Source organism: Paraburkholderia sp. USG1 (assembly GCF_031570135.1).
GTDB lineage: Bacteria > Pseudomonadota > Gammaproteobacteria > Burkholderiales > Burkholderiaceae > Paraburkholderia > Paraburkholderia dioscoreae.
The window spans coordinates 342,483-457,825 of record NZ_JAMWXW010000001.1; the positions used below are offsets into that span (position 1 = coordinate 342,483).

Consider the following 115,343-nt stretch of genomic DNA (forward strand, 5'->3'; position numbering starts at 1 on the left):
TTCGCTTACCACCTGGGCATGAAGCTGATCGCGGCGAAAGGCAGGATAGACATCCAGGCGCAAAGCGATGAGCTGGCGCTTGCGGCGCTCAAGGACGTTACCGTTAGCAGCGCGGACGGCAAGATCATCCTCACCGCATCGAAGGAAGTCTGGATTGGCGCCGGCGGTTCGTACATTCAGATCAACGCAGGCGGCATTATCAACGGCTCACCCGGGCCGATTCTCGAAAAGACCCCTTCCTGGGAAAAACCGGACGCATCGTCGATGCGCGCGCCACTGCCAGTCCTTCCGCTCGCCCCGCTCGCTCAGAATCCGACCGACATTTATACGCAGATGTTCGACGTCGGTACCGTTGTCAGGAATCGTGGCATCGGCCCCAAACTGGCTGACCGTCCCTATCGCATTTATCTACCGGACGGCACGATCCAGCAGCAAGGCATGCTGACGGACGGGGCCACGCTGGCCGTTACCACGTCGGTATCGACCAAGGTGAAGTGCGAAGTCGGCGCGGGCGACTGGCGCATCGCGGAGGACGCTTACGACCACGGCGAGTCCGACGGTAGCGACACGTCTGCGTGAGCGCGCATGCAAACGCAGAACGAACTGACTAGAACCTATGGCCCATCACCAGCATCCAGCAAGCCAGCCGAAGGCATCGGCCGCCCCTTACGTGCAAGTTACCCTCGTCTTTCGCGATGTTCTGCAAAAACCCATTGAAGGGCTGTCAGTCCAGATCAAGGCCGGTACGGGCGCGCAGCCCGCTCCCCAATGGACGACAGGAGCGGGCACAGACGCCGACACCGCATCCGCACCGGCCGTTCCCCTCGCACCCGTCTCTACGGCGCCGCCGCCCGCGGTTGCGAACAGCATTCAGGCAACAACGGACAAAGACGGCTATGCGGTCACGATTCGCAATGCCGCACGCAACCAGCAGATTGATGTGCTCGTGAAGAACCGTCGCGGCGAATTCGTCTGGAAGGCAACGGTTACGCCGAAGAAGGACATCAGCGTATTCACGGTCACGAGCCCTGAGTACCACCTGGAAGCCACGACGAAGCTGACGCCCAAAGAGGAATTTGAGCAGGATCTGAATCTTCCCTTCGTCAAACCAGGTGAAGTCATGACGATCGAGCGGCTCGTGAAAGAGTTCGGGCCGTATATTGGGTGGTCGCAGAAAGTCACCGAGCAGGGCAAGGTTAAAAAGGATACCCCGACTCGCCATAAGGAAACCACTGTCGACGACAAGACGAAAAAGAAAAAGACGACCGTGACCATCGAACACCACTACAAGGTTGTCGATACTGGCAAGCCGGCCACTGTCGCATTCAACGTACTCGGTTCAAAGCTCAACTATCCCAAAACGCTGGAGATAAGCGAAAGGAAATACGCCGAAGCCGCGAAGGCTCTCGGTTGTGAGGCGGCGGCCATCAAGGCAGTCGCGATGACCGAAAGCCAAGGGGCAGGGTTTTGCGACAACGGATTACCTAAAATTCTCTACGAACGCCACGTCTTTTTTCGATCTCTCCTGCCAAAGGACAAGCAAAATGAAAAGACGAGTTTATTAAAGAAGGAAGCCAATCCCTTCCCCGCATTTCCTAATCTTTGTCTGCCCATTCCAGGAGGATATACGGCTGGGGAAACTGACGACCGTGGCTGGTCGCATAGCGACGAGAAGGTAATGCATCAATATGAACGCTTTATTCAGGCATGCGCTTTGAATCGTGACGCCGCGATAATGGCATGTTCATGGGGAGCTTTTCAGGTACTGGCCTTTTTCTACAAAGAATTGGGGTACACAAGTCCCACGGAATTGGCCAACCTCGCCATGCAGGGCGTTGATGAGCAATTCGATCTTTTTATTGCCTACGTCAACATGAACGATTCAGCCAAAAAGGCCCTGAAAAAGAAGGACTGGAAGTCTTTTGCATATTATTATAATGGCCACAGCTATCCTAAAAAATATCCGGATAAGATGAGCAAATTTTATGAAAAATTCAAATAGAATATTTTTTATATTTATTACACTCTGCCTCATTATGCCTTTCTGCCGGATGGCAACAGCAGGTGTCGCGACAACATACGACGAACTGAATTTAGTAACATATCAGTCGGGACAGGATATCGTCGGTTATTACCGCGCTCACGAGCCTCCATTCTCGTGCGAGTTCCTGTTTATGGCGAATCGGGATCATGGAGTAAAAAGTGCGGACGGAACAGAGGCGTTGCAAATGAAAACGTTCGATTTCGTTCCTTATAAAAATACCTTCTCTTATGCTCAGCGTGACCCACGGGCAGAAATCGGCGGAACGCTATACCTGCGCGACAATGAAATCGCCCTGAAAACAGATCATCCACACGGAGGATGTCAGAGTGCAGCGGGATTATTCAACGCGGCGCCCGGAGAACGCGGGGGAAGTCAATATTCGGCGACCAAACGGTTCGACGCGGTCGGCATCGCCGTTTCCGTCGAGAAATCCTATTTTTATGAAAAACCGGGTATTGGCAGACGGCGACAATATATATTGCCAGGAGATCTTGTCACACTACTTAGCCGACGCAATGGTTATTCGTATGCGCGGTACGTTAATCCCGATATGGCGATTGATGAAACAGACTCCCGCAAGGTCGTATCAGGATGGCTTCGCAACAGCGATCTGGCCAACCCCTTCCCTGCTTCTCCGGCAATCGAGTTGATGCGGAGTAGCAAGAAAGAGCGGCGAGATAATGACTGATTCGGTCCGGCTCGGATGGCGCCATCGTGGGTTCAGTGCACACCTCGGCATTTTTTAGAAATTTCGCATCTGTCATGATGAATTGGCCAAAAAAAAGCTTTGATTGCCTTGCGTGCGGGGCAGCGGTTCGACCTGCCCCGCACGCCGGTCAGACAACCCGTCAGACGAGCCGCGTCAGACTTGAAACATCGGTGTTGCTGACGCGTGGCGCGCCAATGTTTTACCGAACCCAGGGGCATGCTCTCGTTGCAAGCTTCACGCTCTGTCGAGCCCGCGAGCCATGCGACCGAACAGCAGAAACGTCGCGAACAAAGGGCAGCCGCAGCCGATTCATGGAAGTATCGCGGAGGGGTTTCGCAGACACGCTGGAATTGAGAGAGGCACTAACCGGCGACGCGACAAACGAAGCAAGACAAATCTTTGCGACGCTAACAGGACCGATCGAACTGGAACAGAGGGAAGGCGCTCACTTCGCGCCTTATGACGACATTTCCGAACGGCTGCTCGTCTGTGCTGCCGGAAATGTGTCTTTTGTGTTGGTTGCGGGGGTAGGATTTGAACCTACGACCTTCGGGTTATGAGCCCGACGAGCTGCCAGACTGCTCCACCCCGCGTCAGAGAAAACGGATTGTATAGAGATGTTCGCAATACGTCAAACAGTCGCACGAATTATTTCGCGCTCGTGAAATGACTCAAAGATCCTGGACCGTTGCGCCTTCCACTTTACCGTCGATGATATCCGCGCCGTACTGGCTCGCGCTGCGTTTAGCCACGCCGAAATCGGAGAACGTGGCCGGCAGCACGAGACGAAACACGCGGCTCGCCGTCGAGCCGCTGATCGCGCCAGGCCGGCAGACGCGCACCGCGACGTCGTAACCTTCGGCGTGACGCTTGTGGCCGTCGAATTTGTCGAACGTCCGCGAAAACACTAGCGGGTGCACTTCGAAGTCCTTATAAAGTGCTGGGTAAAGTTCAGCCATGATGCCTCCCCGATGCGCAAGAGTGCGAGTGTGTGTGATCCCACTATACGCCGCGGCACGAGCGATCCGCCCTTTTATTTTCTATGCCGCGGCGGGGCCATTTTCACGGCCCCTCTTTCGCGCGATAAGATGCGGGACTATTGGAATTACGCAAGCTGGAGAGAATGCCATGAAAATTGCCACCTGGAACGTCAACTCCCTCAAAGTCCGCCAGCAACATGTGATCGACTGGCTCGAAACCACCGGCACCGATGTACTGTGCCTCCAGGAATTGAAGCTGCCGGACGAAAAATTCCCGCGCGCCGAACTCGCGGAGAAAGGCTACCGGAGTTGGTTCGCGGGGCAGAAGACCTATAACGGCGTCGGCATTCTGGTGCGCGACGGCCTGACGGTCGATGAAAGCAGCATCGTGCGCAACATTCCCGGCTTCGAAGATCCGCAGCAGCGCGTGATTGCCGCGACCATCGAAGACACGCGCGTTATCTCCGCCTATTTTCCGAACGGCCAGGCGCCGGGCACCGACAAGTTCGCGTACAAGCTGCGCTGGCTCGCCGCGCTGCACGACTGGATCGCGAGCGAGATGGCGTTGCACCCGAAGCTCGCGCTGCTGGGCGACTACAACATCGCGCCGGAAGATCGCGACGTGCACGACCCGAAAGCGTGGGAAGGCCAGAATCTGGTGTCGCCCGAAGAACGCGCCGAGTTCGTGCGGCTGATCGGACTCGGCCTCGTCGACGCGTTCCGCCGGTTCGAGCAGCCGGAGAAGATCTACTCGTGGTGGGACTACCGGATGATGGCGTTCCGCCGCAACGCCGGGCTGCGCATCGATCACATTCTGCTGTCGAAAGCGCTGGCCGAAGTGTGCTCTTCGTGCGACATCGACAAGGTGCCGCGCAAATGGGATCAGCCGTCGGACCACGCGCCGGTCGTCGCGCAACTGGGCTGACGGCCGGCTGGTTGAACCTCGCACGCTGAGCCGTTGCGCTGCTCGCTGTCACCCAGGCAAGACCACAAGAACTCGAGGACGAGGGCGTCCTGCGCCGCCATGTGCAAGCCGTCCGCCGCTCCGTGGCCGCCCTCCTTGTCCTCGAAGTACCAGACGTTGCCGGCGCCGAGCGCCTGCATTCGCGCGGTCATTTTTCGGGCATGGCCGGGGTGCACGCGGTCGTCGCCGGTGCATGTCGTGAACAGCACGGGTGGATACGTGCGCTCAGCCGACAGTTGATGATAGGGCGAATAGGCGGCCAGTACCCTCGCCTGCTCGGGGACATCCGGATCGCCGTATTCTTCGAGCCATGACGCCCCGGCGTGCAGAAAATGGTAGCGGCTCATGTCCAGAAGCGGCACCTGGCTGACCACGGCGCCGAACAACTCGGGCCGTTGCACCATGCACGCCGCCACCAGTAAGCCACCGTTGCTGCCGCCCCGGATGCCCAGTTGCGCCGGCGTCGTCACCCCAGTATCGATGAGCGCCTGTGCGACAGCGATGAAATCGTCGAACGCGCGCTGGCGGTTTGGACCCATCGCCGCAGTATGCCAGGCGGGCCCGAACTCGCCGCCGCCGCGAATATTCGCGACCACGTAGACACTGCCGCGCTCCAACCATCCGACACCGATCCCGCTCATGTAGCCCGGCGTCAGCGCGATTGAAAAACCGCCATAGCCGTTTAGCAGACACGGGCGCGTTTGCTGTCCGGGCTCACGCGGCCCGATCAGGGTATAGGGTACCCGGGTGCCGTCTGCCGAGATCGCATGGGCGCGCGTCACGGCGAAACGCGTGGCATCGAAACTGGCAGGGAATTGATCGATCAACTCCCACTGCGAGAGATCGTCCTGCATCAGATCGACAATCCAGCAGCCGCCGGGCTGAAGATAGTCCTCGACGCCGACATAGGCCTCGTCGTCCATGGTCGGCTCGATCGGCGAAACACCGATCTGCGCGTTCTCCGGCAATGGAAACTCGCGCGAATCCCACTGCCAGATCCCGTCGCCCGACTGCTTTGCCTGCCACAGTATGGTGCGCTGCTGAACGTCGTCGAGATACGAGACGATTAGCAGGTGCCGTGTGAACGAGTAGCCGCAGCCCGACGTTGTCGGCGTGGGCACGAAGAGGGGCACGCAATCCCGCTCGCCGCGCAGGAATGCCGCCTCGCGAATGGCCAGCAACGCGCCGCCCGCGTAGGTCACCTCATCGCAGTCCCAGGGGAGGCGCGGCTGAAAAAGCAGCCATCCGTCCCACACGCCGACTGCAACATGTGCCGGCACGTCGAAGCGCTGCCACTGCCGCGCCTCGTCGAGATAATAGGTATCCGAATCAAATGAATCGACACTGACGAATAGCGCATGGCGCCGTTCGATGGGATCGTAATCTGCACCCACCGAGACGTCGTCGAATTCGGCACGGAACACGACCGGCGCGTCCGTTATCGGTGTACCGCGCGTCCAGCGCCGCACTTCGCGCGGATAGCCGGAACGCGTCAGACTCAACCCGCCATTGTCCCAACCGAGATAGACGGTGTCACGGTCGATCCAGAAAATCGAATGCTTGCCAGGCTCGGGTAACACAAATCCATCGTCGACGAAACGACGTGTCTCGAGATCGAACTCGCGCACGATGACGGCATCCGAACCGCCGGACGAGAGGGAAATCAGCGCCCGGTCGCCATCCGGATAGAGGATCTGCTGATCGGCGCACACCCACTGCGTCTGCTCGTCTTCGCCGAGCGCGTCGAAATCGATCAACGTCTGCCACTCGGCTTGACCGGCACGCCAGCTGGCCCACGAAGTGCGGCGCCAGATCCCTTTGGGATTGTGTTCGTCCTGCCAGATATCGTGTGCCCAATCCCGCCAGCGTGCGGGAATGACCGGCGGATCGCGCGGCAAACAGACGGAAGCGAGCCGGTCTTTGAGCGCGTTGAAGCGTGGCCCGCTTCCCCATGCCGCAAGCGTGCGCGCGTTCTGCCGCTCCACCCATTCGAGCACCACGGGGTCGTCGAGCGCTTCGAGCGCGAGGAATGTGTCAGGAGAAAGAGGCCAGGAAAACGATGTCGGCATAACGGTTCCCGAAATAGAAAGGACAACCGATTATGCCGGTCACTCTAACCGCGGAATCGTGAAGGCGACGACGTGCCGCACCATGCGCGTCAAACGCTCATAGTGCGGGACATCAAGATCAGAATAAATAGGATTACCGCCCCGGCATTCCCATCAAGGTTCGAGATTCAGTTCCTGAATCTTGCGCGTAATCGTATTGCGGCCAATGCCGAGGCGTTCCGCCGCTTCCACCTTGCGGCCGCGCGTGAAATCCAGCGCTTCGCGAATCACCGCCGCTTCGAAGCGGCGCGCGAGTTCGTCCATTACATCCGCGGCGTTCTCGCGCAACATGCGCGCGACTTCGGTGCGCAGGCCGCCTTCCCAGGCGCTGACGGCGGTCGCGACCGGCATGCCACCCGCTGCGGCCGGATGCGCTGCGGCACTCGTGCCGTTGACTGGCGCGCCGCCGGCGAGACCCGCCTCGCCCGTACCGATCACCCCGCTCCCACCGCCGGTCAGATCGCTCACGCCGGCTTGCGCGGGTCCGAGGTCGGGCGGCAGGTCCTTGATCTCGATGGTCTGCGCGGGCGCCATCACCGTGAGCCAGTTGGCGAGGTTCTCCAACTGGCGCACGTTGCCCGGAAACGGCAGCGACGCGAGATAGGCCAGCGCCTCTTCGGACACGCGCTTGGGCTCGACGCCGAGATCACGCGCGCTCTTTTGCAGAAAGTGACGCGTGAGCAGCGGAATGTCTTCACTGCGCTCGCGCAAGGCGGGCAAACGCAAGCGGATCACATTGAGGCGGTGATACAAGTCCTCGCGGAACAAGCCTTGACGTACGCGCGACTCCAGATTCTGGTGTGTCGCCGCGATCACACGCACATTGGCGCGCAACGGATTGTGTCCGCCGACGCGATAGAACTGTCCGTCCGACAGCACGCGCAGCAGACGCGTCTGCAAATCGAACGGCATGTCGCCGATTTCGTCGAGAAACAGCGTGCCGTTCTCGGCCTGCTCGAAACGCCCCTGACGCATGGCCTGCGCGCCGGTGAAGGCGCCGCGCTCATGGCCGAACAATTCGGATTCCAACAGATCCTTCGGAATCGCCGCGGTGTTCAGCGCGATGAAGGGACCGTTCGCGCGTGGGCTATGTCGGTGCAACGCACGCGCGACCAGTTCCTTCCCGGTGCCTGATTCGCCGGTAATGAGCACGGTTGCCGCAGAATGGGACAAGCGGCCGATCGCGCGGAACATGTCCTGCATGGCTGGCGCCTGGCCGAGCATTTCCGGTGCTTCGGTAACGCGTTCGTCCCACGTCTGTTCGCCGCGCATGCTTTCGTCCACCGCGCGGCGAATCAGTTCGACCGCCTTGTCGACGTCGAACGGTTTGGCGAGGTATTCGAACGCGCCGCCCTGGAATGCGGCGACCGCGCTATCCAGATCCGAGAACGCCGTCATGATGATGACGGGCAGGCCCGGCACCTTGTCACGAACGGTTTGCAGCAATTCGAGGCCGGAGCCGCCGGGCATCCTGATGTCGGATACCAGCACCTGCGGGCTGTCGTGATCGAGTGCGGCCGACGCCTCGCGCACGTTCGCGAAGCTGCGGGTCGCGAAGTTTTCGCGGGCCAGTGCTTTTTCGAGCACCCAGCGAATCGATTGATCGTCGTCTACTATCCAGATCGGCTTCATATAGGTCGGTCAGAAGTCTTCAAATACGCGTGGGGTTAGCAGTCGAGCGGCAGCAAAATCTGAAACTCGGTGTGGCCCGGCCGGCTATCCACTTCGATCAGACCGTCGTGTTGTTGCACGAAGGTCTGCGCGAGCGTCAGTCCGAGACCGCTACCGTCCTCGCGCCCCGACACGAGCGGATAGAAAATGCGGTCACGGATCTCTTCGGGAATGCCCGGGCCGTTGTCTGTGATATGCAAGTCCAATGCCAGCTTACATAAGCGTTTCGACACCGTAATCTTGCGGGCAATGCGGGTGCGCAATTCGATCCGCGCATCGCCTTGCGAAATACGTTCGCGCAAGGCTTCGGCCGCGTTGCGCACGATGTTCAGGAGCGCCTGGATCAGTTGCTCCTTGTCGCCGCGCAGGTCCGGCACGCTCACGTCGTAATCGCGCTCGATGGTGAGGCCGCGCGGAAACTCCGCGAGAATCACCTGTCGCACGCGTTCGCACACTTCGTGAATATTCACGTCGCCCACGATATGCGGATGCCGGTGCGGTTCGAGCAAACGGTCGACCAGCGTTTGCAGCCGGTCCGATTCCTTGATGATGACCTGCGTATACTCGCGCAGTTCGTCGCGCTGACGCTCGCCGAGTTCGAACTCGAGCAGCTGCGCCGCGCCGCGAATCCCGCCGAGCGGGTTCTTGATCTCGTGCGCGAGATTGCGGATCAGTTGCTTGTTGACCGCCGTGAGGTCGTTGATGCGCTCCTCGCGGTCGGTGCGCAGATGCCGCTCGTTCTCGAACAGTTCGAGCAGCACGTAGTCTTGCGCGCTTTCCAGGAAACCGACGATCGCGTGCACATGCAGCGGCTCGTGGCCCGGACGTTCGAGCACGGCGTCCAGATGCGTCGCGTGAAAACGGTGGGCGGCGATCGCGGAAATGGTCGCGACCAGTTCGTCGGCATTCGAGAAGATGTCCGGCCACGCCATTTGCGTCAGTTGCCGCCGCGAGAGTTCCAGCATCGACTCCGCCGACGGGTTCGCGAACGCGACGCGCAGCGTGCGCTTTTCGAGCACCAGCACGACCGTCGGCAACGCCTCGAAGCCCGGCAGCAAACCGGAGCTGACGAGTTGGGCGTCGTCCGAGAGCGTCGGCTCGTGCGTTTTCCTTGCCTTGATCAGATTCTTAAGAACCATCTTGCAGTCTGGCCGATATGAGATGGTGATAAATCAGGTAGTCCGCCTGCTGTCCTGCTTGATAACGAAAACAATACGACGCAAACGTTGTGCTCGGCCTAACGAAAAAGGGACGGCGCCGCCGTCCCTTCGTGACCGATCGCGAGCGTCGGGCAAAGCACTTCGCCGTGTGAAGGGCGAAGCGCCATTGCCGCTTACAGCGAGTAGTACATTTCGAATTCGATCGGGTGCACCGACTGACGATAGCGTTGCAGCTCGCCCGTCTTCAGTTCGATGTACGCGTCGAGCATCGAATCCGTGAACACGCCACCGCGCGTCAGGAATTCGCGATCGGCGTCGAGCGAATCAAGCGCCTGGTCGAGGCCGGCACACACGGTCGGGATCTTTGCATCCTCTTCCGGCGGCAGGTCGTACAGGTTCTTGTCGGCAGCTTCGCCCGGGTGAATCTTGTTCTGCACGCCGTCCAGACCCGCCATCATCAGCGCGGAGAAGCACAGGTACGGATTCGCCATCGGATCCGGGAAGCGCGTTTCGATACGGCGGCCCTTCGGGTTCGACACGTGCGGAATGCGGATCGATGCCGAACGGTTGCGAGCCGAGTAAGCCAGCTTGACCGGTGCTTCGAAGTGCGGCACGAGGCGCTTGTACGAGTTCGTCGACGGGTTCGTGATCGCGTTCAGCGCGCGAGCATGCTTGATGATGCCGCCGATGTAGAACAGCGCGAATTCCGACAGACCTGCGTAACCGTTGCCCGCGAACAGGTTCGCGCCGTCTTTCCAGATCGACTGGTGAACGTGCATGCCCGAACCGTTGTCACCGACCACCGGCTTCGGCATGAACGTTGCCGTCTTGCCGTACGTGTGCGCGACGTTGTGGATGATGTACTTCATCTGCTGCAGCCAGTCGGCGCGTTGCACCAGCGTCGAGAACTTCGTGCCGATTTCATTCTGGCCCTGGCCCGCGACTTCGTGGTGATGCACTTCGACCGGGATGCCGATCTGTTCTAGCAGCAGACACATTTCCGAACGGATGTCCTGGAACGTGTCGACCGGAGCGACCGGGAAATAGCCGCCCTTCGTGCCCGGACGGTGGCCGGTGTTGCCGCCTTCGAAGTCCAGTGCCGACGACCACGGTGCTTCTTCCGAACCGATCTTGACGAACGTGCCCGACTGGTCCGTGCCCCACTTGACCGAGTCGAAAATGAAGAATTCGGGTTCCGGACCGAAGAATGCCGTGTCGCCGAGGCCCGTGCTCTTCAGATAGGCTTCAGCGCGCTTTGCCAGCGAACGCGGGTCGCGCTCGTAACCCTTGCCGTCCGCCGGTTCGACGACGTCGCAGGTCAGCACGAGGGTCGATTCTTCGTAGAACGGGTCGATGAACGCCGTGTTCGCGTCCGGAACCAGCAACATGTCCGATGCTTCGATGCCTTTCCAGCCGGCAATCGACGAACCGTCAAACGCATGGCCGCTTTCGAACTTGTCTTCATCGAATGCCGACACCGGCACCGAAACGTGTTGCTCCTTGCCGCGCGTGTCGGTGAAACGGAAGTCGACAAACTTGACGTCTTCGTCTTTGACGAGTTGAACGACGTCGGCCACGGATTTACTCATAACCTATCTCCTGATTAACGAATTCGGCGGATTCAGCCGCCGCCCAATCTAGCTGACCCGTCCCGGCGCGTCCACCCCTCAATGGGCAGGAACGAATATAAAAATCTGCTCGGACAAATCGATCGGCACCACTAAAGCAGCTTCTGTGCCATGCATGCGCCAACCCGGCGCAAAACCCGACTGCGCGCGCATTTGCGGGGAATGGGCGCACCGAACGGCATGCAGCCCCGAATTCTTCGAACCTCTTCTCGCACCAGTTTCGTGCATTCGTCAATTCGGTAACAGCCGCCATCTTTATTTTGGTGCATTCCATAGAATTTGCACCATATTTGCGCATTCCTCCGGCCGAGGCGTCCAACCGGCCAGCGCCGTTCGCGCCACGCGTGCGCGCTTCACTCCGCGCGCTAGAATGATCATTTGGTCCGAAGGAGATATGCGCTCATGAGCACGCTCGAACAGTTGTACGCGGTCGCGGACAAGCGCCGCGCCGAGAACCAGTTGCCGTATGCGGGCGCGATATCGCCTGCGGAAGCGTTCGAACTGTTGCAGCTCGATCCGCGCGTGCGCCTCGTCGACGTGCGCACGCGCGCCGAACTCGATTGGGTCGGCCGCCCGGTGATCGGCGACGGACAATATGCGCACGTGGAATGGACGCGCTATCCGGGCGCGGTGCCGAATCAGGAATTCCTCCAGCAATTGAATCAGGTCGCCACGCCTGACACGCCGGTGCTGTTCCTGTGTCGCAGCGCCGCGCGCTCCAAGCTCGCCGCGATTGCGGCCACCCAGGCTGGCTTCAACAAGGCGTACGACCTGCTGGAAGGCTTCGAAGGCGACAAGGACGGCCAAGGGCATCGGAAGACGGTGTCGGGCTGGTGCTTTCGCGGATTGCCGTGGATTGGCGCGTAAATGCAGCATGTGGCGGCTTGATTGCTGCCTGGTTGTTACATTGCCTCTGCCTGCGCTCTTGCCTGATTGCCGCATGCCGCCCCGGCTCGTCGAAACCGGCTCAAGACAGCCCTGTCGAGGCTCGCGCGTGCGGACAAGTGCATCGTCTGCGCTAAATGTGACGCGCCGATGATGCGCCGATGCCACGCCCAGATGGATGACGAGCGCGATAAAAAACGGGCGCCGCAGCGCCCGAACAAATCTGGATGCATGCCGCGCTGATCAGGCGCGCGGTTTCGTCGCCACGGCTGCTGCCGCTGCCTCGGGTTCGACGATATCGCCGCCCAGCAGATGCACACCTTCGCGCAGCTTGACGAATGCCGCTGCCACTGCTTCGGGTTCGCCCTTCACGCCCAGGTCGATATGATGCCGCGCATACACACCGCCGCGTTCCGCATCGCCCACGCTCGGCAGACTGAAGACCCGCACGCCCGGAAAATCGTGTTCGATCTTTTCCATCAGCGGCGTGAGGCGTGACTCCGGCAACTCAAACACCAGTAGCGACTTCTCCGCGTGCGGCATGGCGTGATGCAGATGCGCGTATTGCGTGTCCAGCACCCACTCGATCATCGGCCACGCCATGACGGGGAAGCCCGGCACGAAGTGATGCTGCTGAATCGAAAAACCCGGAATCTTGTTGTACCCGTTCGGAATGATCGACGCACCCTGCGGATAGGTGCCCATATTCAGGCGATGCCGGTTCTCCGGCGACTCCAGATCGAGCGGCGTCGCAGCGTTCGCCGGGTGCATGTCGCGGATCCGCTCCTGAATCAGCTTCGCGGCTTCTGGGTGCAGTTCGAGCGGCACGCCGAGCGCGGCCGCCGCGCATTGGCGCGTGTGGTCGTCCGGCGTGGCGCCGATGCCGCCCGTGGAAAACACGATGTCGCCGGAAGCAAACGTGCGCCGCAGCGTCGCCGTGATGCGCTCGGGGTCGTCGCCGATGTACTCCGCCCAGCCGAGCGACAGCCCACGCGCGCCGAGCAATTCGATAACCTTCGGCAGATGCTTGTCGATACGCCTGCCCGACAGGATCTCATCGCCGATGATGATGACGCCAAATGCCATTGCCGCCTCTTTCGCTTAGTCAGTAATTCATCAGTAAGGAACCGGCGCCGCGTGCCGCACGCCGCCGTGCTCTTCCGCGCGCATGCGTTGCAGCGCGCGCAAACAGTAGTAGCCGAACCACAGCGCCGAAAACACGAGGATGAAGGCATAGATCCAGATCGTCACGGCCGTGACCACCGGAAACAGTACGATCAGCCAGACTGACGACGCCCATAGCAGCGTGGGCAGCGAACCCAGCAAGCCGCTGGCAATGCCGATCAGCAGCAGCGGCAGGCGGAAGCGCCGCACCAGCGCGCGCCGCTCGTCACGCGTGGCATGCAGCGCTAGCGCGTCGTAGCTCATCACGCGATACGTGAGCCACCCCCACAGCAGCGGCGGAATCAGCGCGAAGAACGGCGGCACAAGCCAGAGCGGCAGCGTGACGATCAGCAGCACCAGACACACCAGCGTGGTCCACAACGCCTGCGCGAGGCTACCGTACCACGTTCCGCCGCGGCGCATTTCCAGGCTCGGGAACTGGCGCGCGGACAGGAAGCGGATCACGGCGGGCATCGACAGCGTGGCGATCAGCAGCAGCACCGTGACGACGATCAGCGGAATCGCCATCGCGATCACGATAAACGGCGCGATCGCCGCGTGCAGCGCCGCAAAACCGAGCCAGTCGAACAGATGATAAAGCGTCAGCGTGAAAGACCAGCCTTCGAGCCAGGTGCGGGTCGCGCCGATCAGCGTCTGCCAGGAAAACCACAGGATCACGCCCCACCCGACCGTTGCCGCGAGAAACGGCATGAAGGTCAGCCAGAGCATGCGCGGGTGGAGCGCGCTTGCGAGCGCGCGTCCGAACGAGCGCAACAGATCATTCATGCGAGCCAGTGCCGGTGAACGAAACGATGGAATAGGAAAAACCGCGCGACGATCCGGCCAGGCGGCCCGACGCCCGTCCAATAAGGGGACTTCCTGCGGGGCGTGCGCAAACGTGAACAGGATAAACCACGTGATGCGCCGCCGGGGAAACCGGCGGCGTGGGAGGATGCGAGCTCAAACGGCGGCGGCGTCGTTACTTTCGGTGCGGCGCTTCGGCGAAAGGCGCCCGGCGATGCGCACGAGGGCGAGCCAGTGCTGCGCCCAGAAACCTTCGCCGTAGCGGCGGCCTTCGAGTTGATCGCTGATGCCGGTCGGCTCCATGTCGCGGCTCCAGGACACACTGCGAAACAGCATGTCCCACCACGGAAACAGCACGCCGAAGTTGCAACCGTACTTCAAACCTTCGTGGCCGTAGCCGATCGCATGATGGCGGCGATGAAAGGTCGGACTGACCAGCAGACGCTCACCCAGCCAACCGAAATACAGACGGATATTCGCGTGCTGCACGCTCTGCGCGAGATTCGTAATGGCCACCAGTACGACGAACTGCGACGGCGGCACACCGATCACCAGCGCGATCACCGCGAAAAACGAAGCCTGCAGCAGATCGTCGAGCAGATGGTTGCGGTCGTCGGACCACAGCGACATCTGCTGCTGGCTGTGGTGCACCGCATGCAGTTCCCACCACACGCCGATCCGGTGCTCCCAACGGTGATACCAGTAACCGGCGAAGTCGAGCACGAGCAGATACATCACGAACGTGACGAGCGGCTGCGTGGTGACGCCCGGCCACAGATTGTCGAACTCGATATTCGAAATGTTGTGCAGCCGCAGCCACGCCTGCACATTGTCGAAGAACGGCTGCAGCGCGAAAAAAAAGAACAGGTTGAGAATGCCGAGCTTGGCGATCCACGTGTAGATCACATCGACGCGCACCGCCTTGCGGTTCTCCCACTGCTCCACCGGACGCAACGCTTCGAGCGGGCGCAGGATCGCGTACATGGCCAGCACTTCGAAGACGCCCACGATCACCCAGTACAGGCTGTCGTAGGTGTCTTCGTCGTAGTCCATCAGATTGAAGCGGAACAGCAGCGGCTGCACCACGTCGACGTACAGCAACGTCTGCACGGCTGAGACGAAGCTGTCGAGGGAAGAAAAAATCAGATGGAACATGGTGCTGGCCTGTTACTTCATCCGTGACGGTTCGCCTGGTGCAGCATGAACCCTTGCATCAGGCGCCATTCGGCGCCGTGACCGGCGCGCGATTGAAGAAATAGATGCCGTGCGGCGAACGGCCCACGGCAATCGTCTGGATCAGCTTACGCGTTGTCAGGTCGATGATGCCGACGTGCTTCGCGAAGCGGAACGTAACCCACAGATAGCGTTTGTCGGCGGAAAGTTCCATGTCGTCGGGTCCGGGCATCAAACCCGTGATGTCGCCGACGTTGGTGAGCGCATCTTCGTCGATGATGCTGATGGTGCTCGCCACCCGGTTCGACACCGCGACGTGCTTGCCGTCGGCCAGCGAGCGGAAGTTATGCGCGCCGTTGCCCGTGTGGATCGTCTTGATGACCTTCTGGTTGCGCCAGTCGACCACCGCCACGTAATCCGCGCCCGTCATGCCGACCAGCAGGTATTTGTCGCCCGGCGTCATCCACAGGCCCGCCGGCACCTTGCCGACTTTCATCTTCCACTTGACGGTCTGCGTGGCGAGATCGATCGCCGCCAGTTCGCCCGATACCTGCAGCGTGACGAAAACCGTTTTGCTGTCTGTCGTGAACGCCATGTGGCTCGGCATGACCGCGAGCGGCAGGCGCGACGCCAGCGTCATCTGGTTCTTCTGGCCGTCGTAATGATAGATGTCGAGACGGTCCAGACGCAGGCCGGTGGTGACCAGCCATTTGCGGTCAGGCGAAAACCCGATCTGATACGGATCTTCGATATTTTCGACCCAGCGCTGCACCTGGCCGGTTTTCGGATCGACGAACATCAGATTGTTCGACACCGAATTCGCCACGATCAACGACGAATTGTCCGGCGTGGCCATCAGATGGTGCGGTTCCTTGCCCGTGGGCACGGTGCCGATCACCTGATGGGTGGTCTCGTCGATCAGGCTCAGCGTGGCTTCGCCGGAATTGAGCACGATCACGTTGTTGGCGTGGGCGGCCGGAGAAAAAAAACCTGCGGCGGCAACCAGTGCCGCACCCGCGGCGAACGTGGCAGTCAAGCCGGGAAGAAAAAATTTGCGCATGAAAACTCACTTCGGAGAACAGCCATCATTGTAGAACGTTTGCCAGGGCCAGCGGTTGACGCAGGTCGGTGTTCGGGCACGAGAGAAATCAGGGGCGCGATGGGCTTTGGCGCCGCCTGGCAAGCAGGCCGGCGCCATCCTCGCTCACGTCGTTCCGAAACAACGGGCAATGATTATCAGGCTTGAAGTCTTAAATCTCATTCAAAGCATGTGAATACGAGAACAGACTTAAATTGAAAACATAATTGCCAGAATATCTAGGATCATTCTTTGGTTGATTCATTTTCCCACACCGGTGAATCGACAGTTACGCTCACAAAAAGAATTTTCCTCGCTGACTTCGCGATTTAACTGACCTCTCTGCGTTTCGCAGGATTGGACAATCCCGCAGCCTCATCGCCCACGCGATCAACCCAGTGGACGCAGGCATGACGCGGGCGGTTCCTGCGCGCAAAAAATACCGGGGCACCGGCACAGGAACTCCGAATCCTGCGGGTATTTATTTTTGCGCAATTTATCAGGGCGATGAATCCTTACTGGTCCCCCGCGTTGATGCGCTGTCCGTCTACACAATAGCGCGGAGTTTCTAAAACAATGAATTTCAATAAACCATTGGTCTGGTATAAAACGACGGAAACGTGGCTGGCGGAACCGGCGCCGGCAAGATCGAAGACAAGGCGAGCAGCGGGTCGCGAGAAAGCTATCGCGCGGGCGGTGCTGGGGCTGGCGGTATTGGCAGGGGGCGCGCCGGCGGCACAGGCGGCCACCATCTATTTCGCGGCAGCCCCGTTCAATCCCGCAACGGACGCGAATGCCACGGCCGTCGGCCCCGGCTCGATCGCGGAGGGCATCGCGGCACAGGCGGTGGGCGCCTATTCCATTGCGCACGGCATGCAGGCGAACGCGGCCGGCACTCATGCGGTAGCACTCGGCATGGACGCGCAAGCGCTGAGCGAAAGCTCGATCGCAACAGGTTTTCAGGCCACGGCGGCAGCCACCTTCTCGATTGCGACGGGCGTGCAATCGAACGCACAGGCCTTCGGCTCGATTGCGACTGGCGTGCAAGCAACCGCGCGCGGCGACAGATCGACCGCGACAGGCCTTCAGTCCGATGCCGAGGGCGACAATTCGATCGCGACCGGCGCGCAAGCAAGAGCGATCGGCACGAGTTCTGTCGCGATCGGCTACCTGTCGAGCACGCTCGGCACCGGTGCCTTCGCGGGCGGCAATTGGGCCCTGGCGGCGGCTGACTACAGCACTGCGATCGGCAATCAGGCCTTCGCGAACGGCGTTGGGGCAATGGCGTTGGGCGCATTCGCGCAGGCTGCCGGCGGCAACGCCACGGCTCTCGGCGCCAATTCCAGTGCCTCGGGCACAGGCGCCACCGCATTCGGCGCCGACGCATCCGCGGCGTCGGCGGGCAGCATCGCCGTCGGTTACGCCGCCGTTGCCAGCAACGCCGGCTCGATTGCAATGGGCCGTAACGCGAATGCATCCGCTGACGGTTCGGTTGCCTTGGGCCAGGGTTCGTTGGCTGACCGCGCCAATTCCGTCTCGGTCGGCTCCGCGGGCAACGAACGTCAGGTCACGAACGTCGCAGCCGGCACCCAGGCAACCGACGCCGTCAATCTGAGCCAGTTGCAGGCTGTTAGCGCGAACGCTTCGCGCTATTTCAAGGCAAACGGCCTGAACGACGGAACGGACGATGCATCGGCCACGGGCGCCAACGCAGTCGCCATCGGCGGTTCGGGACTCGCCGCAGGACAAGCGAGCCTTGCCGTCGGCACGGGCACGCAGGCGAATGGCGACTTCAGCACGGCGGTGGGCGGCTTCGCCGTCGCTCAGGCTGACGGGTCCACCGCCGTTGGCTATCAGGCAAGCGCAATGGCCACCAATGCAACCGCACTCGGTTATCAAGCCAACGCCGCCGCCGCGAACTCCACCGCGCTCGGCCGTCAGGCGAGCGCGGTGGCCGTCGGCTCGGTCGCACTCGGCCAGGGCTCGGTAGCCAACCGCGCGGGAACCGTCTCCGTGGGCTCCGCCGGCAACGAACGCCAGATTACGAACGTCGCGGCCGGTGCCGCCGACACCGACGCCGTCAACCTCGCACAGTTGAAAGCCGTGAGCGCGCAAGGCGCGGCCACCGCCGCGAAGCTCGACGGCGCGGTGATGTACGACCGGAACGCCGACGGCAGCGTTGACCGGAGCAGCGTCACGCTTGGCGGCGACAGTTCGAACGGCGGCACCCTGATCCACAACCTCGCGGCCGGCGTTGCCGGAACCGATGCGGTCAACGTGAACCAGCTGAACGCGGCCATCGCCGGCGCCGTCAACAACGCCGTGGTCGATGCGGCCAATCCGTTCTTCAGCGCGCAAGGCAATCGTGATACCGAAGCCGCCGTGTCGTCCGGCACGCACGCCGTCGCCATGGGCGCCAGCGCGCAGGCCACTGGCGCCAACGCAATCGCCGTCGGTGCAAGTTCGCTGGCGGGAGGCAACAACGCCACCGCGCTCGGCGCGGCGGCGAATGCCAGCGCCGACAACTCGGTCGCGCTGGGCCAGGGCTCGATCGCGGATCGGGCGAACACGGTATCAGTCGGCGCGGCGGGCCAGGAACGCCTGATCACCAATGTCGCGGCCGGCGTGCAAGGCACCGACGCCGTCAACGTCAATCAGTTGCAACAAAGCACCAGCGCTGCGCTCAGCCAGGCAAACAGCTATACCGACGACCAGATCCGCTCCGCCCGCCGCGACTCATACGGTGGCACGGCATCCGCAATGGCAATGGCCGGTTTGCCGCAAGCGGTCCTGCCCGGTCACGGGATGGTCGCGATGGCCGGCGGCACCTACGCCGGCCAGTCGGCGTTCGCCATTGGCGTATCGCAGCTCTCGGAAACGGGTAAGTGGGTCTACAAGCTGCAAGGCACCACGGATTCGCGCGGCCAGTTCGGCGCGTCGATCGGCGCCGGTATGCACTGGTAAGCCGGACCAGGCCGAACTGACAGGGCGAACCGGGGCCGAGGCCGCCACTGCCGTGGCCCGGGTATCGATGTAGCGAGTGTCTCGGGCGCGGGTCGGAAAAAGAGGCCCGCGTCTTTCGCGCGCGACGTCATTCTCACGAGGCATGGCGTTGCGCGCCTTTTTTATCCGCGCGGTGAGAGCTTAGCGGCGCGCCACGCGAGCCGCCCCTCCAGACGGGGCAGGCATGGCGCCCCACCCCGCTTGTCGCGGCGCTCAGCGCTGCATCGACTCCCACACCTTGTAGAGGCGCTTCACCGAAACCGGCATCGGCGTGCGCAATTCCTGCGCGAACAGCGAGATCCGCAGTTCCTCCAGCAGCCAGCGGAACTCCGACAGGCGCGGATCCAGCACGCCGCCGCGTTGCGCCACCGCGCGCTGATAGTTCTGCAGCAGCGGATGGAACTCGGCGAACTGTCGGGCGTCGCGCGCGGGGTCCGCCTTCAGCTTGTCGATGCGCAGCGCGATCCCTTTCAGATAGCGCGGGAAATGCGCCAGTTGCGGGTACGGCGTGTCGACCACGAAGCGCTTGCCGATCAGCCCATCGAGCTGATTCTGCAGATCCGCATGCGCGGTCGTGAACGACTTCGTCTGCACCAGCTTTTTCGTCACGCCCGCGTATTCGCCGAGAATCTGCCCGACCAGGCGGGCAATTTCCTGAGCCAGCAACGTCAGACGGCTGCGGCCCTCGTCGCGGCGCGTGTGGAAACTGAGGTCGTCATCGGGTAACGGGTCTTGCAGACAGGCGCGGTCGAGCGCGGTGTCGATCAGTTGATCGCGCAACTCTTCCTGGGTGCCGCGCGGCATGAACTGCATCGCCATTTCGCGCAAGCCCGGCAGATTCTTTTCCAGATACTTGATCGGCTCCTTCAACTGCAACGCGAACAGCCGGCGCAATCCCGCGCGATGAATCCGCGCGGCTTCGTCGGGTGAATCGAACACTTCCACGTCGCAATGCGTGCCGCGATCCACCAATGCGGGATAACCGAACAGCGTCTGCCCGCCACGACGGATTTCGAGTAGTTCGGGCAATTTGCCGAAATTCCAGGTCGTCAGCTTTTCATACAGCGCGGTGCCTTGCGCACCGGCTTGCGGCGCGGTCTGCGGGCCCGATGCGGGCGCGCCCTTGCCGCGCTGTGCCGCTGCGCCCGCGTGGCCGGACGCTTGCGACGGCGTTGCGACACCGCCGCCGCCCGCGTCCGCCAACGCCGCACCCGCCGCGCTCGATGCGATCTTCTGAAAATGCTGCTGCGCCTGGCCGCCGAGTTCGGCGCGCAGTTGCGACAGATTGCGGCCCATCGCGAGCTGACGCCCATGCTCGTCGACGATCTTGAAGTTCATGAACAGATGCGGCGGCAGCGTTTCGAGCTTGAAGTCCGACTGCTTCATCGCGACCTGCGTGTGCTCGCGAATATCGGCGATCAGCGACTCGAGCAAACCGCCCGCGCCGAAGCGCGGCCCGCTATGCCGGTCGACGAAACCCGTCGCGTACTCGGGCAGCGGCACGCAATGACGGCGCAGTTTCTGCGGCAAGGACTTCAGCAGCAGTTGCGTCTTTTCCTTCAGCATGCCGGGCACGAGCCATTCGCAGCGGCGCGCATCGACCTGATTCAGCGCATACAGCGGCACGCCGAGCGTCACGCCGTCGCGCGGCGAACCCGGCTCGAAGTGATACGTGAGCGCCATGTCGACGCCCGCCATCGTCATCCGTTTCGGGAACAGGTCGGTGGTCACGCCGGCGGCTTCGTGCCGCATCAGATCGTCACGCGACAGATACAGCAGGCGCAATTTGTCTTCGGGCTGGCCGCTCTTTTTCACCTCGTCGCGATACCAGCGCTCGAACGACGCGCCGGTGTAAATGCCCTTCGGCAGCGCCTGATCGTAGTAGGCAAAAATCAGTTCGTCGTCGACCAGCACGTCCTGGCGGCGCGACTTGTGTTCGAGCTGTTCGATATCGGCGAGCAGCTTGCGGTTGTGCGTGAAGAAAGCGAGCTTCGTATCGAACTCGCCTTCCACCAGCGCGCCGCGAATGAACAGCTCGCGGGCGCGCGCCGGATCCTGTTTACCGAAGCTCACGCGCCGCCGGTGATAGATCGGCAGGCCATAAAGCACCGCGCGCTCGAAAGCGGAAACCTGTGCCGCGCGCTTCTCCCAATGCGGCTCGGAAAGCGACTTCTTCAACAGGTGCGGGCCGATCTTCTCGATCCACTCCGGCTCGATCTTCGCGATGCAGCGGGCGTATAGCCGGCTCGTCTCGACCAGTTCGGCGGCCATTACCCACTTGCCGGCTTTCTTCACCAACGCCGAGCCGGGCCACAGATAGAACTTGATGCCGCGCGCGCCGAGATAGTACGGTTCGTCGTCGGCCTTCAGGCCGATGTTGCCGAGCAAACCCGTCAGCAGTGCGAGATGGATCTGCTCGAAAGTCGCTTCCGCTTCGTTCAAACGCCAGCCATGTTCACGCACCACCGTGAGCAGTTGCGAGTGCACGTCGCGCCATTCGCGCAGACGCAGTTGCGACAGGAAGTTCTTGCGGCATTCCTCGTGCAGTTGCTTGTTCGATTTCTTGTGCGTGATCGCTTCTTCGAACCAGTTCCAGATTTTCAGCCACTGGAGGAATTCCGAGCGCTCGTCGGCGAACCGGCGATGCGCCTGATCGGCCTGCTCCTGCGCTTCGATCGGCCGGTCGCGCGGATCCTGCACGGACAACGCACTCGCGATGATCAGCACTTCCTTCAGCGCCTGCTGGTCGCGAGCGGCCAGAATCATCCGCCCCACGCGCGGGTCGAGCGGCAGGCGCGCGAGTTCGCGGCCGAGCGGCGTGAGCTGGTTGTCGTCGTCGACGGCGCCGAGTTCGTTGAGCAGTTGATAGCCGTCGGCGATCGCGCGGCCCGGTGGCGGCTCGATGAACGGGAACGTCTCGATCGCCGTCAGATGCAGCGACTTCATGCGCAGAATCACCGAGGCCAGCGACGAGCGCAGAATCTCCGGATCCGTGAAGCGCACGCGTCCCTGGTAGTCGCTTTCCTCGTACAGGCGAATGCAGATGCCGTCGGCGACCCGGCCGCAACGGCCGGCCCGCTGATTCGCGGCGGCCTGCGAGATCGACTCGACCTGCAACTGCTCGACCTTGTTGCGATACGAGTAGCGCTTCACCCGCGCGAGTCCGGTATCGACCACGTAGCGGATGCCCGGCACCGTCAGCGAGGTTTCGGCGACGTTGGTGGCCAGCACGATACGGCGCGCGTTCGACGTGCGGAACACGCGCTCCTGTTCGGCCGCGGAAAGCCGCGCGAACAGCGGCAGAATTTCCGTATGCGGCGGATGGTGCTTGCGCAGCGCCTCGGCGGCGTCGCGGATTTCGCGCTCGCCGGGCAGGAATACGAGCACGTCGCCCGGACCTTCGCGGCAGAGTTCGTCGACGGCATCGACGATGGCTTCCATCAGATCGCGATCGGTTTCGCGCTGGGTTTTCGGCCGCTCGCCACGCGACGCGGAAGACGACGCGCTGCCTTGCGCGGCCTTCACGGCGGGGCTGTCTTCCGCGACGGGCCGGTAGCGCACCTCGACCGGATAAAGCCGCCCGCTCACCTCGATCACCGGCGCGGGCTTGTCTTCGCTCCCGAAGTGACGCGCGAAACGGTCAGCGTCGATCGTCGCCGAGGTCACGATCAGTTTCAGATCGGGCCGCTTGACGAGAATTTCCTTCAGATAACCGAGCAGAAAGTCGATGTTCAGGCTGCGCTCGTGCGCCTCGTCGATGATCAGCGTGTCATACGCCTTGAGCAGCGGATCGGTCTGCGTTTCGGCGAGCAGGATACCGTCGGTCATCAGCTTGACCGATGCGCCCGGCGACAGATTGTCGGTAAAGCGCACCTTGTAGCCGACCACCTCGCCGAACGGTGTGCCGAGTTCCTCGGCGATGCGGCGGCCCGTCGCCGACGCGGCGATCCGGCGCGGCTGCGTGTGGCCGATCAGACCGGAGCCGCCCGCGCCGAGCCCGCGGCCCAGTTCGAGGCAGATTTTCGGCAGCTGGGTGGTTTTACCGGAACCGGTCTCGCCGCAGACGATCACCACCTGATTCCGCGCGATGGCGCTCGCGATTTCCTCGCGGCGGCCCGACACGGGCAGCGCTTCAGGATAGGTGATGGGCGGAATCGGATTGGGCTCGACGAGACGCGGCGCGCGTGCAGCGCGTGGCGGACGCGGCGGCTGCGGTTCGCGGCGGTTCGCGCTACCCTCACCGCCTCGCTGCGACTGCCGGTCTTGCGGCGCACTCTCTGCTCGACTCAGGTGCTGGCCGGAACCACCACCTTCCTTGGCGCGTGGCGACTGCGACTCGCCGCTTCCCCGACGGGACGCGGCGCGGCCCGATTCACTTTTCAGCGCCTGCGCATTTTCCGCGGCGCGCCGCGATTCGCGCGCCGTATCCGGCGCGTTGCGTTCGGCGTCCTGCGCATTGCGGCGCTTCGCGTCGCCGGCCTTCGCCTGATCGGCGGCCGGCGCCGGATTCTCGTTCGCCGCAGCGGGACTTTTGGGTACATTCGACATGGGGGCGCATTATAATCCCCGGCATGAATTCCCAAACCGACCTCGTCCCCGCGCCCGCGAGCGCTCCGGCCCCCGCCGCAGCAACGGAAAACCTCGCACAGCACGCGCAATTCGTCGACTGGATGCGCTCAGTCGCCCCTTACATCCATGCGTTCCGTAACAAGACGTTCGTCGTCGGTTTCGGCGGCGAGGTGGTGCATCAGGGGCTCCTGAATGCGCTCGTGTCCGACATCGCGCTCTTGCAGGCCATGGGCATCCAGATCGTGCTGGTGCATGGCTCGCGGCCGCAGGTCGAAGAACAGATGAGCCTGCACGGCGTGGAATCCGAGTTTTCGCACGGCATGCGCATTACCGACGCGCGCGCGCTCGAGTCCGCGAAAGAGGCGGCAGGCGAAGTGCGTCTGGATATCGAGGCCGCGATCAGCCAGGGGTTGCCGAATACGCCAATGGCGCACGCGCACATCAGCGTGGTGTCGGGCAACTTCGTGACGGCGCGGCCGGTCGGCATTCTCGACGGGGTCGATTTCGCCCACACCGGCGTAGTGCGCAAAATCGACGCCGATTCGATCCGCCACTCGCTGGCAAGCCGCAAGCTGGTGCTGCTCTCGCCGCTCGGCTTCTCGCCCACCGGTGAGGCCTTCAATCTGTCTATGGAAGACGTGGCGTCCGCCGCGGCAATCGCGCTGCGCGCCGACAAGATCGTGTTCCTGACCGAAACGCCCGGCCTGATGCAAGCCGGCGAAGACGGCCCCGAACTGGTGCGCGAACTGTCGCTCGACGACGCCTACAAGCTGCATGAAAGCGGCGAAGTCACCGGCGACGCCGGCTTCTACCTGAAGCACTCGATCCGCGCCTGCCGCGGCGGCGTGGCGCGGGCGCACATCATCCCTTACGCGCTCGACGGCAGTCTGCTGCTCGAGCTGTTCCTGCACGACGGCGTGGGCACGATGATCTCGTACGAGAATCTGGAAAGCCTGCGCGAAGCCACGCCGGACGACGTCGGCGGCATTCTGGCGCTGATCGAGCCGCTCGAATCCGACGGCACGCTGGTGCGGCGAGGGCGTCACCAGATCGAACGCGACATCGACCATTTCTCGGTGATCGAGCACGATGGCGTGCTGTTCGGCTGCGCGGCGCTGTATCCGTACACACAGGAGCGCATCGGCGAAATGGCCTGCCTGACGGTCGCCCCCGAAGCGCAAGGCACCGGCGACGGTGAGCGGCTGTTGAAGCGCATCGAGCAGCGCGCGCGGGCGCGCGGCCTGACGCGTATTTTCGTGCTCACCACGCGCACCGAGCACTGGTTCCTCAAACGCGGCTTCGTCAAGGTCACGGTCGACGACCTGCCGGAAGACCGCCGCCGACTCTATAACTGGCAACGCAAGTCGCTCGTGCTGATGAAACAGCTCTGAGCGGCCCTATCTATAGCGACTGTCGCCCCCACACCGATTCCAGGAGAAGCACAGCATGACTCGTATGGTTCAATGCGCGAAGCTCGGCAAGGAAGCCGAAGGCCTCGATTTCCCGCCGCTGCCCGGCGAACTCGGCAAGCGGATCTACGAAAGCATTTCGAAGGAAGCCTGGCAGGCCTGGTTGAAGCAGCAAACCATGCTGATCAACGAAAACCGCCTGAACATGGCCGATCCGCGCGCACGTCAATACCTGATGAAGCAGACCGAAAAGTTCTTCTTCGGTGAAGGCGCGGACACGGCGCAGGGTTACGTGCCGCCGTCGGCGTAATCTAACGCTTGCGCGCTTCAGGCTGCATCAGCGGAATCCGCGCCCCGTGCGCGGATTTTTTTCGCCTGCGCTGCCGGAAATCATCCCATCGATCAGGCGGCGTTCGGCTGGCCACTCGTCGCCGTGGGGAAATTCTCCAAACGGTACATTTCGAACCATTTTTAAGCCGTGTCTCCAGACGGCCAGGATCGCCCCAATCCTACGCCCCGCAAGGGATTGAACGTCCTTGCCAAGGCCTCCGCCCGGCACCGGGTTTGCACGATCCTCCGTCATCGTGCTATCATGTGCACCGTTCCAACAGCATTTCACCTACATTCACGTTCTCTTCAATCTGGCGCGAAGTGAGTGCGCCGGACCGAATCGAACAGTTTTTATACAAGAAGGCTTGTCGGTCGTTTCCCGTTTCATGCCACCGCATGAGCGGCGAATACAGCACCGGCCTTTTTCGTTTCAAGCCTTCCGGCGGCGCGTGGGCCAGCTTTCAGCCACCCGGCGCCCTCATGCATCTGCCCCCCTTCCACGGCCACGCAGGTGCAACAGTCAGCACAATCTAGACGAGTGTTTTTTCGCGACCTGTCTCGCGAGGCACGGGCGTTCTGTTTTCCATCCCGCCCAGCTCTGTCGCCCTTGAATGGCGAGGGAGACGCTTTCGCCTTGCTCGCGACATTGCACTTCCCAGCAACCGTGGCGGAACGTTCACGTGCATCATGAGTTTCGTCGCAGTCATTGGAGTTTTCACCTTGACCGCTTCCAGCAACGGCTTCTGGCGACACCACAAAGAAGAACAACGCCTCTCTCTGGACGACATCACCGTCGTCGACAAATCTCTCCTCAAGCGGGCCGTCGGCGCGATGGCGCTCGGCAACGCAATGGAATGGTTCGATTTCGGCGTGTACAGCTATATCGCCGTCACGCTCGGCAAAGTGTTCTTTCCGTCGTCGAGTCCGTCCGCCCAGTTGCTCGCCACCTTCGGCACGTTCGCCGCGGCGTTTCTCGTGCGGCCGGTCGGCGGCATGGTGTTCGGGCCGCTCGGCGACCGCATCGGCCGTCAGCGCGTGCTGGCCATGACCATGATCATGATGGCGCTCGGCACGTTCGCGATCGGTCTGATCCCGAGCTACGCGACCATCGGCATTTTCGCGCCGGTGCTGCTGCTGGTTGCGCGTCTGGTGCAAGGCTTCTCGACCGGCGGCGAGTACGGCGGCGCGGCGACCTTCATCGCCGAATTCTCGACCGACAAGCGCCGCGGTTTCATGGGCAGCTTTCTCGAGTTCGGTACGCTGATCGGCTATGTACTCGGCGCGGGCACGGTGGCCGTGCTGACCGCGACGCTGCCGAACGACGCGCTGCTGTCGTGGGGCTGGCGTGTGCCGTTCCTGATCGCGGGTCCGCTGGGCCTGGTGGGTCTGTATATCCGGATGAAGCTCGAAGAAACGCCCGCGTTCAGGAAGCAGGCCGAGCAGCGCGAAGCGGAAGACAAGGCGTTGCCAAGGCAATCGTTCCGCGAATTGCTCATGCAGCAATGGAAGCCGCTGCTGCTATGCGTCGGCCTCGTGCTGATCTTCAACGTCACTGATTACATGGCGCTTTCGTATCTGCCGAGCTATCTGTCGGCCACGCTGCACTTCAACGAAACGCACGGCCTGTTCCTCGTGCTGCTCGTGATGGCATTGATGATGCCCATGACGCTCGCCGCCGGCCGCCTGTCCGACACGATCGGCCGCAAGCCGGTGATGCTGTTCGGTTGCGTGGGTCTGTTCGCGCTGTCGATTCCCGCCCTGCTGCTGATCCGCATGGGCACGGTGCTGCCGGTGTTCGGCGGCCTGATGATTCTCGGCGTGCTGCTGTCGTGCTTTACCGGCGTGATGCCGTCGGCGTTGCCGGCGCTGTTCCCGACCAGAATCCGCTACGGCGCGCTCGCCATCGGCTTCAATATCTCGGTGTCGCTGTTCGGCGGTACGACGCCGCTCGTCACGGCGTGGCTGGTCGAGCGCACCGGCAATCTGATGATGCCCGCGTACTACCTGATGGGCGCGTCGTTGATCGGCATCGTCTCGGTGATGGCGCTGCGCGAAACCGCCCGCAAGCCGCTGCCCGGCTCGGGCCCGTGCGTGGCGACGCGCGCGGAAGCGCATGCCGTGCTGCGCGGCGAGCGTGAAGCCGAAGAGATGGATGAAGGTTATGCGGCAACGGCCACGGCGCGAGCCTGAGCATAGGCTGAGTCACGGTTGGCGCAAGGGTTGTCCGTGAGTTGTACGAGTGCGGGCCGGCAAATCTGTCGGCCCGTTCTTTATGGCATCAGTGAATCGAAGCTTGCGGTTACGCTCGCCCCTTCGACGATCAGGATTGCAGCCGAAACCGGCAGTTTGAAGCGCCGTGGCCCGGCACTGCCCGGATTGACGAACAGCACGTTGTCGCGCTCGCTGATCGACGGCTTGTGCGAGTGGCCGGTCACCACCACGCCGATACCCTCGCTGCGCGGATCGGTGCCCACGTCGGCGATGTCGTGCACGACGAGAATCGTCACCTGCTGCACGGTCAACGTGGCGTGCGTCGGCAACGATGCGGCCCAGTCGCCGGTGTCGTTGTTGCCCCGCACGGCCGTGACCGGCGCAATCTGCCTGAGCGCTTCGAGCACGGCTTCGTTGCAGATATCGCCTGCGTGAATGATCGCGTCGCAACCCGCCAGATATTGCAATGCCTCGGGGCGTACGAGGTTGTGCGTGTCGGAGATCAGGCCGACTCTTGTGCGTGTGGATGGTCGATTGCGCGAAGTCATGTCGGCAGTATCGGGCAAATGAGCGGAGCGTGTGCGCGGTCGTTTTGCTTGAAGAGGCGTGCCGTGTGTTTCGAATCGCAACTACGGAGTGCGATGAACCGCGCTAAGCCGCAGTTCATCAAGCACGCTCAATCCGCCGACTGCCGTTCGGCAAGCTCACGCGCTACGGCCTGCACCGGCCGCTTCGCGCCGAGCATCCGCCTCGTCGCGCCCTGCACGACGATCGAGACCACGGCTGCGCACACGAAGCTCAGCCACACACCGTACCGCGGCAGCATGGTCGCCGTCACGGCAAAGAATGCCGCGAACGAGGCACGGCCAATCACCATGCCGCGCATCAGCAACGCGACGAAGTCCGCGCCATGCGCGCGCTGCGCCGAGATCGCGAGCACGATGCCGAGCAAGGGAAATACCGAGAACAGTCCGCTCCACGTCGCGCCCATCGACGCGGACAGCGTGGTCACCACGACCGTCAGCAGCGCGCCGGCGAGCATACGCATGGCGAGATCCCCGAGCCCGAGGCGCGCCGCCGGCACGTGACCGGTCACGCGCGGCAAGCCGCTTTGCGACACCGCCACGGCCACACAGGCCGCCGCCGCCGCGCATGCGAGGCTCGCAGGGATCTGCGTGAGCAGCATCGCCACGCCGGCCCAGCCCACCAGCCCGACGACCAGCGCGAGCGGCCACACAAAACGCCGGCAGCTCCAAGCGTACGCAAAATTGAAGGCTTCCGACGCGGCGATCGCCGCAATCGAGGCGGCCGACGTCTGCGCCGCGAACGACGAACCGCGCTCCAGCGCAAGCAACAGCACGATGGGCCCGGCGACGACCGGCAGCCCCGCGAGCCACCCCGCCACCGACGGTCCCCACACGCGTCCGGCCACGGTCAGCGCAGCGAGAAACGCCGGCACCAGCATGAGCTTGAGAACGAGCAGCATGTTTACGCTTCCTGCATGTGCCTGATGCTTCCGTGCATGTCCGGCGAGCTATTTCTGTTCACCGCATTCCCTCGCCATGACAATCGCTCGCGCACGGTCGTAGTGAGCGCACCCTCGTTCCTGACGAACAGCAAAGCCGGCGACAAACCGCCAGTGTGAAGCCGTTGGGCACCCGCCTGTGAAACCGACGACCCCCACGCTCGCATCACCCCGCGCTCCCCGCAGCCTGGATCATCTTCCACCCATTGCCGGCAGGATCACGAAAACCCGCATCGACGCTGCCGAAGCGCTCTACCGGCTCCTGGGTAAATTCCACACCGCAGGCTTTCATCCGGGCATAGCTGGCGCGACAGTCCTCCACCGCGAGGACCAGCGGCGGCATGGCCCCCTTGGCGACCATCGCGCGCAAGGTTTGCGCGGTGGCCTCGTCGTGGATCGGCGGGCCGGGTGTGAACAGGCCGAGCTGAAACGACGGCTGTTCGGGATGCTGGACCGTGAGCCAGCGATAAGCGCCGTTGCGCACGTCCGTATGCACGCGAAATCCGAGCTTGTCGACATAGAACGCGAGCGCTTCATTCTGGTTATCGACATACAGTCCCACCACATTGATACCCTGATTCATGACACCTCCCTGGTTGATGGCCGGACTGTATCTTCGACCGCGCGGCGGCGCTTCTCCAAAACTGCGACGGTGAGATCCGGGCGCTGCGCGGCCTTCAGAACACACGCGGGTACGCGGTCGAGTTGAACCATGCCGGCCTGGGCTCGGGCCTGGACACGCATGGCGCCGGGGCTCTGGCCGGTGATGTCGCGAAAGATGCGGCCGAAGCTCCCCAGGCTCTCCCAGCCAGTGGCAAAGGCAATTTCCGTGATGCCAAGCCCCGTGTCGCGCAACAGGGTGACGGCCTGCTCGATGCGGCGTGTCAGCAGGTAGCGGTGCGGCGGAACGCCGAAGGCGCGCTTGAAGGAGCGCGCGAAATGCGCTTCGGTGACGCCGCTGAGCTCAGCCAGGCGTTTGACGGGCCAGGCCTCGTGCGAGGCGGCGTCCATGCGGTCTTTGGCGCGTAACAGCCGGCGCAGCAGGACCGGATCTTGCAACGCGTCGGCGTCGACCTGTGCGGGGGCCGATACAGGCGGCAGGACGTGATGGTCGTCGCGAGGAGGCATGAGTCCGGGGGGCGCTGGCGGAATGCGTAGTTTAGGCTCGCGCGGGTACTTCGTGGGCCATTCCCGGCGTGCTCATGAAGCCGCGCACTTCGAGTTCGCCGACAAAGCCCTGCCACCGGCGAATCCCAAACCGCCGCAAACATCGGGATAATGCACGTGTTCACCTCACTGTTTTACCGGCCTGCACGAGCCCAGCGAACCGGCCGGATGCATCGCCGGCGTTCGCGCCGGCGTACGAGCGCCGCGGGCATCGCGTGACAGACGGTGCGAGCGGCACCCTTAAGAAAAAGGATGAGGTCATCATGTCCAGACAATCGACATCGCCGGGTTTCATCGTCGTCATCACCCTGCTGTTCACTGCGCTCACCGCGCTCTATCTGCTGATAGGCGGCGCATGGCTGCTTTCGCTCGGCGGGTCCGCGTATTACGTCGTCGCCGGGGTCGTGCTGCTCGGCGTGACCTGGCTGCTGTACCGCCGCAGTCCGGCGGCGCTCGCGCTCTACGCACTCGTGCTGGTCGGCACGGCGATCTGGGCGCTGTGGGAGTCGGGGCCCGACTTCTGGGCGCTCGCGCCGCGCTCCGGCGTGCTCGTGGTGTTCGGCGTATGGCTGCTGCTGCTCGTGAGCTGGCGCCTCGACGCGCCGCGCAAGCTCGGCGTAACGTCGCTAGTCGGTGCGCTCGTGATCTGGGCCGGCGTGCTGGTCTACGCGAGCTTCAACGATCCGCAGACGATCAACGGCACGCTGAGCGCAGCGGCCACAACGCCCGCCGCCAATCCGAACGGCATCGATCCGTCCGACTGGCCAGCCTATGGCCGCACCCAGGAAGGCACGCGCTACGCGCCGCTGCAGCAGATCACGCCCGAAAACGTCAAGAACCTGCAGGTGGCCTGGACCTTCCGCACAGGCGACCTGAAAGGTCCGGACGATCCGGTCGAGATCACCAATGAAGTCACGCCGATCAAGATCGGCAATCTGCTCTATCTTTGTTCGCCCCACCAGATCCTGTTCGCGCTCGACGCGAAGACGGGTGAGCAGAAATGGAAGTTCGACCCGAAACTGCGGCCCGATCCGTCGTTCCAGCACGTGACCTGCCGCGGCGTGTCGTATATCGATTTTTCGGCAAGCGCCGCGACCGCGCAACCCGCCGCGCCCGCGAGCGACACCGCCCCGGCGGCCCCTGCGGCATCGCTGGCCAACGGCGCCTGCATGCGCCGCATCTATCTGCCCGTCAACGACGGCCACCTCTACGCGCTCGACGCGCAGACGGGCGAGCGCTGCGCGGGCTTCGGCAACAACGGCGATCTCGACCTTCAGCACGCGCAACCGGTCACGACGCCGGGCATGTACGAGCCGACCTCGCCGCCGATCGTCACGAACACGGCGATCATCGTGGCGGGCGCGGTGGAAGACAACTTCTCGACGCGCGAACCTTCGGGCGTGATCCGCGGCTTCGACGTGCGCACCGGCCGGTTGCTGTGGGCGTTCGATCCGGGCGCGCAAGACCCGAACAGGATTCCGGGCGCGGGCGAACACTACACCATCGGTTCGCCGAACTCGTGGGCACCCTCCGCCTACGACGCGAAGCTCGACCTCATCTATCTGCCGATGGGCGTGACCACGCCGGACATCTGGGGCGGCAACCGCACGCCCGAGCAGGAGCGCTATGCGAGTGGCCTGCTGGCGCTGCATGCGTCGACGGGCAAGCTGGCCTGGTTCTACCAGACCGCGCACCATGACCTGTGGGACATGGACCAGCCGTCGCAGCCCACGCTCGCCGACATCGCCGGCAAGGACGGCAAGACCGTGCCGGTCGTGTATGCGCCCGCCAAGACCGGCAACCTGTTCGTGCTCGATCGCCGCACCGGCACGCCGGTCGTGCCCGCACCCGAAATGCCGGTGCCGCAAGGCGCCGCGCCCGGCGACCACGTTTCGCCCACGCAGCCGTTCTCCGATCTCACGTTCCGCCCGAAGAACCTGCTCACCGACGCCGACATGTGGGGCGCGACGATGTACGACCAGCTCGTGTGCCGCGTGATGTTTCACAAGCTGCGGTATGAAGGCACGTTCACGCCGCCTTCGCTGCAGGGCACGCTGGTGTTTCCGGGCAACCTCGGCATGTTCGAGTGGGGCGGCATTGCCGTCGATACCGACCGGCAGATCGCCATTGCCAACCCGATTGCGCTGCCGTTCGTCTCGCGCCTGATCCCCCGCGGCCCAGGCAATCCGATGCAGCCGGAGCCGGGCGCAAAGGGCAGCGGCACGGAAGCGGGCATCCAGCCGCAATACGGCGTGCCGTACGGCGTGACGCTGAACCCGTTCCTCTCGCCGTTGGGCTTGCCGTGCAAACAGCCGGCCTGGGGCTACATCTCGGCGGTCGATCTGAAGACCAACGAGATCGTGTGGAAGAAGCGCATCGGCACGGTGCGCGACAGCTCGCCGATTCCGCTGCCGTTCAGGATGGGCATGCCGATGCTCGGCGGTCCGATCGTGACGGCGGGCGGCGTCGCGTTCATCGGTGCGACTGCGGACAACTACATCCGCGCGTTCGACGTGAACAACGGCAAGGAACTGTGGCGCGCGCGTCTGCCGGCGGGCGGCCAGGCCACACCGATGAGCTATTCCATCGACGGCCGCCAGTACATCGTGATCGCCGCGGGCGGGCATGGTTCGTTCGGCACCAAGCTCGGCGATTACGTGATGGCTTACGCGTTGCCGGAGTAACGGCTTCCTTCGGGCGCGGCGCGCTGCGCCCGAAGGAAGCGCATCGGCGTTTCGCTCGACCTCTGATCTGACTGCAATGGCATAGACGTAGCGCTCCACGTCTATGCCCGACACGGTCGACACCTCGCGGGAAGGTGGATCGACCGGCTCTTCGAGCGCCATGACCTGCTGCTTTGCCCGACAATCCATACGCTTGCCGAGCCAATCTCCGCGTCCACCCTGAACCCTGGTTGACAATGCTCCTGTCTTGAACGGCTCACGGTATCCGGCGCGCTCATTTCCTTCCATTCGCATTCGAACCGTTACCGCTCAAGCGGGCAGCACAATGAATTGAGCATTTCGCCATCGCGCAACTGCACGGCGGGCACAATGGCTTCGATCCACTCACCAGATCAGCGAGCGTGGCAATGCACCCGATAATCTTGCTCTTTGTCTGCCTCCTGATCGGCGTGTTACTTCGCCTGACGCACAGGCTGCCGGAGAACGCCTCCAAGGTGTTGGGCGGATGGGTGATCAACGTCGCGTTGCCGGCCGCCGCCATACGCAGTCTTCACCAGGTGTCCGTGCGTGCCGACTGGTGGCTCGCGGCGCTCACACCGTGGGCCGGAGCGATACTTGCGATCATCGTGCTCGTTCCGCTTTGCCGCAGCCTCGGCTGGTCGGCCCGGCGAACGGGTGCGTTGGTACTGGTGGGAGGCTGGGGCAATACTTCTTTTGTCGGCCTGCCAATGATCGCCACCTTTGCAGGAAGCCAGTGGCTAGGGCTGGGCATCGTGATCGATCTGCTCGGTTCGTATCTTGCGCTGTCCACGCTTGGACTGGTGGTGGCGACTGTCGCAAGCACCGGGCGCATGAACTGGCGCGCGGTTGTCCTGCGGATCGCAACGTTTCCACCGTTTTTCGCGATCATCATCGCGTTCGCGACCAATCATCTGGAACGGCCGGAGTGGCTGACACAAACAATCGACTCGCTGGCCAATACGCTGACGCCCGTGGCGCTCGCTGCCGTCGGATACGCGCTGCGCGTCGACCGTATTGCCGGACGCATCGGCGCACTTCTGGTCGGACTGGGGTTCCGGCTTCTTCTCGCACCGCTCGCGATCCTGGTCGCCTATGTCGCCGTGAGCAGAGCCAGCGATCCCGTCGCGCAGGTTGCCATGCTCGAGATGGCCATGCCGCCCATGCTCGGCGCCAGTATCATTGCCATCGATCACGATCTCGAGCCCGATCTGGTCGCGTTGCTGATCGGTTTGGGAGTGCCGCTGTCCATTGCGAGCGCCCTGGCGTGGTGGTCGGCTATCGGCCATCTGTAGGTCAACCGAATGAAAAATATCGCGCTGACGGCTGTACTGAATACGCTCCGGGGCTTTCACACTGAACTCTCGCTGGCGAAAGTATTCGAGCGCGCGCCTAGATGCGCGGACGCGATGCTCTCGACGGTCCTCGCCGTCTATGTCGCCCATTGGATCGGCCTTGGCGAAGTCTGGTGGGCCGCCATCTGCGCATTCTCGCTCACAGGCCTCGAACTCAAGGCGGCAGCCAGCCAGGGAATGCAGCAAATCGCCGGATCGGTCTGCGGCGCGTTCATCGGATGGGTACTGTCACAGCACGTGGCCGGCGAGGTCGGCCTGTTCGTCGTTTCGATCACCTGCCTCTCCGTGGTTGGCCTCTATCTGGCGACGAGCCGTGCGGCAAGCTTCATGTGGATCTTATGCACGGCGCTGGCCATATTCATGATTGCCGCAGTGCACGCACACACTGAAACCGATCCTCTGGCTGTGGTGAAAGCGCTGAGCGTCAACGCCGTAGCAGGCACGACCGCTTACTGGATGATCAGTGCGCTGTCCCGTATCGTGCTGCGCCTGTCTGGACGCCGGACGGGCATCGCGGCTCCGGCTCCGAGCGCTTCGCCAGTGACGTCCGCCTCACCGTCCGGCCCGACACTCGGTCGCCTGCGCCACACCATTGTTGGGGCGGCCACTTTATCCGTGCTGGCGTATTTCGCCTACCAGTATCCGCTCGACGGATTTGCCCAGGCAATGACGACGGCGCTCGTCACCCTTCTGGTCCCACTCGATGTCCGGGGCGCATGGTCTTTGGATGCCGTCGTGTTGCGAATGTGCCACCGTCTGCTTGGCTGCCTTTTCGGCAGCGTCATCGTGCTCGCGGTCATGCCTTTTACGGCGGGGCACATGGTCTACTGCATGATCGCTTTATGCGCGTCGATCTGGGTGGCGTGCCATCTCCGTTTCGCCGATCTGAATATAAGTTATGTCGGCACGCAACTGGGAGCGGTGGTCATTCTCGCTTTCGTCCACGATACCGTGTGGCTGAGCGACGACGTCAGCGTGGCTTATGACCGTTTGATCGGCGTCGCTTCGGGCATCGTCGCGCTGGCCGTGGTGCTGGGCCTGGTCAGCAGCATTTTTAGCAGCGGGCCGTTTACGCGGCGAGTATGACCATCGACCCATTCACGACAGCGCATCGAGCAATCCATACCACGCCACGCCGGCACTGATATAGAACCGCTGCAACGCATGAAACGGAATCGGCTCGATAGACGTGGGCGGAAGCGGCAAGCCGCGTGTCGTCCCGCCGATCAAAGCGGCCAGATGCTTTCCCAATGTCGTCGCCATTGCAATGCCGCGTCCGTTGTATCCAAGCGCGATGGTCATGCCTTCAGCCGGCACATGCACGTGCGGCAAGAAATTGCGTGTGATGGCGATCCGGCCGGCCCACCGGTATTCGTATCCGATGTTCTTCAGTTGTGGAAACATCAGCCGGGCGGCACGCTCGAGATGCATCCAGTCCGCGGCGCTGCGAGGCTCGCGAAAAGGGCCGCGCCCGCCCATCAACAGACGCCCGTGGGCATCCTTGCGGAAATAGAGCAGCAGGCGCCGTGAATCGGAAGCCACTTCGCCACCGGGCAGAATCGTTGCGCCAACCTCGTCGGGCAGCGGCTTCGTTGCGACGATAAAGCTGTTCGCTGCGATCACTGATTGCGCGAGGCGCGGCCAAAGGCCATCGGTATAACCGTTGGTTGCCAGCAGGATCTGTTTCGAATCGATGAGCGGACCCTGCGCCGTGCGAATGCGCCACCCCTTCGGGCCCCGCTCCACGCTCGCGGCGCGAGTTCCGCCGTGGATCGCCGCGCCTGCCGTCTGCGCCGCGCGCGCGAGGCCGCGTGCGTAGCTCAACGGATGCACGCTGCCCGCGCGCAAATCCACCCAACCGCCCACGAATGCGTCCGTGCCGAGCCGCCTCGATATCTGCGCACGGTCCAGCAGTTCGACCGGCGCGCCGCGCGCCGCCCACTGCTGCGCCCGGCTGTGAAGCGTGCCGAGCAGCCTGGCCGAATGGGTCGGCTGGATCCAGCCGGCGCGCGTGGCGTTGCACTGAATGCCGTGGCGCCCGATCAGATCGAAAACCGAATCCGCGGCGCCGCCCGCCATCTGCACGAGCGCATCGCCATCGCGTGGGCCGAAGCGCCGGATGAGTTCGTCGGGATCGTATTTCAGGCCGGGAATCACCTGGCCGCCGTTACGGCCGGACGCGCCCCAACCGGGCTCGTTGGCGTCGATCACACAGACCCGCAGGCCTTGTTCCGCCAGATGCAAGGCCGTCGACAAACCCGTGTAACCGGCGCCGACGATCGCCACGTCCGCCGTGACCGGGTCATCGAGCGGCGGCGTATCTACGGCGGGTTCCGCCGTTGCCGCCCAGAGAGAGGGAGGCAGCGGTTCTGCAACTTCAACCAGGCTCATGGTGTATTCAAATCCGGGGGGCTTCGGTAAGCACGGGCATCCTGCCGAGAAATTCGCGTGTGCGAGGATTGCGCGGACGTTCGAACAGATCGGCGGCTGACCCTTCTTCATGGATCGTGCCGTCATGAAGAAAACACACACGGTCGGCCACTTCACGCGCAAAGCCCATTTCATGGGTGACGACGATCATGGTCATGCCGTCGTCGGCGAGTTGGCGCATGACGCCGAGCACTTCGCCCACCAGTTCCGGGTCGAGTGCCGAGGTGGGCTCGTCGAAGAGAATCGCCTTCGGCTGCATGGCCAGTGCGCGCGCAATCGCCACACGCTGCTGCTGTCCGCCCGACATTTCGGCCGGGTAAGCGTTCATGCGGTGCGCGAGGCCGACCTTGTCGAGCAGATGGCGGGCTCGCTCGCGGGCTTGTGTACGCGCTTCCTTTCTGACGAACACGGGGCCTTCGAACACGTTTTCCAGTGCGGTTCGATGCGGAAACAGGTTGAAACGCTGGAACACCATGCCGACCTGCGCGCGAAGGTCGTGGATCTGCTTCGATTTCGCGTCGACGGCATTGCCTTCGAGGGTGATCGTCCCGGCGTCATGCCGCTCCAGTCCGTTGATGCAACGAAGCAGCGTCGACTTGCCCGATCCGGACGGACCGATCAGACACACGACCTGGCCGCGTTCGACACTCAGACTGACGCCTTTCAGCACGTGCTGATCGTGAAAGCGCTTGTGAATCGCGTCGACCCTGATCATCGTTTTCCCTTCAATCCGAGGCGGCGTTCGATCCGCCGCAATCCATAGACGAGTGGCAGGCTGAGCCCAAGGTAAAGCAGCGCGACCAGCGTGAAAACCGTCATGTTCTGGAACGTCGACGACGCGATAAGCTGCCCGGCGCGCGTCATTTCGGCGACGGTGATGGTCGACGCGAGCGACGAGTCCTTGAGCATCATCACGAGGGTATTGCCGTACGCCGGCAGTGAGATTCGGAACGCCTGCGGCAACACCACGCGCCGCATGATCATCGCGCCGCGCATGCCGATGGACTGCGCCGCTTCGATCTGCCCGGGATCGATCGCCTGGATGCCCGCGCGAAAGTTTTCCGCCTGATACACCGAGTACGCGACGCCGAGACCAATGAAACCGGCCTGGAACGCCGACAACTGCACACCGAGATCGGGCAGCACAAAGTAGATGTAGAAGAGCTGAACGATGATGGGCAGCCCGCGAATCACGTTGATGAAAGTCGCGGCGGCGTTCGATACGGCGCGGTTGTCGGACACGCGCATGAGCGCGAGCACCAGGCCGAGCACCGTGCTCAGAACGAACGAGCAGAAGGTGATCTCGATCGTGACAACCGCGCCTTTGAGCAGGATCGGCAAAAACTCGATGGCGTTCTGGAAGAACATGGCGGACCGTCCTTATTCGGAAAACGACGTCATTCCACCTGCCACTTCTTGACGATCTGCGTGAGCGTACCGTCGGCCTTGATCTTTCTGATGCCGGCGTTCAATTGCTCCAGCGTCGCCGTGTCGCCCTTGCGCACGACAAAACACACCTGGCCTTTCACCGACGGCTGATATCCGCTGACCAGCCGCAATTGCGGATTCGGATTGTGCTGAAGCTGGTAGGCCAGAATCGGATGGTCGCCGAAGCCCGCCTTGATGCGGCCGAGTGCGACGTCGCGCATGATGTCGGCGACTGAATCGTAGGTGCGCACTTCCTTGAAGATGCCCTTCTTGTTCAACGCGTCGACGAACGCGGTGCCGACCTGCGCGCCGACCACCTCGCCCTTGAGATCGTCCATGGAGGTGTACTGGCCTTTGTCGTCGGCGCGCACGATCAGGCCTTCGCCATAGGAATACACGGTGTCGGAGAAATCCACGATCTGCTCGCGCGCCGGCGTTTTTAGCATGGCCGCCGAGATGATGTCGATCTTCTTCGTGGTCAGCGACGGAATCAGCGCCGAGAACGTGGTCTGCTCGATCTTGACGTCGAAGCCCGCCGCCTTGCCCGTCGCGGTGATCGCATCGACCAGAAGGCCCTGAATCGAATTGGTCTTCACATCGAGAAAGGTGAACGGCACGCCGGTGGCGGTCGCTCCAACTTCGTACGTGGTGGCGGCCACAGACAAGGCCGGCGCACCGGCGAGCAGCAATCCTGTTGCAAAGACACTGGCGAAGCGTTTGGCGAACTGGAACATGAGTCTCTCCACGAGTTGAAGACGGCCGATCGGAATATCGGTATCCATCATTTGAAGCATGATATTCGAGTCAAAAATATCGACAAACGAAATTTGCGTATCGATATTCGATATGATAAAGTCGGTAGCAGGCGAAAACAATGGGGTGATTCCATGACACGCAAGCAACTCAGCCCGGAGACGGAAGCGCCCCAGGAGCCGGAAGAACCGCCGGACGCACTGTTCAATCAGTCGCTGGAGAAGGGAATCGCGGTGCTGCGCGCGTTCAGCGCCCAGCGCAGGTCGATGACACTGCCGGAAGTCGCGGAGGCAACGTCGATCACCAAAAGCTCCGCGCAGCGCATGATCTACACGCTGGAAAAGCTCGGCTATGTGAGAAAGCATCCGCGTACGAGGCGCTATCAACTGGCGCCGCGCGTGATGCAGATCGGCTTCAACTACCTGGCTGCCGACACGCTGATCGACGTCGCCAATCCGTTTCTGTCCGAACTCACCAATGTCACCGGCGAGACAACCAATCTGACCGAGCCGGATGGCGTCGACATGGTCTATGTGGCGCGGTTCGTGTGTATGAAGTTCGTGCCGATCCACATGCCGATCGGCAGCCGCATTCCGATGTACTGCACGGCGTCGGGACGGGCGTATCTCGCGGCGCTCCCGGACAACGAGTCACGCACGCTGCTGCTGGCCAGCGACCGCGTCGCGCATACGCAATACACCGTGACGGATCTCGACGAGATCGAGACGCGGCTCGCGCTTGGACGGCTCAATGGCTATGCGTCGAACCGCGAGGAACTGTTCATCGGCGATATGACGATCGCGGCGGCCGTGCTCGACGGCGAGCGCCGGCCGGTCGGCGCGGTTCACGTCGTCGCGCCGACGAGCCGCTGGACAGCGGCGGAAGCGGAGGCACGGCTCGCGCCCGCGGTGATCGATTGCGCACGCGGCATCAGCAATTCGATCAGGACGCTTGCCTGAGGGGACGTGCCCCCGTTCCGCAATCCGGCGGCAACGCGGGCGCCGCGCTCAGGCTTCCAGCACGTGTTCGATGCGCCGGTCCGGCACCAGCCACCAGGCGGCGGCAAGCGTATAGAGCGCGGCCGAGGCCCACGGCACGACAAAAGCCAGCGCAATGCCCGCCAGATAGATCACCACCGAGACCTTGCCCTTGAAGTCGTTGCCGACCGCTTTGGCAATCGTCGAGTCCTTGCCGTGCTCGCGAATCAGCACGCGCGTCAGGATGAAATATGCGATCGCCGACATGAACAGCACCACGCCGTACATGGCGGTCGGCCAGGAGGCCAGATGGTTTTCGCCGACCCAATGCGTGACGGCCGGCAGCAGCGACAGCCAGAAGAGCAGATGGAGGTTGGCCCACAACACGGCGCCGTTGACCTTCTGCACCGCATGGAACATGTGATGATGATTGTTCCAGTAGATGCCGACGTAGATAAAGCTCAGCACGTACGCGCAGAACACGGGAAGCAGCGGACGCAGCGCCGCGAGATCGAAGCCTTCCGGCACCTTCAACTCGAGCACCATGATCGTGATGATGATGGCGATCACGCCATCGCTGAAGGCTTCGACACGTCCTTTGCCCATCGGTTGGATTCCTGATGATGAATACGGTTGAGCGCACCGCTCGCCCGCGCCCCGCGGACGACCCGCGCCGCTGCCGATTATGTGCGATGCCGCGCCGCTTTGTCGACGTGTTCCAGACCGGCTCGCGTGTTGAAACTCACTTCATGGGCTTGAGCCCGTCGAGCAAGGTCGGCACCAGTTCGCTGATGGTCGGATGAATATGCATGGCGTACTGCAAGGTCGGATACGGCGCGCCCGCCGCCATGATGTCGATGAAGGTATGAATCGCCTCGTCGCCTTCGATGCCGTGAATGGCCGCGCCGAGAATCTGCCTGCTCTCGCTGTCGACCATCACTTTCATGAAGCCGTCGGTCTCGCCGCGTTCACGCGCGCGGCCCACCCGCGACATCGGCATGGTGGCGATCAGCGCGGCGCGGCCCGATTTGCGCACCTCGGCCTCCGAAGCCCCCACGCGTGCCAGCGGCGGATCGACGAACACCGCATACGCCATGATCCGCGTATCGACACTGCGCGCGCCGCCGTCGAGCAGATTGGCGGCGACGATCTGAAAGTCGTCGTAGGACGTGTGGGTGAAAGCACCACGCCCGTTCACGTCGCCGATGGCCCACACGCCCGGCACGTTGGTCCGCAACTGGCCGTCGACCGGAATCGTGCCGTGCCGGTCCGTCGTGATGCCGGCGGCCGCGAGGCCGAGATCGTCGGTATTCGGCGCACGGCCGGTGGCGAACAGCAGGTGCGACGCTTCGAGCGCGGGAATGTTCTGCTCGAAGCCGATACACACTTCGTTCGGGTGATGCGGATGCGGCTCGACCCGCGAAGGCTGCACACCAAAGCGGAACTCCACACCCTCGCGGGCGAGCACCTTGTGCACGGATTCGGCAAAATCGGCGTCCTCGCGGGTCAGCACGCGTTCGCCGCGCACCAGCACCGTCACACGGCTGCCGAAACGGCGAAAGATCTGCGCGAATTCGAGCGCGATATAGCTGGCGCCGACAATCACCAGATGATCCGGCAATTCCGTCAGCTCAAGCAGGTTGGAGTTGGTGTAGTAGCGAATCCGCCCGAGACCTTCGAGCGGCGGCACGACGGCGCGCGTGCCGGTATTGATGAAGATTTCGTCGGCGCTGATCTCCTCGAGCAGCTTGCCGTCCGGACCGCTGATAGAAAGCGTATGCGCGCCGGTGAAGCGCGCGTGGCCGTTGAACACGCTCACGTTCTTCGCGCCGCGCAGCCATTTCTCGACGCCGTCGCGCGACTGCCCGATGATACTGTCCTTGCGCGCCTTGACCGCGGCCAGATCGACGCTGATCGCGCCGCTCACCTGCACGCCGAGTTCCGCGCAATGGCGCGCGACATGCGCTGCGCGAGCGCTTGCGACATAAGATTTGGTCGGCGTACAGCCCACGTTCACGCACGTGCCGCCGAAGGCCCCGCGCTCAATGACCGCGGTTTTGCGGCCGCTTTGACCGAGACGCACCGCAAGCGGCGAGCCGCCTTGTCCCGTACCGATTACGACTGCATTGAAGTGCTGTGGCATGGCAACGCTCCCGTGGCTGGAGTGCAGGTCGTAGCATCTTACCCTCCACGCCTCGAATCACCACGCCGGGTTGTCGATTGCCTCAGTTTGTTGCCCGTTTTTGTTGCCCTTTGCCGTGCGCGACGCTCAGTCGTGGCAATGCGCAGCGCAGATCAATTCACGCGAGCGTTGCAGCGCGGCCTGCGCGCCACGGGACGCCATGACCCAGCCGACCTGGCCCAGGTTGAAATCCTGCGACACCATCACCTGCATGAGGGCGACCATCGGCAATACCACCGACGGCCGGTAAAGCTGGTTCCTGATCAAAGCTGGCATGACAACAACTCCCGTAGCGCGGCGCCGCTTCGGCTTCGCGCTGATTCACGTTTCGATGGGAGGATTGTAGGGAGACTGTAGTCGCGGATAAATACCGCTAACGCGAAGGCACTTGTTTGTCAAACCGAACAATCAAGTCCGGACGCGGGCGGCCGGGCGCGGCGGGTTCCCGCGTCCGCGAGGCCAGGCAAGGCGCCGGGCTGGCGCGCGAGGCCGCCGGCCGGCTCAGGAGGCGTCGGCGAGACCGACCTGCGCGTCCCACAAACTGCGGGCATACGCGCTGGCCCCGACCGGGCGGCTATAGAAATAGCCCTGCTGCTTGTCGCAGTCGATCGCGCGCAGAAAGGCCGCCTGTTCGGCGGTTTCCACTCCTTCGGCGGTGACGTTCATGCCGAGCGAGTGCGCCATCGCCACCACCGCCTGCGTAATCGCAATGGAATCGCGATGATCCGGCAAGCCGACGACAAACGAGCGATCGATCTTCAGGTTATGCAGCGGAAAGCGCTTCAGATAAGACAACGACGAATAACCGGTGCCGAAATCGTCGACGGAAATACGCACCCCCATCGCGTTCAGCGCGCTCAGCATAGGCAAGACGGTTTCGCTGTCGCTCATCAGCAGCCGTTCGGTGATCTCCAGTTCCAGCGCCGCCGGTTCGAGTCCGGTTTGTATCAGGCAGCGCTGGATGCGCTCCACCAGGCCGTCGTTGAACTGCCGGGGCGACAGATTCACCGCGACGATCAGTTCGGGCGCCAGCGTGCGCCGCCATTGCGCCACCTGTTCGCAGGCCCGAGCCAGCACGAAGTTGCCGATCTCCACGATCAGCCCCGCGTCTTCGGCCACGGGGATGAATTCCACCGGCGACACGTTGCCCAGCTCGCTGTTGTACCAGCGCAGCAGCGCCTCCGCGCCGATCGTGCGGCCGTCGTGGCTATCGACGATTGGCTGATACACGAGGCTCAGCTCGTTGGCGGCGAGCGCGCGCCGCAGCGACTGTTCGATCGTGAAGCGGCGTTGCAACTGCCGGTTCAGCTCGGCGGTGAAGAACTGGAAGTTGTTGCGGCCGCGCTGCTTGGCGTGATACATCGCCGAATCGGCGTTGCGCAGCAGCGTGGCCACGTCCTGCCCGTCTTCGGGAAAGCGGCTGATGCCGATCGACGCGCCCAGATAGTACTCGTTGTCCGCCACCGCGAACGGCACCGCGATCATGTCGAGAATGCGCTGTGCGAGGCCGATCAGATGCCCGGTATTTTCATACGCGCTGACCACGATCACGAACTCGTCGCCGCCTACGCGCGCGAGCGTGTCCTCGGTCGAGATGCACGCCGCGAGCCGCTCCGCCACGCTGCATAGCAGGGAGTCGCCGGCCTCGTGACCGGCGGTGTCATTGACCTTCTTGAAGCCGTCCAGGTCGACGAACAGCACCGCGACGCTCGCCAGTTCGCCCATGCCGGAAGACGTATCGAGCGAGAACAGATCGCGCAGCCTCTCCGTCAGATAGGCGCGGTTATAAAGGCCGGTGAGCGAATCGCGGGTGGCGAGGAACTTGAGCTGCCGTTGCGCTTCGCGCACGGGGCCGATGTCGGTAAACGAGATCAGCACCGAACTGGGTTCGCTCTCGCCCGGCTTGATGATCGGCACCACGTTCTCGGTGATCCAGACGATGTCGCCGCCAATCAACTCCACGCCGATCGTGACGCCAAGCATGGGTTTGCCGGTTGCCAGCACCTGGGTGGTCGGGCGAACCGCCTCGGTGACGACCGAACCGTCCTCGTGATAAGCGCGCACCATCACCGTGTGAATACTGCGGCCGACGATCTGCGGCGTTGCCCGCAAAATGCGCTGCGCGCTCGGATTGCAGGCCAGCACCACGCCTGCGCGCGACTGCACGACGATCCCTTCGATCAGGTGATCGACTACCAGGCGGTGATGCTCCTCGCTGTGCGCGAGCCGCTGCGCCATCGTGTCCTGATGCACCGCCAGACCCACGCTGCGGCTGATATCGCGCAGCATGGCCTCTTCTTCGGCGCTGGGACGGCGCGACTTGCGGTAGTACACCGCGAATGCGCCGAGCACCGCGCCGGAATCGTTTTCAAAGGGCACCGACCAGCAGGCTCTGAGGCCGAGCGGCAACGCGAGGTGCCGGAAGTCGGCCCACAACGGATCGGTTTCGATATCTTCGACGGCGATGAGCCGCCGCTCGAACATGGCGGTGCCGCACGAGCCGGCCTGCGGACCGATCGCCACCCCGTCGATCGCCGCGCTGAAGTGTTTAGGCAGCGACGGCGCGCCGCCTACTCTGGCGTGCATGCCATCGGCGTCGAGCAGCAGGATGGAACAGGACGCGCCTTCCCCCAGCAGCGCTTCCGCGCGGCGGCATACTTCGTCCAGCAATTCCGGCAGCGGCGTGTTGCGTGTAATCAAACGCAGCACCGTGCGCTCCGAGGCCAGCACCCCTTCGGCGAGATTCGCGCCGTAGCGGGTGCCCTCAGGCGCCGCTCCCATCGTGTTTTCTGATGTCGCTTCGCAAGTCATTTGTGCGCCCCCTAACCCGACATCGGCAACTTAGTGTACGCGGCACACGGGGGTTTACGCGAGCGGTGCGAGTGTATTCTTCGCACATCGCGGACCGTTCCGGTGATCTGGCCTCGCCGTTGTCCGACCGGATATTGCCGTTGTCGGGACAGGATGACGGTATCCGCTATCGCCTGATGGTGAGTTGAAACACGAACCCGCTCCGGCTTGTCACGACGACTTCCCGGGGTGAGGCCGGCGGCGTGGGCTCGATCAGCCGTGCTGGTCCGGTGGGCGCCCTCCACCACCGCCTCGTCCGCCGCCACCGTTTTCACCACCCGGCGGCCTGCCTCCACCGCCTTGCGGTGGCCGTCCACCAGCGTTCTCCGGCGGCTGCCCGCCCGGTGGCCTACCACCAGCGTTACCCTGCTGGCCGCCCGGTGGCCTACCACCGACGTTCCCCGGTTGCCCGCCCGGTGGCCTGCCACCGACGTTCCCCGGCGGTCTCGCTCCGCCGTGCCCCGGCGGCGGCCCACCCGGCGGACGGCCACCCGGCGGCCTGCCGGCGCCAGGGCGCGGCGGAGGCGGCGGCGGATGATGCGCCCAGCGCGATTGCTGGCCGTACCACGGCCTCCCGCGATAATAGTTGCCCCAATACGTGCCGATCGAGAACGTCACGATCGGCAGGCCGATCACCGTGCCGTACGTCATCACCGGCACGTTGCCGCCCTGATAGGGATAGCTGAGCCGCCCGGCATAGACCCAGCCGCGCAGGTCCGGCGCGGCGACATCGCACCACTGATAGTTGCTGATGCACCCCATCACGGTCACCGGCACGCCGCCCGGCAGTTGCGTCACGATCGGGTAATCGGAGGCCGGACCCGCCCGCACGTTGACGGTGCCATTGGTGTAAGCCTGCGACTGGGCGCAGGCTGCGGCCGGCAACGCCAGCACGCCAGCCACCGCACAAAGACATCGAACGAGGCGTTGTTTCATTCTTTCTCCCGATTCAAGGCCGTGTTCCGCTGCCGGTCCGCTTTGCTGGTGTGTCATGAGTGCTGCTTCTTTCTTGCGCAACTCACTGCGCTGCTGCGAGACGCATTTATTCAAAGACTGGACGCACGGCGCATGCCTGAACGCGTTCATTTCCCCTTTCTCGACGCTCCCGCCGTCCCCGTCAGGCAAGATCTGGTAACCACCCTGCCGAAGTCACGCGTTTTTCGGGCGTCCGGGTAACGGCAATCCGGCCGATCATCCGTTGCATGAAAAAACCATGCACTGGCCCGACCGCGATGAACCGCCTCCGCCCGCTTCTGCTTGCCGCGCTGATGCTCACGCATCCGCTCGCCCACGCCGCCAGCTTCGACTGCAACCGGGGGCGCTCGCTGACCGAGAAAATCATTTGCAGCGACCCCGCGCTCTCGAAGCTCGACGACGCGCTGGGGCAACTGTACTGGAAAGCACGGCGAAGAGTCGCCAACCGGCGCGCCTTTCTCACCGATAGCGACAGCAAGTGGGCATGGCGGGAAGGCAATTGCCGCGATGCGGCGTGCCTGGGGACGTGGTACGCGACGCGTATCGAAGAGCTGCAAAAGCTCGTGGAAAGCCTGCAAGCGGGGACGCCGCCGCCAGTTGCAACACCGTCCGCAAAGCCGGCCGAACCGGCCACGCGGCGCACGCCGCTCACGGCGCCCGTGCAAGCCGTCGGCATGGCGACGCATCAGTGCACGGCGGCCAATCCTGGGATCGTGGTGAACGAACAGTGTTCCGCCGTACTCAAGAAGAACGGCAGTCAATGGAAATACCCGCCGCATGACGGCGACTGGTTCTGCGGCGTCGCCATGCTGGCGCCGGCGCAATTGCAGGTGGACGCTGCACAATAGGAAGCTGTCGCGCGTGCGGGCCGCGCTGCGGGCATGCATGGACGCTCGCTTGCGCGAGACCCGCGAGCAACGCCGCCTCAATTCCGCAGAAGCGCCGCTCTCGCGAAATCATGAAATACCGCTACCGGCTACTCCAGAATCGACGCTGAACTCCCATCACCTCGGCCTCCATCTCAGCTACCGGCCCGATCACCTCGACCGGTTTCTGGCAATGATCGAAGACATACCGGCAATCCACGCTCATGGTCGGATTCTCGGCGTGATCGCCGGTCGCTTCCAGCAACCGCTTTTCGGTCATGCCGAACACGACCCGGCCGATATTGGCCCAATACATCGTCCCGGCGCACATGCAGCAAGGCTCGACTGACGTGTACAGCGTGCAACTCCATAAATACTCCGGCGTGAAGTTCAGCGCGGCCACGCGTGCCAGCACCGACTCGGCGTGATTCACCGTGTCGACGTTGCCCTGCTCCATCAGCACGGTCTCCTGGTCCGGGCCGACCAGCACCGCGCCGAACGGATGATGCCCTAGCAGCGTCGCCCGTTCGGCCACCCGGCTCGAATGCCGCAGATGCCGCACCATCTGCTCGTGCGTGGGCGTCAAACCCTGCGGCGGATAGTTCGCGGCCGCTGCGGCGGCCTGCGTCGAGACGGTCGGACTCACGGGCGATCTCCTTGAATAATAGTTAGATTAGCGAAGCAAATTTCACTTCGGCAGTGAACCGTCCACACCCTGCACGAACCAGTTCAAACGCAGCAGTTCCGGATCGCTCAGCGACTTGCCGGCGGCGACCTTCACCGCGCCGGACTGATCCATGATCGGACCGGCAAACGGATTGAACTTGCCGGAAATGATGTCGTCGCGCTTCTGGCTCAAGGCTTTCTGCGCGGCCGGCGAAACGGCTTCAGTATTGATGTCGGCGAGATCGATCGCCTTCTCTTTCAGCCCCCACCACACCGGCGAGTTGTTCCATGTGCCCGACATCACCTGCTCCACCAGATGCGTGTAGTACACGCCCCAGTTGCTCACGCATGCGCCCAGTTGCGCATTCGGCCCGAACTTCTTCATATCCGAGTCCCAGCCGAACGCATGCACCTTCTTCTGCTCGGCGGTCTGCATGGTCGCGGTCGAATCGGTGTTCTGGATCAGCACGTCGGCGCCCTGGCCGATCAGCGTTTCAGCGGCCTGCTTTTCGCGGCCCGGATCGAACCAGCTATTGATCCACACCACCTTCACGCGCGCTTTCGGATTGACGGAGCGTGCGCCCATCGTGAACGCGTTGATGTTGCGCACCACTTCGGGCACCGGCACCGAGCCGACAAACCCGAGCGTGTTCGACTTGGTCGTATAGCCCGCGACGAGGCCGGCCAGGTAAGCGCTCTGATAGGTCCGCACGTCATAGGTGGCAAAGTTGGCGGCTTTCTTATAACCGGTTGCATGCTCGAACACGGTGTCCGGGAAGTCCTTGGCGACCTTCAGTTCGAAATCCTGAAACCCGAAGCTCGAGCCCACCACGATCTTGTTGCCCTTGGACGCCAGATCGCGAAACACGCGCTCCGAATCCGCCGACTCCGGCACGTTCTCGACGCGCGTCACCTTGACCTTGTCGCCGAATTTCGCCTCGACCTCTTTCACGCCCTGTTCGTGCGCATAGGTCCAGCCGGCGTCGCCCGGATTGCCGAGATAGACGAAGGCGATGCCGATCGGCTGCGTGGTGGCGGCCGCCGCGCCCGCGGCGCTGAACGCCAGGGTCGCGCCAAGCGCCGCGGCGAGTACGGTTCGAACGGTTTTGATGCGCAGTGAATGATGCAGCGCTCGCGCCAGCGTGGTTTTCATGGATTCTCCGAAGATGGTTGAAGGTGCCTGCCCCAGCGCTCGGGATGACCCGGGCAAGGCTCCAGCATAGGGGGCCATATTCGAAGGCCAATTTCAGCAGAAAAATTATTATTCGTTATCCCGCCCATAACGAAACCCGTATTCTGGTCTCTGGGGAACATGTTCGACGCCTTCGAACGAGTGCATCGGCAAAGTGGTACGACAAGCACCTTCCGCAGGCGCAATATCACTCTCACCAACCCGCAAAACTCTTTCGGAGAAACAAAATGACCCGCTTCCAGAACAAGTCGGTTCTCGTTACCGGCGGCAGCAGCGGCATCGGCTTCGCCGCGGCCAAAGCATTCGCCGATGAAGGCGCCCGCGTCGTCATCACCGGCCGCGACGCCGCCGCGCTCGAAGCCGCCAGAGCGGCGCTCGGCGCCAATGCCGTCGCGGTGCGCAACGAGGCCGGCTCGGTGGCCTCCGCGCATGAACTGGCGGCGGCGGTCCGCGCGGCCGGCATCCGGCTCGACGCGGTCTTCGTCAATGCCGGCACGGCAAAATTCGCGCCCTTCCCGGACGTCGACGAAGCCTTCTGGGACGCGATGTTCAACACCAACGTCAAAGGCGCCTACTTCCAGATTCAGGCACTGTTGCCGCTACTCAATCGCGGCGCGTCGATCGTGATCAACGGTTCGATCAACGCCCATATCGGCATGCCGGCGTCGTCCGTGTATGCGGCGAGCAAGGCCGCGGTGATTTCGCTGGCGAAGACGCTGTCATCGGAATTGCTGCCGCAGGGCGTGCGCGTCAACGTCGTGAGCCCCGGCCCGGTGCAAACGCCGTTGTACGGCAAGCTCGGCCTCGACGCCGCCGCGCTCGAAGCCACCGCCGCGCAGATTCTCGGCCAGGTGCCGGTCGGCCGGTTCGGCACGCCGGAGGAAATCGCCTCGACCGTGCTGCATCTGGCCGCGCCGGAATCGGCGTTTATCGTCGGCACGGAAATCATCGCCGACGGCGGTATGAGTCAGCTTTGAGGGCACGCCCAGGCGAGGCGGCCGGCGCGCACAGCGGCGGCCCGGCCCACGGCGCTGGCCCGGTAAAGCCGGGCACACTTCAATGAAGCTTCGGCGGCGGATCCGGCTGGTCCTCACCGGGAGTCTCGCCGTCGCCGAACAGTTCGGCGCACAGACTTTCGCCGAGCTCGCTCAGGCGCGCCGTCCCGGTGCCCTCCTCGCTGAAGGTGGTATGCACCAGCTCACCGTCGACGAGCGCCGTCAACTGCCGCCGCAAGCCGCTCATCGGCACGCCCGCCTGCTTCGACAGTTTGGCGAGCGACCAGGCCCCGCCCGGCGTTTCCCGATGCGCGCGCCATAGCTGTTCCAGCACGGCGACCAGCACCGGATCGAGTTCGTCGTCTTGCATGGTGAGTGTCTCCTCGTTGTCATGCCATCTGCGTGACCAGTTCGCCGAGCGTCTTCAATGCCGCCTCGGTCTGCGCCGTCCACGGATAGCTGTAGTTGAGCCGGATGAAATGCCGAAAATCGTTGCGCGTCGAAAACATCATGCCCGGCCCGACCGTAATGCTGCGTGCGAGCGCCGCCTGATAGAGCCGCATGGAATCGACGCGTTCGGGCAACTCGACCCAGAGCACGTAGCCACCTTGCGGCGTCGACATGCGCGTGCCCTCGGGGAAAAATCGCTGCACCATCGCCATCATGATGCTCGCCTGCTGCCGGTAGACCTTGCGCACGTGCCGCAGATGCCGGTCGTAGCCGTCCTGGCGCAAATAGTCGGCGACCGCGACTTGCGGCACCGACGGCGTGGTCAGCGTATTGAGAAACTTCAGCTTCTCGACCTGCGCGCGATAACGCCCCGGCAGCGCCCAGCCGATCCGGTACGACGCGGTCAGGCTCTTCGAAAACGACGCGCAATGCAGCACCAGCCCTTTGGTGTCGAAGCTCTTCAAGGTCGAAGGCCGGGTTTCGCCGAAGTACAGCTCCTGATAGACGTCGTTCTCGATCACGGGAATCTCTTGCGCGGCGAGCAGTTCCACCAGTTGCCGCTTGCGCGCGTCGGGCATGCGGAAGCCGAGCGGATTCTGGAAGTTCGGCATCACCATGCAGGCCGCAATCTTCTGTTCGGCGATCACCCGCGCGAGCGCCTCGATATCGATGCCGTCGACCGGATGCGTCGCCACCTCGATCGCGCGCATGCCCAGACGCTCGATGGCGTGCAGCATCGCGTAATAGGTGGGCGATTCGACCGCCACCGTGTCGCCGGGTTTGGCGACCGCCTGCAGGCTCAGGTTGATCGCTTCGGTCGCGCCGAGCGTGATGATGATTTCGCCGGGATCGACCGGCACACCGTTCTCGGCGTAGCGCCGGGCGATCTGCCGGATCAGCTCGGGGTTGCCGGGCGGCAGATCGTCGATCAGATTCCAGCTCGCGTGGCGCCGCGCAATCGCGTTCGCGTACTGGTTGATGCGCCGCCACGGAAACAGCGAGGGATCCGGATACGGCGAGCCGAACGGCACGGCGTCGTGCGCGCGGATGCTGCGCAAGGTGGACAGCACAAGGCGGCTCACATCCACCGCCGCAGCCACCGGCTGCGTTGGGGGGCGCGGGCAGGCGGCCCGGCCGCGGCTCTTCGAGCGCCACCGACCTTGCTGCGGCGTCCCGCACGAAATAGCCCGACTGCGGGCGGGTTTCGACAATCCCACGGCTTTCCAGCAACGCGTACGCGTGCAACACCGTCTTGATACTGACGCCGTGCTGCTGGCTCGCCTGCCGCACGGACGGAATCCGCTCGCCGGCCGCGAACACGCCGTGGCGCACGGCTTGCGTTATTTCGTCGGCGAGTTTTTCGTACAGGTTCAAGGGCCTGGATCAAACAAAGACGTGGGTTGGAACGCCAGTCTATGACAAAAATCAGGCAACTGTATCCCTTCCCTTTCCAATTTTCTGTATGCTGCGCGCTTTTTGGAACACAGTAGGCTTGCACCTGTCGGCTCAACAGCCTCGTCAAGCCCGATTGGCGGCACATCATGAAGAAACCCGAAGCTCGCATCGAACCGTATACGCATCCCGCCGCCGGCTGGGGGGCGCTCAAGTACGTCGCCATCAACCTCATCAAGGAAAAGGTGACGGGCGGCGACTACCGCATGCTGCTCAAACAGAACCAGCCGGACGGCTTCGATTGCCCCGGCTGTGCATGGCCGGATCGCGAGCACGCGTCCACCTTCGAGTTCTGCGAGAACGGCGTGAAAGCCGTGGCCGCCGAGGCGACCGGCAAGCGCGTGACGCCGGCGTTCTTCGAGGAGCACACGGTTGCCGAACTGATGACGCAGTCCGACTTCGAACTGGAACAGCATGGCCGTCTGACCGACCCGCTCGTCTACGACGCCCTGCGCGACCGTTACGTGCCGGTCGGCTGGGACGAAGCATTCGACCTGATCGCCGCTCACCTGAAGCGGCTCGGCGATCCGGACCGCGCCGCCTTCTACACCTCGGGGCGCGCGAGCAACGAAGCCGCGTTCCTGTACCAGTTGTTCGTGCGCATGTACGGCACCAACAACTTCCCCGACTGCTCGAACATGTGCCACGAGGCGACCAGCCGCGGCTTGCCGCATACGGTCGGCATCGGTAAAGGCACGGTCACGCTGGATGACTTCGAACACGCCGACACGCTGCTGATCTTCGGCCAGAACCCGGCCACCAACCATCCGCGGATGCTCGGTGAACTGCGCGAGTGCGCCAGGCGCGGCGCGACGATCGTGTCGATCAATCCGCTGAAGGAGCGCGGCCTGGAGCGCTTTGCGAGCCCGCAGCACCCGGTGGAAATGCTGACGATGGGCAGCACGAAGATCAGCTCCGTGTTCATTCGCCCGAAGGTCGGCGGCGATTTCGCGCTGATCAAGGGCGTCGCCAAGCGTGTGGTCGAGCTCGACGACGAAGCTTTGGCTTCGGGTCTCGAACGGGTGCTCGACGTCGCGTTCATCGCCGAACACACCGTGGGCATCGACGCATTCGCCGACGATCTGCGCGCCGAAAGCTGGGACACCATCGTCGCCGAAGCGGGCGTGCCGTTCGAAGACGTGCTGAAGCTCGCCGACATCTACGTGAAGGGACGCGCGGTGATTTCGACGTGGGGCATGGGCCTCACGCAGCACAAGAATTCGGTGCCGACGGTCCAGATCCTGTCGAACCTGATGATGATGCGCGGCAATATCGGCCGGCGTGGCGCGGGCCTCTGCCCGGTGCGTGGGCACTCTAACGTGCAGGGCGACCGCACAGTCGGCATCGAGGAAAGACCGACTCAGGCTTTTCTCGACAAGCTCGGTGAGGTCTACGATTTCGAGCCGCCGCGCGAGCATGGACTCGACGTCGTCAATACGATTCAGGCGATGCTCGACGGCAAGGTGAAGGTGTTCATCGGGCTCGGCGGCAATTTCTCGATTGCGACACCGGACACGCCGCGCACGTGGGACGCAATGCGTTCGTGCGATCTCACCGTGCACATCACCACCAAGCTGAACCGCAGCCACCTCGTGCATGGCCGCGACGCGCTGATCCTGCCGACGCTCGGCCGTACCGAGATCGACTTGCAGAACGGTGTCGCGCAAGGGGTGAGCGTCGAGGACTCGATGAGCATGGTGCATATCTCGTACGGCATGAACAAGCCGGCGTCGGAGAATCTGCTGTCGGAGATCGCGATCGTCGCGCGCATGGCGCATGCGACGCTCGGCAGCGAGAAAGTGGATTGGCTCGCCCACGCGGCGGACTATTCGCTGATTCGCGACGGCATCGCCAAGGTGATCGAGGGGTTCACGGACTACAACGAGCGCCTGAAGAACCCTGGCGGTTTTCATCTGGGCGTGGCGTCGCGCGAGCGGATCTGGAAAACGCCGAGCGGCAAGGCCCAGTTCCTCGTGCATGCGATCGATGTGGCCACACCGATTCACCAGGCACGCAAAGCGCATGGCGAGCGGCTGATGACCTTGATGACGACGCGCTCGCACGATCAGTACAACACGACGATCTACGGCCTCGATGACCGCTATCGCGGCGTGTATGGACAGCGTCGCGTGCTGTTCGCCAACAAGGACGACCTCGCGATGCTCGGTTTCGTCGCGGGACAACGCGTGGATATCACGAGCGTGTGGGCCGATGGAATCGAGCGTCGCGCGGAAGGTTTTCTGCTCGTGGAGTACGACATTCCGCGCGGCTGTCTCGGTGCGTATTACCCGGAGACGAATCCGCTGGTGCCGCTCTCGTCGGTCGCCGACGGCGCGGGAACGCCGACCTCGAAGTCCATTCCTGTTTTGTTGACGGCTTCCGCGGTCGAGGCGGTTGCTGCCTGATGCGCGAGACCTGACGCTGGATCGTCAGGTCTGTTTTTTCTCCAATTCGCGTTGCGTCAGGTAAAGACGCAGATCGAATTCGATCTGGTGGTAACCCGGCTGCATGAACTCACAGAGGCGATAGAAAGCCTTGTTGTGGTCGCTTTCCTTCAGATGCGCGAGTTCGTGCACCACGATCATCTTCAGAAATTCCGGCGCGGCCGATTTGAACAGCGACGCTATGCGGATTTCTTTCTTCGCCTTCAGCCTGCCGCCCTGCACGCGGGAAATGCTCGTGTGCAGGCCTAACGCATGGCGCACCACGTCGAGTTTGCTGTCGTAGGTGACCTTGTCGATCTGCTCCGCGCTGCGCAGATGTTCGCGTTTAAGCTCGGCGCAATAGGCATAAAGCGCCCGATCTGTCTGTACGTCATGCGTATTCGGATAGCGCGCGGCGAGATACGCGTTGAGTTCGTCTTCGGCGATCAGTTTCCTGACCTTCTCCTGGAGCGCGGCTGGGTAGCCGGTGAGGTATTTCAGACGAGACATGATCCGGGTCCACGGTCCGTCAGACGGCGCGGCGATTTTCTTCGCAATCGTCCCAATAGCGCAGCGGATCGCGATGGTCGGGGTATTGCGCGTCCAGCCAGTCAGACAGGATCTTCCACTGCGGATGATTCGGACCGCTCCTCGTGTCCCAGAACGACTCCTTCAGAGCAGCGTTGTTTCGGCCGCGATCTCGCACCACGATCCGGCAGTGATCGTTCGACTCATGGAATTCCGCCTTCAGGTAGTAGCGCGGCAGTATCTGCAATGTCGCGCCCTCCACGATCCGGCCCTGCGCACGAACCACGCCCGCGCATTCGATTCGCAGAACACCGTCCACCGACTTGTCCGCGCGCCACCCGAGCGGCAGCCTGACCACACATTCGTCTTTGCCGACCTTGATCCAGTCCATACGCCAGGTGCGGGCGAGCGCATCGCGCATGGCCGCCGCATCTTCGTAGCCGGGCGGCAGTTCGAATTGGGCCGGGAGAACGACGAGTTCGTCTCCGGTCTGCACTGCGCCGGCCGGATGGTGGAACGGATCATCCTCGAAAGGGTTCGAAGGGCGGCTGGCCGCGGTGTTGCTGGTTTTCGGCAAATCCCCGAAGAGGCTTTCAGCGGCACGGCGTGCGCGCTTCGATTTTTCACTGCCCATCGATTTCTCCGTTGGGGTTGGGTTAGCGTAGGCTTGGTGGGGAACGCGGGTTGATTACGTCATGGCATCGCACGTTGTCGAGCGAGCAGGCGAGCGCAGTGCCCCGGCTACAAGACAGGATTGTAGTCGCAGGATGCGCAAGAGGGCTGACGCTCGTGGGGGGAACCCGGCGATGCCTCACACCGGGGTTGATGAATCGGTCCCGCTCGGGACTCACGGGGCGAGCGCTACCAGTGCCGGCGCGCCCGCGTTCTGAAATACCCTCACTCCTTGTCCGTCCAGACAAGCGGGAAATGCTCGCACGCAAACGGCTCGCCATCAGCAGGTGCGTCATCGGGAAGAGGCGGAGACATCTTCCCGCTGCGGCGCCGAACACGTGCATCATCTCCAAGCCAGCGCGTCGACAGAATCCGCCGGGGCGTGTCGCGCAAGTTGCCCGGGGCGCCGTGAAGGGTCAGCCCGTGAAAGACCAGCACGTCACCCGGCTGAACGCCCCATCCGAGAATGGGCCATGCCGGGCGGTCCGCTTCAATGTCCGGAAGCAACGCCCACCGCGGATCGTCGTCCACGCGCAGCGATCCGTCAATGAAGCGCTGCGGCCGATACCAGGTGCCGGACCGCTGCGAGCCCCCCACGAACTCCAACACCGCCTCGCGCGGCACGGGATCGACCGGCATCCACATCGTGCAGAACTGCGATCCCTCGACCGGGCTATACGGTTGATCCTGATGCCACGGTGTCGGCTTTGTCGCCCCCGCGTACTTCACCAATACATGGTCGTGCAGGAAAGTCACCGTTCGACTGGAAAACAGTTGAGCCGCAATCAGCCGCGCCGGCGATAAGCGCACGAATGCTTCAAACTCTTCGATCCTTTTCCAGTTGTTGGAGTCCTGAAAGAAGCGCTTCTCGCTTCCGTCGGCAAAGCTCGCTGCGGGTCCCGGCGCGGCCAGATTTCTTTCGATCCCTCGCCGCACGATATCCACCCACTCTGTTGAGAAGACACCGCGTAAGCAGACCGCTCCATTGCGTGCGAAATCTTCTATAACTGCCGCGTCAAGCGCCAATGCGTTCGCCTCCGCCGAAGCAGCGATATGGGCTTCATTCTCGTTAGATCGAGCATCGTTCATTTTCTCTCCCCGATGGAAGCTGTCGGTCAGATATCGAATAGCGTATTGACAATGCCCGGCCTGGAACTTTCCAATGCCCAATTTTTCATTCTCTCGATGTCGTCGGCAAGGTAGCGGTCTTTCGTATAAAAGGAAACGCGCGCGCGAATCTGCACATGCTGTTCCTCCAGCAGTTCACTCGAACGCAGCGGACGATGAAAGTCCATGCCCTGCGCCGCGGCCATCCCTTCTATTCCCACGATAACAGCCGTGTTGTCGGTCATATCCTTGAGCCGTCTCGCAGCAAATGTGGCCATTGAAACGTGATCCTCCTGATTCGCCGACGTCGGCAAACTGTCCACGCTCGCGGGATGTGCGAGCGACTTGTTCTCCGAAGCCAACGCCGCGCTCGTTACCTGCGCAATCATGAAGCCGGAATTGATACCGCTTTCCTTCACGAGAAACGCCGGCAAGCCCGACATATGGCTGTCTAGCAACAATGCCGTACGTCGTTCGGAAATCGCACCAATCTCCGAAATAGCCACTGCCAGCGCGTCTGCTGCCAGCGCAATCGGTTCCGCATGGAAATTGCCGCCCGACAGCACATCGCCATTGTCGAAAACGAGGGGATTATCCGACGCGGCATTTGCCTCGATGGTCAGAATTCCCGCAACGTAGCGGATGTGGTCGAGGCATGCCCCCATGACCTGCGGCTGACAGCGAATCGAATACGGATCCTGCACGCGAGTCCCGTTTCCATGCGACGCGATGATGCCGCTGCCATCGAGCAGTGCCGCGAGACGCCCCGCCACGTCGATTTGCCCGCGCTGGCCGCGCGCAACATGAATGCGCGGATCGAAAGGCACGGTCGAACCTTTCACAGCTTCGAGCGACAACGCACCGGTAACCATCGCCGAAGCGAACACGCGTTCCGCGGCGAAAAGCCCCGAGAGCGCGAGCGCAGTCGACGCCTGCGTTCCGTTGAGCAACGCGAGTCCTTCCTTCGGACCTAATTCAAGTGCTTCGAGTCCGGCGACGCTCAAGCCTTCTGCGGCCGGCATGCGCTTGCCGTCGATGCGCACGTGGCCCACGCCCAACATCGCGGCCGCCAGATGCGCGAGCGGCGCGAGATCGCCCGATGCACCGACCGACCCCTTGCTGGGAATGCACGGATAGACGCCGGCATTGAGCATCGAGATGATTGCGAGCACAACTTGCGGACGCACGCCCGAGTGACCGCGCGCGAGACTGATCGCCTTGAGCGCCATGATCAGGCCGACGACATGGTCTTCCATCGGTTCGCCCGTGCCCACGCTGTGCGAGAGCACGAGATTCCTTTGCAACTCCGCGATCCGCTCAGCGGGGATCGTCGTGTTTGCCAGCCGGCCAAAGCCCGTATTCACGCCATAGACGATCTTGCCGTCCGCGACGATCCGGCTCACGATGTCCTTCGATTTTTCGACCCGCTCGAGCGACGCGCGCTCGATCTGCACCATCGGTCGCGCTTCGATGATGCGGCGCAACTGACCGAGCGTTACCTGGCCCGGCACGAGAGTCAGAACTTCATCTGGTTTGTTCATAGAGATACCATTTCACCTTGCTTGCAATGCGCGCCGCTCGAATATCGCTCAAACAGCAGTCAGGCCAGTTCGACCGTCATCCAGATCAACTTTTTGTTATCAAAGGTCGAGTCCCAAACTGCGCGGCCGACTTGCTCCAGCTTGCCGGCATCCGCGGCGTCGATTTCGCCGAGCACGGGCTGCGACAGGTCTTCCGTAGTCGGACCGTATTGCACGATAAATTTCTGTCCGGTCGACTGCGAATAGCGCAGACGGCCCACCGGCGCGTCGCAGATGCGTTCGCGCAAATGGATCGGCGCGGTGCTCAGTACAGGCGTCCATGCATACATCGACTCACCTGTCACGACCGCGTGATCCTGAATGACCGTGAATGGCAGCGCCGCAACGACATCCCCGCACAGCTCGGGATTCTCTTCGCTTGCAAGCGTCGCATTGACCGTAATGCCGAGCGGTTCCCAACTGATACGAATCCGCTGCCCGCGCGTGATGCATGCGCGTGTCGCGCCGAGGTCGGCGACAGGCAACGGCGCGTCCTGCAGGCGGGCCTCGTCGTAGCGAAAGTGCTTGCCCAATCCCCAAGGGAAATAGTGAAACGACCACGCCTGTAAACGGTTCGTGTAGGCAGTGAACGCACGCAGCGCCGCGACGACGTCGGAACGCGACGTACTGGCGCGAATCAGGCCGCGCAGTTCGACCGCGAGCTTACCCATCTTCGGAAAGCCGCTGTACCGCAGGTAGTTGCTATACGCCGGATCGAGCGCGTCGACGGTCTTTGACAGGCTGATCAGGTCAATCTCCGCATCTTCGGCCAACGCGGTGATGGGGTACAGCGTGTACATCGAGTAATCGCGCAGCATGCCGTGTGCGATATCCCACGTGCCGAAGTACTGGCCATAGCTTCCCGCCGTGTTCTCCATTTCCCCGCAGCGCATGCTTGCGATTTCCTGCGGCTCTTCGGTCATCATCGCTGCGGTCATCGCTTCGACTTCGGCCGTGAATTCTCCCAGACTGCGTAGTTGCTCCGACATCTTTCTCTCCATGAATTGATACTGGATCCCGATTTTCTTTCGGGATCCTTAATTTATAGATTGAATCTACCCATATTATTTAAAGACGCTTACTCGGCGTCTGGCTTCCAGCGGCCCGGACGCTCCTGGCCGTCCTTGCTGCGGTTGTAGAACATGCCGAGATACCAGGGGAACATCTGATACGACCAGGCGCACAGCCGATTGCCATACTGGAGAAAGGCGCGCAGAACCTGCTGGATCTCTTCTTTCGATTCCGCCTTTGCCACGTATTCGCGCACTTCGCCAGCAAGCGCCTCCAGCTTCTTGAATCCAACGACCGACAGATAGCTGGAATATGGAACGTCGAGTTCGTTCAGCACCTGGCTCAGGGCCTTCGGCTCCAGCTTGCCGGCAAGCGTCAGGATCGGATAGATCGTGTACATGATGTAGTCGCGCAGCATGCCGTTTGCGAAGTCCCACGCACTGAAATACTGCCCATACGTCCCTGCGTCTTCCACTTCGCCCAGCCGCAACGCACGAATTTCTTCCGGTTCGACGAGCTGGATGCGTTCCGCTTCGTCGTACAGCTTTTGTGCAAGCGGCGCCAGGTTTATCGGCTTCGCCGGCTTGCCTGAATGGCCCTGGCCTTCGTGTGCCGACACTTCCAGGAAGATCACGTCCTTCTCGTAGAACAGGTTGTTCCACACAGCCTTGCCCACGCCCGGCAGCAGATGGCAATATTCCGGCAGCACCTGGCCCAGCACCGGCTGTGCGAGCGGCTCCTGACCCTTGCCGTATTGCACCGACATCTTGTTGCCGGTCGATTGCGAATAACGCAGACGGCCAATCGGGCATTCCGTGATCAGCTCGCGGTAATGCACAGGCGCGCTGCTGACCACCGGCGTCCATGCATACATCGACGCGCCGGAGACAACCGGATGCGCCTGCGTCACCTTGAACGGCAACTGTTGCCAGAACTCTTCGCACAGTTCCGGATTGCGCTCGTCATTCAGTTCGGCCACGACTTTCACGTTCAGTTGCGGCCATGCGATATCGATCAAACGTCCCATCAGAAACACCTCTTTAAAAAGACCACCTGGTTTTACAGTGCTCCGCCACGTGTCGTGGCGTTCACTTCGTCAATCGCGACGCTTGCGGCTTGCACCGCGCGTCACGAGTTGCCACTCGCCACCCGGGCTCGCGGCGCCTTGGTTGCTTTCGCGGATTGCCGCTTGCCGTTGCGGCCGCCGCGCGAAAGCCACGCCTCGAGCCCGTGCTGTATGAAAGTCCAGACGCCGGTCAGCATCAGGTAATAAACCGACACGCCCAGATACACCTCGAAGGTCATGAAGGTCGCGGCCTGCATCTGCTCGGCCACGCGAAACATCTCCGACACGCCGATCACGCTCAGCAGCGCCGTCGTCTTCAGCATATTGTTGAACTGGTTGCCGAGCGCCGGCACGATGAGCGGCACCGCCTGCGGCAGCACGATGCGACGCATCGCCATTGCGGGCGTCATGCCGACGGCGAGCGCCGCTTCCATCTGGCCGGGGTTGATCGAGCCGACGCTCGCACGCGTGATCTCGCTCATATACGCGGCTTCATGCAACCCGAACGCGATCACACCGGCTACCAACGCGCCGCTGAGATGCAGCGGCCCGAGCGACATCACAGCGGGAAACAGATCGAAACCCACCAGATACGGCAGCCCGAAATAGATCAGCACCAGTTGAACCAGTACCGGCGTGCCGCGAAAGAACCAGATGTAGCCCTGATTCAGCACGCGCAGCGGGAGCGCGTGGTGCATGCCCGACAGCCCCAGCACAACGCCGATCACGGTGCCGAGCAGTTGCGCTATCGCCGCCCCGAGAACCGTGACGACGAGTCCCTGCAGCAGAGCCGGACGCGGATCGAACACGAAGTGCAGGAAAAACGGCATATCGAAGACAAGATGCGGAGCGTGTGGCACAGTGGGCCTCCATGCGTTGAGTCAGAGATAGACGGCGCGAATCAGCGAGGGGCGCGCCTTTATTCGCACGGGTGCGCCGTGCTGCACAAGGTCACGCCGTCGTCGATGCCCCATGTCTTCACGACCTTCTGCATGTCACCGTCTGCGTTCATGCGATCGATAGCGGCTTGCACGGCCTGCTTCAGTTCGACATTGCCCTTTGGAATCGCGATCGTCCAGGTCTTGGGCGGCACGGGCACACCGCCCACTTCGAAGCGGCCGTGGCTGCGTGAACGGTAATAATTGATGTTGACCGTGTCGCTCACGAACGCGTCGACCCGCCCAAGCGCCAGATCCTGATACGCGGCGGCGTTCGTGTTCAGCTCCACCGTTTCGATGGGCGGCTTGCCCGCTGCCTTGAGCTGTTCATTGATCTGATGAAGCACCGAAGCGTTGCGGCTGCCGAGCAGTACCGCGACGCGCGTGCCGCCGAGATCCTCGAACTTCGTCAGATGACGCGGATTACCGGCCGGCACCAGCAGTCCGGATGCAACGCGCCAGTAGTCGACGAGCTCATAGCGCTGCGCACGTTCCGGCGTCTTGCCGAGGCTTGCCATGACCATGTCGCACTTGCCGGTGTCGAGCGCTGCGAAAATGCCGGAGAACTGGTAGTTATCGATGCGCGTCGGCACGCCCATCGCCTTGCCCACCTCTTTCATGATGTCGACCTCCGCGCCTTGTGGCGTCGATCCGTCGTCGGCCGTGCCGTCGGCAGGCGGATTCGACAGATCCGAACAGAACGCGAGGCCATGTTTGGCCATGATCGACGCGGGCGGCGCCACGGCTGCCGCAGCCGCAATACAAGGCACGACGCCCGAACACACGATGGCACAGACAGCCGCGGACGGCAGCCAGTTTGCGATACGAGAGATCATCTTCATTCCCCATTTACTTAGTATGCCGAATTGACAGGTAGCCGCAAGCCTGCCGTGACGACGTTGGCTTCGCGGGTCTGGCTACAAAAATGCGTGATACGTTTTTCCGACTATTCGCGCCCTCCCCTGCGACGCAGACAACAGGATCAGGAGGGCGCGCCCATCACCAGATCAGGCAGCCACGTCGACAGCGAAGGGATCAGCGCCACGACGATCAGGACGATGAGCAGCGGAATCAGCAAAGGCAGTACTGCCATCGTGACGCGTTCCAGCGACACATTGGACACACGTGTCACGACAAAGAGGCCTACGCCCATCGGCGGATGCGCGATGCCGAGTGCGAGAGCGAGCGTCATCACCACGCCGAACTGCACGCGGTCGATGCCGAACTGGTCGATGACCGGCAGCAGCACCGGCACGAGAATGAGCTTGGCCGGCGCGCTTTCGATAAAGCAGCCGATAAAGAGCAGGAATGCGACGAGCAGCAGCATCAGGACCGTCGGCGATTGCGTGAGCGTCAACACGAGCGCTGCCAGATGCTGCGGCGCCTGCTGGATCGCCAGCACCCAGCTCATGAAATGCGAGAAGCCGATGATCACCATGATCAGGGCCGTGACTGAAACCGTGTCGTTGATCGCTTGCCAGACTTTTTTCAGGTTGATGGAGCGGTACGCGAAACCGAGCAGAATCGAATAAACCGAAGCGAGAATGCCCGCTTCGCCAACCGTCGTATAGCCGCCCATCGTGCCGATCAGAATGATCGCCGGTGCGCCGAGCGCGGGCAGCCCGGCAATGACGGTACGCACCGCGAGGTCGAACGGCATGGCTTCCTCTCGCGGATAACCCCGCCTGCCGGCAATGATGCGATTGCACACCATCAGCGAAATCGCCAGCAATGTGGCGGGCACGATGCCCGCCATGAACATGCGGGCCACCGACGCATTGGCCATGGATGCGTACACGATGAACGCAATCGACGGCGGCATGATCGGCGCCATGACCGACGATGCGACGGACACAGCCGCGGCGAATTCAGCAGGGTAACCGCGCTCGCGCATGGCTTTCACTTCGATCGCCCCGAGTCCCGCGATGTCCGCGAGCGCCGAGCCCGAAATGCCGGAGAAGATGGCGGCTGCAATCACACTGACCTGAGCGAGGCCGCCCCGAAAACGCCCGACGAGCACCAGAGCCAGCGAGAAGATCCGGTCGGTCACACCCACCGCGTTCATCAGGTTGCCCGCTAGAATGAAAAACGGTATCGACATCATCGACGGGCTGTCGATGCCTTCGAGCATCTGTTGCGGCAACACATAAAGCGCATCGGTGAAGCCGCTCATCGCGAATACGGAGAGCGCCGACGCGCCGATCGCCATCGTCACCGGCACGCCGAGGGCCATCAGACCGATGAAAAGCACGAACAGGAAGGCGGGCATTGCGTTCACTCCTGCCAGGCGATTGCCGCGCCCGGCGACATGCGCCGCGCAGCGAGGTGATAGAGATCGAGCGATGCATCGATTGCGATCAGCCCGACGACAAGGAACAGCAGCAGCGCTTCGTCGTACTTTGGAATACCGACCAGATCGATCACACCCTGCTGCAGTTCGACGATCTTCGGCGCCTGCCAGAGGATCGTCCCCGACACGAGCAGCACGACGACATCCCGTATCAGGCGAACGAACACGCGACCCGCACCGCCGAGTTTGTTCACGAAGTACTCGATACAGATGTCGCGTCGCGTGCGATGAATCACATAGAAGCCCGCAAAGCACATCCACACGAAAAGCACTTCCGACCATCCGGTGAACGACGCGATTTCCTGATGATGGGTAATGCGCAGTCCGAGGTTGCACAGGCTCAGGGCAACGATGCCGAGCATCAGCAGGCCGGCGACCACCCGCAAGATGCTGCAGCAAAAATCCAGCAGCCGGTCGATATAACCTGTGAGCCTGTGCATATCATCCTTCTCCCACTGTTCGTGACCGTGCTACTGACCTGACGCCGATGCCGTCGTCACGTTCGACTGCACCGACTGCACCGCTGCAAGAAAGCCCTTGGGCAAGGTGCCCGCCGTCGAGCGCGCGTCGTACAGCGTGCGCGCCTGCTGCACGATCGGCTTCGTATCGAGCACGGTGAACTGCACGCCGCTCTTCTTCATCTTGTCGATGGCCGTATCGGTGAAGCTCTTTTCCAGTTCCGCCGCATACGCGCTGCTCTCGGCATAAGCGCGGTCCACGGCGTTCTTTTCGGCCGGCGAAAGCGCCGCATACGCCTTGTGGTTGACGAAGAACGCAACGCTCTGCCAGTACTCGTCGGTGCGTGCCACGTATTTGGCCACCTCGGTCACCTTGATGCTTTCGAGCTGTGAAATCGGACTCGTCATCGCGTCGATCATGTGACGGTCGAGGCCGTCGTACACCGCAGACCAGTCCAGCACCTGCACGCTCGCGCCGAGCCTCGTCCACACGTCGACGCTCAGCTTGTCCTTCGCAAGGCGCAGCTTCAGGCCGCCGATATCGGCGAGGCTGTGCACCGGCTTCGTCGACACGAGCACGCGATACGGGCCGCGCATGAATTGCGACGGATCGCCGAGAATATCCACGCCGGCCTTGTCGTGGATCTGGCCCACCCATCCCTTCACGACGTCGGAGTGCATGAAGTTGACCCACTGCGCGCGGCTCTGGAACAGAAACGGCGAGCTGACGTACTGCACGTCGGGCACCCATTTCGATGCATCCGCAAGCGCGTCCGGAAACACCTGGATCAATCCGCCGCTGATCTGTTCGAGCATGGCACTCGCGCTGCCGAGTTGCGACGCCGGAAAGATCGTTATCGTCAGTTGATCATTCGAGTACTTCGCCACGAGATCGGCGAAGCGCTGATATGCCTTGCCTTCAGGGCTATCGGCCTGCTGATCGGTAGCCATGCGCCACGTGTCCTGCGCGGACGCCGGTAACGCAGTAAGGGAGGACAGCACGAAAGCGATCGCTGCAACGCCGGTACGACAGGTTTTCTTCAGCATTTCTCTCTCACCCAAAACAGGTTGTCTCGCGGACCTGATGCAACTCTCGCGTCGCATGCAGCCCATCCCTTGGTTCAATGCAATACGTTCGGGCCCGACAGCTTCACGGCCTCCTCGTCGAGCACGCGTTCGAGCGTCCCGGGCGTCACGGTCTCGCCCGCTGCGCTCAGGCGCTTGCGCACGGCATCCACCAGCAGTTGCCGATGCGCCTGCGGACGATTCAATGCGGACGTGGCGAATTGCGCGCGGACGGGGTCAGGCCAGATGCGGTCGTAAGCGTCGCGCTCCGGGCCCATTGCGAAGACCGGCGGCGGCGCCGAGGAACGGCGCGCGGCGCGCAGCGTTTCGGTGCCGCTGCGATCGATCGAACCGTCCAGCGCGAAGGCCACACCATAGTCGCGCGTTGCCGCTTCGGCCGAGAGCATCTCGCGCCGCAGATCGCTTTCGATCGCCGCGAGTTCGCGCTCGAGCGGGTCGCCAAATCCGCCGCCCGCCGGTGTCACGAGCCGGATCACGTCGTCACGCTTGAGCTTGAGCACGGTCACGCGTTCAAGCACCTGTTCGCCTGGCGTGCCCGGATTGATCGTGACCTCGGCGAGCCGTCCCGGATGGCCACCCACAACACCCCACGGCCGGAACGCAAAGCGGTTCATGCCGCGAATCGTCATCGTTGCTTCGGCGTCGGTGTTTTCCATTTCCATCACGAGCGCCGCGCCGCTGCGATAGCGGCCCGCCGAATAGCTGTCTTTCAGCAGACGATTGGCGCGCACGAACAGCATCGTTTCCACTTCGATGATTTCGGTCGGCACGCTGCGTAGATAACCGGAGCGCGAGTCGATTGCATCGACGCCATCGCATACCGAGCGTCCGCCCCCGCCTCCACAAAGCGGGTTGATCACGCTCACCTGCCGCTTGCCGGTGCGCGGATCGCGCGCACTGAGCACGATCACCGCCGACATGCCGGGCCCTGCCGCCGAGAGACCGCCGGCGAGCGCCTGTTGCAGGCAGCCAAGCATCGTGTCGTAGACGCGTGTGCTGGCCGCGACGCGCGAGCCGCCCGCCGCCGGAAACTCGGCATTGATGACAGTCCCGCGCGGCGCGTGCATGGCGATCGGCCGCAGCAGGCCCGCATTGCGCGGCGCGTCGGGTTCCACGGTCAACAGGTAATAAAGAAACGCCTGCACCGTGTAAGGATGGGTGCGCGCGCCGCTCACGTAGTTGTACGCGGCCGGAATCTGCGGATCGGTGCCGGTGAAATCGAAGCCGAGGCTATCGCCCTTCACCTTCATCGACGTACGGATATAGGTGTGCTGGCCGGGCTCGAGTCCCTCCAGATAGTCGCCGAACTCGTACACGCCGTCCGGGATCGACGCGATCACGCCGCGCGCCTTGGTCTCCGCGAAGTCCAGCACGTCCTGCATGCCCTCTTCGACGACGTCCGCGCCGTAGACATCGCACAGCTGCCTGAATCTGCGGTCCATACTTTGTAGTGCGGACAGCATCGCTTTCAGGTCACCCCATAGATCGTCCGGAATCCGGCTGTTGTCGAGAAAGAGGGTGCGCACGTCTTCATTGAGCACGCCCGCCTTGTAGAGCTTCACCGGGCGGATGCGCAGCCCTTCCTGAAACACTTCGGTGAAGGCCGGCGAAATACTGCCCGGCACCGCGCCGCCAATGTCGGATGCGTGAACGAAGCCCCACGCAAATGCCATTAAGCGCCCACCAAAAAAAATCGGGCGGAGCATTGTCACATCCATCATGTGAGTGACGAGTCCGTCGGTGGAGAACGGGTCGTTGGTGAGGAAACAGTCGCCCTCCTCGATCCCGATCTCCAGCAGCCGTTCGACGGTTGCCTGCAACGGCAGGCCGATGAAAGAATTCACCCCGCTCTGACTCGGATACGCGAAGATTTCGCCGGCCGCCGTCGCGATCGCGCACTGGTAGTCCTGCACGAGTTTGACGAAGGTCGTGTGCGCCGTCCGGTACATGATCGCCGAAGCTTCCTCGACAATTGCCGTGAACCGGTTGTTCATTACTGCGGTACGGACCGCGTCCATCTCAAGACTCCTTCTCAAGCAGGATGTTGCCGTGGGCATCGACCGTCGCCCGGTAGTGCGGTGGCACCAGAATCGTCGTGTCGTGCTGTTCGATGATCGCGACGCCTACGAGCGTGTCGCCGCCGCGCAGGCGCTCGCGTGCATAGACGCCGCATGAGGCCCGCGTCGCGCCTGCTATATGCAACGTCCGTTCGCCGCTGCGGGCTCCGTCGGCGGCACCTGCGACCGGCGTGCTTTGCTGCGTGCCGGATGCGCCGGCGGACGGCATCGGCAGCTTGCCGCGGATACGCAGGCGCAGTTCGGTAAATTCCACCGGCGCCGCCGGATCGGCGTGCGCATAGAGACGCTCGTGCTGGCGGTGGAATTCGTCTTCGATCGCCGCGACGTCGCCGCGGGCGATGGCTGCGGTCGGCACGTTCACTATCAGTTGGAAAGACTGGCCGCGATATCGCGCTTCCGCGCGCTGCTCGAGCTCGACGTCGCGCAGGCTCACACCGACCTCCTGGCTCGCGAGCCATTGACGCGCACTCTGCTCAAGGGCAGCGAATTCGCGCTGGATCAGGGCGCCGCTCACTGTCACGCCCTGCACGCTCTTCACGTCGTCGTGCGTGAGGCCGGCGACGAGCCCGCCATATGCGCAGAACACCGAAGGCATGGCCGGCACCAGTACGCGTCCAATCCCCAATTCCGTCGCCAGCAACGGGCCGTGCAGCGAGCCCGCGCCGCCATAGACCACCAGCGTCACGTCGGCGGGATCGAGGCCATAGCGCGCCAGATACGGCAGCACGCTCGCCACCATGTTCGACGTCGCCACCGTAAGGCAGGCCTGCGCCGCGGACACGACGTCCATCTTCAATGCGTCGGCCACGGGCTGCATCGCGGCACGTGCGGCGTCGACGTCGAGCGTCATGCGTCCACCGAGAAAATGCAACGGATCGATGAAACCGCACAGCAGGTATGCGTCGGTCACCGTCGGCAGCGTGCCGCCGTGGCCGAAGCACGCCGGGCCGGGACGCGCGCCCGCGCTTTTCGGGCCGACCCGCAGCACGCCGCCGTCGATCCAGCAGACGGAGCCGCCGCCCGCGCCGATCGCTTCGATGCCGGTGACCGGCATCATCAGCGGGAAGTCGCCTACTTCGGCGTCGCCGGTGATCGACGGCTCGTTGTCCTGAATCAGCGAGAGATCGGTGCTCGTGCCGCCCATGTCCATGGTCAACATGCAGCGCTCGTTCAGCGCGGCACCAAGGCTTTGCGCCGCCGTCACGCCGGAGGCCGGGCCCGACAGCAGCGTATGGACGGGCAATTCGCGCGCCTCGTCGGCAGAAAGCGCGCCGCCGTTCGACTGCATGATGAAGAGCTTTGCATTCGGCAGACGCGTGGCCAGCCAGCGTTCGATCTCGCCGATGTAAGCACTCATACGCGGCTTCACGTACGTATTGAGCACCGCAACGATCGCCCGTTCGTACTCGCCGATCTTCGGCCAGATTTCGCTGGAGATCGACACGTTGCGCAAGCCTGTCGCTTCGACCACGGCCTTGCGTGCCGCGATTTCGTGTGACGGATTGCGAAAGCTGTGCAGAAAAGCAATGGCGATGCCTTCCACTCCCGCCGCTTTCGCTGCGTGCGCCGCGTGCTTGACCGCTTCCAGGTCGAGCCGCGTGCGCATACGTCCATCCGATCCGATACGCTCCGGAATTTCGAACACGAACTCGCGCGGAATCAGCGGGTCCACCCGGTTGCCGAACAGATCGATCGCGCGGCGCAAACGCAGTCGCTGCAATTCGAGGATGTCGCGAAAGCCCGCCGTCGTGAACAATGCAATGGACGGACCATTGCGCTCGATCACGGTATTGGTGGCCACTGTCGTGCCGTGCACCACCACGATTTCCTCGTGCGTGTGCGGCTCCATCCGTTTCAGTATTTCATTGCAGCCCGACTTGAAGGCTTCGGCGAAATCCGGAGGTGTGGACGGCACTTTCAACGTTTCGACGCGCCCTTCGCCGCCCTCCCGCCAGGCCGCGAAATCGGTGAACGTACCGCCAATATCAACGCCAATCTTAAGCATTGCGTCTCCGCCTTTCACCACCGCCTGACTGCTGTTGCATGACAACTCCGAACGTGCATTGCATGTGGTATTTGCAAATGTGACGAACCCCGGCTCGTTCGCCGGCTAACCTGTTCGATAGCGCGGCGCGAACGTTGTCCGCTTTACGTCGTCAACGTGTGTCTACGCGTTGCTTTGCGCAGTACGTACACTGTGATTGTTAGCTGTCTTGTTCTTCCGACCCGCAAGCCTTACCTCCCGCAGCGGGCACCCAACACAGCGGTAGCTGACAATCGCAGCGAAGCGTTATCGAATGAAAAACAGCTTATGTACATCAAAAAAAATGTACAATCGTTTTTTTGTTATTGAACATAAAGAAAATGATGACCCTCGAGACTCTTGTTGAACTCGTCACCGCCCGGACGATGCGAGGCATCGCGCTCGAAGTCGCGAACCTGATCCGCAACGGCACGATTCCAATCGGCTCGCAACTTCCGCCAGTCCGCGATCTGGCCGACGCCATGGGTGTGAGCCCCGCGACGATCTCCGGCGCGTGGAAACAGTTGCGCACGTACCGGATGGTGAGCGGCAGCGGCCGCACGGGAACATGGGTGCGCGGCGATCAGACCTCGCTACGTCCCGCGCGGTACGAGGACTTCGCGAACTACGGCGAGAACATCGTCGCGGACCTGCGATTCGCGTCGCCCGATCCGCAGTTGCTGCCGGATATTCGCGAGGCCTTGTCGAAGGCACATCGTGTGAGTCATCTGAACAGCTACGTGCGCGACACCATTGCGCCGGAACTGGAAGAAGTGATAGCGCAGGACTGGTCGTACGAAGGTTGCACGTTCACGGCCGTCAACGGCGGATACGACGGCCTGCACACAACGTTGCAAACCATTGTCGTGCCCGGCGCGACCGTCGCGATCGAGGATCCCACCGCGTTGCGGGTGTTCGATATTCTGGAAAAGCTCGGTGCACGCGTCGTGGGCGTGGCGTGCGACTCGGAGGGACCGCTGCCTGAATCCCTCGCGGCGGCACTCAATGAAAAGCCGGTCGTGTTTCTTTTTCAGCCGGGCTCCCATGCACTAACCGGCGAACGCTTGAGCGCAAAGCGCCTCAAACAGCTCGGCGCCCTGTTCAAGGACAACGACACGCTCATCATTGAACTGGACGGCCTTTCGGGTCTCGCGAGTCAACGGCCTCTGAGCCTTGGCAGCATGTACCCTGATCGCGTCGTGCATATCCGAACGATGTCGAAGTCGCTGGGTACGGATTTCCGGCTTGCGGTGCTCTCGAGTTCGAGCAAATTCGCCGATCAGATTCAGGCATACCGCAATTTTCGCGAAGGCTGGACGAGCCGGATCTTGCAGGGGGCCGCGGCACATCTGCTCACCACGCCCAAATCGCTGAAGGAAATCGAGCACGCGCGCAGCGTCTATGCACAACGCCGCGAAACGCTCGGGGCCGCCATGATCGAACGTGGCCTCCACGTTTCGGGCCGCGACGCCTTGTGCATCTGGCTGCCGGTGCCTGACGAGCAGTTCGCGCTTATTACGCTCGCCGCGCGCGGGATCGCGGTGCAGCCGGGTTCCAGTTTTCAGGTCACACCGCGCCCCTTCATACGCGTGGCCACGAGCGCGAATATTACCGCGGAGAACGTCGATGCGATCGCCGACGCGCTGGCTCACGCATCACGCCGTGGCGAAGGTATGCTTTCGAGAGAATAGGCATGTCTGCTTTGGACGGCTGCTTCTTCCTCTACGAAAACGCCGAGCCGTTACGCGCGGCCCGGGGCTTTGTGGTACCGGGATACCGAAGTTAGCCGCTTCAGAACTTGTGAGTAATACCGAGGCGTGCGTCCATCTGTTTGTTGGTGAGCGACGGGTTCACGAACCATCCGAGTTCCGGGTTGACCCCGGCAGATGCCTTGATATAGTCGCCGGACACGTACACCGTGGTGCGTTTCGACAGATAGTACTGCACCCCGGCCGACACCTGATTCCACGCATGACCCTGAAGCGCATCATGCTGGGCGCTCGCAATCAGCCCCCAGGCCGGCGTAGGGTTGTAGATCGCGCCGCCCTCGAATACATGCATGTACGAAGTCATGCCGTGGTAGCCCAACTCCGTGTTTGTGAAGTTGGCCATCACCGTCACCTTGCCGAACTTGTAACTTCCGCCAACTGCGAAGATGTTGTACTTGTTGAGCACGAAAGCGGTGTTCAGATCCGTTGCTTTCGTACTGGTGACCGTGGCGACCGTCTGCCCGAAAAATACCGGCGTGCCGAGCTGCCCATACGGATCGATCGATTTGCCCGGCAGCGAGGCCCAGGCCAGCCCCAGATGAAGCGGGCCGAAGATGTAGCTGCCACCCACTTCCCACGCACTGCCCGTATGGAAGCTTCCAGGAACGTTGCTGAACGAATACATGATACCGCCCTTGAAGCCGCCAATCCTGGGCGATGTGTACTTCACCGCATTGGGCAGGCGGTCGCATTCCATCCGGTCGATATCGCCTTCGTGAATACCATATCCGCTCGCGTAGAAGCCGACGTTGTAATCACACATGTAGTCCGAAATGATGTCGTACTGATCACCCGCGGTCACGGCGCCCCACTTCTGACTCTGCAGGCCGACCCATGCCTGGCGGCCGAAGATCGCGCCACCATTTCCGGTCGCCCCCGTGTTGAGATTGAACCCGCCTTCAAGATCGAAGATCGCGGAAAGACCGCCGCCCAGGTCTTCCGTTCCCCTAAGTCCCCAGCGGTCTCCGTGCGCGATCCCGCTAGCCAAAGCGTTCGAGCTGTGGCCACCAATGTTGGAAACGTACGTGTAGCCTTCGTCGATCAATCCATACAAAGCCACACTACTCTGCGCGTGGGCGAGATCGGTTGCTGAAGCCAACCAGCCAAATGCGACGACTGCACCAACCCAATTCTTCATTTCACGTTCCCCTATAAATGTAGTATTCCTAACATATAAATGTTGAGAAAAAACGCTTGTCACGTGCCTCGTCGCTACGGGAATCGACTCGTCGCCGCGCGGGAGCCGTGTATCGATTGAACGCAGCTTATGTTTTACAAAAAAAATGTACAATAATTTTTATGTTATTGAACATTAGTCGTGATTTGTGGCGTGAAAGGCATCTGCGAGGGTCGGCGCCTATCTGCGCAGCGGGTGTTGGCGCATGCCGCCAAGCATGAGAAGGAAGAGCGCCGTGCGCAGCCACGGCGATTGATTGAGCGGGTCGGTTGCGGCGGCAATCGTACGCACGCGGCAGTGTCGTGGAGTCGTCGGCCGGCTTTGTTCGTGGAATTTGCGTAAACCCTATGCCAGGAAAGGCGCGGAAAGGCATGCGTCGCCGGCGGATCTGATCAGGCAGAAAAAACCTTACTGCGCAGAGGAAGGCAGGGAGAAGAAGGAAATATGCGGAGAGTTGCAGTGGTGCCGGGGACCGGACTTGAACCGGCAAGCTGTGAAGCGGCGGATTTTAAGTCCGCTATGTTTACCAATTTCATCACCCCGGCAAGGGTCGGAACGCAGGTGGACGCGAATTCTACCATTTCGCCGCGAGCGTACCAAACGCTGAGCCGCCTGCCTCGCGCCCCGATTCCAGACGCCGCAAACCAGGAATTGAATTCATCCTGGAGTCACAAACCTTCCCGATAATCCGCTCACGAAAACGTTTACGACCCGAGCGGAAACTCATGACTCCGACGATCAAAGATGTCGCTGCCCACGCCGGATTCTCCATCGCCACGGTATCGCGCGCGATCAACGCGCCGCACACCGTCAACCCGGTCACGCTCGACAAAGTGCGTCAGTCCATCGACGCCCTGCACTTCCGCCCCAGCCCGCTCGGCCGTCAATTGCGTGGCGAACGCACGCGTCTGATCGGCGTCATCCTGCCGACGCTCGCCAATCCCGTATTCGCCGAGTGCCTGCAAGGCATCGACGAACTCGCGTCGGCGCAAGGCTACCGGCTCATGCTGATGACCACGCAGTACGACGCCGAGCGCGAACGCCACGCTATCGAAACGCTGCGCGAACAGCGCGTGGAAGGCCTGATCCTGACGGTCGCCGATGCCGACACACATCCGCTACTCGACGAACTCGACCGCGCAGGGCTGCTGTACGTGCTGATGCATAACGACACGGTGCGCCGTCCATCGGTCGCGGTCGACAACCGTCTCGCCGCCTATGACGGCGTACGCATGCTGATCGCCCATGGCCATCGCCGCATTCTTATGCTCGCGGGCACGCTGGCCGCCTCGGACCGCGCCCGTCAGCGGCACCTCGGCTATTCGCAGGCCATGCAGCAAGCCGGCCTCACGCCGGCGCCCGCGCTCGAGGTCGATTTCAACGCGGAGGAACTGTCGCCCGCCGTGCTCGCCCATCTGACGAGCGGCGCGAACCGCCCCAGCGCGCTCTTCTGCAGCAACGATCTGCTGGCAATGGTGGTCATGCGGGGCCTGCGCCGCGCGCGTCTGCAGATTCCTCACGACATGTCGATTCTCGGCTTCGACGGCCTCGCAATGGGCGAACTGCTGTCGCCGCCACTCGCCACCATCTGTGCGCCTAATCGCGAAATCGGCTGCGCGGCCTGGCAGCGCTTGCTGGCGCGCGTGACCGGCAGTTACGAGGCCATGAGTGAAACGTCGCTCACGTTGACTTTGCCGCACAGCTTGCGCGAGGGCGCCACTATCGCTGCGATTTCGAACCGCAACGAACCCTCGCCGTTGCGTGCCTCGGCAACCGTCGAACGGCCGTTTGCATGAGACGCCCGCGCACCGGCCATTGGTGACTGCTGAAACCGGATGCGCCGTACAGTCGGCGTCGCACGCCGTAGTCGACGAAAACAGGCTCGCTCTGCAAAATGAGTGGAAGCCCGACAATCCCGTACGAAACTGCCCCGCGCCGTTCCTGATCCTGGCGCCGGGCATGAACAGGGAAGAAAAGACTATTTCAAGGTGGCGGTAAATATCACGGTCTTTACCGTCACTTCGTCGACTGCGCCAGAGATATTGAAGCTACCGTGCACCACCTCATTGGACTTGAACGTGCCTTTCGCACCTTTATAGTCCGAGCCTACGTAAAACTGAACCCCGAAGGTAAAATGCTTTACCCCGTTCATACACTGCTTTTCCCTTGAATCCCCCACGTCATATAGATTGAGGTATGAATTATTAGCGGGAATGAATCCTGAATTATCTGCACACGCGTCGTTTGTAATTTTGATTGCATAGTATATTCCCGGCGCAGTTGTGCTATACAAAACAGCCTGATGGGAGTTGCCGTTGGCGTCCGTGACAGTCGCATATTTATAGTCCGTCGAACCCGCGCGATTATTCTTACCCCTCAATGCCTGCCCGCCCTGCCCGAGATCGCAGTTCGAAGTGATATTGTCATCGGTGGGTGTGATCGACATGCTGCCGGTTGGCTTGATCACCGTATATCCTGACTTCGGCGCAACGACGTTTTGAAACACCAGATTGTTGATATTCAAATCCACAGCGTCATGGGTTTTCTCAAAATAGCATTCCGTGGCTGCGTTAGCAGGCGCGCAAACAGATAAAAGCAGGGCAGTCAGAGCCAACAATAGATTGGTTTTCATACAATCCTCTAATATCAGAAATTTACGGTGACCTTCGGACAAACCGGGATCCAAACAAGATGCCTTTATAAAACCTCCTTTTTTATAAATTCAGTTGATCTTGTCATTCATAGCCGCTTAACAAACGGCGATTTCATAGTGAATTTGCCCCCACTCGCCGCCCATCGGAGAACTCCTAAAGTAGCAATAAATCAGGGACCGGTATTTCCATGCGAATCAGATATCGCAGGAAAATGCGGAGGCGGACAGACCATACAAAACCATCGGATCCGGTCGGACTGGTAATCGGCGCGCGCCCCCCGCTGGGCTATTTCGTCGCTCGTCCAACGTTCGTCCCGACATCCGCAACCTGCCTTCGCTTCGTCGCGATCACCTCAACGCGCATGCCACGGCGGCAGGCCACACGTCATAGCGTCGTCACATACGTTCCCGATAATCCGCTCGACGAAAACGTTTACATCCCGAACAGCACGGCATGCCGGCGCTGTCCGATGCCGCATCACGTGACGTGCATTCCGTCAGTTCACCCGTACTCGACACAACCGCTGAAGCCACCTTGTCCATCTCTGGGAGATTGCTGTGACCCGCCGTTCCTCCACCGCTTTTGTTCGAGTGCGTCAGTTGGCGCGCGCCGCGTTTGCCGCATCGGCACTTGTATTGACTCTGGCCGCGCCGTCGCTCGCGCACGCCGACGAAACCGCGATCTGCTACAACTGCCCGCCCGAATGGGCCGACTGGGCGAGCCAGATCAAGGCGATCCAGCAAAAGACCGGCATTCGCGTGCCGTTCGACAACAAGAACTCCGGCCAGTCGATCGCCCAGCTCATGGCGGAGCAGAAGAGCCCGGTCGCCGACGTGGTGTATCTCGGCGTCTCGTCGGCTTTCCAGGCGAAGGACAAGGGCGTGATCCAGCCGTACAAGCCCGCACATTGGGACGACATTCCCACCAACATGAAAGACCCGCAGGGCTACTGGTTCTCGATTCATTCGGGCACACTGGGCTTTTTCGTCAACAAGGACGCGCTCGAAGGCAAGCCCGTGCCGCGCTCGTGGGCCGACCTGCTCAAGCCCGAGTACAAAGGCATGATCGGCTACCTCGATCCGTCGAGCGCGTTCGTCGGCTATGCGGGCGCGGTCGCGGTAAATCAGGCGCTCGGCGGCACGCTCGACAACTTCGAGCCGGGCCTCGACTGGTTCCGCAAGCTCAAAGCCAATGCGCCGATCGTGCCGAAGCAGACCGCGTATGCGCGCGTGATGTCCGGTGAAATTCCGATCCTGCTCGACTACGATTTCGACGCCTACCGCGCCAAATACAAGGATCACGCGAACGTCGAATTCGTGATTCCCAAGGAAGGCACGATTTCGGTGCCGTACGTGATGAGTCTCGTGAAGGGCGCCCCGCATGAAGCGAACGGCAAGAAGGTGCTCGACTTCGTGCTCTCCGACGAAGGCCAGAAGCTGTGGGCCGACGCCTATCTGCGCCCGGTCCGCGCGAATGCGATGACGCCGGAAACCGCCGCGAAATTCCTGCCGGCGAGCGACTATGCGCGCGCCAAACCGGTGGACTTCGGCAAGATGGCGGAGAAGCAGTCGAGTTTCGGCGAGCGTTATCTGCAGGTGATGCATTGAACGACATCACGTTCCCGCTGCGCTGGCGCATCGCGTTGATTGCGCCCGCGCTGGCGGTGTTCATCGCCTTCTGGCTGTTGCCGATGGGCGCGCTCGCGCAGCTGAGCGGCGACGGCCACGCATTCGCCACCTATCGCGCGATGCTGACCAATCCGCGCTACATGTCGAGCCTCGGCGCGACGGTTCTGCTGTCCGCGGCGGTCACGGCGGCGACGCTGGTGCTGTCGGTGATCGCGGGTCTGCTGCTGGCGCGCCGCGAGTTTGCGTTGAAACGCACGCTGCTCGCCTTGCTCACGTTTCCGCTGGCATTTCCCGGCGTGGTGGTCGGTTTCATGGTCATCATGCTCGCGGGACGCCAGGGACTGATCGGCGCACTCTCGCTGAAACTCACGGGCGACCGCTGGGTGTTCGCGTATTCGATGAGCGGCCTCTTTCTCGGCTATCTGTACTTCTCGATTCCGCGCGTGATCGTCACCGTCATGGCGTCGGCGACCAAGCTCGATGCGTCGCTCGAAGAAGCCGCGCGCTCGCTCGGCGCGTCGCCGTGGCGGATCATGCGCGACGTCGTGCTGCCCGCGCTCTCGCCGGGTTTGATCGCGGCGGGCGCGGTGTGCTTCGCCACCGCGATGGGCGCATTCGGCACCGCTTTCACACTCGCCACGGACATCGACGTGCTGCCGATGACCATCTACACCGAGTTCACCCTCAACGCGAACATGGTGACGGCCGCCGGGCTCTCGATCGTGCTCGGCCTGGTGACGTGGGCGGTCCTGGCGTTGGCGCGCAGCGTAAGCGGCTCGGCCGTGGCGGCAAGCGCATGAACGGTATGTCCAGGCCTGGCGCTGCCAGACCGGAAGACGGGACTTCAATGAATTCCATCACTGCCTCTTTACAGCCGGCGGCGAAGCCGCGCCCGCGCCTGCGCCTGCCGGGCGCCAGAACGTGGCTCGCCGCCGGCCAATGGTTCGTCACACTGTTGCTGTGCGCGTTCCTGATCGTACCGGTCGTCATGTCGATCATGGCGGGGCTGACGGTCAACTACTTCAAGGGCGTGTCGAGCGGACTCACGCTGCGCTGGCTCGCGGAAGTGTGGACGCAATATCACGGCTCGGTGTTTCTCTCGCTCGAAGTGGCGGCGGCGACCCTGGTCGTCACGCTGCTGACCGGCGTGCCCGCGGGTTACGTGCTCGCGCGCAGCAAGACGCGCCTTTCGCGCATCATCGAAGAGTTTCTGGTGCTGCCGATCGCGCTGCCCGGTCTCGCATCCGCGCTCGCGCTGCTGGTGGTGTACGGCGGCTTCACCGTGTTCCGCATGAGCGTGGCGTTTATCGTGGTCGGCCATGTGGTGTTCACGCTGCCCTTCATGGTGCGCGCGGTCGCCGCCGTGTGCGCGAGCAGCGATCTGCGCACGCTCGAAGAAGGCGCCGCGAGTCTCGGCGCGAGCTTCCTGCAGCGCTTCGTGACAATCGTGCTGCCGAACGCGCGGCCCGGCATCGTGGCCGGCGCGCTGGCGGTGCTGACGCTCTCGATCGGCGAATTCAACCTCACGTGGATGCTGCACACGCCCGACACCAAAACGCTGCCGGTGGGTCTCGCCGACACCTACGCGTCGCTGCGCATCGAGATCGGCAGCGCCTACACGATTCTGTTTTTCATCATGACGATGCCGCTGCTCGTCGCCATGCAGTGGCTCGGCGTCGATGCGACCGGCCAGCGCAGCGCGGCGAAAAAGCGCGTTACCGCCTCCTCTTCGAAGTCCCCCCAGCCATGAAACTCGCTTCCGTTCCCGCTGCTGTACCCATTGCGCTGACGCAATGCGCGAAAACGTTTCGCGGCACGCGCGTGCTCGAACCGCTCGATCTGCATATCGGCGCCGGTGAAACGCTGGTGCTGCTCGGGCCGTCGGGCTGCGGCAAGACCACGACGCTGCGCATGATCGCCGGGCTCGAAACACCGGACGCCGGCGGCCGCATCGCGTTCGGCGCCGACGACGTCACCGCCCTGCCGATCGAAAAGCGCCAGGTCGGCATGGTGTTCCAGAGCTACGCGCTGTTTCCGAACCTGACGGTGCGCGGCAACATCGGCTATGGCCTGAAAATCAGACGTGTGCCGGCTGAGACCGTGCGCCAGCGCGTCGACGAATTGCTCGGCATGATGCGTCTGACCGCGCACGCCGACAAACCGATCGATCAGCTCTCGGGCGGCCAGCGCCAGCGTGTCGCGCTGGCCCGTGCGCTCGCGGTGCAGCCGCGCGTGCTGCTGCTGGACGAACCGCTCACGGCGCTGGACGCGCGTTTGCGCGACGCTTTGCGCAGCCAGATGAACACGCTGCTGCGCGAGTTGGGCATCACGACCGTGTACGTCACGCACGATCAGGCCGAAGCGATGGAACTGGGCGATCGCATCGTCGTGATGAGCGCGGGGCGCATCGAGCAAATCGGTTCGCCGCGCGAGATCTATTACCGCCCCGCCAACCGCACGGTCGCGCAGTTCGTCGGCACGATCAACCGGCTCGCGGGCGAACGGCGCGACGGCATGCTGACGACCACCGGCGGCGCCGTGCCGCTGCCCGCAGGCTCTACCCACGCGAGCCCGGCACACGAAATTTTCTTCCGTCCCGAAGACGCTTATCTTGCCGACCCGGCTCATGCGCAATTGCGCGGCCATATCGAAAGCACCGCGTTTCTCGGCGAACGGACACGTCTGACGGTCGGCGGCGCCGCACCGGACGCGCTGCTGATCGACGTAGCCGGCCGGGTGGAATTGGCGCGCGGCACGCCGGTCGGCATTTCAATCGCGCAGGACGCGTTGATTGCGCTATCGTAATGAAGCCGCGCTGTTTTCTTGGCGCGCAATAAAAAGGACATCCCCATGCTGCTGGCTCAAATTAGCGACCTGCATATCAAACGGCCCGGCGCGCTCGCTTACCGCCGCGTCGATACCGGCGCCTATCTCGCACGCTGCGTCGCCGCCCTGAATGCGCTCGAACCGCGTCCCGACGCGGTGATCATGACTGGCGACCTCGTCGATCAGGGCGATCCGGAACAGTACGAGCATCTCAAGACACTGCTTGCGCCGCTGGAAATTCCCTACTTCATGCTGGTCGGCAATCACGACGAGCGCGCTGCGTTGCGCGCCGCGTTTCCCGATCGCAAGGAACTGGCGAGCGGCGGCGAGTTCGTGCAATACGCGGTCGATCTCGGGGCGCTGCGACTCATCGCGCTCGATTCGATGGTGCCGGGCCAAAGCGCGGGCACTCTGTGCGACGCGCGGCTCGCCTGGCTCGCCGCGCAACTCGATGCAGCCCAAGGCAAGCCGACCATAGTCGCGTTGCATCATCCGCCGTTCGTGTGCGGCATCGGGCATATGGACGAACTGCGGCTCGATCCCGCCGCCGCCGACAGACTCGCGGCGTTGATCGCGCGTTATCCGAACGTGGAGCGGGTGATCTGCGGGCATGTGCACCGGCCCATGTTCGTGCGGTTTGGCGGCACGATCGCCTCCGCGGTGCCGGCGCCCGCGCATCAGGTCGCGCTCGATCTGCACGAAGATGCACCGTCCGCGTTCATGATGGAGCCGCCCGCGTATGCGCTGCATCACTACGATCCGGCAACCGGTATCGTCACGCATCACGCCTATGTGGATGCCGCCGATGGGCCGTATCCCTTTTACGAGCCCGAGGGCGATCTGATCGATTGACGCTCGCGGCTCACGCGCCGATGAAAGTCTCATGCACGCGCCGGGACGACCTGAAATACGGAATCCCGAGCGCGGCTGCAACCACCGCCTGAATGACGCCGTCGTACGGAACGGCAATGTCGATGCCGATGGCGTGCGTCATGTAATCGCCGAGCAGATATGCGCCGGCACGCATCACGACAATGGCGACGAGCCATGCTTGCACCTGCGCCACAAAGCGCGCCGATCTGCGCCACGCGAGCAGCGCCAGCCAACCCGCACCTGCGACGATGAACACGCCGGTAGCGACGTCGCAGCCGACCATCGCGACCACGGCGCGATACCAGCCGTGCGTTTCGCGTCGTACGAATACGGCCAACAGTTCCCATTCGAGCATCAGCTTGAGCGGATCGCGCATCGCGATCGCCGTATGGAGCACCCAGGCGGCCAGGCAGATCAAGGCGAGCAGCAGCCAGCCGCGGATGCGCAGAGGTTCATGTGGGGTGGTCGAGCGCATGGAGTCGTTCTGATAGTCGTGTGGGTTGGTAACCGGATAACGCGCGCCGATTCTACGAACGAAAACCGAACGACCATCTCATTTTGTTCGCGCGGCGTTTTCAAGCGGCGCTTTCCCATTGACCCTGTTCATGCAAGCCATATGCGGCGCTTTCTCAGCGCTCGCGGCCGTCTGCACGATCCGCCTGGCTCCGGTATGATCGGCACGCTTGAGGACCGCGCATGGGCCGGTCCGTCGACCGCCCTCTCTCATGTCCACTTCCAACCCGTCCACCCCCGCTTCCGCCGACCGGTCGCTGCGCGGCTTGCTGCTTCTGCTCGCCACCATCGCCGGCGTCGCGGTCGCGAACATCTATTACAACCAGCCGCTGCTCGACGACTTCCGCCAGTCGTTTCCGCGTAGCGCGTCGTGGGTCGGCGCGGTGCCGGCCGTCACGCAACTCGGTTACGCGGCCGGCATGCTGTTGCTGGCGCCGCTCGGCGACCGCTTCGACCGGCGCCGTCTGATCCTGCTGCAGATCGTGGGAATCTGCGGCGCGCTGGTGGTGGCGACCGCGGCGCCGACGCTGTCCGTGCTGATCGTCGCGAGTCTCGCGATCGGCGTGCTCGCCACCATCGCGCAGCAAGCCGTGCCGTTCGCGGCGGAACTCGCGCCGCCGGCGGAACGCGGCCACGCGGTCGGCACGGTGATGAGCGGTTTGCTGCTGGGGATCCTGCTGGCGCGAACGGCCTCGGGTGTGATCGCCGAATATTTCGGCTGGCGCGCGGTATTCGGCGCGTCCGTGATCGCGTTGCTGGTGCTGGCGGTCGTCATCATTCTGCGTCTGCCGAAGAGCCAGCCCACTTCGACGCTGCCCTACGGCAAGCTTCTGGTGTCGATGTGGCACCTGGTGGTCGAGCATCGCGCGCTGCGTGAAGCGTCGCTCACCGGCGCGGCCCTGTTCGCGGCGTTCAGCATTTTCTGGTCGGTGCTGGCCTTGCTGCTGGCCGGCGCTCCGTTTCATCTCGGGCCGCAGGCGGCCGGGTTATTCGGCATCGTCGGCGCGGCAGGCGCGATGGCCGCGCCGCTCGCCGGCAAGTTCGCCGACCGGCGCGGACCGCGCGCGATCATCACCGTGTCGATCGTGCTGGTGGCGATTTCGTTTGTCGTATTCGGCGCGTCGGCGAAAAGCATTGCGGGCCTGGTGGTCGGCGTGATCATTCTCGATATCGGCGTGCAGGCCGCGCAGATCTCCAATCAGTCGCGCATTTATGCACTCAAGCCGGACGCGCGCAGCCGCGTGAATACGGTGTACATGGTGGCGTATTTCATTGGCGGAGCGATCGGCTCCGGCGTGGGCGCGGCCGTGTGGCCGGCTTTCGGATGGCTCGGCGTGAGCGCTGCCGGGCTCGCGTTCGCCGGGCTGGCGGCGTGGAATCATCTGGCGCTTCCCGCCGACGCCGCGAAGGGTTAGTCAGTCGTCCCTTGCCGGCGCGGAGCGCTCATTTGCCGCTTCGCGCGTACGCATAGTCGTGCAGCGCGTCGATCACCCGGTCGAACTCGAACGACTTGTCGTAAAAGTGGCGCACGCCATATTGTTCGCAGCGCTCCCGGTAGGCGGGCAGCGCGTGATTGGTCAGGACTGCGGCGAACACCGCGTCGATCAGCCCTTCCCGTTGCAGGTAGGCCAGTACCGGCACACCCGAGCCCTGCTTCAACTGCAGGTCGACGATGACCGCGTCGAACGACTCATCGCTCAACAGGGCGATCGCCTGGTCCGCAGAATCCGCGTAGGCCGCCACCTTGAGCAGACCGGAGGCGTCGATCGCTTCCACCAGGCTTCTGCGAATCAGCGGCGAATCCTCGATCAGCAGCACACGTAATGGCGTGTGCCGGGCGGGCTCGGCAACAGGGTTCGATTCGCTGTTCATCGGCATATCTCGATCGTCCATTATTCGATCAAGCCGTTCTTGATCGCGTAATAAGTCAGATCGGCATTATTCGCCAACCGCATTTTCTCCAGCACGCGGGCCCGGTAGGTACTGACCGTCTTCACGGACAAATGCAATTCCTCCGCAATCTCCGTAGGAATCTGTCCCGCCGCGAGCTTGCAGAAAATCTGGAACTCGCGCTCGGAGAGCGCTTCATGCGGCCGCCCGACAGCCGGTTTGTCGAGGTTGTCGGCGAGCGTATCGGCGAGCGCCTCGGAGAGGTAACGATGCCCGCGCGCTACCGCACGAATCGCCCGCACGATCTCATCGGGCTCGCAATCCTTGTTCAGATAACCGTTGGCACCCGCGCGCAGCAGGTTGATCGCGTACTGGCTCTCCGGGTATCCCGACAGGATCAGCACGCCCTGGTTCGGGCGCACCTGCTTGATCACGCGCAAGGTGTCGATGCCGTTTTTGTCCGGCATCGCGATGTCGAGCAGCACCACGTCGAACGCCTGCTCGCGCACGAGGCTGATGGTTTCGTCGCCGGTGGCCGCTTCAGCCGCGACGCACATATCCGGCTCGTCAGCGACGAACTGCCTGAAGCCACCTCGGACGATCGCATGGTCGTCAGCTATCAACACTCGAATCATTGTTTTGGGTGTCCGTGCAATGGAATCGCGCCAGAGCAGACATTGTAGTGACCTCCGGTGTGGCTTCTGCCGGAATCGAAAAAAACCCGGTGGCGCATGCCGGCGCGGGTAACCCGCCAGACCCACCCGCGCCCATTGCGCCACCCCGCTTACTCGCGGCCTTCGAGCAGATCCGCCATATCGTCCGCGTGCTCTTCTTCGACTGCGAGAATGTCTTCGAACATACGACGGGTCGTCACGTCCTTATCGCCGAGATAGCGAATGATCTCGCGGTAGGTGTCGATCGCAATGCGCTCGGCGATCAGGTTCTCCTTGATCATGTCCGTGAGGTTGGCGCCCTCCTTGTATTCCGAATGCGAGCGCGTTTTCAGACCGTCCGGAGCGAAATCCGGCTCGCCGCCCAGTTGCACGATCCGCTCGGCAATGCTGTCGGCGTGTTCCTGTTCCTCCGCGGCATGCGCGGCGAACTCCGCAGCCACGGCCTCGGAGTTGATGCCCTTCGCCATGAAGTGATGCCGCTTGTAACGCAGCACGCAGACGATTTCGGTGGCCAGTGCGTCATTGCATAGTTTCAACACCGTCTCGCGGTCCGCGCCATAGCTTTGCGTGACCGGGCCGTCCGACATGTGCTTGCGAGCCTCTTCGCGGATCTTTGCAAGGTCCATCACGAACGGGTCGCTGGATTGAGTGGCCGCGCCCTGGGCGCCAGGTAGCTTCGACATTGAATTTCTCCTTTATCCGGTATGGGGGAACTGCGCATCACGCACGAATCGCGCCTGATGCGCCGGCGCAAGGAAAACGAGGAATGGCTGCTGCCATGCCCGTCTACGTTCGGAATACGCCGAGCAGCAGCGTGACCACGAACACGACGAGGAAAATGTAGAACAGAATCTTTGCAATTTCGGCGGCGCCTGCCGCGATTCCGGTAAAACCGAACACGGCGGCAATGATCGCGATCACGAAAAAGACAATGGCATAGTGAAGCATGGCAACTCTCCTTCCTGTTGGTATCTGTGTGGCATCGGCACAGGCCGTTGACTGGCGAACCGTCTGCCGTGCGCAAAGCCACGGTTTGCGAACGCCTCGTTGAGCAGCGCTAATCGACGATCTTTTTCGTCACCACGAAGCCCAGCACGAGGAACACCACGCACAGAATCACGAATACGATAAACAGGAACTTTGCAATCGCCGCCGCGCCTGCCGCTACGCCGGTAAAGCCAAGAACCCCGGCGATCACCGCGACGACGGCGAAGAACAACGCCCATTTCAGCATGATGGCTTCCTCCCGAAACATTGATTGAACGATCAGGTCCATCCTAACGATCAGTGACGCCGGGCGCATTCCGACGCACGCCGGTTTTCGTGTGAGAATCCGCTGACATTGGATTACGGCCGCGTTACGGCAATGCTGCATTGCAGGAGCGAACGCGCGGGCGCCGCAAGCGGCGGACGTTACACTGATGCCCCATCAGAGGAGCCGAATGTGCCAAATGTGCAGAACGTGCCGAACCCGGTCGATGCTGGAACCGCCGCCCGGCTGAGCGACTGGATGCGCAATCGCAGCTGGGCGATCGCCATGACGGTGGCGATCGTCATTACCGTGGGCGGCCTCGTGATTCTCGAAACCGCGCGCGAGCGCATTGCCGCCGAGTACGAGACCGCACTCGAAGCACGCGACGTCACCGTGCAGCTGAGCACCCTTGCGAGCCAGCTCTCGCGCCTGAGTGCGCAGCAAAGCGATTTTCTTCTGACAAGGCAGGACGCCGCCGCGCGCGAGTTCTGCGCTACCGCTGTGCGCATCCGTCAGAGCGAGCAACTGTTGAACCGCTTCTACCGCAGCGGCAAGGCGGACAGCGCAGAACTCGCGAGCTTCACGCAGATTCTCGCGCTGATCGAGGCGCGTATCGGCGCGGGCGCGTCCGCGCTGCAGGGCGCGGCGCCGCATCCGCTCGACCTGGCCACGTGCGGCAGCGCGAGCGAGGCCAATCCGGCCGACGCGTCGCTGGTGGACAGCACGCTCACGCTGCTGCGCGACAACGAGGAGCGCCGCGCGCAACACGCGCTCGCCGCGAGCCGCGGCGATCAGCGCATCTCCACGCTATGCGCAGCCGGTCTGTCGGCGCTGAACATCGTGCTGTTCATTCTGCTGTTTCGCAATCTCGGCATTCAGATCGATCGTCAGGCGCGCGTGCAGCGTCAATTGATCACACAACAGGAAGGACTCGACCAGCTCGTCAATGAACGCACCCGTCAACTGGAGGCGCTCGGCTGGCACCTGCAGGCGGTCAGCGAAAACGAAAAGACCCAGCTCGCGCGTGAACTGCACGACGAGCTCGGCGCGATCCTGACCGCGAGCAAAATGGACGTGGCCTGGGCCAACCGCAAGCTGAAGGACAGCGCGCCGGACATCTCCGAGAAACTCAAGCGGGCGCTCGCGAATCTCGATCAGGGCATCGCGCTCAAGCGGCGCATCATCGAAGACATGCGGCCTACGGTGCTGGCGAACTTCGGGCTCGTCACCGCGTTGCGCACGCTCGCCGACGAAGCCGCGCAACGCAACAACTGGACGCTCGACCTGCACCTGCCCGCCGACGACATCAAGCTCGACGAGCAGACCGAGATCGCGCTGTTTCGCGTCGCGCAGGAGTCGCTCACCAATGCCGCCAAATACGCGCGAGCCTCGAAGGTATCGATCGCCTTGCAGGTGGGTGACGGCCAGGTGGCGCTGCATATCGCCGACAACGGCGTCGGCATCATGCCCGCCGATCTGAAGCGCACCCACACTCACGGGCTGCTCGGCATGCGCCAGCGCGTAGCGGCGCATGGCGGGCGCTTCGAGATCCGGCGCGGCGTGCCCAACGGCACCGACATCCACGTGGAGATGCCGAGCGTCAGCACCGCGACGCCTTCGGTCGATCTGCCGCCGGCCACGCCCTCGCGAACGTCCGTCTAGCAAAGGCCCACGCAAAGCGCTAGTGAGGCTTGTAGGCGTGCGCCGACGCAAACACCGGAGCACGCCTACATGAAAATCGCAGTGCAGCCGACAGCGCCGCCTCCGCCCTTTTTTTACCATGCAATCAGACCGGATCGACTGGCGTAAGCCCCGGTCGGACGACAGCTAGCTCAGCTAGCACGTGCCGTACAACATGGGCACGTCAACCGATGCATTCTCGACAAGGAGAACTTTTCATGAATCGACTGATCGCTTTGCTTCTCATTGCAGGGACAGCTGCGCTCGCCGGTTGCAACACGATGGCGGGGGCCGGGCAGGACATTTCGAAGGGTGGCAACGCTATCACCAACTCGGCCGATCAGGCCAAGTGAGCGGCGTCTAACAAGAAAGAAGCACACGGCCGGCGCTTTGCAGCGCCTGGCATGAGAGATAGGGAGAGCCCGCTGCGGGGAAGAACCGCGGCGGGTTTTTTTGTGGCTGGAAGGTGGTACGCGTGGTACTTCGGTGGTACGCGTCGTACTTCATGAGCGCTTCATGGATACTTCACGCGCGCTTTACGCTCGCATCGGTCACGGTCGTGGCTACCGCGCGTGGTCGAAGCCGCAAACAAGACGGCGATCCACTCACGTGGATCGCCGCTCCGTCCTCCCGGGACCTGTCGTTTATTGCCGTACCCGCTCCGTTAAGGCTTCGATCGCAGGCGATTTACAGCGCGCTTATTGGCCCGTCAGCGTGTTCGTCAATTCGACGCTCGGCGTCTGCGTATTGCCGTTCTGTGCCACCAGCAGATGGATCTGGCCCGGCACGAGCTGGCTCAGCGCACCCGCGATCGGCACCGACGTCACCAGCCAGTCGGCATTGTTCGACAACGTGAACGCCGTCGACTGGAAGATCGGCGTCTTGCTGCCCGCCACGGTCGCGATCAGCACGTACGTGCCGCCGGACACATAGATCGAATCCTGGCCGCTCGCCGGCACCGCGTTCTTGAAGGCCACACCGGCCATGGTCGGCGCGGCGTTGGTAATGTCGGTCGAGGTCGATTGGACCAGATACAGGTCGAGATTGGTCGCGTTCGCCGACGCGTTGAAGCCGCGCAGACGTGCGCTATTCGAGAGCAGGCCCTTGTCGAACGGATCGTCGATCAGGCCGATGTCCGGTGCGGCGAGGCCCGGCAAAGCGAGCACGGTGTATTCGTGGCCCTTCGCCACATCCGGAAAGCTGCCGCTCGCGAGCGCCGTCGTCGTGCCGGTCGCGGAGTAAGCGACCGTGGTCGCACCCGTGTTGATATTGGTGAAGTTCGTCACGCCTTTATAGTTGATGTTCGTCTGTCCCGAGGGCGCGGTGCCGTTCACGAGAAAGTCGACTGCCGGGCCGCTGGGAATGGCATGGATGAAATGGATCTCCGGATTGGTCAGCCCGAGTTCCTTGCCCACGTCGTCGGAGCCGCCGCCACACGCGCTCAGGATGGATGCAACCGCAGCCATCGCCACCATGGTTCGGATCAGTTTCATTATGTTCACCTATCGATGTTGTCGGGCTCTCGGCCCATTGATTTGTGGACGTCCCGCTTCGGGCAACACGCCGTCTGAAACCTTGTTCGCTGGTCGTTGGAACGGTTCAGGCCGGCTCTCCGAAACGGAGCACCCCCTCCTATCCCTGCCGCACATCGCGCCTTTATCCGGGCGGCGCGGTCCGTGTCGATGGACGCTCGCTTCGAGCAATGCGTGTGCCGCAGGCTTCCACTTGGCTGGTGGCGGCTGAAGAATGTCTTACGGGGCAATGACTTGCGGGGATTAGAATTTTTCCTCGGAGGGTTGGCACGCCGCGCGGTGTATCGTTCGTGCGCATCCAATACTTACACGGTCCTCCGCATGCCTTACCCACACTTACTCGCCGAACTCGACCTGGGCTTCACCCGCTTGCGCAACCGCGTGGTGATGGGTTCGATGCATACGGGCATGGAAGACCGCTTCTGGAATTACCCGAAGCTGGCCGCGTATTTCCGCGAGCGCGCGAAGGGCGGCGTCGGTCTGATCGTTACGGGCGGCATCTCGCCGAGTCGCGAGGGTTGGCTGTTGCCGTTCGGTGGCACGCTGAATTCCGTGTTCGATCTGCGCAATCACCGGAAGTTGACCGAGGCGGTGCACGCCGAGGGCGGCAAGATCGCGCTGCAGATTCTGCATGCGGGCCGCTATGGCTATCAACCGTTCGTCGTCTCCGCTTCGGCGATCAAATCGCCGATCTCGAAGTTCAAGCCGCGCGAGCTGAGCATCGCGGGCATTGCGAAGACCGTGCGCGACTATGCGCGCTGCGCGCGCCTTGCTCGGCGCGCGGGTTACGACGGCGTCGAGATCATGGGCAGCGAAGGCTATCTGCTCAACCAGTTCCTGTGTCCACGCACCAATCGGCGCACCGACGCCTACGGCGGCAGCATCGAAAACCGTATGCGGCTCGCGCGCGAGATCGTCGAGCGGGTGCGTGCCGTGTGCGGCGAGCGCTTTATCGTCATGTACCGGATCTCGCTGATCGATCTGGTGGAGGGCGGCAACACGTGGGACGAAACCGTGCAGGTCGCCCGCGCGCTCGAAACCGCCGGCGTGACGATGTTCAACACCGGCATCGGCTGGCACGAAGCGCGCGTGCCGACCATCGTGACCTCGGTGCCGCGCGCGGCTTTCGCCGAGCTGAGCGCGCGATTGACGGCCGCCGTCAGGGTGCCGGTGATCGTGTCGAACCGCATCAATACGCCCGACGTCGCGGAAGAACTGCTCGCACAGGGAGCAGGCGATCTGGTTTCGATGGCGCGGCCGCTATTGGCCGATCCGGAGTTCGTGGTGAAGACCGCCGAGGGGCGCACGCACGAAATCAACACCTGTATCGCCTGCAATCAGGCCTGCCTCGATCACACCTTCAGGAACCAGCGCGCGACATGCCTCGTCAATCCGCGCGCGGGACGTGAAACCGAGCTGATCTACCGGCCCGTCGCCGGAACGCAGGCCGCGCGTTCGGTCGCGGTGGTCGGCGCGGGTCCGGCGGGATTGTCGGCGGCGACGGTGGCAGCGTCGCGCGGGCATCGCGTGACGCTGTTCGATGCGAGCGCAACGATCGGCGGCCAGTTCAATCTGGCGATGCGCGTGCCCGGCAAGGAAGAGTTCAGCGAAACGATCCGTTATTTTCAGAGCCAGTTGCAGCGCCACCGCGTCGACGTGCGGCTCGACACGCGCGTCGATCCCGCGCTGCTTGCCGCCGGCGCGTATGACGACGTGATCGTCGCCACCGGCATCGTGCCGCGGCGGCCGGCGATTGCCGGCATCGATGCAGCGAACGTGCTGTCGTATGTGGACGTGCTGCGGGGTGCGCCGGTCGGCCAGCGCGTCGCCGTGATCGGCGCGGGCGGCATCGGCTTCGACGTCAGCGAGTTTCTGCTGCATCGCGCGGGCGACCCGCTGCCCATGCCGCGCGACGCGTGGCTCGACGAATGGGGTGTCGATCTTGCCGTGCAGGAACGCGGCGGCCTGAAACCGCCCGCGCCGGCGCGGCCGCCGCGGCCGCCGCGGCAAATATGGCTATTGCAGCGCAAGGCCGGCAAGCTCGGCATGGGGCTCGGCAAGACCTCCGGCTGGGTGCATCGCGCGACGCTGGCGAGGAACGGGGTGAAAATGCTTGGCGGCGTGTCGTATCTGGAGATCAGTGCGCGCGGGTTGAAGATCGCCCGCGAAGGCGTCGAGGAATGGCTCGAAGTGGATACGATCGTGGTGTGCGCGGGGCAGGAATCGCTGCGCGATCTGCATCCGCAGCCGGCGGCAGGAGAAGCGCATCGGGCCGAGGGGCCGCGCTATCACCTGATCGGCGGAGCGAAGGTCGCGACCGAACTGGACGCGAAACGCGCGATTCGCGAAGGCGCGGAAGTGGCGGCGGCGCTGTGAAGGCGGCGGCCTGCTGCCCGGGTCAAGCATATTCAGGGCAAACCCAATGCAAACCCAAGCCAGACTCCAGGTGAACGTCAGGCGAGCCCCTTCTTCCGGTAGTCGAACCAGAAAGACAGCCCCACGCTCGCCAGAATCACGATAGTCGCGATCACCGTGGAGCGCGTTACCGGCTCGCCGAGCAGCAGCGCACCGAGCGCCACGGCCACCACCGGGTTCACATACATGCAGCTGCTGGCAATGATCGGGCTGGTGTGCCGGATCAGAAAACCGTACGCGACATAGGCGGCCATCGTCCCGATCAGCATCAGGTAGATGAACGCCAGCAGCGGCAGTAAATGCAGCTCGGCCATGCGTTCGCCCGAGACCCACGCGACCAGCGTCGACATCGCGCCGCCCAGACCGATTTGCAGCGACGTCGAAAGAAACAGGTCCGAAGGCAGCTTCAGCCGCCCGGCCAGATGCGCGCCGCCCGCCCAGAAAAGCGCGCCGCACAGAATCGCCAGGCTGCCGCCCGCCGAGCCCGGCGCGCTGTCGCCGTGGCTGAGAATCGCAATGCCGACCAGACCGAGGCCGACCGCGAACCACTCGCCCCGGCCGATCTTGCGCCCCGCCACTGCCGCGATCACGGTCGCAAACAGCGGTACGGTGGCGACCATCACCGCCGCGGTGCCGGTGCCGACCGTGCGCATCCCATAGGCGAGCATGCCGCTCGACAAACCGACCAGCATGGTGCCGACCAGCCCGGCATTGCGGATTTCCACCGCGCCCGGCCAGACGGGATTGCGGCGCGCCGCGAAAACGAAGAGCCCTATGCCGGCGAACAGATTGCGCAACCCCGAGAGCAGCAGCGGCGGAAACGAACCCAGCGCGACGTGCACGGCAAGATAAGTCGAACCCCACACGAGATAGACGACGGCGAGCGCGAGTGCGAGCTGGCCGTTGCGGGACTGTGGCAAACGGAGCGGGAAACCACGCGGAAAACGGCTTGGAGTTTGCAGCGACATGCGTTCAACCCGCCCATGCCGCTCGAGGTGCTGCGCCCCCGCTGAAGACCCTGAGGCGGGATGGCGGACACCGCATCGGCGATACGGTCTGACGGGCGAGGCTGGCGGACATGTTGGTGGAACGGAAGGACGATAGATGGCCAAGGGAGCCACAACGCCGCAGCGGCCGAAACAGATCGGGCCACGGCGAACACGCGCCAAATGGTTGGCGCGCATCGCATTATGCAGTAAGCGCCCACCGCGTCGCTTGAAAGAATCGTAACTTTTTGACTTACTCGCAACAAAAATGGCCGTGGGCGTTTCCCCTGGATCTTCGTCGCGTCGATACCTCGGAACGCGTTGCACGCGAACGGCTGCGTTAATCTGCGCTTCGGGGTGAACTGGCGCGAGTTGCTGTGGATCGATCCGTAGTCGAGGCTCTCGCCCACCGGTCGAGCGGATCGCCGGATGGGTTTGTTCATGATTCGGTATCCGTAACGTCTGAGCAGACGGGCTCGGGCAGACGGCGGGCGGCTCGCACACGGCGCACACGATTTACCGCGGCTGGCAGGGCGTGGCAAACGGGCCGGGCCGGGCGCCGCGACGAGAGATTCCCGGCCCTGTGCTAAAGTCTAAAGGCAGCACCTCCCGTGCTAACATTCACCTTTCGATCGCGCCCGTACAACTGTATTGCGGCGCCCGCTTCATCCTCTTTCGCTACCCACTGGCTATCTCGATGCGCTTTCCGACTTCCCGTGCCTTCTCCCGCTTGCGCCCGCCCCGCGCAACCGGTTGCGCGCGCGCGGAGTCCATGCCGCGTCGCACCGGCGAGCTGTCCCGAACGCTCCCGCTCCACGCCGCCCGGCGCCCGATCTAACGCTGCCCGCTCCATTGCCTGAGCCGCGTTGTCGGGCTCCGGGCCGATCTCATCCGCACGCTGTTTCCCTACATGCAGATCGAATTGGAGTACCCATCGTGAAAAAGACGAAAACCTGTTATCTGACCGAGCTCGACGTCACCCGTCTCGAGAAGCACGCGGCCGCGCCCGGCGCCGACGCGCGTTTGCAGGACATGCTCGACGACGTCCTGGAGCGCGCGGTGATCGTCGATTCGCACGAGATTCCGGCCAATGTCGTCACGATGAATTCGCAAGCCACGCTGGTCGACGAAACCAGCGGCGAGCACATGACCTGGACGGTGGTCTATCCGCCCAACGCGGACTTCGCGCACGGTCGCCTGAACGTGTTCTCTCCCGCCGGCCTCGCCCTGCTCGGCGCGAAGCGCGGCGAGCGCATCCGCTTCACGCCGCCGAGCGGCACGGAGAAGGTGCTGAAGCTGGAAAAAATCCTGTTTCAACCCGAAGCCGCGGACGATTTCACGCTGTAAGCACAGCGCCACGCCATAGCAAACGTGTCGCGCCGCATCGTGGCGCCAGCCTGATGCCAGCCGCCTCGACACCCGACTCGCGCGTGGCCGACCGCTGCGCTATCCGCCAGCCGGCGTTTCCTGACGGGTTGCCAAGCAGCGGGAAGCCGGTGTATCGTGTGCGCTGCTAACGCGGGGGTCCTGCGTCGCACGGAGGTTGGAGGTCCGTGTTGCGTGGGTGAGAAATACCCTTTGAACCTGATCTGGATAATGCCAGCGCAGGGAAGCGTACGGATTTCGCGCTCCAGCTTTATCGCCTCACCTCTCGCGATTTCCGACAACTTCCGTCTCGTCTCCTGCTTAGCCGCCCCACATAGCTTTGCAACGGAGATACGCATGAACGCCAACCCGAAGTTCCTTTCCGCCGACGCGCACGTCGACGAAGCCGCTGTCGCGCCGCTGCCGAATTCCCGCAAGGTCTACGTGACCGGCTCGCGTCCCGACATCCGCGTGCCGATGCGCGAAATCTCGCAGGCCGACACGTCCGACAGCTTCGGCGGCGAAAAGAATCCGCCGGTCTATGTCTACGACACGTCGGGCCCCTACTCGGACCCGGACGCCAAAATCGACATCCGCGCCGGTCTGCCGGCACTGCGTCAGGCCTGGATCGAAGAGCGCGGCGACACCGAAGCGCTGACCGGCTTGTCGAGCGACTTCGGCCGCGAACGCGCCGCCGACACGGCAACCGCCGACCTGCGCTTCCAGGGCCTGCACCGCACGCCGCGCCGCGCGATCGCCGGCAAGAACGTCTCGCAGATGCACTACGCGCGCAAAGGCATCATCACGCCGGAAATGGAGTACATCGCGATTCGCGAAAACCAGCGCCGCGCCGAGTATCTGGAAAGCCTGAAGACGAGCGGCCCGAACGGCGAAAAGCTCGCCGCGATGATGGGCCGCCAGCATCCGGGCCAGGCGTTCGGCGCGAGCGCGTTCGGTCCGAACGGCCTCACCGAAATCACGCCGGAGTTCGTGCGCGAAGAGGTGGCGCGCGGCCGCGCGATCATCCCGAACAACATCAATCACCCGGAAAGCGAGCCGATGATCATCGGCCGCAACTTCCTCGTGAAGGTGAATGCGAACATCGGCAATTCAGCGGTGTCGTCTTCCATCGGCGAGGAAGTCGACAAGATGACGTGGGCGATCCGCTGGGGCGGCGACACGGTGATGGACCTGTCCACCGGCAAGCACATTCACGAAACGCGCGAGTGGATCATCCGCAATAGCCCAGTGCCGATCGGCACGGTGCCGATCTACCAGGCGCTCGAAAAGGTCAACGGCAAGGCCGAAGACCTGACGTGGGAAATCTTCCGCGACACGCTGATCGAACAGGCCGAGCAAGGCGTCGACTACTTCACGATTCATGCGGGCGTGCGTCTGCAATACGTGCCGCTCACGGCCAAACGCATGACGGGCATCGTCTCGCGCGGCGGCTCGATCATGGCGAAATGGTGTCTCGCTCATCACAAGGAAAGCTTCCTGTACGAGCACTTCGAAGACATCTGCGAAATCATGAAGGCGTATGACGTGGCCTTCTCGCTGGGCGACGGCCTGCGCCCCGGCTCGATCTACGACGCCAACGACGAAGCGCAGCTCGGCGAATTGAAGACGCTCGGCGAACTCACGCAGATCGCGTGGAAGCACGACGTGCAGACCATGATCGAAGGCCCCGGCCACGTGCCGATGCAACTCATCAAGGAAAACATGGATCTGCAACTGGAATGGTGCGACGAAGCGCCGTTCTACACGCTGGGACCGCTGACCACGGACATCGCGCCGGGCTACGACCACATCACGTCGGGCATTGGCGCTGCGATGATCGGCTGGTTCGGCACGGCCATGCTGTGCTACGTCACGCCGAAGGAGCACCTCGGCTTGCCGAACAAGGACGACGTCAAGACCGGCATCATCACCTACAAGCTCGCCGCGCACGCCGCCGATCTGGCGAAGGGCCATCCGGGCGCGCAGGTGCGTGACAACGCGCTTTCGAAAGCGCGCTTCGAATTCCGCTGGGAGGACCAGTTCAACCTCGGTCTCGATCCGGACAAGGCGCGCGAATTCCACGACGAAACGCTGCCGAAGGATTCGGCCAAGGTCGCGCATTTCTGTTCGATGTGCGGGCCGCACTTCTGCTCGATGAAAATCACGCAGGACGTGCGCGAGTTCGCCGCGCAACAAGGCGTCACCGACGACGAAGCGCTGAAGAAAGGTATGGAAGTGAAGTCGATCGAGTTCATGAAGAAAGGCGCCGAGATTTATCAGCGGCAGTAAGGTTCGGACGCGGATGCACCGTTAGCGCTGCGCGGTTCCATCCGCCATCCGGTCCGCCAGACCTCTGCATTGCAGTATCGAAGCCCGCCACCAGCGGGCTTTTGCGTTTCCAGCGGCCGGGCACGCCGCGTGCTGAATGAAGGGAAACATTTGATTACGAAACCGTCAGTTCGTTGACAGGTGCACACATCCGGACACGGGCTGCGGCGATAACATCAAATGGAAGAACGGTGACTACTTCCAATCACAAGTACCGGAGTCAGCATCATGAAATCGATTCGTCAAATCAGTACGCTCGCGGCCATCGTGGCAGCGGTGGTCAGTCTTTCCGCGTGTGAAGGCATGAGCCGGCAGGGCCGTGATACGGCCATCGGCGCAGGCCTGGGCGGCGCGGCGGGCGCGGCGGTCGGCGGCAATGCGCTGTCGACGATCGGCGGTGCGGCGGCGGGCGGAGTCATCGGGCATGAGGTGGGCAAGTAACCGGACGCCCGGTCTTCGCGCTATCCATGACACAAAGGTGAGTCCGGCGATGCGCGGCTCACAGAGAGCCGGACGCGCTGCTTCCCGGGCGGGCGAGATGTCTCCGATGCCCGTTTTCAAGTGACGCTGCAATAAGGTGAAATAAGCCGTTACGGATTTGCAATCCGGTTGGCGCGGGAGCAGCGTAAGCTGATGCCCTGTCGCCCCAACGGCGGCGTTCGATTCAACCAGGAGCGCGTCATGAAGTCCCGCCTCATCAACACGGTGTGTGCGATCGGCCGGCGGTTGCCGCGGCCCTTTTCCGGTGATTCCTCGCCACGTCTTTCCAACACGGGTATTGCGCTTGGAGGTGTGGTCTGTGTTCTCACGCTCTCCGGTTGCTATTACCCATACGGCTACTACCCGGCCGGCTACTACCCGCCGTACTACGCCACGGTGCCGGCCACTGCTACTCAGCAACAAGTGCCCGTCGGGCAAGTCGACTCATCCGCAGGTCAACAGCAGCAGCAACAGGCGCAGGCGCAAGCGGCTCAGCAAAGCTCGCCGCCCACTTACGCGGTCGCCGCCCCGCCGGTTTATGTTGCGCCCGCTTATCCCGTCTACTATCCGCCACCGGTCTATCCGGCCTATTACGGCTATCCGGGCTGGTACGCGCCGTCGGTCTCGATCGGTTTCGGGTTTGGCGGTTACTGGGGAGGCGGTCATGGTTATGGGGGTGGATGGGGCGGTCACGGACATGGGCACTGACAGCCGCCTTACGATTCACCCTCGCCCGACGTTTCGCCCGATGCGCACCCCGCATGGACCCGCGCATCGCTCGTCGCATCGCTCGTCGTGTCGCTCGTCGTCTCGCGCACCGTGCGGCCCCGCGCGGGCGCAAGACGCGCTCCCAGCCCCTGTCTGCTTCGCCCGTAGTTTCCCTTCTTGACGCAGCCCGACGGGGTTCTATGCTTCGGTAAGCCGCACACAGTATCTGCTTAAAAAGGCGCCCCGGCCCGTCCCGCACGTGCTGCCGTCGGCACCCATCCGTCATGCCAGAGCGACGCGCCCCTTCAGGCGGAGTGGCGCGTCGAGTTCGAACAACAACGAAGGAGACGTGATGTTCCACCAGCTACTCACTCCTGTCGGCAATTCGCTATTGCCCTCGTTCCTCGTCGCGGCCCTGCCGATCATCGTCGTGCTGCTTCTGCTTGGCTGGGCGCGCCGGCCGGCGTGGCAGGCTTCGCTCGCGGGGTTGATCGTCGGCCTGATCGTGGCGGTCTTTGTCTGGCAGTTTCCGGTGGGACTCGCGGTCAATTCGGTGGTCGCCGGCGCCGTGTTCGCCTGCTGGCCGGTCATGTGGATCGTGTTCACGGCGATCCTGCTTTACAACATCTCGCAGCGCTCGGGCCGCTTTGCGGCCTTTCGCATGTGGATGATCGACAACCTGCCGAACGACCGGCGCGTCGTGCTGGTGGTGATCGGGTTTTCGTTCGGCGCGCTGCTCGAAGGGATTTCCGGCTTCGGCACGCCGGTCGCCATTACCAGTTCGTTGCTGATTCTGCTCGGCTTTCCCACGCTCGAAGCGCTCACCTTCACGCTGATCTTCAATACCGCGCCGGTCGCCTTCGGCGCGCTCGGCGTGCCGATCACCGTGCTCGGCGCGGTCACGCACCTGCCGGCCGATTCGCTCGCCAAAATGGTCGGCCGCCAGTTGCCGTTCTTCGCCTTCCTGCTGCCCTTCTATGTCATCAGCGTCTATGCGGGCTTTCGCAACATGCTGAAGGTGTGGCCGGTGCTGCTGGTATCCGGCGCGAGCTTCGCGCTGACGCAGTTCGTCGCCTCGAACTTCGTGAACTACAGCCTGACCGACGTCCTGTCGTCGATGGTCTCGCTCATTCTGACGATTGCCTTCCTGCGCGTCTGGCGACCCGCAGCGGATCCGAAATTCGCGGTCAACATCGACCGGGTCGGCGAGGTGCGCGGCAAGATCGGCGGCGGCCAGGGCTGGTATCCGTGGATCATCGTGTCGGTCGTGGTGATCGTCTGGACCGTGGCGAAGATCTTCCTGATCGGCGACATCAAGGTGCCGTGGCCCGGCCTCGACAAGGCCGTGTTCATCACGCTGTACAACACGACGTATGGCGCGGTGTGGGACTTCCAGCCGCTCGCGACCGGCACTGCCATTCTGGTCGCCGCGCTGATCACCGCGTTCGTCGTCAAGCTGAGCCCGCGCGAGTTCGGCGCGGCCATCGCCGACACGTGGGTGCAGACGCGCATCGCCATCCTGACAGTGGCGACCATCGTCGGGCTCGCGTATCTGATGAATTACTCGGGCCTCACGTACACGCTCGGGCTGGGCGTTGCCTCGGTCGGACCGTTCTTCCCGCTGGTGTCGGCGTTCCTCGGCTGGGTCGCGGTGTTCCTGTCCGGCAGCGATACGTCCGGCAACGCGCTGTTCGGCAACCTGCAGGTGGTGGCGGCCAACCAGTTGAATCTCAACCCGATCCTGATGGCGGCGACGAACTCGTCGGGCGGCGTGATGGGCAAGATGATCTCGCCGCAAAACATCTCGACCGGCGTGGCGACCACCGAACTCAAAGGCAAGGAGGGCGTGGTGTTCGCCAAAACGTTCAAGCATTCAATGCTGCTGACGGTACTGCTCGGCGTGCTGGTCTGGGTGCAGCAGAATTTCCTGCAGTGGATGATTCCGCACTGAGCGGAGCGCATTGAGGCGGGTACGGGCGCGGCGGTGGTGCGGGCCGCCCCCGCCCCCTTCCTTCGCTCATGCATTTCAAGTCCGCCGTCTAAATGGTCGCCGCAAAATAATTCGCGGACTTCAAGCGGATACCCGCTCACGCTTGCGTGCTCCGTTCCACCACATTGCCCTGGTCGTAATTTTTCTCACATCAGCGTGAGAATTGCTCGTTTTGCGCGTGCCACTGCGGCCTTTACGATCACCACTATCAGACGCCTTTCATCTCCCGGATCTTGCCGTTTCATTCCAGCCTGAAACGTTTCGCGCGATAGCGCTGTTACGATGCGCGGGCGTCTCGACTCAACCGCGCGCGGCGCCACCCTCATGAATGCCAAGAACCTGCTGCAGTTGCTGATCCTCGCCGCCCTGTGGGGCGCCTCGTTCCTGTTTATCCGCGTCGGCGTAACCGACTTCGGCGTCGCACCGTTGATGGCGCTGCGCGTCGGCATCGGCGCGGCCTTTCTCGCCGTCGTGCTGATCGCGCGACGCCCGCTGCGCCAATCCGCGGCCATCCTGCGCACGCGAGCCTTCCCGCTGCTGGTGGTCGGCATCCTGAATTCGGCGGCGCCCTTCTGCCTGTTCGCCTATGCCGAGCTGACGCTGTCGGCGGGAGTGACCTCCGTGATCAATGCGAGCACGCCGCTGTGGGGCGCGCTGGTGGGCTTTGTCTGGCTGCGCGACCGGCTGAGCGCGCTACGCACGCTCGGGCTGGTGATTGGCTTTCTCGGCGTATTGATGCTGGTGTGGGATCAGATCGCCGCGCCGAACGGTACGCCCGCCACGCCGCTCACGACTGCGCTCGCGGCCGCCGCCGCGCTCGGCGCCACGCTGCTGTACGGCGTCGCCGCCAATTACACCAAGCGCCATCTGACGGGCGTCGACGCGCTGACCGTCGCTACGGGCACCATGACCGGCGCCACGCTCGTGCTGCTGCCGCTCGCCGTGATCTACTGGCCGGCGGCGCCGGTCTCGCTGCACGCATGGGGCGCGGTGATCGCGCTCGGCGTCGCGTGTACCGGCGTGGCATATATGCTGTTCTTCCATCTGATCGCGGTGGCCGGACCGGCGCGCGCCATTACCGTGACCTTCGTCATTCCGATCTTCGGCATTCTGTGGGGCGCGCTGTTTCTCGGCGAGAGCGTGTCGCCCGGCATGCTGGAAGGTTGCGGCGTAATCCTGGTCGGCACCGCGCTGGCCACCGGCGTCATCAAACGCCTGCCGTGGATCGGCACGCGCCGCGCGGATACCTGAAAACCGCTTCGTTCGCGCGACGCTTCCCGGCGTCGCCGATACTGCCGTTCTTCCCGCCGTCCCCAAGCCGCAGCAACTCCCAGGCACAAAAAAATAGCCCGCACTCCACAGGAGTGCGGGCGAAACCGTCGCCCTACGAGGATAGGCGACGGGGCCACCGAGGCCGCGCGCTACACGCGCGGGCCGTCATCGGGCTAAGCAGCGGTTCGTTGGCCGATGCTGGATGCTGGATGCTGGAGTCGTTGACCGGATCGCTGGATTGACGGCTCGCCGCAAACCCACGTGCGGCAAGCCGGCCCGGCTCCACGAACTTACAAAAGCAGCTTGTGTGCCAGTTTGTCAAACGACGGGAGCCATCAAGGGCAAACAGTTGATTCTTATTGGATTTTCTTACAGGAGAAAAAGATGGCGGCGGCCGGAAGGAAGGCTTTGAAAGTTACGTCACCGGGGTAACGTCACGTTACATGCGGCTGCACGAGGCGGCCGCATGCACGGTTGCCGTCGCGGAATACGGCAAGCGGTTCAGGACGGCGGCAAGGACGGTTCAAGGCGTCGGCCACTTCGTTCGACGCGCCGCCGTGTGCCGCATCCGCAAGCCGGTTGGCCGCCGCGCCTCGCGCGGGCTCAAGGCTGCGCCGCACACCAGCGCCAGGACGAGCAAGCTCGCGGCCCACATCCAGTAAGGAATCACGTCGAACATGGCCAACTCCCATTGAATGCCGGTTCGTACCGGTATTCTGCAAGCCAAGCAAAACACATGCGCACGCGGGCGATCTCTGTCCGGGCCGCGCGCTGCTTCATATCCGGCGATAGACATCCGGGCATAAAAAAACCCGCCCGGGAGTCAATCCCGGGCGGGTTCAGACATTCAGACGGTGCTCGAACCTGCTGCGCCTTAGTGCAACTGGTCAACCATCAGACTCATGATCTGCTTGGCCTGCGGGCTTTCGTCGATCGCGCCCTGGTCGTTGACCACGGCCACGCGCGTCTGGTCAGGCGTCACCGCGCGCACGTTCACGAGATACTGCTTGGCCACTTTCTCCTTCTTGCCGTGAAACACCTGGCTCCAGAAGCCCTGTTCCGCCGACGTCATATCCTTCGGATCGACGTAGCGCACGAAGTACAGGCCACGGGTCAGATCGCGGTCGTCGACGGTGAAATTGCTGCGGTCGAGCGCGAGGCCCACGCGCAACCAGGCGCGGTCATATGGCTCGCCGAGCGTGAGCTCCGTGGAGGAGAGCTGCGCCGATGTATTGTTCGCCGAATCCGCGTCCGGCGTGGGCTGCTGCGCGGACAACGCGACGTTTCGCGCCGCCGTGGCCGCAGCCGCCGACTTTGCGCCCGCCGTGGCCGCGTTAGGCGCCGTTTGCGCACCGGCCGGCGAGAGCTCGGCGCTTTGCGTGTCGCCCGGCTTGGTGCGCGAATCGGCCAGTGCCAGCGCTGCTTGCAGCCGCTTCAGATATTCCTGTTCGAGGCCCGGGTCGTTCGGCTTCGGCACCCAGGTGCTCGAATCGTTGTTCGTGCCGCTGAGCGCTTCACGCATGCCCTTCTGGCTGATGAACACATAGGTGCCGCCATTCGGCGCCGCTTCGAGACGCGTGCGGTACTTGTTGCGCTCCGAGGTCACATAGCTGTTGCCCATCGCCTTGGACAGCGTGTTGCGGATCAGGCCGTCGTTGATCTGAGCGTGCGTTTCGTTCCAGTCGGTTTCCATCACGCCCTTGTCGCGCTGGTCGACCACCAGCAGGAAACCCTGCTCCTGCCAGAAACGGCGAATCTGCGCCCATGCCTGATCTGGCGCCTTGTTGTCGATGACCAGCCAGCTTTCGGTGCCGTCGCGCTGGATATGCATGCCGGCGACCTGCGGCACCACCACCACGGAGTTGGCCGACGGCGCCTGCGCCTGGACCTGCTGGAGCGTGGACAACGAGGTTTCGCCGCCCTGCGGGGGCAACGAACGCTGATCGGCCGTCTCATCAATCATGTTCGGCGGTACGGCGAGTGACACCTGCTTCGATTTCGAGTCGCTCTTGTAGTCGATTTTGGTCGGCGACGACGTGCCGCAGCCGGCGACCAGACCGCCTGCCATCAGCATTACTGCAAACCGCTTGGTAAGACGAAGATCAGTCATGTTCGGGGAATCCTTCCGCTACGCCACGGCAAGTTTCCGTGGATCAACCCAACATTTTACCGATCCCGGCGACCCGTGTGCAAAAACCCGGGTTTGCGTGCGAATTAAGCAGCGTGAGCCGCTGGGAAATGGCACCCGATCTACTCACGCCAGGGATCTGGAACCGCCCTCGCGGCGCGCAGCTTCCCAGGGTTTCAGGCGACTGGTTTTCGCGCCTGAAACCGGCTTGCCGCGCGGCAGATTTAACAATTACCCACATTTCCCAAGCGCCTGTCAGATACACCCTACTTACTCGACAGTGTATTGATTCAACGGCCTTTTCCGGGCCTCTCGCACGGCTAATTTTGAGATCTCGAAATAGTCGAATACCGCTTCTGGTAACGGTCAGAAAACCTCAGTGATATCTTGAAATAGACATTTCAAGAAGCCTTCGAGGGCGCCAACCGAGAGACGACCATCATGCCAGTGCCCACCTTCTCCCCGACTCTCGCCGCCTGCGCAATGGCCATTGCCGTGTCGTGCGCCAGCGCCGATGCGCGCGCCCAATTGGGTGGCGCCATGCCGGATCAGGCGAGTTCGAACGCGACCGCGCCACGCAGCTTGCTGAACGGCGCGCTGCGCATGCGCACGCTGACCGACGCGGGCAACACGACCATCAACGAGTACGCCACGAACACCGGCCAGATCATCGCCTACACGTGGCAAGGGCCAACCATGCCCGACCTGCGCGCACTGCTCGGAACCTATGCCGGCTCGTATCGCGCGGGCGCCGAAGCAGCGACCGCCGACGGCAATCTGCATGTCTCGCGCGTGGCACGGCCGGACGTGGTCGTGGAATCCGGCGGGCCGATGCGCGGTTACGTGGGCCGCGCATGGCTGCCCGCGGCGCTGCCGGCCGGCGTCACGGCCGACGATTTCCAGTGACGCGCACAGCCTCGAGACTCCGCCTCCACCCCAGCTCACGACGCCATGAAATCCGCCCTTAGCCTTCCCGCCCTGCTCCTCGTCTGCGCCGCCTTTGCGGGGTGCGGCGGCGGTGGCGGCAGCACCCCGGCCGCCACGTCCCAGACCACTTCGGCCAGCAGCCCGGCCGCCGCGAGCGCGCCGCCGGCCGCCACGCCGCCCGCCGCGTCGAACGGCTCCGTACCGCAGTCGACTACGCCGAATATCCAGCCGATCATCGTCACCACCGCGCCAGGCTTGACGCGCAATATGCTGACGACGAGCGTCACCGTCTGCCAGCCCGGCACTGACAACTGCGCGACGATCGACAATGTCCAGGTCGACACCGGCTCGCACGGCTTGCGGATTCTCGCCTCCGCGCTGCCGGCGAGCCTCCCGCTCGCGGCAATCGCGTCGGGCGGCGGCATGGCGGGCGAGTGCGCGGTGTTCGGCGGCGGCTACACGTGGGGCGCGGTGCGCAGCGCGGACGTGCGCATGGCCGGCCAGCTGGCCGCGTCGATCCCGATCCAGACCATCGCCGACCCGGCGGTGCCCACCGTGCCCGCCGACTGCGCGGGCTCCGGCCGCGCCATGCAGACGGTGGCGGGCCTGCGCTCGAACGGCATTCTCGGCGTCGGCCTGTTCGCGGCCGACTGCGGCAGCGGCTGCGTCAATAGCGCGCTGCCGCGCTGGTACTACAGTTGCGACGCGAGCGGCGCCTGCCAGGCGAGCACGCAGGCGCTCGCGCAACAGGTGACCAATCCGGTCAGCCGCTTCGCGCTCGACAACAACGGCGTGGTGATCGACCTGCCGGCCATCGCCGACGCCGGCGCGGCGAGCGTATCGGGCTCGATGATCTTCGGCATCGGCACCCAGGCGAACAACACGCTCGGCGGCGCCAGCGTCCTCAAGGCGAATTCGGTGACGGGCTACGTCGTCACCACGAGCGGCGGCCAGACGTATTCGCAAAGCTATCTCGACAGCGGCTCGAACGGGCTCTTCTTCAGCAATAGCCAGTTGCCGCAGTGCGGCTTCTGGTACTGCCCGCCCTCGGTGCAGGCCGCGAGCGCCGCGATCACGGGCACGGACGGCGCGTCGAGCATGGTGTCGTTTGCGATCGGCAATTCGAGCGCGCTGTTCGCGTCGGCGAATAACGCGTTCAATAACCTTGCCGGCGTGGCCAGCAGCGGCTTCGGCTGGGGCCTGCCGTTCTTCTTCGGACGACGCGTCTATACGGCGATCGCCTCGCGCGAGACGTCGGCGGGACCAGGCCCTTACTACGCGTTCTGAGCGCGCGGCTTCTTTCGTCGCTGAAAATTCCCAAACTCGCCGAACGCACAGATTTGATATCCACCGACTGCGATAATTTCCGCTTTCCGGCTAACTGCCTTCCAGTTAGTTAGTCATGCAAATTCTGGAATTGTCGGCAGATGGAAGAACCCACTTTTTCGCTCGATCACTTCGAGCAGCTCGTTTATACGCAACAGCACGTCAAGGCTTCCATCCAGTTCATTGCCGCGCTCGCGCTTCTGCAGCAGAAGCGCGGCAAGCTGGACGGCTGCTTTCTTGCGTCGGGCATAGCCGATCTGCCGCCTGACGAGCAACGCCAACGCTTCTGCACACGCCTCGCGAGCGCGGCTTCGACCCTGTTCGCCGACCCGGCGTTCAAGCTGCCGCCCGAGTGCTTCAGGCTGTTGCTGACACTGCACGAATGGGTCGGCCTCGTCTTCTCCTCCACGGCATTCGGCAATGCGGACCATGTCGCCCGCAACCTGAATCCGCGCGGTCAGGAGAACGCCCAGTTTCTGCCGGGCGACAGCTTCGTCGAGAAACTCTGCGTTCTCTACTCCACGGAATCGGAACTCGAACTCGACTTCGCGGCGCTGTGGGCGTACAACAAATCCCTCGCCGCCTGTCTCGCGCTGGTATTGCTGGCGCCGGTCTTCAAGGGCTCGGCGAGTGCGCACATCAAGCGCGAGGCGCTGATGGAATGGCTTCCCGGCAAACTGCAGCAGATCGCCGACCTCGACGACCTGCCCACGGCCCTGCTGCACAACGCGTATATGTTTTGCAGCTATGCGGACACGCCGCGGCGGCACGAGATCAAACGCGACATCAATGCACTGGTGCGCCGCAAGCTGAACCAACTGGGGCTGACCGACCTTCCCGCGTCGCAGTTGTCGCCCGCAAAGAGCCGCAAGCAGCGTGGCAAAAAGCCGCTCATGCTGGTCGTGCTCGAATGGTTCGGCGGCGCCCATTCCATCTACCGCACGCACTCGCGCACGCTCGAAGCCGCGCGCGAGCATTTCGAGGTGGTGGCCTTCAGCTTCGGCTACGCTATCGACGACATCGGGCGCGCGGTGTTCGACCGCTTCATCGAACTGGAGGAACCGGAATACATCGGCGAATGTCTGAAAACAATTCGCGACTTTGCCGAGGCGGAACGTCCCGACGTGCTCTATATGCCGAGTGTCGGCATGTTCGCGCTGACGGTGTTCATGTCGAACCTGCGCGTTGCGCCGCTGCAGATCGCCGGGCTCGGCCATCCGGCCACGACTCACTCCGACAAGATCGACTACGTCAGCGTCGAGGAAGATTACGTCGGCGACCCGGCCTGCTTCAGCGAACGTCTGCTGAAGCTGCCGAAAGACGGTCAGCCGTACCGGCCGTCGGTGGCGCTGCCGGATATCGTCGCGGAAGTGCCGCCGTCACGTGAAACGCTGGAGGTGGTCATCACGGCCAGCGCAATGAAGCTCAATCCCGGCTTTCTCGAAGCGTGCCGCGAGATCGGCACGCGCGCTGCAACGCCTGTGGAGTTTCACTTCATGAGCGGCGTACCTTACGGTTTACCGCTCGAGCGCATGCGCGAAGTCATCCGCCAGGCGTTGCCGCGCGCGGTCGTGCACGGCTTTCACGATTACGCGGATTATCTGGCGCGGGTCAATCGCTCCGACCTCTTTCTCAGCCCGTTTCCGTTCGGCAATACCAACGGTATCGTCGACGCGCTCACGCTGGGTTTGCCCGGCATCTGCAAGCGCGGGCCGGAAGTGTTCGAACGGATCGACGGCGCGCTGTTCGAGCGCGTGGGCATGCCGTCGTGGGCGACAGCGGAGAGCGTTGAGGACTACATCGCCGCCGCCGTGCGAATGATCGATGCGCACGCTGAGCGCACGGCCTTGCGGCTGCGTCTGATTGACACGCAGGCGGTGGAGCGCTGCTTTGAAGGGCGGCCGCAGGCGTTTGGTGAAAGCGTGTTGCGACTGGTGCGGGACAAGCAGCGCCAACGCGAGGAGGCGGTGGTTTGAAGGTTGCGGTGGTTTGAAGGTTGCGGTGGTTTGAAGGTTGCGGTGGTTTGAAGGTTGCGGTGGTTTGAAGGTTGCGGTGGTTTGAAGGTTGCGGTGGTTTGAAGGTCGTTGCGGCTTGCCTGCCCTCACGGCTTGCTTTGCCTCACGGCTTGCCATGCGCCGCAAGTTTCCTTGTGTCACCAATCACCACTCGACTTGCCATTGCCCGATGCGTTATTCCGTCGCGTTCGCGGCCGGGGTCACAAGATTCGCCGGTGCGAGCCAGTTGAATGCGCTCAGCGTCGGCCCGTGGAACGTGCACTCGGCGGCGGCTGGCGTGACGATCTTCTGCGGTTTGGCGGGCTTGAGCGAGAGTGCTTCGGTTGCCGAAGCGCCTGATGCCCCAGAAGCACCAACGGACACCGCCGAAGCCGGCAATGCCGCAGACGCCGCCTGTGCGCCCGAAGCGGTCAGCGGCGCTTTCGTCACTGAAGCCACAGACGCCACAGACGCAGGCACCCCCACATGCTCGATCGATCCCTCGACCACCACCCGCGAGCCGTTAATGCCTGAGCCCGCATGGGCGATCTTCAGCGTATCCGCCGACGTATCCGCCAGCTTGCTTCGCATCAACTGCTCGCACGCGTCCGTGTTCTTATAGACAGTCGTACAGCCCGCCAGCAAAGCAGCAGCCGTGACGCAGGCGATAAAGAGAATCCGAATCTTCATTGATGTTCCGTTTTTCAAGCCGTCGGCAATTGTAGCTTACGGGCCGCTTGACCTGCACCCGCTCAGCGCACCCGGTCGCGTGTCCATTCAATGCCGGAAGCAACGTACCGGCTGCATATGGCAACGGACATCTTCACGGCCTATCCACCGCGAGTAACACAGTGACTGCTTGACCGCAGCGGCTTGCACCGGCATCGTGTTGACCGGCCGCCGTCCTTCCAGCGCGCCGCCGGCTTCCCGGCCGTGCCTCGCGATCAACATCGCTTCGCCCTCTCAATCTTTCTCACTTTGTGCCGACCAGCTTTCCCGCATGTTCAGCCTTGCCCTGCTCGCTATCGCGGGTTACACCGCCACCAACATCGACAACCTGTTCGTGCTGCTCGCCTTCCTGGCGGAAGCGGGCGGCGAGCGGTGTCGCGTGATCGCCGGGCAGTGTGCCGGCTCGCTGACCTTGATCGTGGGGTCAATGCTGCTCGCCGCATTGCTGAAGCATCTGCCGGCGGGTTATGTCGGATTGCTCGGCATCCTGCCCATCGGCGTGGGACTCGCCAAAGCATGGGAGCGCTTTGGCCCCCGCAGCGCGCAACAGGAGGAAACGCGGCGGGCCGGCGGCGAGCCGCCCGCCGCACGCGCCTCATCCCGGTGGGTGGTGGCCTGCGTTGCCATCGCCAACGGTTCCGACAATCTCGCCGTCTATGTGCCGCTGTACGCAAGCCATTCACACAGCGAGGGTGCATTCATCTCGCTGGTCTTTATCGTGATGATCGGGCTCTGGTGCGCGGGCGCCGTATGGCTCGTCAAACATCCACTGCTCGGCGCGCCGATCCGGCGCTACGGCACGGCGCTGCTACCGCTGATCCTGGTGGTGATCGGCGTCTCGGTGATCGCGCAGAACGATACGCCGCGGATCATATTCGGGCTCTGAGTGACGACGAGCGGCACATCAGCAAGAGAATCGACGAAAAAAACGGCACGGTCCGTGCAAAGATGCGCAGCTGTCCAGCGCGCGATGTTGCATGACCGCCAGGCGCGCGACCGCTCAGTTCGCCGGCGTTTGCGGTTGCACGTAGGTACGTACGCCGGCGAGCGGTGAACCATAGCCGCCGGAATTCGCGTGGTTCGGCAAGCCGTTGACCAGTTGCGCGCGCGGATCGGTCGGATTCAGGTTCATTTCCCCTGCCTGCTGGTTGCCGTGCGTCGGATATTCGCTGCCTCGCGCTGCGTTCGGCATCAAACGCGTGCTGTTTTGCGGCGCATTCATGTCGTCCTGCGGACTCAGGCCTTGCGCTCCCGCCTGCGCGGCGATCGCGCACGCAGCCGCGCACAGTAACACCTGCCCTGCCCGCCACCTCCTCGATGTTCGTTTCATACCTGCCTCCAGCAAAATGAAATGAAAAGAAAAGAATCAGGTTGCGCTCGACACACGCCAGGCCCGCGCGCGACGGCAAACCCTGACCACCCCCTGACCACCATTTATACGCGCCATCTGACGCTTCGGATTCGCCCGGCGTGGCGCGACCTGCAGCAAACAGGAAAACTGGCTGCCCCGGTCATTTATTCCTCGCGTTCCCGGCTGCTGCGGCGCCACGCAGCAAATCGAGCAAGCGCCTATCCTTATGCCGATTGCCGATTTCCTTCCAGGCCGATCGAACCCGATAATGGACGCCATGAACCCTCGACCCAATCTCCAGACTCGCGCGTCGCGCACCGCGCTCGCCGCGTTGAGTGCGGCGCTGCTTCTCGCGGCCTGCGCCGGCCCGTCAGCCTCGACTTCCGCCTCTGCATCGGTCGATCCCGCGCTGCTCGACGCGGCCATTGCCGGACCGCAGCGCGGCGACAAGGCCCGCACGCGCGATATCTACCGTCATCCGAAAGAGACGCTGCAATTCTTCGAACTCGCGCCGTCACAAAGCGTGCTGGAGATCGAGCCGGGCGGCGGCTGGTATACGGAGATCCTCGCGCCGTATCTGCACGACCACGGCAAGCTCTTCGAGGCGCAGTACGACGGCCCGCAGGGCGGACCATCGGTGGAGGCACAGGCCGGCCGGGCTGCGTTCGCACGCAAGCTCGCGGCCACGCCCGCCGTCTACGGCAAGGTCGTGGTCGGCACGCTGCATGCGGGCCAGTTCAGCGGTTTTCCAGCCGATGCCAGCGTCGATGAGGTGCTGACCTTCCGCAATATCCACAACTGGATCAAGGACGGCCAGATCGACGCGAACCTGCGCGCCTTCTACGCAGCGCTCAAGCCGGGCGGCGCGCTCGGGGTCGAGGAACATCGCGCGGCGCCGGGCACCTCGCTGCAACAAACCATCGATACCGGCTACGTGACCGAAGACTACGTGATCGAACACGCGCGCGCGGCCGGCTTCGAGCTGGCCGGCAAGAGCGAGGTGAACAGCAACCCGCGTGACACGAAAAACTATCCCAACGGCGTCTGGTCGCTGCCGCCGACCTTCGAAGGCGGCGACGTCGACCGGGCGAAATACGCGGCGATCGGCGAATCGGACCGCATGACCTTGCGCTTCGTAAAACCGGCGCACTGATCGCGCACGGACGGGACGGCGCTTGACGCCGTCCCAATAATATGTTCCTATTGCGCACTATGTACCGCGCCCAGACCATCCTATCGCTACTACTAGCCCCCTCTACCGGGCTAGGTCTGCTGCTGCGCGCTTCTATCTGATACACCCGAAGCACCGCTCAATTCCCCAGTAACTGACCCAGCCCCGGTTTCCGACCGGCGGCCCAGTTATGTCTTTTCGTCGTCCGGTCGACTCCCAGCTATCTGGTCTCACCCAAGGACGATGAAAATGTTGAAGAACCCCGCTACCAAATATCGCTCGTTCAAGCCCATCGACTTGACGGATCGCCAGTGGCCGTCGCGCACCATCACGCAAGCGCCGATCTGGATGAGCACTGATCTGCGCGACGGCAATCAGTCGCTCTTCGAGCCGATGGATGCGCAGCGCAAGATGCGCATGTTCAAGACGCTGGTGCAGATCGGCTTCAAGGAAATCGAAGTCGCGTTTCCGTCCGCTTCGCAGACCGACTTCAATTTCGTGCGTGAGCTGATCGAAGGCGGCCATATCCCCGACGACGTCACGATCGAAGTCCTGACGCAAGCTCGCGACGATCTGATCGAGCGCACCTTTGAATCGTTGCGTGGCGTGCCGCGCGCCATCGTCCATCTGTACAACGCGACCGCGCCGGAATTCCGCAAGATCGTCTTCAATCTGGAGAAGAGCGGCGTGAAGGAACTCGCGCAAAACGCTGCGCGCACGATGAAGCGCATCGCCGCCACCATGCCGGAAACACAGTTCACGTTCCAGTACAGCCCGGAAGTGTTCAGCGGCACCGAAATCGAATTCGCCAAGGAAGTCTGCGACGCCGTGTTCGACATCTGGGAACCGACACCGGAGCACAAGGCGATCGTCAACCTGCCGGCCACCGTCGAAATGTCCACGCCGAACATCTACGCGGACCAGATCGAGTGGATGCACCGCAATCTCAAGCGCCGCGATTCGCTGGTCATCTCCGTGCATCCGCATAACGATCGCGGCACTGCCGTGGCCGCGGCCGAACTCGCCGTGATGGCCGGCGCGGATCGTATCGAAGGCTGTTTGTTCGGCAACGGCGAGCGCACCGGTAACGTCGATCTCGTTACGCTCGCATTGAACCTGTACACGCAGGGCGTCGATCCGGGCCTCGACTTCTCCAACATCAACGAAGTCGCGCGTACCACGGAAGAGTGCACGCAATTGCCGATCCATCCGCGTCATCCGTATGTCGGCGATCTGGTGTTCACCGCCTTTTCGGGTTCGCATCAGGATGCGATCAAGAAGGGCTTTGCGGTGCAGAAACCGGATGCAATGTGGGAAGTGCCCTATATGCCGATCGATCCGGCCGATCTGGGCCGCACCTACGATTCGGTGATTCGCGTGAACAGCCAGTCGGGCAAAGGCGGCATTGCCTATCTGCTCGAACAGGGCTACGGCGTGGTGTTGCCGCGCCGCCTGCAAGTGGATTTCAGCTCGGCCGTGCAGCGCTTCACCGACGATAGCGGCCAGGAAGTCACCTCCGCGCAGATCTGGGAATTGTTCCAGCAGGAATATGTGCAGAACGCCACGCCGATCCATTACGTCGGCCATAGCCTGTCCGAGCGCGACGGACGCGAGCACATCAAGCTCACGGTCGATATCGACGGCACGCGGCGTGTGCTGAACGGCGCTGGTAATGGTCCGCTCGACGCGTTGATGCACGCGATCGGCGTGCCGGTGCGCATTCAACATTATGAAGAGCGCGCGTTGACTCAAGGTGCCGATGCACGCGCGGTGGCGGTTGCCGAAATGGCCGGAGCCGATGTGGCCGGCAGCGCATTCGGCGTCGGTATCGATGCCAATCTGGTGACGGCTTCGATTCGCGCGGTGATCAGCGGTGTGAATCGCGCTTACGCACGAGTCAATGCGCAAGCGAAGGAGCGCTTCTTCGAGGCCGCCATGAACGATGCTACGGAAAGCGTGGGCGTTTAAGGTTTGAGGAGCGTGGCTGCGATTTCGTAGCGCGAACGTTCAAAGGGGGCGTTGTTCAACGCCCCCTTTTCTTTTGACCCGCTGCCCCGCTGCGCTGCTGAATTGCTGAATTGCTGAATTGCGGCATAGCTACCGCCACTGCCTTACTGCTTCTCGGATCAGTTCGGTGCAGTCCACTCATCCGGCAGACTGTGCGTCAGCGTAGACACGAATCGCTCGGTTTCCGGCGCACGCGGCTGCATGAAGATCTGGCGCGACGGACCGGCCTCCACCACCACGCCGTTATTCAGAAACACCACGTCGCGCGCGATCGTCGCGGCAAGCCGCAGGTCGTGCGTGGCCATCAGCATGGTCATACCTTCGGTGGCGAGTTGCTTGAGCACCTCCACCACTTCCGCGGCGAGACCGGGATCGAGCGCCGAGGTCGGCTCGTCACATAGCAACACTTCCGGCGACGGCGCCAACGCCCGCGCAATCGCCACACGCTGCTGCTGACCGCCGGACAGCGTCGAAGGCCACGCATCCGCCTTCTGCGCGATGCCGACTTTCTCCAGCAATTCGTCGGCGCGAACCCGCGCCTTGTCCTTGTCCCACTTCAGCACGGTCAGCAAACCTTCCATCACGTTCTGCCGCACCGTGAGATGCGGAAAGAGCTGGAAGTTCTGAAACACCATGCCCGTGCGACGGCGAATCGTCAGTACCGTTTCGCGCGAGGGTTTGTGCTCGCGGCTGAATTCCAGCCGCTGGTCGCCGAGTTCGAGCGAACCGGACTCCGGAATCTCGAGCAGATTCACGCAACGCAGCAGCGTGCTTTTACCGCTGCCTGACGGACCGATCAATGCGGTGACATTGCCCGAGGCAAGTTGAAGATCGACCGAGTTCAGTACCCGTTGGCCGCCGAAGTACTTGTCGATTTTTTCCAGTCGGATCATCAGTTGCCTGCATGGAAAAGTGCGTGGCGGCCGAATTTGCGCTCGAGCCTGACCTGCGCCGACGACAACACCGAACTGAAGACCAGATAAACCAGGGCCGCCTCGGTGTACAGGATCAGCGGCTCGTAAGTCACCGACGCGATCCGCTGCGCCGCCTGAAACACTTCAGGCACGGTCAGCACCGCGGCGAGCGAGGTGTCTTTCACCAGCGCGATGAACGAATTCGACAAGGGCGGCAGCGCAACGCGCGCCGCTTGCGGCAGGATGGCGCGGCGCAAGGCCTGCTCGCGCGTCATACCCATCGAATACGCTGCTTCCCACTGCCCTTTCGGAATCGACTCGATCACGCCGCGTATCACTTCGGAGTTGTACGCGCCTACATTCAACGAAAAGCCGATGATCGCCGCCGTCAACGGATCGAGCACGATGCCCACGTTCGGCAATCCGTAGAAGATCACGAATAGTTGCACGAGCAACGGTGAGCCGCGAAACAGCCACACGTAGAAGCGCACGATCGCCACGGCCCACTTCGGTCCGAACAGACGCACCAGTGCGACGAGGAACGCGAGCGCCAGCCCGATCGCAAACGATATCAGCGTGAGCGGCACAGTGAACACGAGCCCCGCATACAGCAGGGGCCACAGCGACTGCGCCATCAGATGCAACCATGCCGGCATGATTCAGACTCGCGGAAAGGCGTTTACTGGGAGACGTCCTTGCCGAAATACTTCTGGGAAATCTTCGCGTAGGTGCCATCTTTCCTGATGCCGGCGAGCGCCTTGTTGATCGCCGCCTGCAATTCGGGGTTGCCCTTCCTGATCAGCACGGCGGACTTGTCGCTGCTGTCGGTCGAGGTGTCGAGCGCGGCGATCTTCACCTTTGCGTCCGGCTTGTGCTTCTTGAAGTCGAGGAACGACAGCGAGTCGTTGACGGTGGCATCCACACGGCCCGAGGTCAGCAGGTCGATCGACTCATTGAAGCCCTGCACGGGAATCACTTCCGCGCCGTGCGCGGCTGCGATCTTGCCGAAGTTGCTGGTCAGCGTGTTGGCCGACTTCTTGCCCTTCAGGTCGTCGAAATTCTTGATCGTGGTGTTGTTCGACTGCACGATCAACGCTGCATGCGAAGTGATGTACGGGTCGGAGAAATCGTATTTGACCTTGCGCGCGTCGGTAATGGCCACTTCGTTGATCACCGCGTCGTAACGGTTCACGTCGAGACCCGCGATCAGACCGTCCCATTTGCCTTCGACGAATTGCGGCTTGACGCCGAGACGCTGCGCAATTGCCGTGCCGATTTCCACGTCGAAGCCGGTCAGCTTGCCGGATTCGTCGTGATACGTGAATGGCGCATAGGTGCCTTCGGTGCCGATCCTGAACACGCCGGCGGATTTGATCTGCGCGAGTTCATCGGCGGCGAATGCGGAGCTCACGGCCACCGCCTGGAACAACGCGATCAGCAGAATGGAACGAATCGATTTCATCAGGCGGCTCCGTCAAATATGCCACGTCGGTGGCTTGGTCTTGTGTTGGACAGTCCCCGCCGGCGCTTGAGCCCGGCTGAGTGGGCGGACTGTAGCAAATGGCCTGGGTTTTTACAAAGGATCAGGTTTTCGATCCATATGCGCTCGCGTGCTAAGCGAACAGCCATGACCTCTGGTGTGACGTGGATTTCAACTCTACAGCAGATAGAACAGGCGCGGCATGCATCGCAACATGGAACGCATGTTGCGCGCCATCGGGGAAAACGCGAGAGGAGTGCTGCCGGAGCGAACGCCCGGCATGGAAAAACGGGTGGCGCCGCATTCGATGGCGGCGCCACCCGTGGGACTGCCAATAGCCTACCGCTCCACCGGCTGCGGCTCCTTGCGCTTGTTGGCGACCCGGATCGCGTCGAAGTAAGCGCCGTTGGGCGGGCGCTTCAGATAACGGCCCGCACCGCGCACCGCGCGCAACTCGCCGTCGGTCCAGGCGAGTGCGCCGCGCGTGAGCGTGTGCATCGCCACGCCTTGCACGGTCATGCCTTCGAACACGTTGAAGTCCACCTTCTGATGATGCGTCTTCACCGAGATCGTCTTGCTCGCGTTCGGATCCCACACCACCAGGTCGGCATCCGCACCGACCCGCACCGCCCCTTTACGCGGGTACAGGTTGAAAATCTGCGCGGCGTTCGTCGAGGTGATGCGCACGAACTCGTTAGGCGTGAGACGCCCGGAATTCACGCCGTGATGCCAGAGCACCGCCATCCGGTCTTCCACGCCGCCGCAGCCGTTCGGGATCTTCGTGAAATCCTCGCGGCCCATAGCCTTCTGCGACGCGCAGAAGACGCAGTGATCGGTCGCCGTGGTATGCAGCTGGCCGGCTTGCAAACCCCGCCACAACGCCTCGCGATGCTCGGCCGAGCGGAACGGCGGGCTCATCACGTGGGCCGCCGCGCGGGTCCAGTCGGGATCGCGATACACCGCTTCGTCGATTACCAGATGCCCCGGCAGCACCTCGCCGAATACGCGCAGACCTTCGCTCCGCGCGCGCGCGATTGCATCGACCGCGTCTTTTGCGGACACGTGCACGATATACACCGGCACGCCCAGCACCTGCGCGATCCGGATCGCGCGGTTGGCCGCTTCGCCCTCCACTTCGGGCGGCCGCGACAACGGATGCGCTTCCGGACCGGTAAAGCCTTTCGCCAGCAATTGACGCTGCAACTGGAACACCAGTTCACCGTTTTCCGCATGCACGGTGGGCAGCGCGCCGAGTTCGAGCGAACGGGAGAAGCTGTTCACCAGCACTTCGTCGTCGGCCATGATCGCGTTTTTATAGGCCATGAAGTGCTTGAAACTCGACACGCCGTGTTCGTGCACCAGCGTGCCCATGTCGCGATAGACCGAGTCGTCCCACCATGTCACGGCGACATGAAAGCCGTAGTCCGAAGATGCTTTCTCGGCCCAGCCGCGCCATTCCTTGAAGGCCTCCATTAGCGGCTGCTTCGGGCTCGGAATCACGAAGTCGATGATGCTCGTGGTGCCGCCCGACAAACCCGCCGCTGTGCCGGTGTAGAAATCGTCGCTCGCCGTGGTGCCCATGAACGGCAATTCCATGTGCGTGTGCGGGTCGATACCGCCGGGCATCACATACTGCCCGCCCGCGTCGACGATCGTGGCGCCGGCCGGCGCCTGCAGATCCTCGCCGATCTGCAGGATCGTGCCGCCGTCCTGCGGGTCCGCGCACAACACGTCCGCACGATACGTGTTCTCCGCGTCGATAATCGTGCCGCCACGAATCAGGGTCGTCATGTTGCCGCCTCCTTATGAACTGCTGGTTTCGTTGCTGCGTACTTCGTTCCTGTTCATGCACTCGCCACGCGCGCACTGGGCCCCTTGCTCAGCTTCATCCACGCGCTATATACGATCGACGCCAACGCGAGTCCGACAAACCAGGCATACGTATAGAGCGTATTGAAGATCGCCGGCACGTTGGGAAACGACGCCGGAAACGCGGTGTGCAGGAAGCCCGGCAAGTTCGGCAGCACGCCGATCACGAGCGCGACCACCGCGCCGATATTCCAGCCGCCGGTGTAGCTGTACTCGCCCTGTTCGTCGAACAGTTCACGCGTGTCCAGGCGCGTGCCGCG

97 protein-coding genes, 2 tRNA genes, 1 pseudogene and 1 riboswitch (2 of these 101 cut by a window edge) are annotated in these 115,343 nt (G+C 62.9%); of the genes and pseudogenes, 40 read left to right on the forward strand and 60 right to left on the reverse strand.

From position 1 onward, the window contains the following. The 3 genes in view from NE850_RS01660 to NE850_RS01670 are tightly spaced (at most 37 nt apart) and all read left to right on the forward strand, a layout consistent with a single transcriptional unit that may run on beyond the window. Positions 1 to 579, forward strand: partial view of a type VI secretion system Vgr family protein gene (locus NE850_RS01660; protein ID WP_007181261.1) — the final stretch only. 2,181 nt of this gene lie to the left of the window's left edge; the window shows 579 of its 2,760 coding nt (coding positions 2,182–2,760); the start codon falls outside the window, past its left edge; the stop codon is at positions 577 to 579. Between the two features lie 37 nt (positions 580 to 616). Then, on the forward strand, positions 617 to 2,002 hold the full coding sequence (locus NE850_RS01665; RefSeq protein ID WP_007181260.1) for an N-acetylmuramidase domain-containing protein: 1,386 nt from the start codon (positions 617 to 619) through the stop codon (positions 2,000 to 2,002). Then, positions 1,986 to 2,732, forward strand: coding sequence for a hypothetical protein (locus tag NE850_RS01670; RefSeq protein WP_310698373.1), 747 nt, complete (start codon positions 1,986 to 1,988; stop codon positions 2,730 to 2,732). The genes NE850_RS01665 and NE850_RS01670 overlap by 17 nt, the downstream gene beginning before the upstream one ends. Positions 2,733 to 3,269: 537 nt before the next feature. Here the strand turns inward: NE850_RS01670 and NE850_RS01675 are convergent. After that, positions 3,270 to 3,346, reverse strand: a tRNA-Met gene (locus NE850_RS01675). Between the two features lie 78 nt (positions 3,347 to 3,424). After that, positions 3,425 to 3,712, reverse strand: a complete 288-nt coding sequence (locus NE850_RS01680; RefSeq protein WP_007181258.1) for a hypothetical protein — start codon at positions 3,710 to 3,712, stop codon at positions 3,425 to 3,427. A 169-nt stretch (positions 3,713 to 3,881) separates the two neighbouring features. On the opposite strand from NE850_RS01680, the gene xth reads away from it, so the two are divergent. After that, the gene (gene xth, locus NE850_RS01685; RefSeq protein ID WP_007181257.1) at positions 3,882 to 4,658 is read left to right on the forward strand and encodes an exodeoxyribonuclease III; all 777 of its coding nucleotides are present in this window, start codon (positions 3,882 to 3,884) and stop codon (positions 4,656 to 4,658) included. On the opposite strand, the gene NE850_RS01690 is transcribed toward xth, so the two are convergent. From NE850_RS01690 to glnA, 4 genes are all read right to left on the reverse strand, one after another. Further along, positions 4,616 to 6,766 (reverse strand): prolyl oligopeptidase family protein, encoded by a 2,151-nt coding sequence (locus NE850_RS01690; RefSeq protein ID WP_007181256.1) that lies wholly within the window; start codon positions 6,764 to 6,766, stop codon positions 4,616 to 4,618. The two genes, xth and NE850_RS01690, sit on opposite strands and share 43 nt — an antisense overlap. A 153-nt stretch (positions 6,767 to 6,919) precedes the next feature. Beyond that, complete coding sequence (ntrC, locus tag NE850_RS01695) at positions 6,920 to 8,437, reverse strand: nitrogen regulation protein NR(I) (RefSeq protein WP_007181255.1); 1,518 nt, start codon at positions 8,435 to 8,437, stop codon at positions 6,920 to 6,922. Between the two features lie 35 nt (positions 8,438 to 8,472). Next, positions 8,473 to 9,615, reverse strand: a complete 1,143-nt coding sequence (gene glnL, locus NE850_RS01700; RefSeq protein ID WP_007181254.1) for a nitrogen regulation protein NR(II) — start codon at positions 9,613 to 9,615, stop codon at positions 8,473 to 8,475. Between the two features lie 194 nt (positions 9,616 to 9,809). Further along, complete coding sequence (glnA, locus tag NE850_RS01705; protein ID WP_007181253.1) at positions 9,810 to 11,225, reverse strand: type I glutamate--ammonia ligase; 1,416 nt, start codon at positions 11,223 to 11,225, stop codon at positions 9,810 to 9,812. 441 nt (positions 11,226 to 11,666) lie between these two features. Between glnA and NE850_RS01710 the strand changes: the two genes are divergently transcribed. Next, the gene (locus NE850_RS01710) at positions 11,667 to 12,131 is read left to right on the forward strand and encodes a rhodanese-like domain-containing protein (RefSeq protein ID WP_007181252.1); all 465 of its coding nucleotides are present in this window, start codon (positions 11,667 to 11,669) and stop codon (positions 12,129 to 12,131) included. A 261-nt stretch (positions 12,132 to 12,392) separates the two neighbouring features. Here NE850_RS01710 and NE850_RS01715 read toward each other — a convergent pair whose 3' ends face one another. The 4 genes from NE850_RS01715 to NE850_RS01730 all read right to left on the reverse strand — a co-directional run bounded on the left by NE850_RS01715 (position 12,393) and on the right by NE850_RS01730 (position 16,350). After that, on the reverse strand, positions 12,393 to 13,235 hold the full coding sequence (locus NE850_RS01715) for a molybdopterin-binding protein (protein ID WP_007181251.1): 843 nt from the start codon (positions 13,233 to 13,235) through the stop codon (positions 12,393 to 12,395). A gap of 30 nt (positions 13,236 to 13,265) precedes the next feature. Continuing rightward, positions 13,266 to 14,099: an EI24 domain-containing protein gene (locus NE850_RS01720; protein WP_007181250.1), complete on the reverse strand. Its 834-nt coding sequence runs from the start codon at positions 14,097 to 14,099 to the stop codon at positions 13,266 to 13,268. Positions 14,100 to 14,273: 174 nt separating this feature from the next. Then, complete coding sequence (locus NE850_RS01725; RefSeq protein ID WP_007181249.1) at positions 14,274 to 15,272, reverse strand: sterol desaturase family protein; 999 nt, start codon at positions 15,270 to 15,272, stop codon at positions 14,274 to 14,276. A gap of 58 nt (positions 15,273 to 15,330) precedes the next feature. After that, positions 15,331 to 16,350: a beta-propeller fold lactonase family protein gene (locus NE850_RS01730; protein ID WP_007181248.1), complete on the reverse strand. Its 1,020-nt coding sequence runs from the start codon at positions 16,348 to 16,350 to the stop codon at positions 15,331 to 15,333. Positions 16,351 to 16,944: 594 nt separating this feature from the next. Here NE850_RS01730 and NE850_RS01735 point away from each other — a divergent pair. After that, the gene (locus NE850_RS01735) at positions 16,945 to 19,332 is read left to right on the forward strand and encodes a YadA family autotransporter adhesin (protein ID WP_310698374.1); all 2,388 of its coding nucleotides are present in this window, start codon (positions 16,945 to 16,947) and stop codon (positions 19,330 to 19,332) included. 252 nt (positions 19,333 to 19,584) lie between these two features. Here the strand turns inward: NE850_RS01735 and hrpA are convergent, their stop codons facing one another. Continuing rightward, the gene (hrpA, locus tag NE850_RS01740; RefSeq protein WP_310698375.1) at positions 19,585 to 23,919 is read right to left on the reverse strand and encodes an ATP-dependent RNA helicase HrpA; all 4,335 of its coding nucleotides are present in this window, start codon (positions 23,917 to 23,919) and stop codon (positions 19,585 to 19,587) included. A 23-nt stretch (positions 23,920 to 23,942) separates the two neighbouring features. Here hrpA and argA point away from each other — a divergent pair, with 23 nt between their 5' ends. The 3 genes from argA to proP all read left to right on the forward strand — a co-directional run bounded on the left by argA (position 23,943) and on the right by proP (position 27,869). After that, the gene (gene argA / locus NE850_RS01745) at positions 23,943 to 25,331 is read left to right on the forward strand and encodes an amino-acid N-acetyltransferase (protein ID WP_007181245.1); all 1,389 of its coding nucleotides are present in this window, start codon (positions 23,943 to 23,945) and stop codon (positions 25,329 to 25,331) included. A gap of 55 nt (positions 25,332 to 25,386) precedes the next feature. Then, positions 25,387 to 25,659 (forward strand): oxidative damage protection protein, encoded by a 273-nt coding sequence (locus NE850_RS01750; protein ID WP_007181244.1) that lies wholly within the window; start codon positions 25,387 to 25,389, stop codon positions 25,657 to 25,659. Between the two features lie 707 nt (positions 25,660 to 26,366). Continuing rightward, on the forward strand, positions 26,367 to 27,869 hold the full coding sequence (gene proP / locus NE850_RS01755) for a glycine betaine/L-proline transporter ProP (RefSeq protein WP_007181243.1): 1,503 nt from the start codon (positions 26,367 to 26,369) through the stop codon (positions 27,867 to 27,869). An 80-nt stretch (positions 27,870 to 27,949) separates the two neighbouring features. Here the strand turns inward: proP and NE850_RS01760 are convergent, their stop codons facing one another. The 4 genes from NE850_RS01760 to NE850_RS01775 form a co-directional block, all read right to left on the reverse strand. After that, entirely contained in the window at positions 27,950 to 28,438 is a 489-nt protein-coding gene (locus NE850_RS01760) for a metallophosphoesterase family protein (protein ID WP_007181242.1), read from the reverse strand. Positions 28,439 to 28,566: 128 nt separating this feature from the next. Further along, complete coding sequence (locus tag NE850_RS01765; protein ID WP_165186588.1) at positions 28,567 to 29,376, reverse strand: hypothetical protein; 810 nt, start codon at positions 29,374 to 29,376, stop codon at positions 28,567 to 28,569. Between the two features lie 205 nt (positions 29,377 to 29,581). Continuing rightward, positions 29,582 to 29,998: a VOC family protein gene (locus tag NE850_RS01770; RefSeq protein ID WP_165186590.1), complete on the reverse strand. Its 417-nt coding sequence runs from the start codon at positions 29,996 to 29,998 to the stop codon at positions 29,582 to 29,584. Continuing rightward, positions 29,995 to 30,543, reverse strand: coding sequence for a helix-turn-helix domain-containing protein (locus tag NE850_RS01775; RefSeq protein ID WP_165186592.1), 549 nt, complete (start codon positions 30,541 to 30,543; stop codon positions 29,995 to 29,997). The genes NE850_RS01770 and NE850_RS01775 overlap by 4 nt, the downstream gene beginning before the upstream one ends. 302 nt (positions 30,544 to 30,845) lie before the next feature. Here NE850_RS01775 and NE850_RS01780 point away from each other — a divergent pair, with 302 nt between their 5' ends. From NE850_RS01780 to NE850_RS01790, 3 genes are all read left to right on the forward strand, one after another. Further along, complete coding sequence (locus NE850_RS01780; RefSeq protein WP_310698376.1) at positions 30,846 to 33,266, forward strand: glucose/quinate/shikimate family membrane-bound PQQ-dependent dehydrogenase; 2,421 nt, start codon at positions 30,846 to 30,848, stop codon at positions 33,264 to 33,266. A gap of 407 nt (positions 33,267 to 33,673) precedes the next feature. Then, the gene (locus tag NE850_RS01785; protein WP_007181238.1) at positions 33,674 to 34,579 is read left to right on the forward strand and encodes an AEC family transporter; all 906 of its coding nucleotides are present in this window, start codon (positions 33,674 to 33,676) and stop codon (positions 34,577 to 34,579) included. A 9-nt stretch (positions 34,580 to 34,588) separates the two neighbouring features. Next, positions 34,589 to 35,725: an FUSC family protein gene (locus tag NE850_RS01790; protein ID WP_007181237.1), complete on the forward strand. Its 1,137-nt coding sequence runs from the start codon at positions 34,589 to 34,591 to the stop codon at positions 35,723 to 35,725. A 12-nt stretch (positions 35,726 to 35,737) separates the two neighbouring features. On the opposite strand, the gene NE850_RS01795 is transcribed toward NE850_RS01790, so the two are convergent. Genes NE850_RS01795 through NE850_RS01810 form a run of 4 tightly spaced genes read right to left on the reverse strand, consistent with a single transcriptional unit; the run spans position 35,738 to position 39,231 of the window. Beyond that, positions 35,738 to 37,030 carry an FAD-binding oxidoreductase gene (locus NE850_RS01795; RefSeq protein WP_310698377.1) on the reverse strand — a complete coding sequence of 431 codons (1,293 nt, stop codon included), beginning with the start codon at positions 37,028 to 37,030 and terminating at the stop codon, positions 35,738 to 35,740. 7 nt (positions 37,031 to 37,037) lie between these two features. After that, positions 37,038 to 37,784: an amino acid ABC transporter ATP-binding protein gene (locus NE850_RS01800; protein WP_310698378.1), complete on the reverse strand. Its 747-nt coding sequence runs from the start codon at positions 37,782 to 37,784 to the stop codon at positions 37,038 to 37,040. Then, positions 37,781 to 38,437, reverse strand: a complete 657-nt coding sequence (locus NE850_RS01805) for an amino acid ABC transporter permease (protein ID WP_007181234.1) — start codon at positions 38,435 to 38,437, stop codon at positions 37,781 to 37,783. The genes NE850_RS01800 and NE850_RS01805 overlap by 4 nt, the downstream gene beginning before the upstream one ends. Positions 38,438 to 38,466: 29 nt before the next feature. After that, on the reverse strand, positions 38,467 to 39,231 hold the full coding sequence (locus NE850_RS01810; protein ID WP_007181233.1) for an ABC transporter substrate-binding protein: 765 nt from the start codon (positions 39,229 to 39,231) through the stop codon (positions 38,467 to 38,469). 153 nt (positions 39,232 to 39,384) lie between these two features. Here NE850_RS01810 and NE850_RS01815 point away from each other — a divergent pair, with 153 nt between their 5' ends. Next, on the forward strand, positions 39,385 to 40,209 hold the full coding sequence (locus NE850_RS01815; RefSeq protein WP_007181232.1) for an IclR family transcriptional regulator: 825 nt from the start codon (positions 39,385 to 39,387) through the stop codon (positions 40,207 to 40,209). A 48-nt stretch (positions 40,210 to 40,257) separates the two neighbouring features. Here the strand turns inward: NE850_RS01815 and NE850_RS01820 are convergent, their stop codons facing one another. From NE850_RS01820 to NE850_RS01840, 5 genes are all read right to left on the reverse strand, one after another. Then, positions 40,258 to 40,833, reverse strand: a complete 576-nt coding sequence (locus NE850_RS01820) for a TMEM175 family protein (RefSeq protein ID WP_007181231.1) — start codon at positions 40,831 to 40,833, stop codon at positions 40,258 to 40,260. A gap of 136 nt (positions 40,834 to 40,969) precedes the next feature. Then, entirely contained in the window at positions 40,970 to 42,370 is a 1,401-nt protein-coding gene (locus NE850_RS01825; RefSeq protein WP_007181229.1) for an FAD-containing oxidoreductase, read from the reverse strand. A gap of 126 nt (positions 42,371 to 42,496) precedes the next feature. Further along, the gene (locus tag NE850_RS01830; protein WP_007181228.1) at positions 42,497 to 42,685 is read right to left on the reverse strand and encodes a hypothetical protein; all 189 of its coding nucleotides are present in this window, start codon (positions 42,683 to 42,685) and stop codon (positions 42,497 to 42,499) included. A gap of 225 nt (positions 42,686 to 42,910) precedes the next feature. Then, the gene (locus NE850_RS01835; RefSeq protein WP_007181227.1) at positions 42,911 to 45,220 is read right to left on the reverse strand and encodes a bifunctional diguanylate cyclase/phosphodiesterase; all 2,310 of its coding nucleotides are present in this window, start codon (positions 45,218 to 45,220) and stop codon (positions 42,911 to 42,913) included. A 252-nt stretch (positions 45,221 to 45,472) separates the two neighbouring features. Beyond that, positions 45,473 to 46,195: an SH3 domain-containing protein gene (locus tag NE850_RS01840; RefSeq protein ID WP_007181226.1), complete on the reverse strand. Its 723-nt coding sequence runs from the start codon at positions 46,193 to 46,195 to the stop codon at positions 45,473 to 45,475. A gap of 296 nt (positions 46,196 to 46,491) precedes the next feature. On the opposite strand from NE850_RS01840, the gene NE850_RS01845 reads away from it, so the two are divergent. After that, a complete protein-coding gene (locus NE850_RS01845; protein WP_007181225.1) occupies positions 46,492 to 47,082 on the forward strand; it encodes a lysozyme inhibitor LprI family protein in 591 nt (196 codons plus the stop codon). Positions 47,083 to 47,203: 121 nt separating this feature from the next. Here the strand turns inward: NE850_RS01845 and NE850_RS01850 are convergent, their stop codons facing one another. Beyond that, positions 47,204 to 47,746, reverse strand: coding sequence for a nucleoside deaminase (locus tag NE850_RS01850; RefSeq protein WP_007181224.1), 543 nt, complete (start codon positions 47,744 to 47,746; stop codon positions 47,204 to 47,206). A 42-nt stretch (positions 47,747 to 47,788) separates the two neighbouring features. Beyond that, positions 47,789 to 48,919, reverse strand: coding sequence for a BMP family ABC transporter substrate-binding protein (locus NE850_RS01855; protein ID WP_165186598.1), 1,131 nt, complete (start codon positions 48,917 to 48,919; stop codon positions 47,789 to 47,791). 266 nt (positions 48,920 to 49,185) lie between these two features. On the opposite strand from NE850_RS01855, the gene NE850_RS01860 reads away from it, so the two are divergent. Further along, positions 49,186 to 49,935, forward strand: a complete 750-nt coding sequence (locus tag NE850_RS01860; RefSeq protein WP_007181222.1) for an SDR family oxidoreductase — start codon at positions 49,186 to 49,188, stop codon at positions 49,933 to 49,935. A 79-nt stretch (positions 49,936 to 50,014) separates the two neighbouring features. On the opposite strand, the gene NE850_RS01865 is transcribed toward NE850_RS01860, so the two are convergent. Both NE850_RS01865 and NE850_RS01870 read right to left on the reverse strand, forming a co-directional pair. Next, entirely contained in the window at positions 50,015 to 50,323 is a 309-nt protein-coding gene (locus NE850_RS01865; RefSeq protein ID WP_007181221.1) for a helix-turn-helix transcriptional regulator, read from the reverse strand. A 19-nt stretch (positions 50,324 to 50,342) separates the two neighbouring features. Next, positions 50,343 to 51,777, reverse strand: a pseudogene (locus tag NE850_RS01870) (PLP-dependent aminotransferase family protein). Between the two features lie 167 nt (positions 51,778 to 51,944). Between NE850_RS01870 and NE850_RS01875 the strand changes: the two are divergent. Beyond that, positions 51,945 to 54,260, forward strand: a complete 2,316-nt coding sequence (locus NE850_RS01875; protein ID WP_310698379.1) for an FdhF/YdeP family oxidoreductase — start codon at positions 51,945 to 51,947, stop codon at positions 54,258 to 54,260. A 24-nt stretch (positions 54,261 to 54,284) separates the two neighbouring features. Here NE850_RS01875 and NE850_RS01880 read toward each other — a convergent pair whose 3' ends face one another. The 13 genes from NE850_RS01880 to NE850_RS01940 form a co-directional block, all read right to left on the reverse strand. Next, positions 54,285 to 54,788, reverse strand: coding sequence for a M48 family metallopeptidase (locus NE850_RS01880; RefSeq protein ID WP_310698380.1), 504 nt, complete (start codon positions 54,786 to 54,788; stop codon positions 54,285 to 54,287). 19 nt (positions 54,789 to 54,807) lie between these two features. Further along, complete coding sequence (locus NE850_RS01885; RefSeq protein ID WP_165186605.1) at positions 54,808 to 55,440, reverse strand: hypothetical protein; 633 nt, start codon at positions 55,438 to 55,440, stop codon at positions 54,808 to 54,810. A 263-nt stretch (positions 55,441 to 55,703) separates the two neighbouring features. After that, positions 55,704 to 56,567: a phytanoyl-CoA dioxygenase family protein gene (locus NE850_RS01890; RefSeq protein WP_007181216.1), complete on the reverse strand. Its 864-nt coding sequence runs from the start codon at positions 56,565 to 56,567 to the stop codon at positions 55,704 to 55,706. Positions 56,568 to 56,593: 26 nt separating this feature from the next. Beyond that, positions 56,594 to 58,126 carry a histidine ammonia-lyase gene (gene hutH, locus NE850_RS01895; protein ID WP_165186610.1) on the reverse strand — a complete coding sequence of 511 codons (1,533 nt, stop codon included), beginning with the start codon at positions 58,124 to 58,126 and terminating at the stop codon, positions 56,594 to 56,596. A gap of 59 nt (positions 58,127 to 58,185) precedes the next feature. After that, positions 58,186 to 59,154: a hypothetical protein gene (locus NE850_RS01900; protein ID WP_007181214.1), complete on the reverse strand. Its 969-nt coding sequence runs from the start codon at positions 59,152 to 59,154 to the stop codon at positions 58,186 to 58,188. 89 nt (positions 59,155 to 59,243) lie between these two features. Beyond that, positions 59,244 to 60,203 carry a DUF3830 domain-containing protein gene (locus NE850_RS01905; protein ID WP_310698381.1) on the reverse strand — a complete coding sequence of 320 codons (960 nt, stop codon included), beginning with the start codon at positions 60,201 to 60,203 and terminating at the stop codon, positions 59,244 to 59,246. A 101-nt stretch (positions 60,204 to 60,304) separates the two neighbouring features. Beyond that, a complete protein-coding gene (locus tag NE850_RS01910; protein ID WP_007181212.1) occupies positions 60,305 to 61,102 on the reverse strand; it encodes an amino acid ABC transporter permease in 798 nt (265 codons plus the stop codon). A gap of 59 nt (positions 61,103 to 61,161) precedes the next feature. Beyond that, a complete protein-coding gene (locus tag NE850_RS01915) occupies positions 61,162 to 62,022 on the reverse strand; it encodes an ABC transporter substrate-binding protein (RefSeq protein WP_310698382.1) in 861 nt (286 codons plus the stop codon). Positions 62,023 to 62,162: 140 nt separating this feature from the next. Continuing rightward, positions 62,163 to 63,449: a TRAP transporter large permease gene (locus tag NE850_RS01920; protein ID WP_007181210.1), complete on the reverse strand. Its 1,287-nt coding sequence runs from the start codon at positions 63,447 to 63,449 to the stop codon at positions 62,163 to 62,165. A 5-nt stretch (positions 63,450 to 63,454) separates the two neighbouring features. After that, positions 63,455 to 63,970 carry a TRAP transporter small permease gene (locus tag NE850_RS01925; protein WP_007181209.1) on the reverse strand — a complete coding sequence of 172 codons (516 nt, stop codon included), beginning with the start codon at positions 63,968 to 63,970 and terminating at the stop codon, positions 63,455 to 63,457. Positions 63,971 to 64,000: 30 nt separating this feature from the next. Further along, a complete protein-coding gene (locus tag NE850_RS01930) occupies positions 64,001 to 64,939 on the reverse strand; it encodes a TRAP transporter substrate-binding protein (RefSeq protein ID WP_232064195.1) in 939 nt (312 codons plus the stop codon). Positions 64,940 to 65,109: 170 nt separating this feature from the next. Then, on the reverse strand, positions 65,110 to 67,092 hold the full coding sequence (locus NE850_RS01935; protein ID WP_310698383.1) for a hydantoinase B/oxoprolinase family protein: 1,983 nt from the start codon (positions 67,090 to 67,092) through the stop codon (positions 65,110 to 65,112). A 1-nt stretch (position 67,093) separates the two neighbouring features. Then, positions 67,094 to 69,157: a hydantoinase/oxoprolinase family protein gene (locus NE850_RS01940; protein WP_007181206.1), complete on the reverse strand. Its 2,064-nt coding sequence runs from the start codon at positions 69,155 to 69,157 to the stop codon at positions 67,094 to 67,096. Positions 69,158 to 69,516: 359 nt separating this feature from the next. Here NE850_RS01940 and NE850_RS01945 point away from each other — a divergent pair, with 359 nt between their 5' ends. Beyond that, complete coding sequence (locus NE850_RS01945; RefSeq protein ID WP_007181205.1) at positions 69,517 to 70,866, forward strand: PLP-dependent aminotransferase family protein; 1,350 nt, start codon at positions 69,517 to 69,519, stop codon at positions 70,864 to 70,866. Between the two features lie 100 nt (positions 70,867 to 70,966). Here NE850_RS01945 and NE850_RS01950 read toward each other — a convergent pair whose 3' ends face one another. Then, positions 70,967 to 72,082 carry a porin gene (locus NE850_RS01950; RefSeq protein WP_007181204.1) on the reverse strand — a complete coding sequence of 372 codons (1,116 nt, stop codon included), beginning with the start codon at positions 72,080 to 72,082 and terminating at the stop codon, positions 70,967 to 70,969. A 499-nt stretch (positions 72,083 to 72,581) separates the two neighbouring features. Further along, positions 72,582 to 72,666, reverse strand: a tRNA-Leu gene (locus NE850_RS01955). Between the two features lie 180 nt (positions 72,667 to 72,846). Here NE850_RS01955 and NE850_RS01960 point away from each other — a divergent pair. Continuing rightward, entirely contained in the window at positions 72,847 to 73,917 is a 1,071-nt protein-coding gene (locus tag NE850_RS01960; protein WP_007181203.1) for a LacI family DNA-binding transcriptional regulator, read from the forward strand. A gap of 182 nt (positions 73,918 to 74,099) precedes the next feature. Here the strand turns inward: NE850_RS01960 and NE850_RS01965 are convergent, their stop codons facing one another. Then, positions 74,100 to 74,753, reverse strand: coding sequence for a hypothetical protein (locus NE850_RS01965; protein ID WP_007181202.1), 654 nt, complete (start codon positions 74,751 to 74,753; stop codon positions 74,100 to 74,102). Positions 74,754 to 75,332: 579 nt separating this feature from the next. Between NE850_RS01965 and NE850_RS01970 the strand changes: the two genes are divergently transcribed. From NE850_RS01970 to NE850_RS01990, 5 genes are read left to right on the forward strand one after another with little or no spacing between them, the layout of a single operon-like run. Further along, complete coding sequence (locus NE850_RS01970; protein ID WP_007181201.1) at positions 75,333 to 76,382, forward strand: ABC transporter substrate-binding protein; 1,050 nt, start codon at positions 75,333 to 75,335, stop codon at positions 76,380 to 76,382. After that, positions 76,379 to 77,203, forward strand: coding sequence for an ABC transporter permease (locus tag NE850_RS01975; protein ID WP_007181200.1), 825 nt, complete (start codon positions 76,379 to 76,381; stop codon positions 77,201 to 77,203). Before NE850_RS01970 ends, NE850_RS01975 begins: the two co-directional genes overlap by 4 nt. A gap of 47 nt (positions 77,204 to 77,250) precedes the next feature. Then, positions 77,251 to 78,153 carry an ABC transporter permease gene (locus tag NE850_RS01980; protein ID WP_007181199.1) on the forward strand — a complete coding sequence of 301 codons (903 nt, stop codon included), beginning with the start codon at positions 77,251 to 77,253 and terminating at the stop codon, positions 78,151 to 78,153. Next, positions 78,150 to 79,208 (forward strand): ABC transporter ATP-binding protein, encoded by a 1,059-nt coding sequence (locus NE850_RS01985; RefSeq protein WP_007181198.1) that lies wholly within the window; start codon positions 78,150 to 78,152, stop codon positions 79,206 to 79,208. Before NE850_RS01980 ends, NE850_RS01985 begins: the two co-directional genes overlap by 4 nt. Before the next feature lie 45 nt (positions 79,209 to 79,253). After that, positions 79,254 to 80,081 (forward strand): phosphodiesterase, encoded by an 828-nt coding sequence (locus NE850_RS01990; protein ID WP_007181197.1) that lies wholly within the window; start codon positions 79,254 to 79,256, stop codon positions 80,079 to 80,081. A gap of 10 nt (positions 80,082 to 80,091) precedes the next feature. Here NE850_RS01990 and NE850_RS01995 read toward each other — a convergent pair whose 3' ends face one another. After that, complete coding sequence (locus NE850_RS01995; RefSeq protein WP_007181196.1) at positions 80,092 to 80,577, reverse strand: DUF2569 domain-containing protein; 486 nt, start codon at positions 80,575 to 80,577, stop codon at positions 80,092 to 80,094. Positions 80,578 to 80,827: 250 nt separating this feature from the next. Here NE850_RS01995 and NE850_RS02000 point away from each other — a divergent pair, with 250 nt between their 5' ends. Further along, positions 80,828 to 82,030, forward strand: coding sequence for an MFS transporter (locus NE850_RS02000; protein WP_007181195.1), 1,203 nt, complete (start codon positions 80,828 to 80,830; stop codon positions 82,028 to 82,030). A 28-nt stretch (positions 82,031 to 82,058) separates the two neighbouring features. Here the strand turns inward: NE850_RS02000 and NE850_RS02005 are convergent, their stop codons facing one another. The 5 genes from NE850_RS02005 to NE850_RS02025 all read right to left on the reverse strand — a co-directional run bounded on the left by NE850_RS02005 (position 82,059) and on the right by NE850_RS02025 (position 84,413). Further along, a complete protein-coding gene (locus NE850_RS02005) occupies positions 82,059 to 82,487 on the reverse strand; it encodes a response regulator (protein ID WP_035518538.1) in 429 nt (142 codons plus the stop codon). Positions 82,488 to 82,507: 20 nt separating this feature from the next. Continuing rightward, positions 82,508 to 83,140, reverse strand: a complete 633-nt coding sequence (locus NE850_RS02010; RefSeq protein WP_007181193.1) for a response regulator transcription factor — start codon at positions 83,138 to 83,140, stop codon at positions 82,508 to 82,510. 149 nt (positions 83,141 to 83,289) lie between these two features. After that, positions 83,290 to 83,862 (reverse strand): bacterioferritin, encoded by a 573-nt coding sequence (locus NE850_RS02015; protein ID WP_007181192.1) that lies wholly within the window; start codon positions 83,860 to 83,862, stop codon positions 83,290 to 83,292. A gap of 103 nt (positions 83,863 to 83,965) precedes the next feature. Beyond that, entirely contained in the window at positions 83,966 to 84,127 is a 162-nt protein-coding gene (locus NE850_RS02020; RefSeq protein ID WP_006052455.1) for a DUF1328 domain-containing protein, read from the reverse strand. A 109-nt stretch (positions 84,128 to 84,236) separates the two neighbouring features. Then, a complete protein-coding gene (locus tag NE850_RS02025) occupies positions 84,237 to 84,413 on the reverse strand; it encodes a DUF1328 domain-containing protein (RefSeq protein ID WP_007181191.1) in 177 nt (58 codons plus the stop codon). Between the two features lie 210 nt (positions 84,414 to 84,623). Here NE850_RS02025 and NE850_RS02030 point away from each other — a divergent pair, with 210 nt between their 5' ends. Further along, entirely contained in the window at positions 84,624 to 86,093 is a 1,470-nt protein-coding gene (locus tag NE850_RS02030; protein ID WP_007181190.1) for a sensor histidine kinase, read from the forward strand. Between the two features lie 236 nt (positions 86,094 to 86,329). Next, the gene (locus NE850_RS02035; protein ID WP_007181189.1) at positions 86,330 to 86,464 is read left to right on the forward strand and encodes an entericidin A/B family lipoprotein; all 135 of its coding nucleotides are present in this window, start codon (positions 86,330 to 86,332) and stop codon (positions 86,462 to 86,464) included. A 345-nt stretch (positions 86,465 to 86,809) separates the two neighbouring features. On the opposite strand, the gene NE850_RS02040 is transcribed toward NE850_RS02035, so the two are convergent. Continuing rightward, positions 86,810 to 87,604: a DUF4397 domain-containing protein gene (locus NE850_RS02040; protein ID WP_007181188.1), complete on the reverse strand. Its 795-nt coding sequence runs from the start codon at positions 87,602 to 87,604 to the stop codon at positions 86,810 to 86,812. 360 nt (positions 87,605 to 87,964) lie between these two features. On the opposite strand from NE850_RS02040, the gene NE850_RS02045 reads away from it, so the two are divergent. Beyond that, on the forward strand, positions 87,965 to 90,019 hold the full coding sequence (locus NE850_RS02045; RefSeq protein WP_310698384.1) for an NADPH-dependent 2,4-dienoyl-CoA reductase: 2,055 nt from the start codon (positions 87,965 to 87,967) through the stop codon (positions 90,017 to 90,019). Between the two features lie 77 nt (positions 90,020 to 90,096). Here NE850_RS02045 and NE850_RS02050 read toward each other — a convergent pair whose 3' ends face one another. Then, the gene (locus tag NE850_RS02050) at positions 90,097 to 91,026 is read right to left on the reverse strand and encodes an EamA family transporter (RefSeq protein WP_007181186.1); all 930 of its coding nucleotides are present in this window, start codon (positions 91,024 to 91,026) and stop codon (positions 90,097 to 90,099) included. Positions 91,027 to 91,980: 954 nt separating this feature from the next. On the opposite strand from NE850_RS02050, the gene NE850_RS02055 reads away from it, so the two are divergent. From NE850_RS02055 to NE850_RS02085, 7 genes are all read left to right on the forward strand, one after another. Next, a complete protein-coding gene (locus NE850_RS02055) occupies positions 91,981 to 92,391 on the forward strand; it encodes a GreA/GreB family elongation factor (protein ID WP_007181185.1) in 411 nt (136 codons plus the stop codon). 163 nt (positions 92,392 to 92,554) lie between these two features. After that, positions 92,555 to 92,673: riboswitch (TPP riboswitch) on the forward strand. Between the two features lie 93 nt (positions 92,674 to 92,766). Further along, positions 92,767 to 94,698, forward strand: coding sequence for a phosphomethylpyrimidine synthase ThiC (gene thiC / locus NE850_RS02060; RefSeq protein WP_165186622.1), 1,932 nt, complete (start codon positions 92,767 to 92,769; stop codon positions 94,696 to 94,698). A gap of 267 nt (positions 94,699 to 94,965) precedes the next feature. Beyond that, complete coding sequence (locus NE850_RS02065; RefSeq protein WP_007181183.1) at positions 94,966 to 95,178, forward strand: glycine zipper 2TM domain-containing protein; 213 nt, start codon at positions 94,966 to 94,968, stop codon at positions 95,176 to 95,178. A gap of 240 nt (positions 95,179 to 95,418) precedes the next feature. Continuing rightward, positions 95,419 to 95,925 carry a hypothetical protein gene (locus tag NE850_RS02070; protein WP_007181182.1) on the forward strand — a complete coding sequence of 169 codons (507 nt, stop codon included), beginning with the start codon at positions 95,419 to 95,421 and terminating at the stop codon, positions 95,923 to 95,925. 352 nt (positions 95,926 to 96,277) lie between these two features. Next, positions 96,278 to 97,876, forward strand: a complete 1,599-nt coding sequence (locus NE850_RS02075; protein ID WP_007181181.1) for an L-lactate permease — start codon at positions 96,278 to 96,280, stop codon at positions 97,874 to 97,876. A gap of 363 nt (positions 97,877 to 98,239) precedes the next feature. Beyond that, positions 98,240 to 99,166 carry a DMT family transporter gene (locus tag NE850_RS02080; RefSeq protein WP_035518536.1) on the forward strand — a complete coding sequence of 309 codons (927 nt, stop codon included), beginning with the start codon at positions 98,240 to 98,242 and terminating at the stop codon, positions 99,164 to 99,166. Between the two features lie 464 nt (positions 99,167 to 99,630). Then, complete coding sequence (locus tag NE850_RS02085) at positions 99,631 to 99,849, forward strand: hypothetical protein (protein WP_035517992.1); 219 nt, start codon at positions 99,631 to 99,633, stop codon at positions 99,847 to 99,849. Positions 99,850 to 100,061: 212 nt separating this feature from the next. Here NE850_RS02085 and bamC read toward each other — a convergent pair whose 3' ends face one another. Then, a complete protein-coding gene (bamC, locus tag NE850_RS02090; protein WP_007181176.1) occupies positions 100,062 to 101,297 on the reverse strand; it encodes an outer membrane protein assembly factor BamC in 1,236 nt (411 codons plus the stop codon). 459 nt (positions 101,298 to 101,756) lie between these two features. Between bamC and NE850_RS02095 the strand changes: the two genes are divergently transcribed. The 3 genes from NE850_RS02095 (at position 101,757) to NE850_RS02105 (ending at position 105,544) form a co-directional block, all read left to right on the forward strand. After that, positions 101,757 to 102,221: a DUF2844 domain-containing protein gene (locus tag NE850_RS02095; protein ID WP_007181175.1), complete on the forward strand. Its 465-nt coding sequence runs from the start codon at positions 101,757 to 101,759 to the stop codon at positions 102,219 to 102,221. A 45-nt stretch (positions 102,222 to 102,266) separates the two neighbouring features. Beyond that, a complete protein-coding gene (locus tag NE850_RS02100) occupies positions 102,267 to 103,529 on the forward strand; it encodes a DUF3443 domain-containing protein (RefSeq protein ID WP_310698385.1) in 1,263 nt (420 codons plus the stop codon). 140 nt (positions 103,530 to 103,669) lie between these two features. After that, positions 103,670 to 105,544 carry a glycosyl transferase family 1 gene (locus NE850_RS02105; RefSeq protein WP_165186625.1) on the forward strand — a complete coding sequence of 625 codons (1,875 nt, stop codon included), beginning with the start codon at positions 103,670 to 103,672 and terminating at the stop codon, positions 105,542 to 105,544. Positions 105,545 to 105,757: 213 nt separating this feature from the next. Here NE850_RS02105 and NE850_RS02110 read toward each other — a convergent pair whose 3' ends face one another. After that, on the reverse strand, positions 105,758 to 106,252 hold the full coding sequence (locus tag NE850_RS02110; RefSeq protein ID WP_007181172.1) for a hypothetical protein: 495 nt from the start codon (positions 106,250 to 106,252) through the stop codon (positions 105,758 to 105,760). Positions 106,253 to 106,562: 310 nt separating this feature from the next. Here NE850_RS02110 and NE850_RS02115 point away from each other — a divergent pair, with 310 nt between their 5' ends. Beyond that, on the forward strand, positions 106,563 to 107,177 hold the full coding sequence (locus tag NE850_RS02115; protein WP_007181170.1) for a cadmium resistance transporter: 615 nt from the start codon (positions 106,563 to 106,565) through the stop codon (positions 107,175 to 107,177). A 114-nt stretch (positions 107,178 to 107,291) separates the two neighbouring features. Here the strand turns inward: NE850_RS02115 and NE850_RS02120 are convergent, their stop codons facing one another. Next, positions 107,292 to 107,621 carry a hypothetical protein gene (locus tag NE850_RS02120; RefSeq protein WP_007181169.1) on the reverse strand — a complete coding sequence of 110 codons (330 nt, stop codon included), beginning with the start codon at positions 107,619 to 107,621 and terminating at the stop codon, positions 107,292 to 107,294. Positions 107,622 to 107,910: 289 nt separating this feature from the next. Between NE850_RS02120 and NE850_RS02125 the strand changes: the two genes are divergently transcribed. Next, positions 107,911 to 108,795, forward strand: a complete 885-nt coding sequence (locus NE850_RS02125; RefSeq protein WP_007181168.1) for a class I SAM-dependent methyltransferase — start codon at positions 107,911 to 107,913, stop codon at positions 108,793 to 108,795. 267 nt (positions 108,796 to 109,062) lie between these two features. Next, positions 109,063 to 110,781: a 2-isopropylmalate synthase gene (leuA, locus tag NE850_RS02130; protein ID WP_310698386.1), complete on the forward strand. Its 1,719-nt coding sequence runs from the start codon at positions 109,063 to 109,065 to the stop codon at positions 110,779 to 110,781. A 158-nt stretch (positions 110,782 to 110,939) separates the two neighbouring features. Here leuA and NE850_RS02135 read toward each other — a convergent pair whose 3' ends face one another. From NE850_RS02135 to NE850_RS02155, 5 genes are all read right to left on the reverse strand, one after another. Then, complete coding sequence (locus tag NE850_RS02135) at positions 110,940 to 111,713, reverse strand: amino acid ABC transporter ATP-binding protein (protein WP_007181166.1); 774 nt, start codon at positions 111,711 to 111,713, stop codon at positions 110,940 to 110,942. Then, on the reverse strand, positions 111,713 to 112,390 hold the full coding sequence (locus NE850_RS02140; RefSeq protein ID WP_007181165.1) for an amino acid ABC transporter permease: 678 nt from the start codon (positions 112,388 to 112,390) through the stop codon (positions 111,713 to 111,715). The genes NE850_RS02135 and NE850_RS02140 overlap by 1 nt, the downstream gene beginning before the upstream one ends. Positions 112,391 to 112,413: 23 nt before the next feature. Next, a complete protein-coding gene (locus tag NE850_RS02145) occupies positions 112,414 to 113,196 on the reverse strand; it encodes an amino acid ABC transporter substrate-binding protein (RefSeq protein ID WP_007181164.1) in 783 nt (260 codons plus the stop codon). A 357-nt stretch (positions 113,197 to 113,553) separates the two neighbouring features. Beyond that, positions 113,554 to 115,005 carry a dihydropyrimidinase gene (hydA, locus tag NE850_RS02150; RefSeq protein ID WP_310698387.1) on the reverse strand — a complete coding sequence of 484 codons (1,452 nt, stop codon included), beginning with the start codon at positions 115,003 to 115,005 and terminating at the stop codon, positions 113,554 to 113,556. Between the two features lie 53 nt (positions 115,006 to 115,058). After that, positions 115,059 to 115,343, reverse strand: partial view of an NCS1 family nucleobase:cation symporter-1 gene (locus NE850_RS02155; RefSeq protein ID WP_007181161.1) — the 3' portion only. 1,227 nt of this gene lie beyond the right edge of the window; the window shows 285 of its 1,512 coding nt (coding positions 1,228–1,512); its start codon lies beyond the right edge, outside the window — the gene reads right to left on this strand; it ends in the stop codon at positions 115,059 to 115,061.

What these genes read in the sequence shown, in the direction of transcription:
- NE850_RS01665 (WP_007181260.1), top strand. Translation starts at nt 617, where the DNA reads ATGGCCCATCACCAGCATCCAGCAAGCCAGCCGAAGGCATCGGCCGCC.
- NE850_RS01670 (WP_310698373.1), top strand. Translation starts at nt 1,986, where the DNA reads ATGAAAAATTCAAATAGAATATTTTTTATATTTATTACACTCTGCCTC.
- NE850_RS01680 (WP_007181258.1), bottom strand. Translation starts at nt 3,712, where the DNA reads ATGGCTGAACTTTACCCAGCACTTTATAAGGACTTCGAAGTGCACCCG.
- xth (WP_007181257.1), top strand. Translation starts at nt 3,882, where the DNA reads ATGAAAATTGCCACCTGGAACGTCAACTCCCTCAAAGTCCGCCAGCAA.
- NE850_RS01690 (WP_007181256.1), bottom strand. Translation starts at nt 6,766, where the DNA reads ATGCCGACATCGTTTTCCTGGCCTCTTTCTCCTGACACATTCCTCGCG.
- ntrC (WP_007181255.1), bottom strand. Translation starts at nt 8,437, where the DNA reads ATGAAGCCGATCTGGATAGTAGACGACGATCAATCGATTCGCTGGGTG.
- glnL (WP_007181254.1), bottom strand. Translation starts at nt 9,615, where the DNA reads ATGGTTCTTAAGAATCTGATCAAGGCAAGGAAAACGCACGAGCCGACG.
- glnA (WP_007181253.1), bottom strand. Translation starts at nt 11,225, where the DNA reads ATGAGTAAATCCGTGGCCGACGTCGTTCAACTCGTCAAAGACGAAGAC.
- NE850_RS01710 (WP_007181252.1), top strand. Translation starts at nt 11,667, where the DNA reads ATGAGCACGCTCGAACAGTTGTACGCGGTCGCGGACAAGCGCCGCGCC.
- NE850_RS01715 (WP_007181251.1), bottom strand. Translation starts at nt 13,235, where the DNA reads ATGGCATTTGGCGTCATCATCATCGGCGATGAGATCCTGTCGGGCAGG.
- NE850_RS01720 (WP_007181250.1), bottom strand. Translation starts at nt 14,099, where the DNA reads ATGAATGATCTGTTGCGCTCGTTCGGACGCGCGCTCGCAAGCGCGCTC.
- NE850_RS01725 (WP_007181249.1), bottom strand. Translation starts at nt 15,272, where the DNA reads ATGTTCCATCTGATTTTTTCTTCCCTCGACAGCTTCGTCTCAGCCGTG.
- NE850_RS01730 (WP_007181248.1), bottom strand. Translation starts at nt 16,350, where the DNA reads ATGCGCAAATTTTTTCTTCCCGGCTTGACTGCCACGTTCGCCGCGGGT.
- NE850_RS01735 (WP_310698374.1), top strand. Translation starts at nt 16,945, where the DNA reads ATGAATTTCAATAAACCATTGGTCTGGTATAAAACGACGGAAACGTGG.
- hrpA (WP_310698375.1), bottom strand. Translation starts at nt 23,919, where the DNA reads ATGTCGAATGTACCCAAAAGTCCCGCTGCGGCGAACGAGAATCCGGCG.
- argA (WP_007181245.1), top strand. Translation starts at nt 23,943, where the DNA reads ATGAATTCCCAAACCGACCTCGTCCCCGCGCCCGCGAGCGCTCCGGCC.
- NE850_RS01750 (WP_007181244.1), top strand. Translation starts at nt 25,387, where the DNA reads ATGACTCGTATGGTTCAATGCGCGAAGCTCGGCAAGGAAGCCGAAGGC.
- proP (WP_007181243.1), top strand. Translation starts at nt 26,367, where the DNA reads ATGAGTTTCGTCGCAGTCATTGGAGTTTTCACCTTGACCGCTTCCAGC.
- NE850_RS01760 (WP_007181242.1), bottom strand. Translation starts at nt 28,438, where the DNA reads ATGACTTCGCGCAATCGACCATCCACACGCACAAGAGTCGGCCTGATC.
- NE850_RS01765 (WP_165186588.1), bottom strand. Translation starts at nt 29,376, where the DNA reads ATGCTGCTCGTTCTCAAGCTCATGCTGGTGCCGGCGTTTCTCGCTGCG.
- NE850_RS01770 (WP_165186590.1), bottom strand. Translation starts at nt 29,998, where the DNA reads ATGAATCAGGGTATCAATGTGGTGGGACTGTATGTCGATAACCAGAAT.
- NE850_RS01775 (WP_165186592.1), bottom strand. Translation starts at nt 30,543, where the DNA reads ATGCCTCCTCGCGACGACCATCACGTCCTGCCGCCTGTATCGGCCCCC.
- NE850_RS01780 (WP_310698376.1), top strand. Translation starts at nt 30,846, where the DNA reads ATGTCCAGACAATCGACATCGCCGGGTTTCATCGTCGTCATCACCCTG.
- NE850_RS01785 (WP_007181238.1), top strand. Translation starts at nt 33,674, where the DNA reads ATGCACCCGATAATCTTGCTCTTTGTCTGCCTCCTGATCGGCGTGTTA.
- NE850_RS01790 (WP_007181237.1), top strand. Translation starts at nt 34,589, where the DNA reads ATGAAAAATATCGCGCTGACGGCTGTACTGAATACGCTCCGGGGCTTT.
- NE850_RS01795 (WP_310698377.1), bottom strand. Translation starts at nt 37,030, where the DNA reads ATGAGCCTGGTTGAAGTTGCAGAACCGCTGCCTCCCTCTCTCTGGGCG.
- NE850_RS01800 (WP_310698378.1), bottom strand. Translation starts at nt 37,784, where the DNA reads ATGATCAGGGTCGACGCGATTCACAAGCGCTTTCACGATCAGCACGTG.
- NE850_RS01805 (WP_007181234.1), bottom strand. Translation starts at nt 38,437, where the DNA reads ATGTTCTTCCAGAACGCCATCGAGTTTTTGCCGATCCTGCTCAAAGGC.
- NE850_RS01810 (WP_007181233.1), bottom strand. Translation starts at nt 39,231, where the DNA reads ATGTTCCAGTTCGCCAAACGCTTCGCCAGTGTCTTTGCAACAGGATTG.
- NE850_RS01815 (WP_007181232.1), top strand. Translation starts at nt 39,385, where the DNA reads ATGACACGCAAGCAACTCAGCCCGGAGACGGAAGCGCCCCAGGAGCCG.
- NE850_RS01820 (WP_007181231.1), bottom strand. Translation starts at nt 40,833, where the DNA reads ATGGGCAAAGGACGTGTCGAAGCCTTCAGCGATGGCGTGATCGCCATC.
- NE850_RS01825 (WP_007181229.1), bottom strand. Translation starts at nt 42,370, where the DNA reads ATGCCACAGCACTTCAATGCAGTCGTAATCGGTACGGGACAAGGCGGC.
- NE850_RS01830 (WP_007181228.1), bottom strand. Translation starts at nt 42,685, where the DNA reads ATGCCAGCTTTGATCAGGAACCAGCTTTACCGGCCGTCGGTGGTATTG.
- NE850_RS01835 (WP_007181227.1), bottom strand. Translation starts at nt 45,220, where the DNA reads ATGACTTGCGAAGCGACATCAGAAAACACGATGGGAGCGGCGCCTGAG.
- NE850_RS01840 (WP_007181226.1), bottom strand. Translation starts at nt 46,195, where the DNA reads ATGAAACAACGCCTCGTTCGATGTCTTTGTGCGGTGGCTGGCGTGCTG.
- NE850_RS01845 (WP_007181225.1), top strand. Translation starts at nt 46,492, where the DNA reads ATGAACCGCCTCCGCCCGCTTCTGCTTGCCGCGCTGATGCTCACGCAT.
- NE850_RS01855 (WP_165186598.1), bottom strand. Translation starts at nt 48,919, where the DNA reads ATGAAAACCACGCTGGCGCGAGCGCTGCATCATTCACTGCGCATCAAA.
- NE850_RS01860 (WP_007181222.1), top strand. Translation starts at nt 49,186, where the DNA reads ATGACCCGCTTCCAGAACAAGTCGGTTCTCGTTACCGGCGGCAGCAGC.
- NE850_RS01865 (WP_007181221.1), bottom strand. Translation starts at nt 50,323, where the DNA reads ATGCAAGACGACGAACTCGATCCGGTGCTGGTCGCCGTGCTGGAACAG.
- NE850_RS01875 (WP_310698379.1), top strand. Translation starts at nt 51,945, where the DNA reads ATGAAGAAACCCGAAGCTCGCATCGAACCGTATACGCATCCCGCCGCC.
- NE850_RS01880 (WP_310698380.1), bottom strand. Translation starts at nt 54,788, where the DNA reads ATGTCTCGTCTGAAATACCTCACCGGCTACCCAGCCGCGCTCCAGGAG.
- NE850_RS01885 (WP_165186605.1), bottom strand. Translation starts at nt 55,440, where the DNA reads ATGGGCAGTGAAAAATCGAAGCGCGCACGCCGTGCCGCTGAAAGCCTC.
- NE850_RS01890 (WP_007181216.1), bottom strand. Translation starts at nt 56,567, where the DNA reads ATGAACGATGCTCGATCTAACGAGAATGAAGCCCATATCGCTGCTTCG.
- hutH (WP_165186610.1), bottom strand. Translation starts at nt 58,126, where the DNA reads ATGAACAAACCAGATGAAGTTCTGACTCTCGTGCCGGGCCAGGTAACG.
- NE850_RS01900 (WP_007181214.1), bottom strand. Translation starts at nt 59,154, where the DNA reads ATGTCGGAGCAACTACGCAGTCTGGGAGAATTCACGGCCGAAGTCGAA.
- NE850_RS01905 (WP_310698381.1), bottom strand. Translation starts at nt 60,203, where the DNA reads ATGGGACGTTTGATCGATATCGCATGGCCGCAACTGAACGTGAAAGTC.
- NE850_RS01915 (WP_310698382.1), bottom strand. Translation starts at nt 62,022, where the DNA reads ATGAAGATGATCTCTCGTATCGCAAACTGGCTGCCGTCCGCGGCTGTC.
- NE850_RS01920 (WP_007181210.1), bottom strand. Translation starts at nt 63,449, where the DNA reads ATGCCCGCCTTCCTGTTCGTGCTTTTCATCGGTCTGATGGCCCTCGGC.
- NE850_RS01925 (WP_007181209.1), bottom strand. Translation starts at nt 63,970, where the DNA reads ATGCACAGGCTCACAGGTTATATCGACCGGCTGCTGGATTTTTGCTGC.
- NE850_RS01930 (WP_232064195.1), bottom strand. Translation starts at nt 64,939, where the DNA reads ATGGCTACCGATCAGCAGGCCGATAGCCCTGAAGGCAAGGCATATCAG.
- NE850_RS01935 (WP_310698383.1), bottom strand. Translation starts at nt 67,092, where the DNA reads ATGGACGCGGTCCGTACCGCAGTAATGAACAACCGGTTCACGGCAATT.
- NE850_RS01940 (WP_007181206.1), bottom strand. Translation starts at nt 69,157, where the DNA reads ATGCTTAAGATTGGCGTTGATATTGGCGGTACGTTCACCGATTTCGCG.
- NE850_RS01945 (WP_007181205.1), top strand. Translation starts at nt 69,517, where the DNA reads ATGATGACCCTCGAGACTCTTGTTGAACTCGTCACCGCCCGGACGATG.
- NE850_RS01950 (WP_007181204.1), bottom strand. Translation starts at nt 72,082, where the DNA reads ATGAAGAATTGGGTTGGTGCAGTCGTCGCATTTGGCTGGTTGGCTTCA.
- NE850_RS01960 (WP_007181203.1), top strand. Translation starts at nt 72,847, where the DNA reads ATGACTCCGACGATCAAAGATGTCGCTGCCCACGCCGGATTCTCCATC.
- NE850_RS01965 (WP_007181202.1), bottom strand. Translation starts at nt 74,753, where the DNA reads ATGAAAACCAATCTATTGTTGGCTCTGACTGCCCTGCTTTTATCTGTT.
- NE850_RS01980 (WP_007181199.1), top strand. Translation starts at nt 77,251, where the DNA reads ATGAATTCCATCACTGCCTCTTTACAGCCGGCGGCGAAGCCGCGCCCG.
- NE850_RS01985 (WP_007181198.1), top strand. Translation starts at nt 78,150, where the DNA reads ATGAAACTCGCTTCCGTTCCCGCTGCTGTACCCATTGCGCTGACGCAA.
- NE850_RS01990 (WP_007181197.1), top strand. Translation starts at nt 79,254, where the DNA reads ATGCTGCTGGCTCAAATTAGCGACCTGCATATCAAACGGCCCGGCGCG.
- NE850_RS01995 (WP_007181196.1), bottom strand. Translation starts at nt 80,577, where the DNA reads ATGCGCTCGACCACCCCACATGAACCTCTGCGCATCCGCGGCTGGCTG.
- NE850_RS02000 (WP_007181195.1), top strand. Translation starts at nt 80,828, where the DNA reads ATGTCCACTTCCAACCCGTCCACCCCCGCTTCCGCCGACCGGTCGCTG.
- NE850_RS02005 (WP_035518538.1), bottom strand. Translation starts at nt 82,487, where the DNA reads ATGAACAGCGAATCGAACCCTGTTGCCGAGCCCGCCCGGCACACGCCA.
- NE850_RS02010 (WP_007181193.1), bottom strand. Translation starts at nt 83,140, where the DNA reads ATGATTCGAGTGTTGATAGCTGACGACCATGCGATCGTCCGAGGTGGC.
- NE850_RS02015 (WP_007181192.1), bottom strand. Translation starts at nt 83,862, where the DNA reads ATGTCGAAGCTACCTGGCGCCCAGGGCGCGGCCACTCAATCCAGCGAC.
- NE850_RS02020 (WP_006052455.1), bottom strand. Translation starts at nt 84,127, where the DNA reads ATGCTTCACTATGCCATTGTCTTTTTCGTGATCGCGATCATTGCCGCC.
- NE850_RS02025 (WP_007181191.1), bottom strand. Translation starts at nt 84,413, where the DNA reads ATGCTGAAATGGGCGTTGTTCTTCGCCGTCGTCGCGGTGATCGCCGGG.
- NE850_RS02035 (WP_007181189.1), top strand. Translation starts at nt 86,330, where the DNA reads ATGAATCGACTGATCGCTTTGCTTCTCATTGCAGGGACAGCTGCGCTC.
- NE850_RS02040 (WP_007181188.1), bottom strand. Translation starts at nt 87,604, where the DNA reads ATGAAACTGATCCGAACCATGGTGGCGATGGCTGCGGTTGCATCCATC.
- NE850_RS02045 (WP_310698384.1), top strand. Translation starts at nt 87,965, where the DNA reads ATGCCTTACCCACACTTACTCGCCGAACTCGACCTGGGCTTCACCCGC.
- NE850_RS02050 (WP_007181186.1), bottom strand. Translation starts at nt 91,026, where the DNA reads ATGTCGCTGCAAACTCCAAGCCGTTTTCCGCGTGGTTTCCCGCTCCGT.
- thiC (WP_165186622.1), top strand. Translation starts at nt 92,767, where the DNA reads ATGAACGCCAACCCGAAGTTCCTTTCCGCCGACGCGCACGTCGACGAA.
- NE850_RS02065 (WP_007181183.1), top strand. Translation starts at nt 94,966, where the DNA reads ATGAAATCGATTCGTCAAATCAGTACGCTCGCGGCCATCGTGGCAGCG.
- NE850_RS02070 (WP_007181182.1), top strand. Translation starts at nt 95,419, where the DNA reads ATGAAGTCCCGCCTCATCAACACGGTGTGTGCGATCGGCCGGCGGTTG.
- NE850_RS02075 (WP_007181181.1), top strand. Translation starts at nt 96,278, where the DNA reads ATGTTCCACCAGCTACTCACTCCTGTCGGCAATTCGCTATTGCCCTCG.
- NE850_RS02080 (WP_035518536.1), top strand. Translation starts at nt 98,240, where the DNA reads ATGAATGCCAAGAACCTGCTGCAGTTGCTGATCCTCGCCGCCCTGTGG.
- NE850_RS02085 (WP_035517992.1), top strand. Translation starts at nt 99,631, where the DNA reads ATGCGGCTGCACGAGGCGGCCGCATGCACGGTTGCCGTCGCGGAATAC.
- bamC (WP_007181176.1), bottom strand. Translation starts at nt 101,297, where the DNA reads ATGACTGATCTTCGTCTTACCAAGCGGTTTGCAGTAATGCTGATGGCA.
- NE850_RS02095 (WP_007181175.1), top strand. Translation starts at nt 101,757, where the DNA reads ATGCCAGTGCCCACCTTCTCCCCGACTCTCGCCGCCTGCGCAATGGCC.
- NE850_RS02100 (WP_310698385.1), top strand. Translation starts at nt 102,267, where the DNA reads ATGAAATCCGCCCTTAGCCTTCCCGCCCTGCTCCTCGTCTGCGCCGCC.
- NE850_RS02105 (WP_165186625.1), top strand. Translation starts at nt 103,670, where the DNA reads ATGGAAGAACCCACTTTTTCGCTCGATCACTTCGAGCAGCTCGTTTAT.
- NE850_RS02110 (WP_007181172.1), bottom strand. Translation starts at nt 106,252, where the DNA reads ATGAAGATTCGGATTCTCTTTATCGCCTGCGTCACGGCTGCTGCTTTG.
- NE850_RS02115 (WP_007181170.1), top strand. Translation starts at nt 106,563, where the DNA reads ATGTTCAGCCTTGCCCTGCTCGCTATCGCGGGTTACACCGCCACCAAC.
- NE850_RS02120 (WP_007181169.1), bottom strand. Translation starts at nt 107,621, where the DNA reads ATGAAACGAACATCGAGGAGGTGGCGGGCAGGGCAGGTGTTACTGTGC.
- NE850_RS02125 (WP_007181168.1), top strand. Translation starts at nt 107,911, where the DNA reads ATGGACGCCATGAACCCTCGACCCAATCTCCAGACTCGCGCGTCGCGC.
- leuA (WP_310698386.1), top strand. Translation starts at nt 109,063, where the DNA reads ATGTTGAAGAACCCCGCTACCAAATATCGCTCGTTCAAGCCCATCGAC.
- NE850_RS02135 (WP_007181166.1), bottom strand. Translation starts at nt 111,713, where the DNA reads ATGATCCGACTGGAAAAAATCGACAAGTACTTCGGCGGCCAACGGGTA.
- NE850_RS02140 (WP_007181165.1), bottom strand. Translation starts at nt 112,390, where the DNA reads ATGCCGGCATGGTTGCATCTGATGGCGCAGTCGCTGTGGCCCCTGCTG.
- NE850_RS02145 (WP_007181164.1), bottom strand. Translation starts at nt 113,196, where the DNA reads ATGAAATCGATTCGTTCCATTCTGCTGATCGCGTTGTTCCAGGCGGTG.
- hydA (WP_310698387.1), bottom strand. Translation starts at nt 115,005, where the DNA reads ATGACGACCCTGATTCGTGGCGGCACGATTATCGACGCGGAGAACACG.